The following is a 115,343-nucleotide window of genomic DNA, read 5'->3' on the forward strand; positions in this document are numbered from 1 at the left end:
TGCTGGAATCATGTGGCTAAGTAGGAATGTGGCAAGTGCAGCAAGGAAAAGGCCCCAACCAGTCATCGTAATCTCCGAACGTGTTGCGCCCGGTTTAGGCCGTGACAGCGCGCTGGTCTTTGTCCGAAATCAAGTGAGGGCAAAGGGGCGGTTACCCGCCCCTGCCCTGTCTTACAGGCCCAGCGCCTTGCGGCGTTCCTCGGCAAAACCCTGCACCATACGATCAGCGATCAGTGCTAAAATCGCCATGGCGGCACCGGCCGAGATGCCAAGCCCCACATCCGCCTGCCCCAGCGCCAGATAAATCGACTGGCCCAGACCGGTTGTCCCGATCAGTGCCGCTATCACCAGCATGGCGAAGGCATAGAGGATGGTCTGGTTCAGCCCCAGTAGGATGGTCGGTGCGGCATAGGGCGCGCGGACGTCGCGCATGATCTGCCACTCGGTCGCGCCGCTGGAGATTGCGGCTTCCATCATTTCCTCGGGTGTGTTGACCAGCCCGTGTCGCGTGTAGCGGATCATCGGGACGATGGCGTAGGCGCAGATCGCTAGGAAGGCCGAGAACTCACCGATCTGAAACACCATCAGAACCGGGATCAGGAACACAAACAGTGGGATCGTCTGCAGCATATCACAGATCGGGCGAACCACTTTCCAGACCGGTCCCCAAACTGCACTGGCAAGACCGATCATCCCTCCGACCACTGCGCAGGAAAACACTGCGGCACCGCTGAGGTAGAGCGACAGGAGTGCCCGCTCCCACAGGCCTGAAACGAGGATGGTACACAGCAGCCCAACCGACAGCGCCGCAAGACGCCAGCCACCCGCGACCCAACCCAGCGCAGCCGCGCCCGTCAGGACAAACGGCCAAGGCAGGTTTGATATGCCGGTTTCCAGCATTCCGATCAGGATAAGAACGATCAGACCGCCGGTCAGATGCCCGCGCCATGCCATCAGCAGAGCGATAGCCGCACCGGCGGCGAACAGACCCCAGCTCATGCTCGGGGTCCACTGGAACCCCCAGGTGAACGGTAGTACAGCCTGGTCCAGACCGATCCGCAAGGGCAACAACACATAGAACAGAGAGTTGTTCTTGAGTGCGTCCAGCCAAGGCCCGTTAGCCTGCGTAAATGAGGTCAGGCCGATGTCAATCGCCTCGGCCATCGGGTCCAGAACTGTAAGGCCAGACGGGTTCGGCAACCGGGACCAGAAGGCAGCGGTAAATAGCACTGCAAAGCCCAGCATCGCCCAGACAACGCGGCTGTCATATCGCTTGCGCTCGGTCGCCAAAGTGCCGCTCATCCTGTCGATGATCACTGCGAAGACAACGATGACCAGACCGGCCATGAGGGATTCACCAAACTGCGCCTTGCGCATGGTTAACAGAACTTCCCAGCCGATGTCGTTGAAGCCACCGATGACGGCGGCGATGATCACCATCGACAGGGCGGCCATCAGGCATTGGTTCACACCAACCATGATCTGAGTCGTGGCAGCAGGAATTTCGACCTGAAAGAGCTGCTGCCAGCGCGTCCCGCCGGACATGATCGCAGCTTCTTTGATTTCGGGCTCTACCCGTTCCAGCCCCAGCATAACGTTGCGAGCCATAGGTGGCGCGGCGTAGATGGCCGAAGCGATCAGGCCGACCACCGGACCGAAGCCAAACAGAAGCAGCAGCGGCGTCAGATAGGCAAAGGTCGGCACCGTTTGCATGATGTCCAGTACTGCCTGAACAAAGGCCTTCACACGTGGCACTTCATTGGCAAGAATACCGATAGCCCCGCCCATAATCAGCGCCACGGGGACAGATACGGCGACAAGGGCCAGCGTATTCATGCTCTCGGCCCAATAGCCTGAAGCCAGAACGAAGCTGAGGCCAAAGAACCCCAGCGCCGCCATCGGCAGACCGCCCAGATACCAACCCAGCGCAGTGACGACCCCAATCAAGATCGGCCAGGGCGTGCTGCCAAGCACGTAGTTTGCAGCATTCATCGGATAAGTCATCAGGTCCGAAAACAGCCGCATCGCCGGTTTAATGCCATTCAGAAACCAGTCGAGAAACGCACCAACCCATTGTGTTGCAGGCAGTTCCCATTCTTTGGGCCATGTGACCAGCCATGGGGCGACGCCTTCTAGCGCAAGGCAAACCGCGCCAACGACAAGGGTAATCAGCGCGGCCTGCGTCCCAGCCGTCAGGCGGGCCTGCCGCGCGGGGATATCCGTCACAGCGGTCATGCTTCATCCACCTGCAGGGCTGCGGCGAGATCGGACGGATGAACCGTACCGACAATATTGCCGTCTGCATCGCGGACAGGAACGGGTTCATACAGCTCCATGCAATGTGCGAGCGCCGCGTCGAGCGTCATGGATGTGGTCAAGCCCGGATCATCCGGTCCACGATCAGCATCATCACGCATGACCGAAGCAACCTTGGCATGCTGGCCTTTGGCCACGTCCTTAGAAAATTCGCGCACGTAGTCGTCTACCGGACGCAGCACGATATCCGTCGGCGTGCCGATCTGAACGATTTTGCCATCGCGCATAATGGCGATGCGGTCGGCCAGTTTCAGCGCCTCTTGAATGTCGTGAGTGATAAAGACGATGGATTTCTTCAACGTCGCCTGGATGCGTAGGAATTCATCCTGCAGCTGGCGGCGGATCAAAGGATCAAGGGCCGAGAACGGCTCGTCCAGAAACCAGATATCGGGATTCACCGCAAGGCTGCGCGCGATCCCTACGCGTTGGCGTTGACCACCCGAAAGCTGCCGGGGAAAGCTATCTTCGCGGCCTTCCAAGCCGACCAGCGAGATTACTTCCTGCGCACGCGCCAAACGTTCCTTTTTACCGACGCCTTGCACACGCAGCGGATAAGCCACGTTTTCGGCCACGGTCATATGAGGGAACAGGCCAAAATGCTGGAAAACCATGCCCAGCTTCTTGCGCCTTAGTTCAGTCAGGGTCCTCTTTGATGCACCGATGACATTCTCGCCATCCACACGGATCTCGCCGCCCGTACCGGGCAGAAGTTGCGAAATGCAACGAATCAGCGTCGATTTGCCCGAGCCGGACAGGCCCATGATGACAAAAAGCTCGCCTTCTTTGACCTCGAAATTGGCATCCTGAACGGCGGGGATAAACCCCTGTTCGCGCAAATCGGTGGCGGCTTTGTCAGCGTCACTCCCTGACCGAGACAGCGCGTCGGTCAGAGCTTTGTCGGCACCTTGGCCAAACACCTGCCAGAGATTCTGGCAGGCGATGGCTGGCGTATTCGCTTCAGTCACTTAAGCGGACTCACTGCGTTGCCGCGTCAACGACGGGGCGCCATTTGTCTTCATTCTCGGCCATCCATGCCGCGACGACTTCTTCGACCGCGCCACCATCTACGTCGATCGCCCCCATCATTGGCTGCTGGTCTTCGACCGAAAGCTGATAGTTAGTCAGGATTTCATAGGCAGCGGGCCACTTGTCTGCCATGCCGCTCCAACCGGCCTTGAAGATACGTGACGGCGAGAAATCGCAATCATTCACTGCGTTGGGGTTCGGGCCCCAAGACGGATCGTTAAAGCACGCCTCTTCGCCTGCAGGCAGTTCGACAAACTGTACGTCATATGCCGACATCGCCCAATGTGGCTGCCAGAAGGTGATCAGCAACGGCGACTTGCGCTCGGTTGAGGCGCGCAATTCGGCGATCAAAGCGCCCTCGGAACCCGCGGGGACCGCTTTGAACGGCAATTCAAGACCGGTCATACGATCCGCGCCGGGCGTACCCCAATCCGCTGGGTAATCGACCAGACGGCCACCGGGCAGAGTTTCAGCCGTAGCAAAAACTTGCGCACACTCTTTCAGCGCTTCCCACGCAGGCAGGCCCGGGCACAGCTCCGCTACATGTGCCGGGTAGGCAATGCCTTCCTTGGCATCAAGCCCCAGATCGCCGATTTCAACAACGGTGCCTTCGTCGATCTTCTTGGCGTATTCGTCGGACACGTTGGACGACCAGATTTCCAATGTCGCGTCAATGTCCCCATCGGCCAACGCCTGGAACTGATTCATCATCCCGGCGGTCACGTATTCTACGTTATAACCGGCGGCCTTCAGCATCTCACCTGCCACATGGGTGGTCACATGTTGACCGGTCCATTCGTTGATCGCCAGCTTGATCGGTTCATCGACCGCGCCCATATCTGCGGCATGGGCCGCCCCGGCCACTGCGATAGCCAAAAAGCTTACGCTTAGCTTTTTCATAACAACAACTCCCTGTTTTTTACGTTTGCCCCATGGCGATATCGAGCCCGCCCAGGATCATTTGTGGTCACAGCACATTTCGCAACATGCACAAGTTTAGCCGAAAAAGGAAAGGGAACAGTTGTTCCGGGTCCGACGCGCTTCATCTAGCGTTAAACCACGACCCATCCCTGCTGCTCCACTCGGCAATACACACACTTAACACCGTCAGTTCGGAACCGTCAAAGATATTGATTGACTAGTCAATATAAAACACGCGCTTCATCTCAAGATCTGATTTGCCTTGTCAAATCTTCTTAATAAGGCAGCATCTGGATAAGGGAGGGTCTGGGAGATGCGTCACTTTGAAAAGATCTACCAGATATCGGCTGATCGCCACGGCGGCCCCGCCGAACTGGAAAGCAAGCTAAGCAAGCCTAAACCAATCGCCGAATTGGTGGCGATGTCAGATGATCGCTGGTTATCGCTTATTACGAAAACCGTGTTCCAGGCAGGGTTTAACTGGAAAGTGATCGAATCGAAGTGGGACGGATTCGAAACGGCATTTGACGGCTTCGACATTGGACGCTGCGCATTCATGGATGACGAGAAATTCGACGCACTGCTGCAGGACACCCGCATTGTCCGCAACGGAACCAAGATTGCCACAGTGCGCGACAATGCCGCGTTTCTGCTGGAACTCCGCGCGGAAGGTGGCGTCGGGCAAATTCTGGGCGGGTGGCCATCACAGGATTATGTCGGCTTGCTACAGATGCTCGCCAAGCGCGGATCGCGGCTTGGCGGTGCTTCGGCGCAGTATGCTATGCGATTTGCCGGTCGGGACAGCTTTATTCTGTCCCAAGATGTAACAGCTCGTCTGATCGCTGAGGGCGTTATCGACAAACCTGCAACCTCCAAAAAAGCAATGGCCGCGGTGCAGGCCGCGTTCAATACATGGATGGGACAATCCGGGCGATCGCTGACGGAAATCAGCCGGGTTCTGGCGATGAGCCTTTGAAAACGACTTGCAGCGCCGAGCTGCCGCATTAGGCTTAATGCCATGATCCGCCCCCTGTTGATTTCATTGCTGTTTCTATTTGTAGCCTGTGGTCGACCTCTAACCGATCACGAGCGCGCATTTGTCAGTAAAATCCACGGTGACACATTGAATCTGGATCGTGTGCGATTGGTAGAGGGTGCCCCCGTCGCAGCGGTTACATTTACCCGCAAAGCCCGCCCTCGGGTTGCCTGCCGTGAACGAATCTTACCACCTGTCAAAGAGGAAACCGTGACCGGCAAACCCGCGGGCGTTGCGCTGTTCAATCATGTATACTTCACGAAGGACTGGTATCTGGACGACTACATGAGCCAGTACCCCGATCAGGTGAACCTGATCGGGGCAATGTTGCTTGCGCATGAATTAACCCATGTCTGGCAGTGGCAAAATCGCAAGACAACTGGTTATCACCCGTTCCGCGCTGCGGCAGAGCATGGCCGGAAGGACGATCCTTACCTGTTCGACCTTGATACTTCGCCCGATTTTCTGGCCTATGGCTACGAACAGCAGGGCGCCATCGTCGAGGAATATGTTTGCTGCCGGGCGCTCGACCCCGACGCACCTCGAACCAAGCGTCTGCACGATATGCTAAGCGCCCAATTTGAAGTCTCGAAATTGCCCGGTAGCAGGCGCGAAAGCTCCGTCCTGATACCCTGGGCGGGCGCAGAGATTAATGGCATCTGTCGCTGAGCTTGTTAGTTTACTTGCAGGGTCTTCAGGTAAGCCACTAGATCCACGATTGGCTTGCTGGTCAGGATTGGCTGCCCTTCCGGCGTTTTGATCGCGGTGTCGTTACCTTCGAAATAGGGGCCATAAACCGGCATCGGGCTGCCATGGCTGACCAACGGTTCGCGCCCGTCAATCCGCGCCACGACGCGCGCTGTCGGAAATACACCATTTGCATCGGCCAGCGTTCTCAGGTTTGTCGGCTGGATCACCAGCACCCCGGCCATTGGCCCATGCCCCGTTGCATCCAGCCCATGACAGGTAGCGCAATAGTGCTGATACAGCTCGGCCCCGGTTTCCACGTCCTGAGCTGAAGAGGCCTGTGGTATCATGGTAAGTACTGTCAGCGCGCCCGCGCCAAGTATTGATCGGATCATCACTTTTCTCCCTCCTGCCTGGCAAATCGAGACTTGCCGGGAGTTCACGCTGGCGCAATGATCCAGATCAACGAAATAGGCGCAGGGACAAAAGGCAATGACACAATACGCAGCCATCATGCTGGCCGCCGGAATCGGCGTTCCCATCCTCGCCGCTCTGAATGCAGCCTTGGGCAGGTTGATCGGCTCACCCAATGCGGCCGCCGTCGTCCTGTTCGCGATCGCCTTTGTCGCTTCAGCGCTGGCGCTGTTGGTACTCGGTGGATCCGATGCCTTTGCCAAACTCACCCAAGCCCCCAAACATCTGCTGCTGGGCGGCGTATTAATCGCCTTCTATGTGCTATCAATCACCCATGTGGCCCCACATTTTGGCGTGGGCAATGCGGTGTTTTTCGTCTTGCTCGGCCAGTTGATCAGCACAGCTGCGATTGACCATTTCGGTCTGTTCGGCGCTCAGGTTACGCCGCTGACATTAATGCGGGCCGGAGGCATTACGGTGATGGCAATCGGGGTCGCAATCACTCAGCTGGCCTGAGCACGCCACCCTCCAGCCGCAACATCCGGTCCATCCGCGCCGCCAGATCAAGGTTATGCGTCGCGATCAGCGCCGAAAGCCCCTCATCCCGGACCAGCGCCATAAGGGCCGCAAACACCTGATCCGAGGTATCGGGGTCCAGATTGCCGGTTGGCTCATCCGCCAGCAGCACACGTGGCTGATTTGCCAGTGCCCGGCAGAAGGCCACGCGCTGTTGTTCTCCGCCCGACAAGGCTGCTGGCCGGTGATCTGCGCGCGGAGCGACGCCAACGCGATCAAGTAACTGCATCGCACGGGCTTGCGCTGCTTTCTCGGAAGCACCGTTTGCCAGTTGCGGCAACACGATGTTCTCCAGCGCCGTAAACTCAGGCAACAGATGGTGGAACTGATAGACGAAGCCAACATCGCGCCGACGGATCGCTGTGCGCGTGCGATCCCCTTTGCCCGTCGCGCCCTGCCCTGCGACTTCGACTTCGCCGGTATCCGGGATATCCAGCAGGCCCGCGATATGCAGTAGGGTCGACTTGCCCGCCCCGGATGGCGCAACCAGTGCCACAGCCTCACCCGCGCGCAGCTCCAGATCGGCACCGCGCAGAACCTGCACCTCTCCTGGGGTGCCTTGCAGATAGGTCTTGGTCAGACCGCTGAGCCTCAAAGTCACATCACTCATAGCGCAGCGCCTCAACCGGGTTCAGCCGCGCTGCGCGACGAGCCGGGAAATAAGTGACAAGGAAAGACAGGCCAAGTGACAGCCCTATCGCTTTCATGACGTCAGACAGGTGCAATTCGGCGGGCAATGCGTAGATGCCGCGAATGGACGGGTCCCAGACGCCGCCACCCATGACGTAGTTCACGAAGGAAAAAATCGGATCGATATAGATAGCGAAGAGGCAGCCCAGTACGACGCCCATCGCTGTTCCGATGATTCCCGTAAAGGCCCCGCAAATGAAGAACACCCGCAGCACTGATCCTTCGCTGAGCCCGATGGTGCGTAAGATACCGATGTCGCGCCCTTTGTTCTTCACCAGCATGATCAACCCCGAGACGATGTTCATTGCTGCAATCAGCACGAGGATCGACAGGATGATGAACATCACATTGTCTTCGACCTCCAGCGCTCGCAGGAATCCTCCTGAGGCATCCTGCCAAGTCCATATCTGGCTGCGCTCACCTGCGGCCTCAAGGATCGGAATCAGGATCGGGGTCAGCTCTTCGGGGCGCTCGACCATCACTTCGATCTCGTCCGCCACGCCTTCACGGTTGAAAAAGCTTTGCGCCTCGGCAAACGGCATGTAGACGCGCGTGCGGTCGATGTCATAGCGCCCGGCAGAAAAGACATAGACCACCTCATAAGCGTTCACGCGGGGAGATGTGCCAAATGCGGTTTTGACACCGTTGGGCGAGGTCAGTTTGACCCGATCCCCCACCGTCGCCCCGATGGCCCGCGCCACCCCCGAGCCGATGGCGATGCCGTCCGGGAACCGTGACAGGTCACCATAGGCCTCTTCGCTTTCTGCAATACCGGGCAACCCGGCCAGATCGTCGGGACGAATGCCAAAGACCTGCACGCCTGAACTGCGGTCCGCATTGGTGATCAGCACCTGCCCTTTGACAAGCGGTGCTGCCCGTTCGGCCCCCGGCACCTGCGCGATCCGCTCGGCCATTCCATCGAAATCCGTGATGGTGCGGTCTAGCCGCCCCTGCGCATCGATTTCTCCGGCGGAATACACCGTGACATGTGCGTTGGCCCCAAGAATAGTGCCCACGAATTCTGACCGGAATCCGGACCGAACAGCCAGCGTCGCGATCAGAGCGAACACAGCGAGCGTAATCCCGATCAGCGAGATCCAGGTCATCACGCTAACGCCCCCTTCGGCCCTACGGGCACGGAGGTATCGCCAGGCGATTTTCCATTCGAAAGGGGCAAAGGGCGGGGGAGATTTGGCCATTCCTGCCTCGGGTTCAGATTTTTCGCGACCCTTTCGACATTTCGCCGGATGGTCAAGCCAGTTATCGTGCGGACACCGGTTCGGCGTTACTGCGCCCGATAAAGGGGCGAAAAGAACAGTTTGAAACGAATCATTTGCCCCAAGCGCCAACTCATCAGCGGCAGCGCGAGAAATCACTGGCCGCAAATTATACCAATGGTTGTGAACCCCTTCACAGACAAGGGCTTATTGTTTCAGTTATGAAGTCAATGTGAGATATCAGCACCCGACTGAGTCACAATCGCAACATTCAGGTGCGAAATATTGTTTCACAAATTGATTAGTGTGAGAAACTTTGTCACCCTATTTGTGTGGGGGACACATTTTAAGAGTTTAAGGGCGGAGGCACGCTCATGGGTATTCAAGAACATATGGAAGGTACGGGCCCGATTACTGCCCGTTCAGCAGCAACAGAACTGGATTGCGAAAGCGCCGCATTGTTGCGGGCAGCGATCAGGCCAGTTTTCACAAGCGCAGCAAGCTGGGCCGGGTTGGCCGACATACTGCGGGACAAAGGCTATCGCCTTGCTTTCCGGCAGGGGCGGCTGTGCATCACGGATCGCACCACTGACGAACGCGTCTGTGGATTGCGGTTTCTGGGCTTCGAACTGGCGGAACTTGTACGCCGCTTTGGTCGCCCGATCGTGGTCGCACGCGGCAGCGAAGCGGACGGCGATTTCCTGACCGCACGTCCGACCTCAGCTTCCTGAGCTAAACCGCCGAACGTTGCACCGCCTTGTTCAGGCGATGCCCTCATAGATTTCTGCGATCTTGGTGACGGCCGCTTCGGGGCTGAGTTCCTCACTTTCGCCGGTACGGCGGCTGGTGAGTTCGACCACACCGTTCTTCAGACCACGCGGGCCCACTGTGATGCGCCACGGCAGACCGATCAGGTCCATGGTGGCAAACTTGCCCCCTGCCCGTTCATTCCGATCATCATAAAGCGGCTCAAGCCCCAGCGCAGTCAACGCGCTGTAGAGTTTATCGCACGCCGCGTCCGCCTCTTCATCACCTTGCTTCAAGTTCACAATGCCGCAATGGAATGGAGTCACGCCTTCGGGCCAAATGATGCCCTTATCGTCATGGCTGGCTTCGATGATCGCACCGATCAGGCGGCTAACGCCGATGCCGTGGCTGCCCATATGCACCGGAACCGGCTTGCCATCCGGGCCTTGCACAGTCGCTCCAAGAGCTTCGGAATACTGGGTGCCAAAATAAAAGATCTGCCCCACTTCGATACCACGCGCCACGCGGCGGCGGTTTTCGGGGATTTGGTCAAACAGGGCTTCGTCGTGGGTTTCGTCCGTGCGGGCGTATTTAGAGGTGAACTCTTCGAGGATCGCCTGACACTGTTCGCGGCTATCATAGTCGATCTCACGATCGCCGAAGGTCAGATCGGTGACCGCGCTGTCATAAAAGACCTCGGACTCGCCGGTATCGGCCAGTACGAGGAACTCATGCGTGTAGTCACCGCCGATAGGTCCAGAATCAGCGCGCATCGGGATGGCCTGCAGACCCATCCGCTCATAAGTACGCAGATAACTGACCAAGTGGCGGTTATAGGCGTGCAGCGCGTCTTCTTTGGTCAGATCGAAATTGTATCCGTCCTTCATGTAGAACTCGCGCCCCCGCATCACGCCGAAACGTGGGCGGATTTCATCGCGGAACTTCCACTGAATCTGATAGAGCGTCAGCGGCAGGTCTTTGTAGCTGCTCACGTGGCCGCGGAAGATGTCGGTCACCAGTTCCTCGGCGGTTGGCGTGTACAGCATATCGCGACCGTGGCGGTCCTGCATGCGAAGCATTTCCTGGCCATAATCGTCATAACGACCGGATTCGCGCCACAGGTCGGCTGATTGCAGAATCGGCATCTGGATCGCGATGTGCCCAGCCCGCGCCTGCTCTTCATGCACAATGTTCTCCAGCTTGCGCAGAACTTTGAAGCCCAATGGCAACCAGGAATAAATCCCGGCGGCGGCCTGTTTGATCATCCCGGCACGCAGCATCAGCCGGTGGCTGACGATCTGAGCCTCCGAGGGGTTTTCCTTGAGAACGGGCAGAAAGTAACGGCTGAGGCGCATAACGTAACCTTACGGGTGAGAATTTCGCTGCAAGGTGATTATTCCAAAGCCTAGCCGGGGGCAATCGCACATCGGTGTTTTGCGACCCATGCGCAGTCGGTTTTTTGATTGACCCGAGCGTTGGGGTTTTCAATGTTGGCGCAAACGTTAAACCGCGAGGCAGCAATGCAAACAATCACCGAACCCGCCCGCCAGATCCCCGTTGTTCACCAGACCGACGTATTGGTTGTCGGCTCGGGCCCCGCTGGATTGTCAGCAGCGCTGGCTGCCGCACGCGCTGGGGCCGAAGTTTCCTTGATGGATAGATTCGGTTGCATGGGTGGGAATATTACGGCAGTCGGCGTCGAAGGCTTTGCCTGGTATCGCCACGAACAAACTGTCGAGGCCGGTGGCATCGGCATGGAGTTCGAAACCCGCGCCAAAGAGATGGGTGCAGCGGTGCCTGAAAGCCAATCGCTCAGCTACGAACTCGACAGCGAGGGCTTCAAACTGGTGGCCGACAAGCTGGTTGAAGAGGCTGGCGTCCATCCGATGTTGCACCGGCAATTCGTCGCCCCGATCATGGAGGGGGATCGCATCACTGGGGTGATTACCGAATCCAAAGCGGGGCGTGAGGCGATCTTGGCCAAGGTTGTCATCGACGCCACAGGGGATGCAGATGTAGCGCATCGCGCGGGCGCCCCGACCCACAAGACGCCACGCGAGGACATGATGGCGGCCTCAGTGATGTTCCATCTGGCCGGTGTCGACAAACGGGCCTTTATTGAAGGTGTCAAAGCCGACCCGCAGACCTACAAAGACTGGGGTGGCGGTGGCGAATGGAATATCGAAACCTCGGGCAAAGAGGACGACATGTTCTCGCCCTTCGTCAAGAAACCCTTCCAGCAGGCGATTGATGAGGGCCTGATACCGGCTCATTTGAACACGATCGCGGGGACCTGGGGGGCGATGCACGATACCGGAGAACTGACCTATATGAACCTGATTCATATGGACCAGATCGATGGAACCGACCCCGAAAGCCTGACCTTTGGTGAAATCGAAGGCCGCCGACAGGCGATGCTGGCCATTGATGCCCTCCGCCGTTTCATGCCGGGGTGCGAAAACGCACGTCTACGCAATTTCGGAATGACCATCGGCATTCGGGATACGCGCAAGATCGATGCCGTCTACAACATGACCGAAACCGATGCCCGACATCAGGGCCGGTTCGAGGATTCCATCGGTATCTACCCTGAATTCATCGATGGCTACGGCATTCTGATCTTGCCGACCACGGGGCGATATATGCAGATTCCGTATCGCTCGATGCTGCCCAAAGGGATCAAGGGCCTGTTGGTTGCGGGCAGGTCCCATGGCGCGGATCGGGTCGCTCACGCCGCGACGCGCAACATGTCCTGCTGCGCGGTGATGGGTCAGGGCGCAGGGATCGCTGCGGCGTTATCCTTGAAAAGCAATCAAGATCTCGACAGCATGAACCTTGTTCCTGTGCATCAGGAACTGGAACGACAAGGCGTGAGAATTACCTAATGGAGCATATTCCGACCATAGATATCAGCCCGCTGACTGATCCTTCTAGTCCGCTGTATCAAGCAACGGTCGCGCAGATCATGGATGCCTGCACCAGTATCGGGTTTCTGTCGATCACAGGAACAGGCATCGCGCCTGAGCACATCGAGCAGGTGCGCGAGTGTGTCAGTGCGATCTTTGATATCGACGAGGCCCGAAAATGGGATCAGGCCATCACCCGCGAAAACTATCGTGGGTACATTCCGATGGGGTTCTTCACGCCCAATGACGGCTCGGGCGCGGCGGATAAGTACGAAGGGTACAAGCTGCATTTCGAAGCAGCCGAAGATGCGCCGATCCGGGTTGAATGCGCACTTTACGGCCCGAATATCTGGCCCCGAGAAGTGCCCCAGGCCCGCGCGGTAATACTGGATTACTGGCTACAGCTTGATGGCGTAACAGATCTTTTGCTGGGTGCATTGGAAGTGGGGTTAAAAATCCCGCCCAACACACTACGCGACGCCTTCCGCGACCCGATGACCAACATGACCCTGCTACACTATCCGCCACAATCCCCGGATGAGCGTGGCTATGGAATTCATCCGCATAAGGACACCGACGCACTGACAATAATCGCTCCCGATCCGGTCGGAGGACTTGAGGTGCAGACCCGCACCGGCGGCTGGATCACACCGGACTGCCCGCCCGGCGGCTTCGTGGTCAATATCGGCGACATGCTGGAACTGTGGTCGGGCGGGCGGTTGAAATCGACCCCGCATCGCGTGGTTAATCGATCCGGGCGTGAACGCTATTCCTTCCCTTATTTCGCCGTTCCGCGCCACGATGTGGTGGTTGCGCCACTGCTGCCTGCCCTGCCCGGCTTTGATCGCCCGAAGGTACATTGCGGACACTGGTCGGCGGAAATCTGGCGCACCAACTGGCCTGATGAAATGGCCACAGGTGAGACACCGGAACTGGGTACTCTGACAGACTAGGGTATAAAAATCGCTCGCCATGAACCGCTTGCATCGCCGGGCGTCATGGGCCAAGAACACGGCAATGCTGTGCAAACGAGGGATTGCGCCATGGCCTTGCCGGTGAAGGATCAGCTTAGATACTGGGGCATTGCCGCCGCTGTTTTCGTGCTGCTTTTGTACCTGTTGGGCGATGTCTTGCTGCCCTTTGTGATCGGTGGTGCGATTGCATATTTCCTTGATCCCGTTGCGGACCGCCTGGAAACACTCGGCCTTTCGCGCATGGCTGCGACCGGGATCATTACCGTTGTCGGCGTGTTTGGTTTTGTTTTGATGATTCTTATGGTTGTGCCCGCGTTGATCACACAGCTACTGGATCTGATTGATGTTTTGCCAAGCCTTTTTAAAGAACTGCGCGCCTTTATTGAGAAACAATTCCCGGCTTTGCTCGATCGCGAATCAAATACCCACCAGATGCTGGTGTCATTTGGCGAGACGCTGAAATCAAAAACCGGCGATGTGCTGCAAACCGTTCTGGCCTCATTGGGTTCAGCGATAAATGTTGTCGTCCTGTTGGTTATCGTACCGGTTGTCGCGGTTTATCTGCTGATGGATTGGGATCGCATGATCACCCGGATCGGAGAGCTCTTGCCCCGTGATCACGCCCCCACGATCAAACGACTTGCTGGTGAAATCGACGCCGTTCTTGCCTCATTCGTGCGTGGAATGGGTACCGTCTGCCTGATCCTCGGCACCTACTATGCTGTCGCATTGATGCTGGTCGGTCTGCAATTCGGCCTGATCGTCGGCTTCATTGCAGGGCTGGTAACCTTCATCCCCTATTTGGGCGCCCTGATCGGAGGCACCCTGGCCATAGGCCTGGCCCTGTTTCAGTTCTGGGGGGATTGGGCACATATCGGTTTGGTCGCCGGTATTTTTGCTATCGGACAGGTGACCGAGGGCAACTTCCTGACGCCCAAACTTGTCGGTAGTTCGGTGGGCCTGCACCCGGTCTGGCTGCTGCTGGCCTTGTCGGTCTTCGGCGCGCTGTTCGGCTTCGTCGGAATGCTGATCGCAGTACCTGTAGCGGCTGCCTTGGGTGTGCTGGCACGGTTTGCGACCGAGCAGTATCTGCACAGCCGCCTATATACCGGGCTTGAAGGGCTCAATCAGGAAGACGAATAAATGGCCATGCAGCTCAGCTTTGATCTGCCGTCCAAGACTGCCTTGGGCCGCGAAGACTTTTTCGTCTCGCCTGCTAATGCGCTAGCTGTTGCGATGATCTCTGCCACCTCATGGCCTGGCAACAAACTGGTGCTGAGCGGCCCTGCAGGATCGGGCAAGACCCATCTGGCGCATGTCTGGGCCGGCGAGACCGGCGGTCGAATCGTACAAGCCGCCGCGCTTCGATATGACGACGTGCCGGACCTGGCGCGCGGTCCGGTGGCGGTCGAAGATGTGCCAGTAATCGCGGCGGACGTCGAGCAGCAGAAAACTCTGTTCCATTTGCACAATCTGGTTCTGGCCGAGGGCCACGCCTTGCTGATGACCGGGCGCACGACGCCGAAACTGTGGCATCTGCCGCTGGCCGATCTGCAAAGCCGGGCCGAAGGTGCGCATCATGTGTCGCTTGAAGGACCGGACGATGCGTTGCTGGGCGCAGTGCTGGCGAAGCTATTCACCGACCGGCAGCTCAATCCGGGGCCTGATGTCATAGCCTATCTGGTCAAGCACATGAATCGCAGCTTTGAAACCGCCGCCCGCGTCGTCGAACAGCTGGACGAAATTGCGCTGACCGAAAAACGCGACATCACCCGTGCGCTGGCGGTGCGTCTATTGAACACAGAAGCCGAACAATCGGATGCCTGCAATTGACCGGACAAGGGTGATCTCGCATCCTGTCGCGCAAAAGACCTGGGGACACCATGACCAAGATTGCCGAGACTGATTTCCCGGATCACGGGCTGTTCGGAAGGCCGCTGTTCGAAGATCCGGGCGCCCGTGCACTTTCCCGGGTCGGGGTTGTCGATATCGGATCGAACTCGGTCCGGATGGTGATTTTTGACGGCGCGGCGCGCTCACCGGCCTATTTCTACAATGAAAAGGTGATGTGCGAACTGGGCGCCGGCCTGTCAGAGACCGGCCGACTGAACCCTGAAGGTCGCAAACGGGCGCTGGCTGCCTTGCACAGGTTTCAGCATCTTGCCAGAGACCTCGGCCTGCCCGCCCTGCACGCGGTCGCCACCGCTGCGGTGCGCGAGGCCAGCGATGGACCGGATTTCTGCGCGCAGGCAAAAGCCGAAACCGGCCTGATCATCAACGTTGTCGATGGCGAGGAAGAAGCACGGCTCTCAGCTCAGGGCGTGCTGCTGGGTTGGCCCGGAGCTTATGGGCTGATCTGCGACATCGGTGGCTCGTCCGTCGAACTCGCTGAGATCGGAGGCGGCAAGGTCGGACGTCGCATGACTTCGCCCCTGGGGCCGCTCAAGCTGCGCGATATCAAAGGCGGTCGCCGGGCGCGTAAGGAGCATATCAAGAAGACGCTGGAAGAGATGCGCGACCGGATGGGCCCTCAACGTGATCGGCTGTTTCTGGTCGGCGGCAGTTGGCGCGCCTTCGCACGTCTGGACATGTTGCGCCGAGGCTATCCGCTGAACGTGCTGCACGAATACCGCATGACACAAAGTCAGGTACGCGAGACCATCAAGTTCATCGAACAGAATGATCCTGATGAATTGCGCGCATTGGCCGGTGTGTCGGGATCGCGTATGGCATTGATCCCCTATGCAATGGATGTGCTTTCACGCCTGATCCGCACGTTCAAACCAAAGGACATCGCGATTTCAAGCTACGGCATCCGCGAAGGATTGCTGTATGAACAGATGCCGCAACGCCTGCGCGACCGGGATCCTTTGATCGAAGCCTGCCGGTTTGCCGAAGCGAAAGACGCGCGCTTGCCCGGTTTCGGCAAACACCTGTTCGATTTTGTCATGCCCTTGTTCCGTTCGGCGCCGGAACCGATGCTGCGCCTGATCAAGGCAGCTTGTCTGCTGCACGACGTCAGTTGGCGTGCGCATCCAGATTACCGGGCCGAGGCTTGTTTCGAATATGTCACCCGCGCCAACATGAGCGGGATCAAACATTCCGAGCGGATCTTTATCGGGCTCGCTTTGCAACACCGATATCGCAACAAACGTGAAGGGAGCCGCTTTACCGAGCTTTACGAACTGCTCGAAGAACGCGGCCAAGAACAGGCCGAAATCCTAGGCAAAGCACTACGGTTCGGAGCGATGCTTTGGATGCAGCACGACGCAGCCATGGGCAAGATGCGTTACTATCCCAAAAAACAAAAGCTCGAACTGCGTCTGCCCAAATCGGCAGGCGCATTGTTCAACGAAGTCGCCGAGGCCCGTTTTAACTCGTTGGCCGGCGCGCTGAAATCAGAACCCAAAGTGATCATTCGCGGATAATCAGATATCGGTATAACCGTTAGAAGTCTCTTCTTCCGGCACAACTTCTTCGGGCTGATCTTTGGGCTTCTTGCGGATGATAATGTCGCCGTTTGGTAACATCTCGGGCGATTCATACGCGCTCCAATCCTGCACCTGAGCAGCCAACTCAGCCAGCGCCGGACCCATTTCCCGCATGAAAGACTGCAAAGCCGGACCAAATTGGTCCGCAAATCCACGCAGGTCTTCGATCGTGGGCTCCATCTCTTGCCGCAAGCCTTCCAGAAACAACTCGGCACCCCGCTCCATCAGCGACTTACCCGAATCGTCCTGTGCTTGGGCAGGCAGGGCCAAGGCGGTACAAATAGCGCTGATCAGCATGAGACGTAGCATAGCTTGAATATAAGCGAGCGTGCCGAGTGTTGAAAGGTCAGAGGTCGATATCCAACGTCACCGGGAAGTGGTCGGATGCGGTTAGCAAGGCATCCCTCAGCTCGGGGTTGCCCCAGCAGGCGGCATCGCGAAACGGATGCCAGATGCGCCAGTTCGGGTGGTGGGCGCGCAAATCCTCGCTAATCATGATGTAGTCCAACAACGCCTCAAGATACCGTCCCTCATTCGGCCGCGCAAATCGTGCAGTTGCTGGGACGGAACCGGGGCGCAGTTCCAATGCCCGTGCCGCATGAGGATCATAGAGCCCCGCCTGCAACAATATCTCGACCGACGATCGACCGAAGAGGTGTTCGAACTCATCCAGTCCGGGTCCGTCATTGAGATCGCCCAGCAAAATCACCGGCTCTTGCTCCGTCAAATGATGTCGGACCCGTCGACCCAGCCATACCGCCTGCGCCAACTGCTTACGGCGATTGGCAATCGAAATTCGTATCATCTCATCCCGCGATGCAGCGCCATGGGGCGCTTTGGACTTCAGATGCGCCCCGATCAGTCGAAACTCCTGCCCTGAGGTTGTTTGGATCGCCAATTCCATCGGAGGCTTTGAAAACCGCACAAGATCCTCGGTCGCATCCACATCCAGGTCGATCCGGAACTCGGCATCGAAACGCGGCGCGTTCTCGGCCTCCCTTGCGTCGTGTTTGGCTGTAAGAATTTCGGGATCATAAAGCAGGGCCAATTCCTGATGTGTATCATTGGGAAATCCCATGATTGCATGGCTTGTACGCAGACCGAACGCCTCGGCAAATCGCTGCAAGGCACGGACGGTATTCTGAGACTTGCCTGTGTTGGGGGCTTCGACGATCAGCATCGCATCGGCATCGATCGCCGTCAGCACCTTTGCGATCGCCTCAACCTGCCGGGCCTTGGTCACATCGTGACGCCCTGACCAGCTGCCATCGACAATCAGGCTGTCATTGCGATCAAACAGGTTGGCGAACCATTCGATATTGTAGGTCGCCAACCGCACGGATCAGACCCGAGCGCCGTTGATTTCATCCCAGGCGCGGTTGATGTCGATCATCTTTTTCTCGGCCAGCCGCACCGCCTCTTCCGGAACGCCGCGTGCCAGCATCGCATCGGGGTGAGTTTCTCGCACCAGTTGCCGCCAAACCTTGCGAATTTCGGTCAGAGGAGCGTCGCGGGGAACGCCCAGAACCGTATAGGGGTCTTTCGGCGCATCCGGTACGAAACGCGCGCGCAGGGCCATGAACTGAGCGTCGGTCTGGCCGAAAATGCGGCTGACTTCTTCCAAAAACTCGTTTTCGTTCGGATGGTAGAACCCGTCCGCCATAGCAATGTGAAACAGCCCTTCCATCAAATCGCACAGGGTGGTGCTATCTTCGGCGAACATGCGGGCAATCCGGCGGGCATAGTCCTGATATCCAGCAACGTCTGTCCGTGCCATGTCAAAGACCTTGGCCGCCCCGTCTTCATCTTCGGGCGCGATCTGAAACACTTCACGGAAAGCCGTCACCTCATCCCGCGTCACCTGACCGTCGGCCTTGGCCATCTTGGCGCCAAGCGCCACGACAGCAATCGCAAAGGCCACCGAACGTTCTGGCGGCGTGCGCAGTTTCTCAAACACCGCAGTCAGGCTTTCGCCCTGGGCAAGCGCGTTCAGCGCGTCGGCTATTCTGGACCAGATCGACATGGGCGCACCCTAGCGTGCCTTGTCACGACTGTCAGGTGCGACAGATGACTGCGGGCCGAGTATTTTCTGCATCAGGACAAGATCCAGCCGCTGCCCCCATTTGAACCCCACTTCAGGCATGCGTCCCACCTGCTTGAAGCCAATTGCCTTATGGAAGGCGATGGCTGCGGGGTTGGCCGATGAAATGCCCGCCACCAAGACATGCACGTTATCCTCCCGCGCGATGGCTTCAAGAGCCTCCATCAACGAACGGCCAACATGCTGGCCTCTGGCTTCGGGTGCCAACTGTATCGAATGTTCGCGGCACTGCGCATATCCCGGTCCCGAGCGGAAGGCGCCATAGGTCGCAAACCCCTCGACGGCACCACTGCGCTCGGCGATGAGAAAAGCAGGGCCTTTGGTTTCGATCTCTGCGGCCACGCTTTCTACGCTGCGTTCATCGTTGGTGAACGTGATAAGCGTATCTCTGATGATCGCGTTTGCGATCGCCCTAATCGCAGGTGCATCTTGGGTTCTGGCCTGCCGGATGTTCATTCCAGCACGCGCAACCCGTGCGGTGTTTCGAATTCAGCGCGCAATGCAGCCGGGCCGCTGTCAAACGCGACATTCTCCAACGCCCCCAAACCTTTGGCTAAGTCGATTGCATCCGGATGGCACACTATAAGGCGGCGTAACCGGCAGCCACTGTCCTGAAGCATTTGCGCCGGATGCAGATCACCCTGCCACTCGATAAGCGCCGGAAAGAGGTTGTCAAATGGCAGACGTCCACTTGGGGGGACTGCCATACGCCAGCGCAGCGCGCCTCGGTTCAGATCGATAGGTTGTCCGACGCCGTCAGGGAAAACGGTCAGTGACGCTTCGATATCCGGAACCCGGCAAATCCAGTTGGTCAGGCGGGGTGATCCGGTGAACCGGTCCAGATCGAACCAGCGCGTCCTTTGCGGTTTGGAGGCTTCGGGGTCGATCGCAATCGCCTCCAGATAGAGCCCATCCCGCAAGCCCAAAAGTCGATTATACGTCCCGAATTTTTCATGCTTGCCGCCGTCCTGAAGCCGTACGCCCAGCGCCTGTTCGATATGGTCAGAAGCTTCTTCAAGCGTTTCGCCCGCAACAGCCAGATGATCCAGTAACATGAAGACGCCTCCTGATGACAAACGATCAGACCATTTGGGTCTGGTCGCATGTTTTCCGCAAAGGGGCGAAATCACAAGATTTTTCGTACGAAAAATCTTGGCGCCGGCGTCAGGTTTTGGCTTCGCCGATCAAACGCAAGATGTCTTGTGCCGCTTCAGGGATGTTCGTTCCCGGACCAAAGATCGCCTTCACACCGTGATCGTAAAGGAACTGGTAATCCTGTTGCGGAATGACCCCACCGCAGATGACTATGATGTCCTCAGCCCCCGCCTTTTTCAGTTCCTCAACCAACTGAGGCGCCAATGTCTTATGCCCCGCAGCCTGCGAAGAGATCCCAATCACATGCACATCATTGTCCACCGCGTCCTGTGCGGCTTCTGCAGGCGTCTGGAACAGAGGGCCGACATCCACATCAAACCCGATATCGGCAAAGGCAGTGGCAATCACCTTGGCCCCTCGATCGTGGCCGTCCTGCCCCATCTTGACCACCAGCAGACGCGGGCGACGCCCCTCGGCCTTGGCGAATTCTTCTATGGAATTCTGAATCGCGGCAAAACCTTCGTCACCCTCGTAGGCCGCACCGTAAACACCGGCCAGGGTCTTCACTTCGGCACGGTGGCGACCGAACTCTTTCTCCATTGCCATGCTGATCTCTCCTACGGATGCGCGGGCTCGGGCGGCCTCGACGGCGGCGGCAAGCAGGTTGCCTCCCTCGCGGGCGGTTCTTGTCAGGGCGTCCAGCGCCTGTTGGCAAGCCGCCTCGTCGCGCGTTGCACGGATACGCTCCAGCCGCGCGACCTGAGCTTCACGCACGGCCACGTTATCGACGTCCAGAATATCGATCGGGTCTTCTTGCTCTTTGCGATACTTGTTGACCCCAACGATAACCTCTTCGCCCCGGTCGATCATGGCCTGACGGCGCGCAGCGCTTTCCTCGATCCGCAGCTTGGGCATGCCACTAGCAACGGCCTTGGTCATACCGCCCATTTCCTCGACCTCTTCCATTAGAGCCCAGGCTTTTTCGACCAGCTCGTTGGTCAGGCTTTCGACGTAGTAAGAGCCCGCCAGCGGATCGACCACATCGGTCACGCCGGTTTCCTCTTGCAACACCAGCTGCGTGTTTCGCGCGATACGTGCCGAGAAATCGGTTGGCAGCGCGATCGCCTCGTCCAGTGCGTTGGTATGCAGTGACTGTGTGCCGCCCAGAACCGCGCTCATGGCCTCATAGGCGGTGCGGACCACGTTGTTATAGGGGTCCTGTTCCTGCAGCGACACGCCCGAGGTCTGGCAATGAGTTCGTAGCATTTTCGACCGTTCGGATTTCGCCCCGAACTCGGTCATTACCCGATGCCAAAGGGTGCGCGCGGCGCGCAGTTTCGCGATCTCCATGAAGAAATTCATGCCGATGGCAAAGAAGAACGACAGACGACCCGCGAACTGATCCACGTCCATGCCTGATTCCGTCGCGGCGCGCACATATTCGCGCCCGTCGGCCAGCGTATAAGCCAGTTCCTGCACCAGGTTCGCCCCGGCCTCTTGCATGTGATAGCCCGAGATCGAGATCGAGTTGAACTTGGGCATCTCATTCGAAGTGTAATCGATGATGTCCGAGATGATCTTCATCGAAGGCTCGGGCGGGTAGATATAGGTGTTACGCACCATAAACTCTTTCAGAATGTCGTTCTGAATGGTGCCCGAGAGCACGGCCTTGTCATGCCCCTGCTCTTCACCTGCAACGATGAAGCTGGCCAGAACCGGGATCACTGCCCCGTTCATCGTCATTGAGACTGAAACCTTGTCCAGCGGGATACCGTCGAACAGGATTTTCATATCCTCAACGCTGTCGATGGCCACACCGGCTTTGCCGACATCGCCCACCACACGGGGATGGTCACTGTCATAACCCCGGTGAGTCGCCAGATCGAAGGCGACCGAGACACCTTGCTGGCCGGCCGCCAGATTGCGGCGGTAAAATGCATTCGATTCTTCAGCCGTCGAGAAGCCTGCATATTGACGGATCGTCCAAGGGCGCCCTGCATACATCGTCGCCTTTACGCCGCGCGTAAACGGACCGAAGCCCGGAAGCGAGCCCATATGCGGCAGATCAGCCGTGTCTTCCTGAGTGTAAAGCGGTTTGACTTCGATGCCTTCCAGCGTCTCTTTGGTCAGATCGCCCAAAGGTCGGCCGCGCAGCTCTTTTTCAGCCAGCACCTGCCAGTCGTTGGTGTCGGTCATGTCGATTTCCTCTGTTCAATTCTGGTTTCGGCGGGGGCGACCCCGCGTGCATTGCTATCTGTCCGGCAGATCAGTTCAGCCCTCCCATCGGCGCCCGAGGCAAGCCATTCCAGATCATCGGCATAATCAGCCCAAAGCTGCATCGCCTGTTCAGCGGTCAGACCATGGGGCGTGGGTTTGGGCGCAGCATTCAACGCAAGGCCATCGCTGAATTCGGGCGCGGTGCGACCCGTCAGCGCCTGAAGCTGCGCCTGTTGATGACCCGCAAATTCCTCAAACGGCAAAACGAGTAATGGGACGCCCGGGAAGGCGTGGCTAATATCGGTGATGACGTCTCGCCAGCTCCGCTTGCTTTGCGCGATGCGGGTCCACTTTGTGGGCTCTATTGGGGCGCTGCCACGTTTGAACTTATAGGCGGCCACGGAAGACCAATACATATCCAACGCGCGGATATTCAAAGCAATTTTGGTGACTCTTCCATCAAATGCCCTTGCCAAAAGCTGCCCACGTTCCTGCATACCTGGATAGAGCGAGGCAAAGGCAATATTGCGCTTCATTGAGCCCACGAAATTCTCTTGGCTGACCAACAGTTGCGTCGCGCCGTCTTGCTGACATACGTCCAACTCGCGGCGTAATCCATCACAGACCTCAGGCGTCAATTTGTTCAAGCTGTTGAGGCCATTGGAGCGTGTTCGCTCCGGCCCCCAATACGCCAGACCTTGATCTGCAAGGACCTGCACGTTCCGGCTTAGATAGTTCTGGAAACTGGTGCTTGCACACCGATGCGCGCCACAATGCAGGATCACTTCCATCGGCCTACTCTCCCAACGCGAAGGCCGCGGGAACGGCGCGTTTTGTAGGCAAATTGATAAATACGCATGGGTGGGTGCGGCGTCCACGAAGCAAATTTTTGGTGATCACACGCATTTCGTCAGTCGCATTCGCCCCAGCAGAGGCTATATTCATCACAACAGGAGGCCTCATGACACGCACGCTTGCCTTTGTTTTCTCGGCACTATTCCCGTTGGCCGCCTTGGCCGCCGACGCGACTGCCCCTGCGGATGACAGCTTTGTTCGTCCAGTAGCTGACAGCGATCTAAGCGATTTTCTCTGGACGCATCGCCCGATCGTCGTTTTTGCCGATACCCCGGCAGACCCAAGATTCCAGCAACAGATTGACATGTTGCTCGAAGGCGAGGACGCAATGCGGGATCGCGACGTGATTGTCTTGACCGATACTGATCCGGCGGCGCGATCATCGATCCGATCAAAACTGCGACCGCGTGGTTTCCAGATGGTGTTTGTTGACAAGGATGGTGTCGTCAAACTGCGCAAACCCAGCCCATGGAGCGTGCGTGAGATTGGCCGATCCATTGACAAGACGCCTTTGCGCGAACGCGAAATCCGCGAACGACGTGAGGGCGGCTGAGCACCTGCGACATGCCTCAATATCCCGGCGGAAGCCGCTGGGAACCTTGAGAGATATGTCGCAGGTGTCCGCATCATCACTCGAACTCGATGATCACATCATCAACGGCCAGACTGTCGCCGGGGCCCGCGTTGATCTTGGAGACAACGCCTTTTTTCTCAGCGCGCAGGATGTTCTCCATCTTCATCGCCTCAACGGTACAAAGTGCCTGACCTTCCTGCACCTCCTGACCTACTTCCACATCAATCTTCACGATCAAGCCCGGCATTGGGCAGAGCAGCATTTTCGATGTATCAGGCGGCAGCTTCTCGGGCATCAGGCGGGCCAGTTCGGCCTGACGCGGGGTGCGCACATGTACCTTGAGGTCAGCCCCTCGGTTTCGGATACGGAACCCGCCCGATATCTTTCCAACCTTCAAGACCAACGGGCTGCCATCCACGTCCAACACCGCAAGTTGGTCACCCGGCGTCCAGTCAGAGGACACACGCAGAGCTGACCCGTCTTTGAATTTGACAGTCGCGCCCTGTTTGTCAGCCTTAACCTTGACGCTGAAATCCTGCCCTTGCAGAGCGACATTCCAACGTTTGCCGACCTTCCGTTCATGGTTGTCCATCCGGCCCGATACGCGGGTGCGACGGATTTCGGCAACCCGGTGCATGGCAGCGCACGAGGCTGCGATACGGCGCAAATCCTCTTCGGGAAGGTCGACGCCTTCGAACCCGTCCGGATACTCCTCGGCGATGAAAGCGGTCGTCATGTCACCACTTACAAATTTCGGGTGATCCATGACCGCTGACAGGAATGGCAAGTTGTGACCGATGCCTTCGACTTCGAAACTGTCCAGCGCCACGCGCATGGCTTCAATCGCCTGTTCGCGGGTCGGTGCCCAAGTACACAGCTTGGCGATCATCGGGTCGTAATACATGCTGATCTCGCCGCCCTCATAGACGCCGGTATCGTTACGCACAGCGCTATCCCCTTTAGGCGCATCACCTTGCCATTTGTCATTCACAAGCAGCGGGCCGGCTGCGACCTCCTGCGGCGGGCGATAACGGGTAAGGCGGCCAATCGAGGGCAAGAAGCCACGATACGGGTCCTCTGCATAAAGACGGTTTTCAATCGCCCAGCCTGTCAGGGTGACGTCATCCTGCGTGATCGACAGTTTTTCACCAGCGGCCACACGGATCATCTGTTCGACAAGATCGACACCAGTGATCAGTTCGGTCACCGGGTGTTCCACCTGCAGGCGGGTGTTCATTTCGAGGAAGTAGAAGTTCTTTTCGCCATCCACGATGAATTCCACCGTACCGGCACTGGCATAGTCCACCGCTTTGGCAAGCGCGACGGCCTGTTCGCCCATCGCCTTACGGGTTTCGGGGTCAAGAAAGGGCGATGGCGCCTCTTCCACAACTTTCTGGTTCCGGCGCTGGATCGAGCATTCGCGTTCCCCGAGAAAGATGCCATTGCCGTGACTGTCACAGAGCACCTGAATCTCGATATGGCGCGGCTGAGTCACGAATTTCTCGATGAAAATCCGGTCGTCGCCGAAGGAGTTCGCGGCCTCGTTCTTGGATGACTGGAAACCTTCCCGCGCCTCTTCGTCATTCCACGCAATCCGCATGCCCTTGCCACCGCCGCCTGCGCTGGCCTTGATCATCACCGGATAGCCAATGTCGTTCGAAATCTTCACCGCCTCATCGGCGTCTTCGATCAGGCCCATGTAACCGGGCACCGTCGAAACCCCGGCCTCCTGCGCGATCTTCTTCGAGGTGATCTTGTCCCCCATGCTTTCGATCGCACCGACCGGGGGGCCGACAAAGGCGACGCCTTCGGCATCCAGCGCCTCGGCGAATTTGGAGTTCTCGGACAGAAAGCCATAACCGGGGTGGACCGCCTGCGCGCCGCTTTTACGGATGGCATCCATCACCTTGTCGATGACGATGTATGACTGGTTGGCGGGCGGCGGGCCGATATGCACGGCCTCATCCGCCATTGAAACATGCAGGGCGTTCTTGTCAGCATCTGAATAGATGGCAACCGTGCCAATGCCCATCTTGCGGGCGGTCTTGATGACCCGGCAGGCAATCTCGCCCCGGTTTGCGATCAGGATCTTGTTGAACATGGAACGTCCTTTGGCTTGATGTTCTGGAAACGCAAAACGCCGCCGCGGGGCGTTGACCCCACGACGGCGTGATACGCAATGACGGACGGGACTTTTCCAGCCCCGTTAAATTCAGCTTTAGTTACAGTTGTTCTGGGTCTTGCAGTAAAGCACGTTGCCCGCAGCCCCAACTGCCGCCCCAAGCAGCGGATCTGCACTGAGGACCGCCGCCCCCAGAGCCCCCGCACCGCCGCCAAGGATCGCCTGTTCGCCGGTCGAGCCACCGCAGGCCGCCAAACCCGCGCAGGTTGCCAACGCAAGGGAAATTCGTTTGATTCGCATGGTTTCTGCCCTTCTAGATTTTTTGCAGTCTTTGAGAGCAGATGCCGATTTCGCGCCTTGTTATGCAATAACACGGACCTCAAACTTGCGAATTGCGCAGGTTTTTGCCGCTTTTTGTCCAATCCTGACAAAAAGAAAACCGCGGACAGAACTCTGTGGGGAACACAAGCCTGCCCGCGGAAGGAAGGGGTACGGAATAGTAGGTGCTTGTGCGACGCAGGCAAAGTAGAGCCGCACGGCCCAATCACTGTGCACAGCACAATTCTGGCCGCCAACCAGTTATTGTTTCCATCTGAGATTCCGGCTGAAACCTGCCCATCCAGCGCGGCACCACGCAGATTTGCGCCGACGTCGTAATCGCCCGGACAGCGACGACTACGTCTGAAATCCGTCACGTTCCTGTTACAAATCGAAGACTTGTAGCGAGGCAGTGCGCGAGGCACCTCACGCAACATCACTACAAACTCACGCAAAAATCCTTCCGGTGACAGTAACTTAGATTCTGGTTTCACCGCAGCGTGAAACGTCACATGTCTACCGACACTTTTGCTTGAAAAATTGAGAGCATCTTCTCTCAACTTGGTGATTTCCCAAGAATTCAGTTGCGTGGAACGGTGCCCCTGCACACTCGCACACAAGGAACTATCCATATGATAACAAAGGGTAAAACTGCTAGCCTGCTTGCTGCCAGCGCGCTTTCCGTGACCGGTATGCAAGCCTTGGCGCAAGATGCACAAACTCAGGCTGAACTGGATGCACTGCGCGCCCGGGTCGAAGCGCTGGAATCCTCCAATCCCGGGTCTGGCACTGGGGATCTGCAGATCGGCAACACCACTCTGGACGTCTACGGTTATGTCAAAGCCGACTTCTTCTATGACTTCGAATACGATCAGGGCGACACCGCATTCGTAAACGTGATTGGTGAACCCTCGGCCGAGACAGATGGTACGTTTGGCGCCACAGTCCGTCAGTCTCGTATCGGGCTGCGCACCAGCACGCCTTCGGGAATCGGTGACATTCAGGGCCAGATCGAAGTCGATGCCTTCGGCTCGGACGGAACCGCCGAATTCCGAATTCGTCATGCCAATATCCGAATTGGGGAACAATGGCTGATCGGACAATACTGGACCAATTTCCAACCTCTGGACACCTACCCGACCTCGGTGGAATTTAACGGGCCGGTCGGGATCGCTTTCGCGCGCGTTCCGCAGGTGCGCTACACCAACAATATCGGATCGAATACCACCTTCGCCGTTTCCGTTGAAGAAAACGTCGGCGGCTCGGATTCGGATGATCCCGTGCTGACTGGTTCGGTCGAATACAACGATGGCAAATACATCGCTCGTGCCTCGGCGCTCTACGGCAAGGCGCAATCCGGCGACGTCGAGGTCGATCAGACCGGTTTCTCTTTGTCGGGCTCGATCCGACCGTGGGAAGGTGGGTTGTTTCAGGTCAACTATGTCAACGGCGAGGCACTTGGCCCCTACCTGATCGGCTTGGGCGATGCAATCGTCGGGGGTCAGGCCAACGATGTTGATGGCTACACCATCGAATTCCGTCAGGACCTGAGTTCCAAATGGAACGTCGGCATCGCCTATGGCAAGGAAGACTACGACCTGCCTACATCGACCGGTACTTTGTCGTTCACCGAGCTTGAGACGATCCACGTCAATGCCTTTTACAAGGCGACAGACAACCTGACGCTCAGCGCCGAATACATCTATGGAGAGCGGAACGACACAATTTCCGGCGACACATTCGACGGCAATCGTGTCCAGTTGGCCGCGCAACTCAACTTCTGATGAAAACAGCCTACCCTGCCCATTAGCGGGCAGGGTTCCAGTGTCACTGATCATCTGAGTGTTATGTGCGGCAGCCCCGGTCACAATCAGCGCGCTCCGTCGAACACGTCAGGGAAAGATTGGCGCGCGGCGTCCAGATTGATCACCAGCAGAGCATCATAGCTTGCAGGATCAAACGGGTCTTCGGCGGCGACAACCTCACGCCCGAACAGCCAACTTAGACGGCCCGCGTCCAGATTGCCTCGCTCAAAGGGCTGATCACCAAAATGCGCCCATAACGCCTCGATAAACGCGACATCTGCGCGCTTGTCGGCGGGTTTGCGATCGCGAAAGCGTTCTCGCTGGGTCAGCGGCGTAACGCCCTTGGGATTGGCCCGCCGAATGGTGAACTGGAAGTCTGTTCCGGGCAAACGTCCGGGGAAACCGCGATGTTTCAGCATTGCGAAACCTCAACGGACAAGTTCCAGATATGGCAGGCCATCGGACATGCCTGCGGGATTGAAGTGATCATGCGAACCTCCAGAGCTGCATCACTGTATCGGGACACTCTGAGACCGTGACATTGTTGGTTCATGGTCAGAGCCCCTCCCAGATACACCGGGATTGATCCAGCCGGTAGGCTTCGAAGAACTGCGTTGCGTCAGGTTCGGAGGTGCCGAACGCTACCGGTCTGTCCGAAAACGAAATCACAATCCGGGCAGGCTGCAATTCGTGCTGGGCCACATAAGGCACCGCCAGTGTTTCACACAAATGCTCCATGTCGACTACGGCGACATCATATGAGATACGACCTGCAGTCGATCCGATCTTGGGTGCAATGAACCGAAACCGCACCCAAAGCTCACCCGGATTGGTGTCCAGAAGCACATCGCTAAGCTCGACCGGTTGACCCGATGGCACGGGCAGCAGGTTTGAGGCCAGCGCCGAACCTACTCCGACCAGCAACGTAAAAACCCCGGCGCATCCCCGGATCCGCCAGCGGCGGTTTCCTTCCTCCGAGGGAGCGTGCAGAGCTGTTGCAACCTGCGCGGTCTTATGTCCGGTCAATCGGGGCATTTACGGCTCGGGCCTCCTCGGCGGGCATTTACAGCGGGATATTGTCGTGCTTTTTCCAAGGGTTCTTCAGTTGCTTGCCGCGCAGGCTCGCAAATGCACGTGATACACGGCGGCGGGTCGATTGTGGCATGATCACCTCGTCGATAAAGCCGCGCTCGGCCGCAACGAAGGGATTTGCGAACCGGTCCTCATAGTCCTGAGTGTGTTGCGCGATCTTATCGGAATCGCCGAGATCGGCGCGGTGGATGATTTCGGTCGCGCCCTTTGCACCCATCACCGCGATCTCAGCCGTGGGCCAGGCATAGTTGAAATCGCCGCGCAGGTGTTTCGACGCCATCACATCATACGCACCACCATAAGCTTTACGCGTGATCACCGTAACCTTCGGAACCGTTGCCTCACCATAGGCAAACAACAGCTTCGCACCATGTTTGATCACGCCGCCATATTCCTGCGACGTCCCCGGCAGAAAGCCCGGCACATCTACCAGCGTCAGGATCGGGATTTCAAAGCAATCACAGAACCGCACGAACCGGGCCGCTTTTCGGGAACTATCGATGTCCAAACATCCTGCCAATACCATGGGTTGGTTGGCCACGACGCCCACGGTCTGCCCCTCAAGCCGGATAAAACCGGTGATGATGTTCTTAGCGTAGTCTTCCTGAATCTCGTAAAAATCACCCTCATCCGCCACTTTGGTGATCAGTTCCTTCATGTCGTACGGCGTGTTCGGATTGTCCGGGATCAGCGTATCCAGCGATGTCTCGACCCGGTCAGGGCTGTCAAAAAACGGACGAACCGGCGGTTTCTCGCGATTGTTGAGCGGAAGGAAGTCGACAAGACGGCGCACCTCGGCCAGCGCCTCCACATCGTTTTCAAACGCGCCATCAGCGACCGACGACTTTTTGGTGTGGGTCGAAGCCCCTCCCAGTTCCTCCGCCGTCACGACCTCATTGGTGACGGTCTTCACAACGTCTGGGCCGGTCACGAACATGTACGAGGTGTCTTTGACCATGAAGATGAAGTCGGTCATTGCAGGACTGTAAACCGCACCACCTGCGCACGGCCCCATAATCACGCTGATCTGCGGAACAACGCCTGAGGCCATGATATTACGCTGGAACACCTCAGCATATCCGGCCAATGAAGCGACGCCCTCCTGAATCCGCGCGCCGCCCGAGTCGTTGATCCCGATCACCGGCGCTCCGTTTTGAACTGCCATGTCCATGATCTTGCAAATCTTCTGCGCATGGGTTTCTGACAGCGAGCCGCCGAATACGGTGAAGTCCTGGCTGAAGACGTAGACCATTCGACCATTGATCGTACCCCAGCCTGTGACCACCCCATCACCAGCAGGCTTTTGTTTCTCCATCCCGAAATCAGTGCAGCGATGGCTGACAAACATGTCAAACTCTTCAAAGCTGCCTTCGTCTACCAGCAACTCGATCCGTTCGCGTGCCGTCAGCTTTCCGCGGGCGTGTTGCGAGTCGATGCGTTTTTGCCCGCCACCCAATCGCGCGTTGTTGCGACGGCCTTCGAGCTCGGAAAGGATGTCTTTCATGTCGGTAGTCTCCCAAGAGAATTTGCGCGACCATAACGAGTTGGGATCGGCGGCCAAAGAAGTTTTCGGCAAATTTGCAAATATTTGGCAACACTATTTGAGATAACTGCAAATTTGTTAATTAACACAACAAGCCAAACTGCCGATGGCATTTCGCGCGATCAGGGTCTAAAGGTAAACCATGCAGTTCAGTTCACCCTCTGTCAGCCGCACGCCCCCCACGCTTGCAACACTCGTTTTGTTGTCAGGATTGTCGGCGCTGAGCATGAATCTGTATCTGCCCAGCCTTCCCTTTATGGCGACGTATTTTCAGACTGATTACAAGGTGATGCAGCTTTCGATCGCGCTTTATCTTCTGGTCAACGCGGCACTGCAAATCTTAATAGGACCCATCGCCGATAAGGCCGGACGTCGGCCTGTACTGCTGTGGGGACTCGCCCTTTTTTTGCTGGCAACGCTCGGGTGTATATACGCCCCAAATGTCGAAACCTTTCTGGCCTTCAGAATGTTTCAGGCCGTCATTGTCGTTGGTATTGTCTTAAGCCGTGCGGCTGTGCGGGACATGTACGAACAGGACCAGGCTGCCTCAATGCTCGGATATGTCACCATGGGGATGGCAGTCGTCCCGATGATCGGCCCTGCTGTCGGCGGGCTTCTCGAAGAAACTTTTGGCTGGAAAGCCAATTTCTGGCTACCCTTTGCCCTTGCGGCACTAGCGCTGGCGCTGACCTACCAAGATTTTGGCGAAACCGCCGCCGCAAGCGGCAAAACACTGATGCAGCAATTTCGCGAATACCCTGAACTGCTGAAATCGCCCCGCTTCTGGGGCTATTCCCTGTCCTCAGCTTTCTCTTCAGGTGCGTTCTTTGCCTATCTCGGGGGCGCACCCTTTATCGGGACCGAAGTGTTCGGCATGACAGCCGCCGAGGTCGGCATCTACTTTGGTGCGCCTGCGATTGGCTATTTCTTCGGTAACTTCATCAGCGGTCGATTCTCGGTTCGCTTCGGCGTCAACCGAATGGTGCGCTGGGGATGCTGGCTGAATGCAATTGGCGTGGCCCTATCAGCTTTGTTGTTCCTAGTGGATTTGGGAACGGCGCTCAGCTTCTTCGGCCTGATGACCTTCGTCGGGTTGGGCAACGGCATGGCGATCCCAAATGCAACCGCCGGATCGCTTTCGGTCCGCCCGCATCTTGCGGCTACAGCCTCTGGTTTGAGCGGTGCGATCATGTTGGGCGGCGGCGCAGCACTCAGCGCATTGGCAGGCGCATTGCTGACGCATGAGACGGGCGCGATGCCTCTGCTTTGGCTGATGCTGGCAACCGCCGCACTGGCAATCTGCGCGATCAGCGTTGTTATCTGGCGCGAACGGCAATTGGGTCTGTAGACGGCTTGCGCGACAGGGTTTGCAAAGTTAGCCTGCAGATTCAGTAAAGCTGCAAAGAACCGCCATGGCCACTCAGAAACTATACGCTGGCGCCAAGCTGCGCGAAATGCGCACACGCCTGACCCTCACGCAGAAGGATTTCGCCGCAAAACTGGGCGTTTCACTGCCCTATTTGAACCAGATGGAGAATAACAACCGGCCGATTACGACGACCGTTGTTCTGGCACTAGCGCAAGAGTTTGGTATGGATGTGACCGAACTCAGCACAGGGGATAGCGAACGATTGGTTTCGGATATGCGCGAAGCACTGGCCGATCCGGTGTTCGCCGAAACGGCGCCCCCTCTGGCTGATCTCAGGCTCACCGCTTCAAATGCGCCCGCGCTTGCACGCGCGTTCATCGAGTTACACCGCGCCTATCGCCAGACCCATGAACGCCTCGCCTCGCTCGACGAGGCATTGGGCCGCGAGGATGCCCGTATTCAGGCCAGCCCATGGGAAGAGGTGCGCGATTTCTTTCACTACTGCGACAATTATATTGACGCCGTTGACCGCGCCGCCGAACGCTTCGCCAGCCGTGCCGATGAAACCAGCGATATTCGACAAGTCGCCCTGAACAGCCTGTCAGAACGCGGCATTCACGTCACTTTTGCCGACACAGAAACCTTACGCAGCTACAATGCTGGTGACAAAACCCTGCGCCTTTCCTCGCGCGCCGCACCACAAACGCAGGTCTTCCAACTGCTGCTGCAGGTGGCGTTGATCAGTCAGGATAAGCTGCTTGAAGCAACGCTAGATTTCGCCCGTTTCCAAAGCGATGAGGCCCGAGCCATCGCCAAGATTGGCCTCGCCAACTATTTTGCCGGGGCTTCGCTGATGCCTTACGGCGCTTTCCTATCCGCAGCGCAGGACTATCGGCACGATTTGGAGCTGCTCAGCAACCGGTTCGGGGCGTCGATTGAACAGGTGGCGCACCGCCTGTCTACGCTACAACGCCCCGGCGCAAAGGGGATTCCGTTCTTTTTTGTCCGTGTAGATCAGGCCGGAACAATCACCAAACGCCATTCAGCCACGCGGCTTCAATTCGCCCGCTTCGGCGGCGCCTGCCCACTCTGGAATGTCCACCGGGCATTCGAGACCCCGGGTCATTTCCTGCAACAGCTAGCCGAGACACCGGATGGCGTCCGCTATATCTCATTGGCTCGTGATGTTTCAAAATCCGGAGGCTCGTTCGGTGCTCCTGTCCGCCGCTATGCCATCGCCCTGGGATGTGAGGTTCGTCATGCCGAAGCATTGGTCTACGCCGATAATCTCGACATAAACAATGCGAGCGCCTACGAGCCCATCGGCATATCCTGTCGCATATGCGAGCGCCAAACCTGCCACCAAAGATCAGTCCCACCGTTAGAGCGCCGCCTGACCATCGACGCCCATAGCCGCGGCACCCTGCCTTATGAGGTCACCTGATCTTCGCCTGGCCATATATATCCTGCGAGACCGGGGGCAGAGCCCCCGCTTAATACTCAACTTTTTGACAAGATCGCCCAGATCTCGTCCTTAAGCGCCGCGCGTTTCTTGCGCAAATCAACCTCGGCCAATTCCTCCATCGGCTCAACATTGGTTTCAGCCCGATGCACGGTGCGGTTGACCTCATGATACTCATCCGCAAGTCGGGCAAAATGCGCATCCGTTTGCTTGAGCTGGCTCATCACTTCGAGCTTGTCGGGGAACTCTTCAGCCAGTTCATGCGGGGTATGAGACATCCAGTTGGCTCCTTGTTTCAGCGTTACATCCCAAGGCTAAACATGACTGTCGCACTCCGCTTTGACGCCGATCAAATTCTGAGCGCAATCAACCAGCTTTCAAGATAAATGCACGCCGTGGGTTTTGGATGTGTCAGCGCTGTGCCGTTGCCCATCTCGGACTTATCCAGGGCTGGTCGTTCGCTTTGGGCAGAGGGTCTTTCTGCAGCAAATGGTCCGACATCTTTTCACCCACCATGATCGACGGCGCGTTCAGATTGCCATTGGTGATTTGCGGGAAAATCGAGCTATCGGCGACGCGCAATCCATCCACCCCAATCACACGCCCTTGCGGGTCGACAACGGCATCCTTGTCATCAGCGCGGCCCATGCGGCAAGTCCCGCAAGGGTGATAGGCGCTTTCGGCATGCTCGGCGATAAAGGCATCTAGCTCTTCGTCCGACTGAACCTCCGCCCCCGGTTGGATCTCTTTACCGGCAAAGGGTTTGAACGCCTGCTGTCCAAATATCTCTCGGGTCAAGCGAATGCAGGTTCTGAAGTCTTCCCAATCCGCGTCATGGCTCATGTAGTTGAACCGGATCACCGGCGCGTCCTCGGCTTTGGCGGATCGCAGAGTCACAGCGCCGCGCGAGGGCGACCGCATTGGCCCCACATGCGCCTGGAATCCGTGCCCTTCGGCTGCCGCCTGCCCATCATAGCGAACCGCCATCGGCAGAAAATGATATTGTATGTCAGGATATTCCACACCCGGTTTCGAACGCACGAAGGCGGCGCTTTCAAACTGGTTCGATGCACCAAGGCCTGTTTTGGTAAACAGCCATTGCGCTCCGATCATTCCTTTGCTGATCAGGTTCCAATGCTTGTAAAGCGTGATCGGCTGGATCGAGGCCTGCTGAATATAAAGCTCTAGGTGATCCTGCAGATTGGCGCCGACGCCGGGGCGGTCGGCGACCACTTTGATACCGTGCTCAGCCAGGTGCGCCGCAGGTCCAACCCCCGAAAGCATCAGCAGTTTAGGCGAATTGATCGACGAAGCCGCCAATACAACCTCGCGCCGCGCTGTGATCACTTCCCGTTTGCCACCCCGTATCAATTCGACCCCGGATGCGCGCCCGGATTCAATAATCACGCGCGCCGCAAGACCCCGGATGATTTCGCAGTTTTGCCGCTTGAGCGCTGGCCTAAGGTACGCATTCGCCGCCGACCAGCGCCGTCCTTTCCAGACGGTCTGCTCCATCGGCCCAAAACCTTCTTGTTTCTCACCGTTATAGTCGCCAGTGACCTCATATCCAGCCTGCTGACCTGCATCGACGAACGCCTTAAACAGCGGATTTTCACGAGGCCCTCGCGACACGTGCAGAGGTCCATCCGTGCCTCTCCAGGTGTGATCACCGCCATGGCCACCATCATGCCAGGTTTCCATGCGTTTGTAGTACGGCAGCACATCTGCGTAAGACCATCCATCTGCGCCCATCTCGGCCCAGGTGTCAAAATCCCGCGCGTGACCGCGCACATAGACCATGCCATTGATCGAAGAAGACCCTCCGATCACCTTGCCTCTGGGGCAAGCAAGTTGACGATTGTTCAGATGCGGTTCGGGCTCGGATTTGTAGCCCCAGTCATATCGCGACATATTCATCGGATAGCTAAGGGCGGCAGGCATTTGGATGAAGGGTCCGGCGTCTGTGCCGCCATGCTCGATCACCAGAACCGAGGCTCCGGCCTCACTCAGACGGTAAGCCATCGCGCAACCAGCAGAACCGGCGCCAACAATGACAAAATCTGCTTCCATATTCGTGTCTCCGTTCACCTTCGGGGCAAGATTTTTCGACGAAAAATCTCCGCATTTCCGACGGGTGCAATTTCAAAAATGTAAAGGATTACTCGCCACGCGGATAACGCTGGCTATCCTCGACATCGTTCAGGTCCATATGATTGCGCATGTACCGTTCAGACGCTTTCTGAAGAGGCTGGTAATCCCAAGGATAATAGCCACCCTGCCGTAATGCCTCGTAAACCACCCAGCGCCGGGCTTGGCTGGCCCTCACATCGGCATCAAAGCGATCCAAATCCCATCGCGCCTCGGATTTAGCACGCAGTGTTTGCAAGGTGCCTGCATGTTCGGGCAGGCCAGCGAGATTTTCCATCTCATGCGGATCAGCCTCGAGATCGAACAGTTGATCGGGGTCCAATGTACAGCGATTGTATTTCCACTTGCCATAACGCAAAGAGACTAAAGGAGCGTATGAGGCCTCGGCGGCATATTCCATTGCAACCGGCGCGGTTCGGTCTGTGCCCTTTGCCAAAGGCACAAGATCCTCACCATCCGTCCAAGGTGAGATTTCAGCCATATCGACGCCCGCCAACGTACCAAGCGTCGGTGTCACGTCGATCGTCGAAACTGGTGTATCGATGCGACCAACTGGAAGATCGGGGGCCGAAATCATGAGCGGCACGCGGGAAGAGCCTTCGAAGAAAGTCATCTTGAACCACAACCCGCGCTCACCCAGCATGTCGCCGTGGTCGGACACGAACAGTATGATCGCCTCTTGACGCGTCGTTTCCAGAACCTCCAGTATCTCACCGATCTTGTCATCCAGATATGAGATATTGGCGAAATAGGCGCGACGGGATTTGCGAATATCCTCGGTCGTTATGTCGAAGCTGCGCCAGTCATTGGCATCGAAAATACGTTTGGAATGCGGGTCCTGATTGTCATATCCCAGATCCGCGATCTGTGGCTCAAGATGCTCACAGTCTTCATACAGATCCCAGTACTTGCGTCGCGCCACGTAAGGATCGTGTGGGTGCGTGAAGCTGACGGTCACACACCAGGGGCGATCATCCTTGCCGCGTGCAAGGTCATATAGCTTGGCCTTGGCGTTATAAGCGACCTCGTCATCATATTCCATCTGGTTGGAAATCTCGGCAATGCCTGCCCCAGTGACCGAGCCCATATTGTGATACCACCAGTCGATGCGCTCACCGGGTTTACGATAATCCGGCGTCCAACCGAAATCTGCCGGGTAGATATCAGTAGTCAGACGATCTTCGAACCCGTGCAACTGGTCTGGGCCAACAAAGTGCATCTTGCCGGACAAGCAGGTGTAATATCCTGCACGACGAAGGTGGTGGGCATAGGTCGGGATATCGCTGCTGAACTCGGCGGCGTTGTCATAGACGCCAGTGCGCGATGGCAGTTGACCCGACATAAAGCTCGCACGTCCCGGAGCACAGAGCGGCGAAGCAGTGTATGCATTTGCGAAACGCGTTGATCTTGCCGCCAGCTTCTTCAGGTTCGGCGCATGCAACCATTCTGCAGGACCGTCGGGGAAGAGGGTCCCGTTGAGCTGATCCACCATCAGGATCAGAATATTCGGCTTTGTCATTTTTCGGCCTCTAGGAAAACTCTCAGTACCCGCAGCGCATGGGTGACTGCCCGCTGCGGCTCTTGTGGGGAATTCAGTGCAGAGTGGATGTACAACCCATCGATCAGCGCGATCATACCTTCGGCAGCCTCGCTCGGGTCACTCATATGTGGACGCAACGCATGGATCAGGTTCGAGCGGATGCGCGCCTGATAGATTTGCCAGAGCCTCAGCGCATCATCGTTGGTTTGCGCCAAAACATAAAAAGTCATCCAAGCTGCGATAACATCCGGTGTGAAACATGATGGCGCGAAACAGGCACGAATGATGGCCTGTGCGCGCTCTTCCGGATCTGCCGTGCTGAGTTGTGCGCGCGCTTCAGATCCAAAATCCGTCAGGATACGCCGCATCGCGGCTAGGAATATCTGTTCTTTGCCCCCAAAGTAATGATGCGCCAATGCACTGGACATCCCTGCGCGTTTGGCGATCTGGCTAACGGTGACATCAAGGGATTTTTGCGCGCCAAGCTCGGCGATCGTCGCCTTGACGATCGCGTCCCGCCGGATCGGCTCCATTCCGAGTTTTGGCATCTTCGCCTCTTCGCCATACCTGAGTGCAAGGAAGGCTAAGCGGTTTTTATTGACTCGTCAATCAATAACGGTTCTTGGTTTCGCCGGTGGGGTCTCAGAACCTTGCGGCGGTGTGCCGCCACGGCTCAGCACGGCTTCACGCCAGGTGATGAAGCTGACGGCAGCCAGGATCAGAGTGCCTCCTGCAATTACCCAGATGTCGATGCGTTCATGGAAGGCCAAAGCGCCGAGCAAAGTGGCCCAGATCAGCTGCAGGAACGTCACCGGCTGGGTCACGGCCACCGGGGCAGCCTGCAATGCAAGCGTCATGAAATAGTGCCCCGCAGTCGCAAAGCTGGCGACGATGAAAAGTATACCAAGATCGCGCAGGCTGGGCGGCTCCCAAACCGCGACGGCGAAAGGGATAAGCGCGATGGTGACCCATATCGAAAGATGGGCAACAACGGCTGAGGGACGGATATCACGGACCATCACTTTGGCCAGCAGATAGGAACCACCAAGCGCTAGTGCAGCCCCCAGCATCGCTATGTGGCCGGGCAAAATTTCGCGAAAGCCCGGGCGCAGGATGATCACTACTCCAATCACAGCAACCCCAATCGCGGCGATACGACGAAAAGCTAGCTTTTCACCCAAGAACAGTGCCGCACCCACCGTGACGTAGATAGGTGTCATGTAATTCATCGCGGTCACCTCGGCGAGGGGGATGCGCGTCATCGCAAAAAACCAAAGCATGACGGCGATGGCGTGGACCATTCCGCGTAGTCCAAACAGCGTTAGATTGCGCGGGGTCAATGGAGTTCCGAGGATCGCCCGGATTGCGGGCAAAAGAAACACCAGCCCCAGGACATAGCGCAAGAATGCCGCTTGAATGGGGTTCATGCTGGTTCCCAGCACCTTCACCAGCGCATTCATGCCCACAAAGGACAGCCCGGCCGCAAGCATCCAAAACATGCCAACAAGCGGGCGGTGCTGATCATTAGGTGAGGTCATACAAACGGTTGAACACCGAATTCTGATCCGGGACAACCCTTCACATGATAACAAGTTTCAACGCGATCATAAGCATCACGATTCCGATGATAAAATCAAGAATCTGCCATGCGCGCGGGCGTGCAAAAATCGGTGAAAGCACTCTGGCACCGTAGCCGAGCGAAAAGAAGAAAACGAAACTCGAAGTCATCGCCCCTATCGCAAACCCCATGCGATCTGAATATTGGGCCGATATCGACCCGATCAATACGACCGTATCCAGATATACATGGGGGTTGAGCCAAGTGAAGGCCAGCACGGTCAGCATGGCCGCACGCAGACTGGTGTGCTGCCCTGTTGCGGTATCCATCACCGCCCCTCCCTGCCAGGCAGACCCAAAACTTCGTAGGGCGTACCAAATCAGAAACACCGCCCCACCATAGCGCATCACCGTTTCAAACCACGGCGCGGCCTGAGCCAGGGTGCCGAACCCTGCAACACCCGCCCCGATCAGTATCGCGTCAGACACTGCGCAAGTCAGGCACAGTGCAAAGACGTGCTCGCGCCGCAGGCCTTGGCGCAGAACAAAGGCGTTCTGAGCGCCTATCGCCAATATAAGGCTAAAACTCAGGGCAAACCCGGCAATCATTGATGGGAACATGCAGCCTCCTGTCGATGCTCGTTGACTACATGGCCAGTGTGAATCTATCAAATTAATGATGATTACCCAGATTAAGTAACTCTAATGCTCCTCGACCCTCATCAGCTATCAGCATTGGCGGCGATCTTGCGACACGGCAGCTTTGAGGCCGCAGCCGCAGAGCTATCCGTCACCCCGTCGGCTATTTCGCAGAGGATCAAGGCGTTGGAGGATCGTGTTGGTGCGGCCCTCATTCATCGCGGCACCCCATGCACCGGCACTCCGGCGGGTCTGCGGATCGCCCGTCATGCCGAAGATATCGGTCTGTTGGAGGCAAAGCTGGCGCGAGAGCTGACTTTGGATCAGCGTGAAGGTCCGGTACGGGTTCGCGTCGCGCTACCGGCTGACAGTCTGGCCACATGGTTTATCGACGCGATGGCGCGCGCCGAAGACATACTGTTCGACCTTGTAATTGACGATCAGGACCATTCGGCTGACTGGCTGCGGCGTGGCGACGTAAGTGCGGCGATAACGGTGGGTGGTCAGAACATTACCGGATGCGATGCCATCGCGTTGGGCACTTTGCGCTATTTGCCGACCGCGAGCCCTGGCTTCATGCAGCGGTGGTTTTCTGATGGGGTTTCCGCCAATTCCCTGGCACAGGCCCCCTGCTTGACCTTCAACCGTAAAGATAATCTGCAGAAATCCTGGATATATGCCCAGACAGGCAGCCGTCTTTCGCCACCGTCTCACTTTCTGCCGTCCACAAACGCCTTTGTTGACGCGGCAATCGCCGGTTTAGGATGGGGTATGAACCCCGAAAGCCTTGTAAGAAGAGCGATCGCAAACGGGCAGATTTGTGAAGTAATCCCCGATGCGCCGCTCGATATCGAACTGACCTGGCAGATCGGGCGCGTCCTTGCCCCCGCCCTTGCACCCTTGACCCAAGCGGTACGCCGCGCGGCAACGCAGCAACTGATCGCACCGGCAGCACATTAGGCCTGCGACTCTGAAGCCTTTTGCGGTTTCGCGATGCGGTAACAGCTAAATGCCGCCCAGATGCTGGCCAGCACGATAAACACGATGGCAGCTGCAACCTCGTGCATATGTGCAACCGCAGCCAAAATTGCAGACAGTGCAACGGCAGCGAGTCTGCAGATGGATTTGATGGCTGCTGCGCCCTGAATACGTTGTTCCTTGGGCGCAACATCTAAAAAATACAGCTGGCGCGCACTGGAAATTCCGGTTGTCGCCACCGAGACGACAAACAGGGCAATCGCGTGCAAGTGAACTTCGTGATCGATACCGGCGTAGTGGAACGCCAACAAAACGATCCCTGTCACTGCGACCAACAAGTTGCCCGCGACCATCACGGTACGGTGTGATTTCATGTTCACCAGTTGCCACAAGGGTGCCGAGACCAGATAGCCGGACGCGGATGAGATGATCATGGCCGTCAAACCCTTGGCCGAGTTGTGATGTGCCTCGGCAGCGATGAGCGCAAAAAACGGAACCGACAGCGACACGACAACCAAAGGAAGCCGCAGAGCCATATAGCGCCGGAACCATGGCTGTTCGAACATACTTACGATGCCGGAGATGATGTTCTGCAGCGATTGACGTCCTGCACCTTTAGGTTTTCCATTACCGGACTCATCGGGGGCGATCTCGGCCATGCCGAGAATGCATAATGCTGAAAACAAGAAAAACACAACCGAGGCCGCAATCACCGCGGAATGCCGCGAGAATGGCGGGTACTCTTTCGTGATCTCGTGTATCAGCAATACCAAGCCGATGGCACAAAGACCTCCCGCGCCCAATTGGAGATAACGGATAACCATCCGGGATTTCGATTTCAGATGATCGCCCAACAAGTCAGACAGCATCAGGGATTGGCTTTCTTCAATAAGCCCAATCATGAAAAAGGCGATCACAAAGGCAATGGCCGTCAATGAGACACTGCCGGTGGCCGCGATCAAAAGGGCCATCAGAAGGCAACCGCCAATTCCGATCTCGGTCAGGGCAATCCCGCGTTTCTTCCGCGCCTGCGCAGCAATGGAGCGGGCGAAAAACACGTCCGAGATCATGCTGCCAACCATGCGGATCGACACCAATGCACCGGCAAGGAACATCGGTAACTCCAGCGAGACCGCAAGGAATGGCAATACGATAGACGGGCTGCCCAAAGTCCACGCCACCTGGGAAAGGATACTTTGGCTAGCCAGAACCGGGACATTTCGTCGGGCCGGATCAGTCGATTTACTCGCCATTTGCGATGCTCTGCATGATGTGCCTACGGTTGCCTTTCAGGTCCTTCAGCCTCAATGATCTGAGTTTAATCGCAAGAGGCTTCAGGACCAAGGCTTGTGTAAGACGCGCAACTGCAACAGAAAAACCCGGCCGCTGGGCCGGGTTTGGTTCATCTGGCGTTTGTCCGATACATCAGAGCTGCGCCATAACCTCGTCGGTCGCTTCGAAGTTAGTGGTCACGCGCTGAACGTCGTCGTCGTCTTCCAATGCATCCACCAATTTCATCAGCTTTTGCATGTCTTCCAGACCCAACTCGGTCGTCGTTGTCGGCTTCCAGACCAGCTTGGTGGATTCGGATTCGCCCAGCGCCTCTTCCAGCGCGTTTGACACATCGTTCAGATCCGTATCTGCGCACCAGATGATGTGACCGTCATCCGAGCTTTCGACATCCTCTGCCCCGGCCTCGATCGCGGCTTCGAAAATCGTATCCGCATCGCCTGCGTCTGCCTGATACACAACTTCGCCCTTGCGGTCGAACATGAACCCGACCGAGCCGGTTTCACCCAAGTTTCCACCATTCTTCGAAAAGGTCGAACGAACAGTCGAGGCGGTACGGTTCCGATTATCGGTCATCGTTTCAACAATCACGGCCACACCGTTGGGACCATAGCCCTCATACCGGATTTCTTCGTATTCATCGCCCTCGCCTGCTACGGACTTCTTGATCGCACGGTCGATCACGTCCTTGGGCACCGAATTCGACTTGGCCTCTTTCACCGCCAGACGCAGGCGCGGGTTCTTGTCGGGATCGGGGTCGCCCATCTTGGCGGCGACCGTGATCTCTTTCGACAGCTTGGAAAACAGTTTGGACCGCGCGGCGTCCTGACGTCCCTTGCGGTGTTGGATATTGGCCCATTTGGAGTGGCCTGCCATGGTGCGTCCTCGTCATCGTGATTGCGTGTTTGGCGCTCATATAGACGTTTGCGGGGCAAAGGATCAAGAGAGCGGCTTGCCCTGTCTTCGCCCGTGACTATGGTGGCGGTATGACGACAGATCAGATCATTCTTTTTTCCCTTTTCATCGCCGTTTTCGGAATGCTGCTCTGGGGGCGGTTCCGCTATGACCTTGTAGCATTCACCGCCTTGATGATCGCGGTCACGCTGGGTGTGGTGCCCGTTGACAATGCCTTTGCCGGGTTCGGGCACCCGGCCACGATCATCGTGGCGTTGGTGCTGGTGGTTTCTGCCGGTCTGGTGCGCTCGGGTGCAGTGTTCATGATCACGCGCACACTGGTCGACGCATCGCGCGGATTGGGCGCGCATATCGCGCTAATGGGCGGCATCGGGGCGATCCTATCGGCCTTCATGAACAACGTCGCGGCGCTGGCGCTACTGATGCCAGTCGATATCCAGACCGCGCGCAAAGCGGGGCGCCCGGTCGGCCTTAGCCTGATGCCGCTCAGCTTTGCGACGATCCTGGGAGGGATGGCCACGCTGATTGGTACGCCGCCAAATATCATCATCGCCTCGATCAGGGCTGAAACACTGGGCGAACCGTTTCACATGTTCGATTTCGCACCGGTGGGCGGATTGGCTGCAATTGCGGGGCTGGCGTTCGTCGCGCTGATCGGCTGGCGCCTCATTCCCAATCGCGGCGCGCAGGAAGAACCCTCGGAAGTTTTGGCCGAATACATCGCCGAACTGACGATCCCGCCTGAATCGCCCCATATCGGGAAACGGGTCAGTGAGCTTTATGAGGCCGCCGAGAAATCTGACGTCGCTATCATCGGCCTGATCCGGGACGGAAAGCGACGCTATGGTCGATCAACCCACGCAACCCTGCATGAAGGCGATGCGCTTGTTCTGGAAGCACGCCCCGAAGCGCTGGATGAGTTCCGCGCCGCGCTCAATCTGGATTTCTCGGACGCCCGTCGGCAGGAGGTTTTGACTGCCGAAGGCGAAGGGCTGGAAGTGGTTGAAGTCGTTGTCCCCGAAAGCGCGCGCATCACTGGGCGAACTGCGCAGGCGTTAGGACTGGCCTGGCGACAGAGTACAGTCCTGATGGGCATTTCACGCCAAGGGCGCCGGATCACCAGTCAGGTTCGCAAAACCGAGGTCGAGCCCGGCGACATCTTATTGCTGCTGTGCCCGCGCGACCGAGCACCCGATGTCACCGAGTGGCTCGGCTGCCTGCCCCTGGCCGAGCGCGGCTTGAATGTAACCGCGAATGAGAAAGCCTGGCTTGCCATCGGCCTATTTGCGGCTGCCGTGTTGGCGGCCAGTATCGGGCTGATCTATCTGCCGATCGCACTGGGGTTCGTGGTCGTAGCCTATGTTCTGACTAAGATCATGCCGATTGCGGATATCTACAACCACATCGAATGGCCGGTGGTTGTATTGCTGGGGTCAATGATCCCACTGGGCAGCGCGCTTGAAACCTCGGGCGGAACCGAGTTGATCGCCAACGCCTTGATTCAGCTGACCAACGGCCTGCCCGCCTGGGCAATCCTGACCGTACTGATGGTCGTGACGATGACCCTGTCCGATGTGTTGAACAACACAGCCACCGCCATTGTCGCCGCCCCGGTTGGCATTCAGATGGCGCGCACGCTTCAGGTGTCGCCCGATCCGTTTCTGATGACGGTGGCCGTTGCGGCGTCTGCCGCGTTTCTGACGCCCATTGGGCACAAGAACAATACGCTGGTGCTTGGTCCCGGAGGATACCGCTTTGGCGATTACTGGCGCATGGGGTTGCCGCTGGAAATCCTGATCATCGCGGTCTCGATCCCCGCGATCCTTGTGTTCTGGCCGCTTTGATGGCTAAAGGCTGCCTATGAAACGCTTTCTGATCCTGCAACTGCGCCCGGAAACCGATGCATCGGATGCCGAATATGCCTCGATACTGGACAAAACCGGGCTGCGCCCTGCGCAAACTCATCGCATCCGGCTGGATTGCGAAGACCTGCCCGAAGGGCTGGATGTCGTCGATTACGCTGGTGTCATCGTGGGTGGGGGTCCCGGCTGCGTCAGTGACGATCCGACCACCAAATCCGCGCTGGATGCAAAGATCGAAGGCGCGATCATGAGACTGATGCCCCAGATCACTGCGAAAGATCACCCGTTCATGGGCTGCTGCTATGGCTTGGGTATTCTCGCCGTACATTTGGGCGGAGATGTCAGCAAACGGCAATTTGGCGAACCGGTCGGACCGTCCGACTGCCGTCTGACAGAGGATGGCGCCCAAGACCCCTTGACCGCAGGCCTAAAGCCGAAATTCGAAGCGTTTGTGGGACATAAGGAAGCCGTACAGTTACTGCCGGATGGCTGCGTTCATCTGGTAGCGTCTGACCCCTGCCCGTTTCAGATGATCCGCTGGGGGCAGAATGTCTATGCCACCCAGTTCCACCCCGAAGCGGACGCCAAAGATTTTGAGCAGCGGATTAACATCTACAAGGACCACGGCTATTTTCCGCCGGAGGATGCGCAAAGCTTGATCGATATGTGCCATGCCGCAGACGTTACGGAGCCGGGTGAAATCCTGCGCCGGTTTGCTCAACGCTACGGGTGACCCAACGGCGTTGTTGCCTGATCTACGACCCCTCGCATAGGCTGACCCGAATGACTTTGGGAGGAGTTGTTCTTGGACCTGCTTATCAACGTTGGCCTGCCCATTTCGCTGGCCATTATCATGTTGTCACTGGGGATCGGGCTAGAAGCCGCCGATTTCCGCCGGGTTTTGGCGCGGGGGTACCCCTTCGCCATTGGCGCCATCAGTCAAGTTGTGCTGATACCATTGGCTGCCTTCGCGACGGTCACTCTGTTCGGACTGCCCGCTGAAATCGCCGTGGGTGTCATGCTTTTAAGCTTTTGCCCCGGTGGGGTCACCAGCAACATCCTCGCAAAATTTGCCAAGGGTGATGTGGCGCTGTCGGTCAGCCTGACAGCGGTGATCAGCCTGCTGTCCATCGTGACCGTCCCCATTCTCGCCGCATGGTCCATAGATCATTTCATAGGCGAGGCCGCACCCAAAGTTTCGATCAGCGCATTAGCCACCGCGCTGTTCCTGATCACGACCCTTCCAGTCGCCATTGGCGTCGCCATACGTCACTTTGCAAGGGGGTTCGCCATTCGGGTCGACGGCCCGCTTTCGACGCTCGCATCGATACTGTTCGTGCTGATCGTCGCGGCGGCACTGGCCGGAAACTGGCAGTTCTTCATCCAAAACCTCAGCTCGATTGGGGCAGCTCTGATCGCGTTGAACGTTGCGCTGTTGCTGATCGGTCTGGGGCTGGCGCGCATCGCCAATCTGACATGGAGTGAGGCGAAAACGATCTCGGTCGAGACTGGCATTCAGAATTCGGCGATGGGAATTACGCTGGCAGCTTTGATCACCGGCACCACGACCGGCTTCAGCCCACTTGCCGTTCCTGCCGCCGTTTATGGTATCACGATGTATGTGGTCGTAACCCCCTTCATCCTTTGGTTCCGCAGCCGCTGAAAGGACATCCGATGACCAATACCACCGCAGATGCGATCGTGATCGGAGGCGGCCTTGCGGGCCTCTCGGCGGCGGCCGAATTGGGCGACCGGGGCAAGCGGGTGATCGTGCTGGATCAGGAGCCCGAGCATTTTCTGGGTGGACAGGCGTTTTGGAGCCTCGGCGGCCTGTTCATGGTCGACACCCCCGAGCAGCGCCGCATGGGCATCCGCGACAGCCACGATCTGGCGCTGCGCGACTGGATGGGCAGCGCGCAGTTTGACCGCGATGAAGACAACTGGCCCCGCAAATGGGCTGAAGCCTATGTCGAGTTCGCCGCAGGTGAAATGCGTCCGTGGCTGCATGACATGGGGCTGCGCTGGTTTCCCGTCGTGGGCTGGGCCGAACGCGGCGGTTCTTATGCGGACGGACATGGCAACTCGGTCCCGCGCTTTCACATCACTTGGGGAACCGGCCCAGGTGTACTTGAGCATTTTATCCGCCGCGTCCGCGCGCATGTCGACGCCGGCTTGATCCAATTGAAGTTCCGTCACCAAGTCAGCCACATCATTATGCAAAATGGTTCTGCCAAAGGCGTGTCAGGGGAAGTCCTGGCCGATGACGGCATTCAAAGAGGTGGCAAGACCAACCGGGACGAAGTAGGCGAATTCGAAGTCTATGCCCCTTCGATTATTGTCACCTCTGGTGGGATCGGTGGGAATTTTGAGATGGTGAGACAGAACTGGCCCCGCGACCGGCTGGGTGAACCGCCCAAAGATATGGTGGCAGGCGTTCCGTTTCATGTCGATGGCCGCATGATCCCGATCAGCGAGAAAGCTGGCGGACATGTCATCAACGGTGACAGAATGTGGCATTACACCGAAGGGGTGCGCAATTGGGATCCGATCTGGCCCGCGCACGGTATACGTATTCTACCCGGCCCAAGTTCGATGTGGTTCGATGCGCGCGGCAATCGCCTACAACCCCCTTGCCTGCCGGGGTTCGATACGCTGGGAACGCTGAAAGAGATCCTGAAAACCGGATATGAATACAGCTGGTTCGTTCTGACCCAGAAGATCATCAAAAAGGAATTTGCACTATCGGGGTCCGAGCAGAACCCTGATTTCACTTCGGGCAGCTGGAAAGAGGTGATCCGTCAGCGCATCCTGTCTGGCACCAAGGCGACCGGCCCGGTCGAGGCGTTCAAGGAAAAGGGCGAGGATTTCGTCGTCGCCAACACGCTGACTGAATTGGTCAGCGGCATGAACCAATTAGGCGGAGGTCTGATAGACGAGACGCATTTGCGCACCCAGATCGAGGCACGGGATTCTCAGGTCGACAATCCGTTTTCCAAAGACGCCCAGATGATGGCCATCCTTGCCGCACGCAATTATCGGGGCGACAAGCTGATCCGGACGGCCAAACCGCACAAGTTCCTCGATCCATCAAACGGCCCGCTAATCGCGGTCAAGCTGCACGTACTGACCCGCAAGACACTGGGCGGGCTGCAGACCAATCTGGACAGTCAGATGATCGGCGCCAATGGACAAATCGTCCCCGGCTTGTTTGCAGCCGGAGAGGTCGCGGGCTTTGGCGGCGGCGGCTATCACGGGTACAACGCGCTAGAGGGCACGTTTCTGGGCGGTTGCATCTTCTCGGGTCGCAACGCAGGAAGGTCCCGCGCAGTGGCCTGATTACTGGGTGCGCACGAATTTCAGTATCGGCTCACCTGCAGCATCGAGCAAAACCATGCTGTCACCGGCAACGGCATAGCTCGTCACGTTTTGCAGGGCGGCAAAGAACTGATCCTCGACCTCGTCCAGTTCTGGCGGGCACGCCATTAAAGTCGCGGCCATATTGTCTGGAAACTCAAGGCTGTTGCCGGTGATCTCGGCTTGCCCGGAAAACCGGTTGCAACCGCCCGTGCCACCGAACGCACCACCTTGGGCGAAGGAAAGCTGGGGCGGCCGTTTTGTATCGAGCACGGTTCCACCGATACCGATGGCTGTCCACTCAGTCCCTTCCAGGGTCGCGGGGCTCTGAGCACCGGCCTGCACCAGCACAAGATCTGCCGAATTGCCTTCGCCGTTGGTCAGCACGGGATGGACCGTATCCGTCGTAAACAACAGCTCACCCCCGCGATAGATCGATCCGCGTACTGCATAGGTCATACCCTCGCGGATCAGCGCGTCATCAAAAGTCAGCTCAAATTCCGAGGGCACTCCGTTCAACGCATAGCGTTGCGCCGCCAGCGTGACCGCTGCCGCATCGGCCCGAGAGATATCCTGCAATTCGACAAATAGCGTCGCATCCGGTGGCAGGGCGATCCGTTCACGGTAGGTTGCCGTGCCAGTGACTGTTCCTGCCGAGCTTTGGCTGCCCAGCAAGGCCAATACGATTGCTCCGGCCACAATGGCCTGCCCGAGTTTTGGAAAAGGCATGATCCCATCCTTTCACATTCATCTTAGGCAAAAAGATTGTGACGATATCGACATTTACAAGGCCCGAAACACCAGGTCGGCGAATCCGTGCCAGTGTCAGAGCGGCCAGATGAACGGAATAAGAAGTGACGCCAGCAGACCCACAGTCAGGTTCAGCGGCACACCAACTTTCAGAAAATCGGTGAATCTGTACCCACCCGGGCCATACACCATCATGTTGGTCTGATAGCCAATCGGCGTCGCAAAGGATGCCGATGCCGCCACCATCACCGCGACCACCAGCGGGCGCGGATCAATTCCTACAGCCTGAGCCAGAGAGATCGCGATCGGAGTGACCACCACCGCCACGGCGTTGTTCGAAACCAATTCGGTTAGCACCGAGGTCAACAGATATACGGCCCATATGATCAAGAAAGGTGGCAACATGCCCAGCGCCGGTGCGACCGCTTCGACAATCAGTGTAACCGCGCCCGATTTATCGAGCGCAGCCCCAATTGCGAGCATGGAGAAGATCAGGGCCAGCAATCGGCCTTCGACAAATGAGAACGCCTCATCCGCGTCGATACATCGGGTCAGCAAAACCACAGCAACGGCGATGATCGACAACAGCAAAATCGGTGCCACGCCCAACCCCGCCAGGGCGACGATCCCGACCAGCGCACCGATGGCTATGGGCGCATGGCTGCGGCGAAACGCTCGTGCCGAAGGTTGCGTAACATCGACCATATCCATATCGGCGGCCAGCTTCTGGATATCCGCAGGCGAGCCCTCTAACAGCAGCGTATCCCCGACGCGCACGGTCAAAGCATCCAACTGACGCCCGATATTCTGGTTCCTGCGATGAACCGCCAGGACGTAGACACCATATCGGCGACGTAACCGCATCGCACCAAGCGTTCGACCGACCATTCGGCAGCCCGGCGTGATCAGAACCTCAACCGTCTTGGTCTCAACGGCTGAGACCTGATCCACGCGCTTGAGTTCCTTGTTGCTTTGAAGACTCAGCAATTCGGTCATCTCGGTGCGCAAAACTACCCTGTCGCCCACTTTCAGCGTCACCCCCTTGAGGTTCCGCCGCAGCGAGTCATCGCCTCGGATGACGTCGATCAGGCGCACACCGGGGCGCTTGAACAGCTGAACGCCGGTCACTTCGCGGTCGATCAGATTGCTGTCGGGTGGGATAACCGCCTCAGTAAAGAACTTCATCTTGGACCGGTCGCTGAGCATCTCAGCCATGCTATCACGCTCGGGTAGCAGTCGTGGCGCAATGAAGCGCAGGTACACCATACCGTAGATCACCAGCGCGATGCCCAGCGGGGTAACCTCGAAGATTGAAAACGCCGTCATACCCTGTGCGCGGGCCACACCATCGACCAACAGGTTAGTCGAGGTGCCAATCAGCGTCAGCGTACCCCCAAGGATCGCCGCATAGCTGAGCGGGATCAACAATTTGGACGCCGAAACGTTCAGCGTGCGGGCGATCTGGATAAAGACCGGGATCATTACAACAACAACCGGTGTGTTCGACACCACCGCTGAAGCGACGACGACAAACGCCATCAATAACCCGATAGCAAACCGAGGGTTCACCTGCGCCTGCTTCTGCGCGAGCGAGGTGAAGGCATCAAGCGCTCCGGTGCGCACCAAGGCACCCATGATGATGAACATCGCGCCGATGGTCCACGGCGCGGGATTCGAAAGGACTGCAAGCGCACTTTGATAGGGCAGGATACCGGTTGCCAGCATCAGGGCCGCCCCGCCGATGGCGACAACTTCGGTCGGATAGACCTCGCGCAGAAACATGATGAACATGCCCGCTACGATCATCAGCGCCAGAATTGCGCTGCCCATCTCTGTCAGTTGAAGGAATTGCATTCTTGGTATTCTGTCCGAACCCTGATCTGGCATACGCGCCTAATAGGTAGTTTCACGTATTGCGTGCGGCGGGGCAAGTCTGACGTGCTTTTCAGGGTGTAGACTGCTGCAACCGCCCGCCAACACGAATCATCTGCACGGATTTTGCGCTTCCATCGCGGTCATCGGTTTCGACAAAAACTCCGCTCAAGGTCGCCTCACCGGTCGCAGGCGTAAACCGCGCCTTGGGCATCCCGGTTATGAACCGGCGCATCGGTTCCTGCTTGTCCATTCCGATGACCGAGTCATAGTCGCCGCACATCCCGGCATCGGTCAGGTATCCTGTACCGCCCGGCAATACCTGCGCATCCGCGGTAGGCACATGCGTATGCGTCCCAACCACAAGGCTTGCGCGTTTGTCGCAATAATGGCCCATCGCCATTTTCTCGGACGTTGCCTCACAATGCATGTCGACGATGATCGCCTGCGCCTGGCCGCCGCGTGGGTGCGATTTCAGGATCGGTTCAATGGCCGAAAAGGGATCGTCAAAGGGGCGTTTCATGAAGACCTGCCCTAACACCTGCACCACCAGAACCTTGCGACCGCCCGGCGCGGTGAACAGTCGATGCCCCCGCCCCGGTGCCCCTTTGGCATAATTCAACGGACGCACGATGCGAGGTTCTTTCTCAATAAACTGCAGCATGTCTTTCTGGTCGAAAGCATGATCGCCCAAGGTGATACAATCGGCCCCCGCGTCCAAAAGCAGCTTGGCGTGGTCCCCGCTCAGCCCCATTCCGTTCGAGGAGTTCTCGCCGTTGACAACGACAAAATCCAGCCGCCATTCGTCACGCAGGCGTGGCAGATGCTGCTGGATGGCGGCGCGACCCGAGCGCCCCATGACGTCACCAAGAAACAAAATCCTCATGATTGCGGTCCTAGGGGCTGGAAGTGGCAATAACAAGGCAGAAGCAAACAATCACTCAGCCTGAAGCCTGCCAATGTAAAGGAAATCGCGATCGCGCATAGCGAGGGATAACTTAGAAAGTTAGCACCCGGCTTTCAGTAATCACCATATCGAGTGGTTGATCGGTCGGCTCCAGCGGCAGATGTTCGGCTTCCTGCGCATCAAAGGCAAATCCTATGGCAAGCGTCGGGCGCTTGGCGCGCAACCCTTCAAGCGTGCGATCATAGAAGCCGCCGCCATAGCCCAAGCGGCCACCCTTCGCATCAAACGCAACCAGTGGCACGATCAGGATTTCCGGGTCGAAATAGTCATCGATCTCGGGCACTTTCGCGCCGAAGGGTCCATCTTTCAGTATGCCCTCAGGCGTCCATCGAGAGAAGCGCAACGCCTGCCCTGCGGCCTGAATGACAGGCACGCCCACTGGACCATATGCAGAAGCCTCGGCCATTGCAGGCAGCGGGTCGATTTCGGTGCGGATCGGCATGTAGCCAGACATGGGAACACCGCGATGACCCGCCAGAACCTCGGACAAGCGCCCGGCCGCGCCCGGGATGCGCATATCAAACGCTACCTTGCGTCGCGCGAATGCCGCCTTGCGCGCTGCGGCCTTGATTTCGGTCAGATCGGTTGTCTCGTTCACAATAGCACCACGCTGGCAAGCCCCAGAAAGATGAAGAACCCCATGACATCCGTTGTCGTGGTCACAAAGGTTCCTGACGCCAGCGCCGGGTCAACACCCAGACGGTCCAGCACGACCGGTACTACCGTACCAGCAAAGCCCGCGATGATCATGTTCACGACCAGCGCAGATCCGATCACGACACCCAGCAGCGGGGAGTCGAACCACATCATCCCGACGGTTCCCAACACGATAGCGAAACACAGCCCGTTGAGCATTCCCACCAGCAGTTCTCGCCGGATCACGCGCCCTACGTTCGAGCCGGTCAAGTCGCGTGTTGCCAACGCCCGCACTGCAACGGTAAGTGATTGGGTCCCGGCATTGCCCCCCATCGAGGCGACGATCGGCATCAGGATCGCGAGCGCCACCAGTTGATCAATCGCGGCCTCAAACTGAGAAATCACCAGCGATCCGCAAATCGCCGTAACCAGATTGACACCAAGCCAAGGCAAGCGGCGCCTACTGGTTGCCGCTACACTATCGGACAGAGAGCTTTCGTCCGAGACGCCCGCAAGACGCAGCATATCCTCTTCGTATTCTTCGTCCAGGACCACCATCGCATCGTCGATGGTGATGACACCGACCAAACGACCGTCGCCATCCACGACGGGAGCCGAAATCAGGTGATACTGATTGAACGCATAGGCCACGTCCTCTTCATCCTGTTCGACGGGGATGGTGTGGAATTCATCTTCGGCAATGTCCTGCAGCGGCACCTCGCGCCGGGTTGCCATCAACTTGCCCAGCGTGACCTGAGCAACCGGTTTCAATCGCGGGTCAACAAGTATGACGTGATAGAACTGTTCCGGCAAATCGTCGGTGGCACGCATGAAATCGATGGCCTGCCCCACGGTCCAGTGATCGGGCGCCATGACCACCTCGCGCTGCATAAGGCGGCCAGCAGAGTTTTCTGGATAAGATAGGGCTTGCTCTGCCGCGACGCGTTCGGAGTCTTCAAGCGCGCCCAGGATGGTTTCTTGCTGCGGCTCTTCAAGGTCTTCCAGAAGGTCAACAACGTCATCACTTTCCATATCCCGAACGGCTTCGGCCAGAACGTCCGGTTTCAGGACATTGATTACTTCTTCCCGAACTGACTCGTCGAGCTCCGACAGGATATCGCCGTCGAACTCTTTGTCATACAGCCGGATCAGGCGCGCACGGTCGTAAGGATTGATCTGTTCCAGAAGGTCAGCGATATCGGCCGCGTGTAGCGGCTCCATCAGCTCAATCAGCTTGGCACGATCTTCGACATCAACCGCATAAAGGATGGCCGCAACGGTTCGCGGGTCCAGCGCATAGGCGTCCTCATCGCGGGGCTGATCGGGTCTGGCTTCGTCGTTGCCTGTCGTCATGCGCTGCCCCTCTTTCTTGTCGATTGCCCCTAGATAGAAGAAGCAGCTACCGGAAAACAATGACAATGGTCCAATTTACCCGCATCTTTCGCGCCCCTATGCTGGTTGGCGGTCCAAAACAGGCGGAGAACAGAACAAATGGCGCAAAAGACGCTTCTGAAGGGACGTGTGCTTAGCTTCAACGGATCACCGTTCGAAGGTGAGCCCACCGATGCGACCAAAATTCACCAAGCCGTCCTGATCGAAGATGGCCGCATCGCGGCACTGGGCCAGGCGTCCGACCTGTCTGACGCGCATCCCGAAGCCAACATTAAGGATTATGGCGATCAGCTGATCATGGCGGGATTTGTGGATTCTCATGTCCACTATCCGCAGACGGCAATGATCGCGAGCTGGGGAAAGCGGCTGATCGATTGGCTGAACAGCTACACGTTCCCTGAAGAGATGAAGTTTGACGACCCCGCCTATGCCGCTGAAATTGCAAACAGATATCTAGACCTAACCGCAGCCCATGGCACCACGACAATGTGCAGCTTTTGTACCATTCATCCAGAGAGTGTTGATGCCTTCTTTACCGCCGCGCAGGCGCGTGGGCAGCGGGTTGTCGCGGGTAAAACCTGCATGGATCGCAATGCGCCTGAGGGGTTGCGGGATACTGCACAAACCGGGTACGACCAGTCCAAAGCTCTGCTTGAAAAGTGGCATGGGGTTGATCGCATATCTTACGCCATCACTCCACGATTTTCGCCGACATCGACGCCAGAACAGCTGGAGGCGATGGGCGCGCTTTGGGCCGAGCATCCCGACTGCCTGATGCAAACCCATCTGAGCGAACAGACCGATGAGATCGAATGGGTCCGATCCCTGTTCCCCGACGCGCGCGACTATCTGGACACCTATGAGCAGTTTGGATTGCTGGGCGGAAATGGCCTTTATGGGCACGCAATCCATCTGGAAGACCGAGAGCGGGATCGTCTGCGCGAGGTAGATGCAGCTCTGATCCACTGCCCCACATCAAACACGTTTATCGGCTCTGGCCTGTTTGACATGAATGGTCTGATCCACTCAGGGCACCGCGTGGGCTTGGCCACCGACACCGGAGGCGGCTCAAGTTTTTCAATGCTGCGCACAATGGCTGCGGCCTATGAGATTGGTCAATTGCGGGGCCAACCCTTGCACCCGTCGCAATTGCTTTGGCTTGGAACGGTGGGATCGGCTCGTACCCTGCGGATGGATGACCGAATTGGAAACATCGCCGTGGGCATGGAAGCCGATCTGGCGGTGCTGAACCTCGCATCGACGCCTGCTATCGCCCAGCGCGAAGCTCATGCTGATGATCTTTGGGAAGCGGTGTTCCCGACCATTATGATGGGTGATGACCGTGCCGTAACCGATACCTGGATCGCCGGACGAGCCGTTTCTGATTGATAGGAATGGGCCTATGGCCCATGCCTCCGGCGGAGGTATTTTTAGCCAGATGAAGAGCGGATCCGCTATTCTGCCAGCGCGCGTGCCAGAAGATTCTGGGTTTCTATGACCCTTGGCAGGTCGATCGTGGCGATCTGACTGTTACGAACAATCTGGCGTCCCTCGACAAAGAGGTGTTTGACACGCGTCGGTCCGGCCAGAAGGAGCGCAGCGGGGTCCCAACTGCCTGCACTTTCAATTCCTTGCACGTCCCAAATGGCAATATCAGCTCGTTTACCGGGCATAAGCCGGCCGCAATCGGGCCGATTCAACACATCCGCCCCGCCTCGGGTGGCGATCTCAAGCGCCTCACGGGCCGACATGGCGTCAGCGCCGTTTGCGACTCGTTGCAGCAGCATAGACTGGCGCGCCTCGGCCATCAGATTGCCGCTGTCGTTGCTGGCTGATCCATCCACACCCAACCCGACTGGCACGCCTTGATCACGCATTTTTCGGACTGGCGCGATACCTGAACCAAGACGACAATTGGAACATGGACAGTGCGCAACGCCGGTTCGGCTACGTGCAAACAGGTCAATCTCGGCGCTATCCAGCTTGACACAATGAGCGTGCCAGACATCTGAACCGGTCCAGCCCAATTCTTCGGCGTATTGGCCGGGTCTGCATCCGAACTGATCTTGAGAATAGGCTATATCCTCATCGTTCTCCGCCAGATGGGTGTGCAGCATCACACCTTTGTCGCGCGCCAACAGCGCGGCATCGCGCATCAAGTCTCGGCTAACCGAGAACGGTGAACACGGCGCCAAACCAACGCGACACATCGAACCCTCAGATGGGTCGTGATAGGCATCTACTACGCGGATCATATCCTCCAGAATAGCCTGCTCGGATTCGACCAAAGCATCAGGAGGCAGTCCACCATCACTTTCGCCAATGCTCATAGCTCCACGCGTGGGATGAAAACGCAGCCCCAGCTCTGACGCTGCATGGATCGTGTGTTCAAGCCGCGCGCCATTGGGATATAGGTAAAGGTGGTCAGAGCTAAGCGAGCAGCCGGACAGTGCCATCTCGGCCAATCCGATCTGGGCAGATATAAACATCTCGTCAGGACCAAAGCGGGACCAGATGGGATAGAGCGTTCGCAACCAACCAAACAGCAAAGCGTCCTGCCCGCCGGGAACCGCGCGGGTGAGCGTTTGGTAGAGATGGTGATGGGTGTTCACCAGACCGGGGGTCACAACACACCCAGTGGCATCATGTATTTCGCCATCGCTCGTAAGGCGGTGGCCAATCTGGGCAATCTTACCATCCCGAACCAGCAGATCAGCGCCTGCAAGCTCTTGCCGATCATCATCCATCGTCAGGATCATATCGGCGTTACGGATCAGAAATTCTGTCATTTTCGCACTCCCGCATACTGCCCGTCTCATGCATGGAGTGATGGGCTGGTGGAAAACGGGCGTAAGAACCAGCCGTGATCAGTTTAAAGTCGCAAAGAAGGGTCGGCAACCCGTTTAGTATTGCTTCAGAATTTCTAGCGCTGCCGCATGAATCTCGGTATTGGCTGCAGCGAGCGCACGCCCACCATTATGAGCCGGATTACCCTGCCAATCCGTCACAATACCACCCGCGGCCTCGATCACCGCGATTGGGGCCTGGATATCGTAGGAATTCAATCCAGCCTCGACCACAAGATCAGTTTGACCTGCAGCGAGCAACGCGTAGGCATAACAATCCATCCCATAGCGTGTCAGCTTCGTTTTCTGAGAAACCGCCTTGAAGGCGGCGGCCTCGACCGCGCTGCCAACCTCCGGGAAGGTGGTGAAGATGATCGCCTGGTCCAGAGATCGAGTGTCACGCGTCCCAAGTTCGGTGCGTCCCAAAGGGCCTTTGACAAAGGCGTGCTCTTTATCTCCGATAAAACGTTCGCCGATATAGGGCTGATCGATCACACCAAGCTTCGGTCCAGTCTCATCGCTTAGGGCGATCAGAACACCCCATGTGGGCGTACCACTTATGAAACCGCGCGTGCCATCAATTGGGTCCAGCACCCAAACTCGTCCGGTAGTTCCCTCGGAATGACCGAACTCTTCCCCCAGGATACCGTCCTCAGGCCGGTGATCAGCCAGCACCCTACGCATTGCTTTTTCTGCTTCGCGATCAGCGGCTGTCACCGGATCAAAACCGGCATCGAGTTTGTTGTCTGTCTTCAGGTTAGATTGGCGGAAAAACGGAAGAATGGCCGCCCGCGCAGCGTCGGCCATTTCTTCGGCAATCTCTAGATCGCTTCGTAGGGTGTTTTGCATTGCTTACCCGTGCGCCCCACACCCCGCGAAGTCAAGCGCTTGTATCAGGCGACGTCGCTCAGCACGCGTGCCAGTTCAAACAGGCGGCGACGCTGGTTTTCCGGGATCGCATAATACGAGCGCACAAGATCAAGCGCTTCTTTGTCACCCATCAAATCCGCAGGAACCGATTTCTTGTCTGCATCCGACTTCTGAGCCTCTTCAAGACCCTCGAAGAAAAAGCTGACGGGAACATCCAACGCTTCGGCAATGTCCCACAAACGCGATGCGCTTATCCGGTTGGCCCCTGTTTCGTATTTTTGGATTTGTTGAAACTTGATACCAACTTGCTGCGCCAACTGCTGCTGAGTCATGCCAATCAGCCAGCGGCGATGCCGGACGCGTTTGCCCACATGGACATCGACGTGATGGGTCATTGGTAGTCTCCTTTACACAAACACCTGTCCGGGAAACCGCGACAGCAGCCATCGCCGCTTAGTTAGCGGGTCGCTGCTTAAGAACTCCCTAATTCGGATCGTGCCCCCCGAACAGCACCATAGTACAATATTGCCGCAATCCGTTATTTTTTCAAGCTGGTTGAATCAGAGAATTCGAACAGTGGTTTGTGGTTGTACGGCCAACATAGAGATTAATAGTTTCTAAATGGGAAACAGTTGATCCACCCTATTCAGTTTAACGCTGTGAAGATTGCGAATGGAATTGACAAACGGCCAAGCCAAACGGCCTATGGCGACAAAAGAGCGGAGACCAATGATGCAGGCATTTCGTATCGAGACCAAAGGGGCACCCGCTCAGCTATGCGAAACACGCGAAGTACCGCTGCAAGAGAACCAAGTTCGTATCGCAATCCGCGCCTGCGGCCTGAACTTTGCAGACCTTCTGATGCAGAAAGGCACGTATCAGGATACTCCCGAAGCGCCGTATACACTGGGCATGGAGATCGCGGGGATTGTCACCGAAATTGGAAACAATGTCGCGCATTTGAAACTGGGTGATCGCGTTGCGGTTTATTCCGGCCAGGGTGGGTTGGCCGAATCAGGCGTTTTTGATGCAGACCGGGCTATTCCCCTTCCAGATTCCACAAGTTTCGAAGACGCCGCCGCGATCCAGATCGCCTATGGCACCAGCCACATTGCTCTGGCACACCGGGCGCGCTTGCAACCGGGTGAGACACTGCTGGTCACCGGGGCCGCCGGTGGCGTGGGATTGACCGCAGTTGAAATCGGAAAACTGATGGGGGCGACAGTCATCGCCCAAGCCCGCGGGCATGACAAATTGGCCGTGGCACAAAAAGCTGGTGCAGACCATTTGCTTGACGCAAGCGAAGACCTGCGCGACCGCGTTCTCGCTCTGGGTGGTGCTGACGTGGTCTACGATGCGATTGGTGGAGATGTCTTCAAGGCCGCCTTCCGCGCGACCAACCCGGAAGGCCGCTTGTTACCGATCGGATTTGCGGGAGGTGAGGTGCCCCAGATCCCGGCCAACCATCTATTGGTCAAGAACCTGACCGTGATCGGCGTATATATCGGCGGCTATCTGAATTTCAGACCCGAGATCGTGCGCGACAGCTTCAGCACCTTGTTCCGCTGGCATTCTGAGGGCCGGATAAAGCCTCATATCAGCCACGTCCTGCCCTTGCAGGATGCAGCAAAAGGTTTGGAACTGCTGCGCGATCGCAAATCCACTGGCAAGGTGGTGATCCGCATCAACTCGCCACTTTAAGCGGCTGCGCCGTTGGATGATTGAAATTTTGGCGCAGTAGGTTCGCAAGCTCTGATACGTATTCCTCACGTACCCGCTCGGCACCATAGAGGTTGATGAACTGCACAGGCAAATCCGGCAGAACCCCGGCATGGTCAATCAGTTCCTGATGGCTGGGCTGGGTGCCTTCCAGCAAAACTCCCACAGCCAGATCAGCGCTGACGGTGGCTTCAACGGTGCGGTCGGAATCGCTGTCGATGCTCATATCCCATTCGATTCCCGCATCATCCAGCGCCGCTGTCGCGACTGGGCGAAAAATGCAATTCCGGCAAAACCCCAGCCGCAAAGGCTTTTGGCGCCAGGCAGATCCGTTCAGCGCGCCAACCCAACGCAAAGGCATATGGTGCAGGGTTTCGGCACCTTCGCCCGCACCCGATTCCGTAGTCACAATCAGATCGAAGCTTCCGCGTGCGAACTCTTCTTTCAAGTGCCGCGTGTTGGAAGTGACCAAGTTTACGCTGACCCGAGGAAAGCTGGCATTGAAACGCTTCAACACGCGCGGGATGAACGGATGAACGACGTCATGCGGTACGCCTAGCACGACCTCGCCCTCAAACGCCTGATCCGTCAGCCGCCCGATCACTTCATCATTCAACGCAATCATCCGCCGCGCATAAGCCAGCAGCTGCTCTCCGGACGCCGTTAGCGCGATGGTTCGGCCGGATCGATCCAGTAATTCCAGGCCCAAAAGCTCTTCCAGCCGCTTGAGCTGCATAGAGACCGCAGATTGCGTGAGGTGAAGAAATCCAGCGGCACGCGTCACGCCACCATGATCAGCAACAGCTACGAAAGACCGCAATGTAGTGATGTCCAGATTTCGCATGTTCAAGATTCCTTATGAGACTCGTCATAAACATTCATTTCCAAAATATGTCAGACTACTCCATATAGATCAAGGAAATTGATTGAAGCGCTAGGTTTCATCAAACAATCAGGAAAGGGCAATGACCATGACCCATATAGCCATCTCAGCTCATCGTCGCATCAAGCGTAAGGCGATTGGTGCTCGGATACTTGACCTGTTTAACCTCGCTCGTCAGCGGCGCGCCCTCGCCCAGCTTGATGATGATGCACTGAATGACATCGGCGTTTCACGCAAAGACGCGCGTAACGAAGCAGAGCGCCCGTTCTGGGACGCGCCCGACAGCTGGCACAAACATCTGTATTAATTCGAAAATACCGGCGGCTTGAGGGATTTGGCGACCAAGCCGCCGGTTTTTTGGCGACAGTTGCAAAAATTGCCGACAGTTTTGCTGAGTTTCAGGCTTAAAACCCTTGAAACGAGGGCCACACTCTCCGATATTTACCGGGAAACCGGCTCGCATCCGTGGGCTGCGAACAGAATATTGAAGGGAGACCCCTATATGGCACAATTCGACACGATCCGGACGGCGTCCGGCGCGCGCGCTGCCGAGATAGACGAGGGCCTGCGCGCCCATATGAACAAAGTCTACGGCACGATGTCCGTAGGCATGCTGATCACATTTGCCGTGGCATGGGCGGTGGGCTCGAGCCCGCAACTGCTGTCGATCTTCCGTGATCCGGTCACGCTGAGCCCCAATATCCTGGGCTGGATCGTGATGTTTGCACCTTTGGCGATGGTGTTTGGCTTTGGCGCCGCCATCAACCGCCTCTCGGCGTCCGGCGCACAGCTGTTCTTTTATGCATTTGCAGCCGTGATGGGCCTGTCGCTGAGCTGGATTTTCGTAGCATTCACCGGCATCTCGATCGCGCAGGTATTCCTTGTGACTTCGATCGCGTTTGCAGGTCTTTCGCTGTACGGTTATGTGACCAAGAAAGACCTGTCCGGCATGGGCACCTTCCTGATGATGGGTGTGATTGGCCTGATCGTTGCGATGGTGATCAACATCTTCCTGCAATCACCAGCGATCATGTTCGCAGTGTCGATCCTGGGTGTGCTGATCTTTGCCGGCCTGACCGCCTATGACACGCAGAAGATCAAAACCACCTATCTGCAGATGGCTCATGCTGGCGATCAGGAATGGCTTGGCAAAGCGGCGATCATGGGTGCTTTGAACCTGTATCTGGACTTCATCAACATGTTCATGTTCCTGCTGCAACTCCTGGGCAACAGAGAATAAAACCGCTTCCAACAGAATACAGAAAGCCTCGCTTGGCACTTTGCTAAGCGGGGCTTTTTTTATGTTGCTCTTCAAAAGCCAATACCAAGCCTTGGTGAATTCGCATGATGTTCCGACCAGATTCTTTTTCCTCCACAAATTTTACACGCCCTCATAGCCGGATAGTCGCCCGTATTTACGCATAATTCTCATGCTCAATTCACCGATTCTCATCAAAGCTCGGCGAACAATGATCAGCCTGTAGTTACTGTAGCAGTCGGCAGTCATCCTTGTTGGCGCAACCCTAAATTTGCACCACTCTGAAAGCCGCGTTTGCAAGTTTGCATGTGCGTTCATCAGCGCCATTCGCCATTGGAACGTTCGTGTACTTGGTCGATCCAATCAAAGAATTTCATAATTTTGATTGCCGAAACCGGTTTCGGAGAAAACAAATAGAAGAATGATGACGAATCCAACTCTCCAGCAACCGCAGTCTCGCCCCCGGAGTCATTCTGGCCCCGGCAGGGTAAAACTGGATCAATTGGCCGATCATCTTGGGCTTTCTAAGAGCACGGTGTCCCGCGCCCTGAATGGATATACCGACATCTCGGAATCCACGAGAAAGCGCGTTGAAACCACGGCGCGAAAGATGGGCTATCGCCCACTCAGCCATGCGCAGGCGATACGAACCGGGCGGGTGCGCGCCATCGCCATGGTCATCAACAGCGAAGAACCAGACCGGCATAATCCATTTCTTCAGGATTTTCTGGCCGGAGCATGCGAAGCGGCGAGCGCATCCGACTGGACGATGACGATTTCTACGGCGAAGTCCGAAAAAGATATGCTTGATGTATTGGGGCGGCTTGTCGAAGAGCGCAAAGCCGATGGATTCATTCTGCCCCGGACCGAGGTCGACGATGCGAGGGTGAAATACCTGCAAGAGTTGAAGGTTCCCTTCATCATGTATGGCCGCACGGGGTATGGGCAGGCGGACTGGCAGGATGAGACATCCTGGTTCGACATTTCGGGTGAATCTGCAACCCGTGATGCGGTCGGTCGGCTCGTCGATTTTGGCCATACGCGTATCGGATATGTCGGTAGCGATCCGAAATTCAACTACAGCCATCTGCGCCGTGACGGTTATCTTGAAGGTCTCAAGATCGCGGCCTTGCCTGCCGATCCCGAGTTGATCCGGGAAGGTGCTCGTACGCGCGAGGAGGGTGCGGTTGAGGCACGCGCGCTTTTGACGCTGAATCACCCACCTACTGCAATAGTATTTGCAACGGATCTGGCTGCGCTGGGGTGTTACTCGGTCTGTACAGAACTGGGCCTCGAGGTCGGGCAAGATGTATCAATTCTGGGATATGATGGCATCCCTGAATGCCAATATGTCAGCCCTGGTCTAACCACGTTCAGCGTCGATTCTAAGCGGGCCGGAGAACGCCTTGCGACGATGCTGATCAGTCAGACTCGCGGTGAAGCGCCCGCAGATCTGCGTGAGATTGGTGAGGCCGTTCTGATCGAACGCAGTTCCGACGGGCCACCAAGCGTTACAGCCGAGGAACTGGCCCGAAAAATTCAACTTTCAAAAGATCATAACCGGGGAGGAAACCGACTATGAAACTTGCACCTTTAGCATCGCGAATGATGCTTGGAACATCGCTTGCGCTAGTATTGGCGGCGACGTCAGCTCAGGCGGATACGATCCGCTTCTGGACCACCGAAGAACAGCCCGAGCGGCTGGCCAAGCAACAGGAAATGGCTGACCAGTTCAAGGCTGAAACCGGCACCACGGTCGAGGTTATCCCGGTCACCGAAAGTGATCTGGGTACACGCGCCACAGCAGCATTTGCCGCCGGAGACCTGCCAGATGTGGTCTATCATCCGCTGCAATATGCCCTGCCATGGGCTGAAGCGGGCATTCTGGACACCGAAGCCGCCACCGAAGTGATCGAAGAACTGGGCGCCGACACCTTCGCCCCCGGCGCGCTTGGTATGGCGGCGTTCAATGACGAAACCGCGTCGGTACCGGTCGATGGATGGACCCAAATGGTTGTCTACCGCAAAGACCTGTTTGATGAAGCGGGCCTTGAGGCCCCGAACTCATTCGCCAACGTCGTCGCTGCGCTGGAGCAGTTGCACAACCCGCCCGAGATGTACGGTTTCGTTGCTGCAACCAAAGTTGATGAAAACTTCATGAGTCAGGTTTTGGAGCATGTGTTCCTCGCCAATGGCGTGACCCCTGTTGGCGCGGACGGCTTCCAGCCGCTGGATGAAGCCAAGACCATAGAGGTATTGGATTTCTACAAGGCGATCTCGAAAGCCTCGCCCCCGGGTGAGCTATTCTGGAAACAATCGCGCGAGCTGTATTTTGATGGCAAAGCAGCGATGATCATCTGGTCGCCCTTCATCCTTGACGAACTGGCCGGTCTGCGCGACAGCGCCCCGCCGACGATCAACGATGATCCGACCTCGCGCGATCTGGCCTCGAAGACTGGTATCGTCACTAACTTCTCGGGCCCATCGAACCCGGATGGCGCGGCTTGGGGTGACGTTCGTTACTTTGGCATCACCAACGACGCCGACACCGACGCGGCGATGGAGTTCGTGAAATTCGCCATGGACGACGGCTATACTCAAACACTGGCCATCGCACCCGAGGGCAAGTTCCCGGTCCGTCGCGGTAATGCTGACAACCCGACCTCGTTCTCGGAAGCATGGGCAGAACTGCCTGTAGGCGTGGACCGCAAAGCCCCGTTGGGCGAGCTGTATGATCAGGCGATGATCGATGAGATCGTCGGCGGTCTGGACGTGGCGCAGCGCTGGGGCGTTGCTGAAGGCCAGCTGGCTTTGGCGTCCAAAATGATCAACAGCCAGGCAATTAACCGGGTCGTGCGCCAATATATCGACGATGAAATCGATGCCGCCGCTGCAGTGGCCGCAATGAACGACGAGCTCGCGAAGGTTCAGTAACCTTGTGACACATGCAGCGGCGATTGCGCCGCTGCACCCAACCCTTCGAGGTATCCCATGTCTTCGGCCACCCCACCGACCGGAACCGGGGCGCTAGCCAAACGCGAGGCGCGTCTGGCCTGGACGCTGCTGGCTCCGACAGTGATCAGTGTATCGCTTGTGGTGATCCTGCCCTTGCTGGCGATCTTTTGGATCAGCTTCAAGCCCTTCACCCTGTCTGACCTTCGTCCGCCTGCACCTGTGGTGCGTGAAAGCCTGCGCGGATCGGGAGACGATCTGCGGATTGAATACCGCGTCCGCAACTCAAGTCAGGACATCGCCGTTGTCGGAGTCACCCTGACAGATGTTCTACCGGACGGCGTGACGGCGCGCGAAGTTGCAAGTCCCTGTGTTCTGGACGGGCAAAACCTGTTCTGCGATTTCGGCACACTGGAAGGCGGTCAACGCGAACGCATCCGTATTCCGGTCACATTGGACGGAGATCCGGACGCTTTCGAAGAGCTGCTCGAAGGATCAGAGCCCGGCGTGACCGGGAGCGGACCCAGCGTCCTGACCAACCTTGAATTCAGTCTGGAAAACTACGCCCGTGTCTTTGATGGAGACGAGTTCTGGGGCGTGCTGTGGGTCACGTTGTTCTACACCGTGGTCGGCACCATTGGAGCTTTGGTGATGGGCCTGTTTGCAGCCTTGTTGCTGAACAAAAGCTTCAAGGGACAAGGGTTCATACGCGGCCTCTATCTGTTCCCCTATGTGGCGCCAGTCATCGCTGTGGCCTTCACATGGGTCACCTTGTTCGACCCGTTCTCAGGTTCTGCCAACGCATTGTTGGTGCAGATGGGACTAAGCAGTGAACCGATCAACTTCTTCGGGGAACGCCCTTTGGCGCTGATCATGGTGACAGTGTTCGAGATCTGGCGCTATTTCCCGCTGTCGTTCCTGTTCATTCTGGCGCGGATGCAATCAATCGACTCCAGCATGTATGAAGCAGCAGATATGGATGGAGCCTCACCATTCCAGAAATTCTGGCTACTGAGCATCCCGCAACTGCTGGGCATCCTGTCGGTACTGTTCCTGCTGCGTTTCATTTGGACGTTCAACAAGTTCGACGACATCTTCCTGCTGACCGGCGGCAATGCCGGCACCCGTACTCTGACCGTAAATGTCTATGAACAGGCCTTTGCGGTTTCGAACATCGGCGCAGGCGCAGCGGTGGCCGTTGTGATCCTGATGTGCCTGATTGCCTTCAGCTTCGTCTTCTTCCGCTTCATCAGCCGTGAGGAGGGTTTGTGATGCGCAAAGGGTATATAACCGCCCCGATTCTAGGCGCGCTCTGGCTGGTGGTGATCGCCACTACTGTCGCCATCACCATGTCATTCTCGACCGGGGCTGCGTTCCGGCCACAGGTCTTGCTCTGCTTGATATGGGGGGCTGTTGCCGGTCTGGTGTATGTCCGCTTCCCGGCGCAACGCGCACCGGCCCGACTGGGTGTTTCCGCCTTGTTAGGCCTGTCTTGCCTGACCGGAGTCGGGCCTGTCCTGATCGGCTCTGACACATCCCTGCAGGCAATACTGGTCACCGTCGTGGCGATGGCAGTCGTGATGCACCTATCCGTTGCCGCAATCCTGAAAGAGACTCCGTTCGGCGAGCTCACCCGTCATGAGTACGAAGAGGCCGTGATCCGGTTCTGTACGGGCTTTGGCTACATCTTCTTTACCGCGATCGTGATCATCCCGTTCTATGTGATGGTGATGACCAGCCTGAAGTCGCAACAGGCCCTGTTGCAGAACCCGCTGGATTTCTCGGTAGATCTATCACAAGGCACCGCGCTGTTTCGCAGCTATACCGAGCTGTTTCGCGATTTCAACTTCGGCACCTATCTTTGGACCTCGCTCTACGTCTCGGTCCTGACGGTCTTTATCACCCTGCTGTTCAGCGTCCCCGGAGCCTATGCCGTCGCGCGGTTCCGTTTCTCGGGGCAAAAGGCGTTCTCGCGCTCGATTCTGCTGATCTACATGGTGCCGATGATCGTTCTGGCGCTGCCGATCTATATCGCGTTCTCGCTGACTGGCTTGCGCAACTCGATCCTTGGCATCGTGATGATCTACCCGGTCACGACAATCCCTGTCGCGCTGTACATGCTGCAAGGTTATTTCCGTGGTTTGCCGACGGAAGTGGAAGAGGCCGGTCTCATGGATGGGCTTTCGCGGCTGGCAGTGATTTGGAAGATTACGCTGCCGCTTAGCCTGCCTGCGCTGGCGTCGGTCTCGCTCTACGTCTTCATGATCGCTTGGAACGAGTTCCTGCTGGCCTTCATGCTGCTGGACGACCCTTCGAAATTTACCCTGACCCGAGGCGTCACGATGCTGAACTCCTCGGAAATTCCCCGACAGCATCTGATGGCCGGTGCGGTGATCGCCACCGTTCCGATCATGGCGCTGTTCCTGGGACTTGAACGTTTCATGACTAAGGGCCTGACTGCGGGGTCCGTCAAAGGATGACTGAGATGAACCAACATACAAACCCCGACCGCGAGGCGCGCAACATTCTGGTTGCCAATGATCGCGGCGGCTACACCATCCCGACCGAAGGGCTTTACCCCTATCAATGGAATTGGGACAGCGCGATTGCGGCGCTTGGTTTTGCCGAGTTCGACATTGATCGAGCCTGGGTGGAACTTGAAACACTGTTCTCGGGCCAGTGGGATGATGGAATGGTGCCGCATATCCTGTTCCACAAACAGGATGACGGATATTACCCCGGCCCGGATGTCTGGGGTGGCCACGGGCCGATCCCGTCCTCTGGCATCATTCAGCCCCCGGTGGCTGCAACTGTGGCGCGGAAGATCTGGGAAAAAGATGGCGATGCAGGCGCGGACCGCGTTCGCGCGCTCTTCCCATCTCTGCTGGCGTGGCATCGCTGGATCATGAAATGGCGACTCGACGAACACGGCGCGGTCTGCACCACGCATCCGTGGGAAGCTGGTCGCGACAATGCACCGGACTGGGACAAAGCAATGGAGGGCGTAGATCCCACAGGTGTCGGAGACTACCAGCGTCGTGACACAAGCCACGTCAACAGTGCAGACCGACCGACCAAATACGACTATGACCGCTATATCAAATTGGTTCAGATCGGCTGTCAGGCCGACTGGGATCAACAGAAGTTGCTGAGCCTGAATCACTTCCGAGTCGCAGATCCGACGATGACATTTATCACTCTGCGCGCCGCACGCGATCTGCAGGAGATCAGCGAAAGGCTTGGAATTGCTGCGGATGAACTAAGTAGCGACATTCAAAGGCTCGAAGCGGGCGCGCGATCTTTGTGGAACGAAACGCTGAGCTCGTTCGACTCGCGTGATGCGCTGACTGGTGATTGGGCCGGAAGCATCTCTAACGCGTCGTATCTTTGCTGGTTTGGGGGACTTGACTCACAGCACATGCTGGAGCGCCTGCGGGCGACGCTTGCAAAAGTACCCTTTCCAGTTCCCAGCTATGACCCCGCGATGCCCAACTTCGACCAACGCAGGTACTGGAGGGGTCCCACTTGGGGTTTCATGAATATGCTGATCGGGTTTGGATTAGCGGATATGGGGCACCTCGAAGAAGCCGAGGCACTGCGCCAGAAAACGTCGCAGCTGATCGCAACAAACGGCTTCGCTGAATACTACGATCCTCTGACCGGCAGCCCTGCCGGAGGGAATTCATTCACCTGGACAGCCGCGGTTTGGCTGCATTGGGCAGGGAGGAACTAATGGGCAGCATCGAACTAAAATCCGTCGAAAAGTGGTTTGGCTCGGCCCAGGTCATCAAAGGCGTTGACCTAATGATTGATGAAGGTGAATTCATCGTCTTCGTCGGTCCATCGGGCTGTGGAAAATCCACCCTGCTTCGCATGATCGGTGGGCTTGAAGATATCTCGCGCGGATCGCTACTAATCAACGGCAATGATGTCACGGATCACCCACCCTCCAAGCGGGGTCTGACGATGGTGTTCCAGTCCTATGCGCTTTATCCCCACCTGACGGTCGCCGAAAATATGGGGTTCTCACTTAAGGTCGCGGGTGTTCCGAAGGCCGAGATAGCAGAGCAGGTCAATAAAGCCGCCGAGGTTCTCAAGCTGGGACCTTTTCTGGAACGTCGCCCCAAGGACCTGTCCGGTGGACAGCGGCAGCGCGTTGCAATTGGTCGTTCTATCGTGCGCGACCCGACGGCGTTTCTGTTCGATGAACCGCTCTCGAATCTTGATGCAGCGCTTCGTGTCGAAATGCGTTACGAAATCGCGAAACTTCATCAGAACCTAAAGCGCACAATGATCTACGTGACGCACGATCAGGTTGAAGCGATGACATTGGCCGACCGCATCGTCGTGCTTGAGTACGGCAAGATCGCGCAAGTCGGCACACCCCGCGAACTTTACGAACGCCCTGCCAATCTGTTTGTCGCACAGTTCATTGGCAGCCCCAAAATGAACATATTGCCGTGCACGACTCAGAACGATGGCTACACTCTGGAACATGGCAGAGGCGGCGACTTCGCGCGCTCGGGTGTAGCAAGCAAACTCGGCATTCGCCCCGAACACATCGATGTTGTATCATCGGGCGATGGGCAATGTGATGGCATCATCGAGGTGATTGAGTATCTGGGGGCAGATACCTTCCTGATCGTGGATTGCGGCGCCGAAGAGAAGGTTACCGTGCGCCTGAATGGGGACACCGCTCTAAAGCCTGGGGCAAAGATCGGCCTGCATTTTCCCACCGACAAACTTCATTTCTTTGACGAGAATGGGCAGGCATTGGTAGAGCAATGAACGTTGCTTCCTATCAGTTGAGGTTAAACAGTTCTGCTGATCGGGTCTGAGTTTCACCACTGATTATTCTTTGGCGGTGGGGCGAAATAGAGAACACGCATAGCGCTTGCTTGGATGCCAACGGATGGCGGGGGCCTCTGAACTCACGTGATCATCGTCCGGTGTGTCACATGGATTGAATGACCGCTGCTGGGTTTGGGCCCTTGTTCAGCGTCTCGTAAGACTTGCAGAAACACTGAAACTAGAAAGCCCCCGCCAATGGCGGGGGCTTTTACTTAGATTGTGTAAGCTAAATTAACGGCAGTTCAGTGGCACTGCAAAACCCGAACTGCGCTCGGACGAACCTTTGCGGTATACATCACCCGCGGGCAAGCATCCGGTAAAGCGTTCCGTTTGAGCGCCAAAGGCCGAGCCCACCGATGTATCAACTTTGGTGGAGTTGTTTTCCGTACGCAGGACGCCGAACAACTGACCGTTTACACTGACATTGCTCAGGTACAGATTGGTATCACTGCCAGTGAGCTGAACTGAATTCGCATCTGAGCGACCGCCATTATCGATTGCGACACCCGCGATCTTTTCAAGCTCGGCTTTGTCCGATGTAACCTGGACCGTTGGTAGCTTGGCCAGTTCCGCCGGGATGTTGGTTTCTGGCGGCAAAAAGGCTACGGCGCCTTTCACATCCGACACTGTGCGCGGTTCACCATCAATCCCGGTGAAACCAACACCTTCGCGGTTAAAGGGGTCTTCGCAGGCTGACAATGTCAGAACAGCAAGAGCGGGCAACAAGATTTTTTTCATGGCGGTCAACATTTTGGAAAGGGTTGCTGAAGCGTAGCGGCAGGGGATTAGAAAAAGCAAGCCGCTGAGATTCAGAACACCCAAACCTCTGATGCGCCCCTGCAACGCCCCTGCTTGGTTTACGCCTACTAAGAGATACCCCAAAACAATACAAAAAAGGACCCTGCATGGCAGAGTCCTTCTTCAAAAAGTATGTCAGAGGGCAGATTACTTGATCTTGCCTTCTTTGTACTCGACATGCTTCCGAGCGACCGGATCGTATTTACGAATGGTCATTTTCTCGGTCATGGTGCGCGCGTTCTTCTTGGTCACGTAGAAGTGGCCCGTGCCCGCGGTCGAGTTCAGACGGATCTTGATTGTCGTCGGCTTCGCCATGGTTATCTCCTGCGTCCGAAAAGGCAGGGGCCTTTCGGTTGAATCCTTATGAGCGTGCGCTTTTAACCGCTCATGCGCCCAAGTCAACCGGATTCGCCGCGTTAGGGGAACAATTCCTGACACGGCTTCAAGAGCAGTCGATTTGGAGCGCTCACGATTCTGTGATAGTGTCGCCGGAACCTTCGAAGCCCGTTTTGCGGACTTAGGTAATACCGGGCCGGATGTAAATTCCGGCGGACAACACCGCTCACAACTATAGCAACGCCCGGCTGTCTATTTGGCCGGGTCTTTTCCGGTTTGCGCGCAATCCTGCACGCGACACGGCCAAGGAGTCGGCCGCTTTTAGCGCTCCGAATAAACTGCAACCAAGGGAGAGAAATATGCCTGTTTTCATTACCTATGCGTCTTATTCGCAAGATGGGGTCAAAGGAATGTTGGCAAAACCGGAAGATCGCACCGGTCCCGTCAAGGCCTTGCTTGAGAAAGCAGGCGGCAGACTGATCTCATTTTATATAACCACCGGAGGCAATGATGTCGTCGTTATCAGCGAACTGCCTGAAGGCAGTGATGCTGTGGCAATTGGCATGGCCGTCGCGGGCACGGGTGCGGTTTCGAGGATCGAGACCGTTCGCGCATGGTCGGCGCAGGAATTTGTTGCCGTCGCCGAAAAAGCTGCAGCACTTGGCGGCACCTACACACCTCCGGGCGGTTAACAGGAGATGCGCGGAGGGCCTGTAAGCCGGATCCTGTTCCAGGGTTGCCCCCTTCGATGACCATTCCTCTAGGCCGTGCATTGCTGCGCGGCTCGAGCTGCCAACCCGGTCCCTCTCGGCCAAGGCGTACCTAGCGGCGGTATCGGTTTGCACCGACCGGCCCGCGCGGGGACCCTATTCGGCATTGCTCCCGGTGGGGCTTGCCGTGCCGCCACTGTTGCCAGCGGCGCGGTGGGCTCTTACCCCACCGTTTCACCCTTGCCACACATGTGTGGCGGTCTGATTTCTGTGGCGCTTTCCGTCGGGTTTCCCCGCCCGGGCGTTACCCGGCACCGTTGCCTTGTGGAGTCCGGACTTTCCTCTCGGGCCTAAAGACCCCAGCGGCCATCCGGCCCTCCGCGCGTGAGTTGGGTAGGCTCTGTGCGTGATGGCGTCAAGAGGGGTTGGGGTGGTGAAGGGGCCAGCCCCTTCTTGGCCTACGGCCAATTCATCCCCGAGATATTTTTGGCCAGATGAAGGGCGGATCAGGTCGATTTTGGGAGCGGACAGAGGGCTATGAGATCATCGAGGTGCAAGGGGCCTGAGGCCCACGGGCGATAGCGCAGGCGTGTGGAATTTAGGAGCGTCTTCTCGTCGCTTGTCGCTGTGTAGCCCCGGTTCTGCGCCAGCTCGCGGAAGTTGACGTTCGGTTCGAGGGCAGTACCACGCCGAGCGGCAAGGCGCTGGTGTTCCAGCCTTTGCCAGTCGAACCGAGGGCCGGGGTCGGACTTGCGGCCCGGTGCCATGTCGGAATGCCCGATCACACCCTCAGGCGCGATGGTCCAACGCTGCATGAGTTCGGGCAAAAGCTGTTCCAATACACGCATTTGGGGTTCGGCAAACGGGTGATCTCCGCCATTGTCCAGCTCGATCCCGATCGAGCGGGAGTTTATGTCGGCTTGCCCTTGCCACTCCCCTGCCCCGGCGTGCCAAGCGCGATCTTCCTCTCGGACAAGCTGCCAGAGCGCACCGTCGCGACCGATCAGGTAGTGGGCGGAGACCTCGGGACCCGGATCGCAAAGACGTTCAAGCGCGGCAGCAGCGCTCTCCATTGCAGTGTAGTGCAGCACGATCAGCTTGGGTGACAGCCCATCCCGGCGGGGGCCGAAATTGGGCGATGGGTGCCAGATGGGGGAGAGCTTAGTTGTTGACGGCACTGCGGAACGGGCTGGGGTCCCAGCCGCAGGCGTAACCGTCGCCGTCCGGATCCAGCCCTTTGCGGTCACGCTGGGGGCCTCCATTCGACAGAAACTCAATCTGCGCCTGATCAGGTGAGGCGAACTGAGCGCAGTTGCGCTGTGCCTTGGCCTGCAGGTTAAATCCCGCTCGGCTGTACAACTGGGTACCGATGGGGTTCGAAGTGCTCAGGGCGTATTGCACGATATTGGGTTGCCCGTCAGAGCCACGCTCGGGCACGGCAGTAGGGGCGACGACCTCGTAAGACTGCCGATTCTGTTCGATACGAGCAGCGTCGGCATCGATACTGCGACGGTTCGAGACAGCCTCAAAATCCTGCTCATCAGAGATACTTGGGTTGTTTGTTGCAGTCAGAGGCGCGACGCGCGTCTCTTGACCCGACGTATTCGCCAAGGCAATGGCTGTCTGGTTGGCGATGTCAGTGGCGTCGCCTGTCGGCGCGGCACCAACAGCCCCCTGCGCCGAGAGCGGCTGTTCGGAAACCGCCTCGGGTGGCGCAAGCGGATTACCGGCCAGACCCTGCCCGGCCAGTTCGGCCTCGCGCTGCGCCTGATATTCCGGCGTATTGAAACCGGTACCCGAAACAGGGGTAACGGTATCACATGCCGCGATCAGCCCAAGGGCCGGGATCAGAAGCAATTTGCGCATTTGACTGCTCCGGTTCTTTATTGCCGTGTCAGGATTGAGGATTACCACCATTTTCCGGGCTTGGCCACAAACCCAGCCGCGCTCTCTAGCGCGTAGGCGGTGTTGAGCAGATCGCCTTCCTCCCACGGACGGCCGATCAGCTGCAGACCCAACGGAAGGCCCTGTTTGTCCAGACCAGCAGGAACCGAAATACCGGGCAGGCCAGCGAGGTTCACTGTCACGGTGAACACATCGTTCAGGTACATCTGAACAGGATCAGCCTCGGTCATCTCGCCCAGACCGAACGAGGCCGACGGCGTTGCCGGGGTCAGGATCGCATCAACGCCTGCAGCAAAGACATCTTCGAAGTCCTTCTTGATCAGGGTACGGACCTTGCGGGCGCGGTTGTAGTAGGCGTCATAGAAGCCTGCAGACAGCACGTAGGTGCCGATCATCACCCGGCGCTGGACCTCATGGCCGAAGCCTTCGGCGCGGGTCTTTTCGTACATCTCGGTGATGCCATCGCCTTGAGCCAACTGCGCTCGGCGGCCATACCGGACACCGTCATAGCGGGCGAGGTTCGACGACGCCTCGGCAGGAGCAATCACGTAATAGGCAGGCAGCGCGTATTTGGTATGCGGCAGCGAGATATCTACGATTTCGGCGCCTGCGTCTTTCAGCATAGCGGTGCCATCGGCCCAAAGCTTTTCAATCTCGGCAGGCATGCCGTCCATGCGGTATTCCTTGGGGATACCGATTTTCTTGCCTTTGATATCGCCGGTCAGCATCGCCTCGAAATTTGGCACGGCCAGCTCGGCGCTGGTGGAATCCTTGGGGTCATGACCGCACATGGTTTCCAGCATGATCGCTGCGTCACGGACGTTCTTGGTCATCGGTCCAGCCTGATCCAACGAAGACGCAAAGGCCACGATACCCCAACGCGAGCAACGGCCATAGGTTGGCTTGATGCCGGTGATGCCGACAAAAGCAGCAGGCTGGCGGATCGAACCGCCGGTATCGGTACCGGTCGCGGCCAGACACAGGTCAGCCGAGACAGCCGAGGCTGAGCCACCGGACGAGCCGCCGGGTGTCAGCTGTGCATCGTCATTGCCGCGCCGCCACGGGCTGACCGCATTGCCGTAAACGGATGTTTCATTAGACGAACCCATCGCGAACTCGTCCATGTTCAGCTTGCCCAGCATCACAGCACCAGCATCCGCCAATTGTTGCGACACGGTGGATTCGTATTCGGGCTTGAACCCCTCGAGAATATTCGAGGCCGCTTGCGAGGGCACGCCCTTAGTGCAAAACAGGTCCTTGATGCCGATCGGCAGACCGCACATCGAAGGCGCGTCGCCGCCTTTGATCCGCTCATCCGCCGCCTTGGCGCGCTCCAACGCGATCTCGGGCGTCTTGTGGACAAACGCGTTCAGCGCGTCGGCGTCGTCAATGGCCTTGAGGCAGGCCTCGGTCAGTTCGACCGAGGTCACTTCTTTGGCACGCAGCGCATCGCGGGCCTCGGCCAGGCCCAGTTTGTTCAGTTCGCTCATGACTTACTCCACAACTTTTGGAACAGCGAAGAACCCTTCGCGCGCATCGGGGGCGTTGGATAGGACCTTGTCCTGCTGGTTTCCATCGGTGACCACGTCCTGACGACGCTTCAGGCGCATCGGCTCGACCGAGACCATCGGCTCGACGCCTTCGACATCCACTTCGTTCAGTTGCTCGATAAACCCGAGGATATTGTTGAACTCGGACGCCAGCGCAGGCAGCGCATCATCCTCGACCTTGATCCGGGCCAGTTTGGCCACCTTGGCGGCGGTGCTTTGGTCAATCGACATCGGAAACCCTCATCTACGTTAGGGGGCGTTTACCTGCCTGCCGCAACACTCGCAAGAGCGACAGGCGGCAGACGCGGATTCAGACCCAATATCGCCAGCTGCCATGCATATTTGAATGGCTGATATGCAAATAAGTAAACCGATTAGTTCAGTTTTGCCATTGAAAAAATGAACCGAACAGTTCACCTCAATATCGTGACGCAACGAGAAATCGGAGACACCTCATGAAAACCCTTCTTCCCGCCTTCATATTGTCCGCTCTGGTTCTGACCTCGCCCGCCCTGGCTTTGGGTATCGATATGAACAATCTGACCCGAAACCTTAGCTTCCCCGCGCCTGTTTCGGAGCCCGTGACGAGGGACCACACCCAGGCAGGCAAATAACCCTGACCTGCGCGCCGGATCGGTATGCCCCCTCCCGATCCGGCGCTTTTTACAATTGACTGCTGCACCCATTCCAACAACTCGTTAGCATGGTCTTGGACCAAACGCCGAACCACCCGTCAGGTGCAGTTCAGGCGAGCTAACGGAGCAGAGAATGAGCACACGCAAGCAAACCGTTCTGGACGCAATTGACGCAGCAAATGCGCAAGACCCTAATATGGAGGACGGCCAGCCGGTCGAGCTGCTTTATGGCCAACGCATGAGCACCGAGCTGGATCGGCTATTTCCCGATGCGTCGGATGCTTTACAGATCGCCGCACGTGGTCAGCATGTCGAACGCTGGAAGCTAAAGCGCACTGAATACCCCGAAGGACGTGCAGGGTATCTGGCCTGGAGGAAGGCGCAAGGCGTATATCACGCTGACGTTGTGCAAGGTTTCATGGAACAGGCTGAATATAGTGCGGACGATATAGAAGCCGTCGGGCAAATGCTGCGCAAACAGGGGATCAAGCGCAATGCCGAGGTACAGGCGCTTGAGGACGTGATCTGTTTCGTTTTTCTGAAATGGTACTTTGAACCTTTTGCCGCCAAGCACTCCGCCGAAAAAATCCAGCGCATCGTTGAAAAAACGGCTTTCAAGATGTCAGCCGAAGGCCGCGCGCGCGTATTGGCTGAATTTGATCTGCCCGAGGCTTTGGCTGCTGCGTTCAGGGACTAACCAATCAGGATGATGCTTCGGTGGTTCTGATCAATGTCCTGATCCTGCAGCCACCGCAGCTCCGGCAGGTGGATTTCGGATCGCCCGCAGATAAACCTCAATCATCCAGCCCAGCATAACTGCATTCAGAATGTGCCACATAAAATGCGTCCCCGTTGGCAGATACCCGCAAATTGGAGTGTCCAGTGATCGAAAGGTGATCGAGGTGATCAGGACAGTTGCTCCTATTGTCAGCCCACACGCAGTGTCCGGGGCTTTCCGGCGCAACAGGACCGCATAAATCAGAATCAATAGAGGAACTGGGGCGTATGCCGCCGAGCCACCAAGCCCAGGCACCAACTGGAATAGCGGGATCGTCAGCGCCACGTATGGAAAGAACAGCGCGGTCAAACCCAGCGCGTATCTGTTGCTCAGCCGCCAGACATCGCGATTCACTGCGTAGATGTAAACGAGGATGTACAGCAGAATTGGCGTCACATCCAAGATCGCCGCCCAAACCTGCGCATGGGTATGGAACAGATAGCTGCCAATTCCGATCATCGCCAATATGACAACCAAAGCCATCGCCAAAGGTGCGCCCCGCCCGCGCGCCCTTTGCCACATCACAAATGCAGCAATAAGAAAGGCCGCATTGGTAATCGCGTTTATCGGCTCGGCCCAATACGCGGGTGAGAGCCTCTCACAATATCCATCAACATACTGCGTCCAATCCATAGATTTTTACATAGCCGATGCTAGGCTAACTCCAAGCGGAAAATGGGAGGATTCTCTATGGATATCATTTGGCTGGGACATGGCAGCTTTCGCATCGAAACAGCAGGACAAGTTCTATTGATCGATCCCTGGCTGACGGGCAACCCGTCTTTGCCCGAAGATCAGCATGACGCAGCCGTTGCGGGCGCGACGCATATCCTGCTGACTCATACTCATTTCGATCATGTCGTCGATGTGCTGCCGCTGGCCAAACATCTAAACGTGCCCGTGGTCGGGCAATACGACCTGATGGGCTACTGGGCCGAGGCTGAAGGTATTGAAACGGTCGGATTCAACAAGGGTGGCACTGTTGACCTAAACGGTGTCAAATTAACGATGGTGCCTGCGTCGCACAGCTCGACCTTCTCGACGCCTGATGGTCTTCGCACGGGTGGAACCGAGGTCGGCTATATGATCGCGTCCGAGGACTGTATGCTCTATTTCTCTGGCGATACCGACATTATGGCCGACATGGAGTGGATGGGTGATTATTACAAACCCGATATCGGCATCCTTTCGGCAGGCGGCCACTTTACCATGGACATGAAGGGCACTGCCTATGCTGCCAAGCGGTATTTCAATTTCAAGACAGTGATCCCGTGCCATTACAAGACCTTTCCGATTCTCGCGCAATCGGCTCAGGAATTGGCTGACGGGTTACCCGGTGTCGATGTAATCGAGCCCGAGGTCATGCAGGCGATTTCTCTCTGATGCCCGCGTCGGATTTCAGCGCGCAGGAATACGCTGACCGCATTCACAAGACCCGTTCTGCGATGGATCAACAGGGTATCGAGACCTTGTTGATCACGGACCCATCGAACATGGCGTGGCTCACCGGTTATGACGGTTGGAGCTTTTACGTACCGCAGATGGTCATCCTGCCCGCCAGCGGATCGCCCCTTTGGTGGGGCAGAACGCAGGACAAGGCGGGGGCTGCGCAGACCACCTGGCTGGACCAGATGGACCTGCTGGACTGGCCCGAAGAGCATGTGCAACACCCGGACCACCATCCGGTCGACGCGCTCGTCCTTGCGTTGCGGGATCGCGGCTGGACCTCTGGTATCGGCGTGGAGATGGATAACTATTATTACTCAGCCGCCAGTCACCGCATCCTCGAACGCGCCTTCGGTGCATTGATTGACGCCACAGGGCTTGTGAATTGGAAGCGCGCCGTAAAAAGCGATGCCGAGATCGCAATGATGCGCAAGGCGGGTCAGCTGACCGCACATATGCACGGAGTTCTGCGTGACGCATATCGCGAAGGATTGCCCAAAAACCAACTTGTCGCCGAAGTGCAGGCGGCAGGCATCGCCGGACTGCCCGGCCTAGCCGGAGATTACCCTGCTATCGTGCCGATTGCACCCTCCGGTCGTGAGGCTTCTGCCTCGCACATTACTTGGAACGACCGACCTCTGGCGCGGGATGAGGCGACCTATTTCGAAATCTCCGGCTGCTATCGACGCTATCACTGCCCCGCCAGTCGCAGCCTGTTTCTGGGTGATCCCCCGGATGATATCCGCCGGGCCGAAGCCGCCGTTCTAACCGCTATCGACGACACAATGACCGCCGCACGCCCTGGCATCACCTGCGAAGAGGTCGCGGCTTGTGTCTATGACAGTTTCGCCCGCGCGGGGTATGTCAAAGCCAACCGCACCGGCTATCCCATCGGGCTCAGCTATCCGCCCGACTGGGGCGAGCGCACCATGAGCCTGCGACCCGGTGACACGACGGAATTGCAAGAGAATATGACCTTTCACCTAATGCCCGGCCTCTGGACCCCAGACTGGGGACTGGCGATTACCGAAAGCTTTGTGGTGACGTCAGATGGGGGCAAGCCCCTGGCTGATATCTCACGTGAAATGGTCGTAAAAACTTAACCGCGCTGCGCCGCGAAGAAGCGTTTCAGCAGCGCGGCAGCCTCTTCGGCGGCAATGCCGTCATAGACCTCGGGTCGATGGTGGGCCTGTGGGTGTGAAAACACGCGCGCGCCATGCGCGACACCGCCAGATTTCGGATCGGAAGCGCCGTAGTAGATGCGCCGGATGCGGGCTGCGGCCAGCGCTGCGGCGCACATGGCACAAGGCTCAAGGGTTACGTAAAGGTCATGATCGGGTAAACGCTCGGACCCGGCCGCGGCACATGCGGCGCGCAGAGCCAGAATCTCAGCATGGGCAGTGGGGTCATTCAACTCGCGGGTGCGGTTCCCATCTGCGGCCACCACCTGCCCGTCGGGCGCGACGATCACCGCGCCGACCGGCACTTCACCTCGGTCTGCTGCCGCCTGTGCCTGTTCCAGCGCCTGTTTCATGTGGGATCTGAACTTCATGCCTCTGACTGCCTCAGAAACCCGTCTTTCGCAAGCCGCCGGGATGGGTTATGGCCGGAGGATGACCAATACCCCTCCTCCCGGCGACCGGATCGCCAAAGTGCTGGCCCGCGCCGGTGTCGCCTCGCGCCGCGAAGCTGAACGCATGATCGAAGCCGGACGTGTGACCGTGAATGGCAAGGCGATCAACAGCCCTGCGCTGAACGTAACCGCCAAGGACAGGATTACCGTCGATGGTAAACCAGTATCCGAGCCCGAGCCATCACGCCTGTGGCTCTATCACAAGCCACCGGGACTGGTGACGACGGCGCGTGACGAAAAAGGCCGCAAGACGATTTTTGACGACCTGCCCGAGGATATGCCCCGGGTCATGAGCGTCGGGCGACTCGATCTGAACTCGGAAGGATTGCTGCTGCTGACTAATGATGGCGGCATCAAGCGCAAGCTGGAACTGCCCTCAACTGGATGGCTACGCAAATACCGGGTGCGGGTAAATGGACGCCCCAAAGACGAAGATTTCGAACCGCTGCGCAAAGGCCTGGTAATCGATGGTGAGCGGTTTCAGCCCATGACCGTGACACTGGACCGGCAACAGGGCGCGAACGCTTGGCTGACCATCGGCCTGCGCGAAGGCAAAAATCGCGAAATCCGCCGCGCTATCGAAGATATCGGTTATGTGGTGAACAGGCTTTTGCGGGTTTCTTACGGCCCATTCCAACTGGGCAACCTGAAACCCGGCGAGGTTGAAGAAATCCGCCGCCGTGTCATGCGCGACCAACTGGGGCTGGATGCTGAGGATAGCGGAATACCCCCGGCCAAACGCCATGCTCGACCGCAGCGCAAAAGACCAGCAATCGGCAAGAAACCTCGCAAGTGACGCGGGTTATTCAACCTTCCCCCTAGCGCCAAGCCCTCGTATCGCCTAAATTTTCCCTGATGGTCACAGTTGGGGGGCGCCATGTCCGGGACCGGAGTACAAAAATTGGCCTATGCGGCCCTGTTGGTGCTGTTGTTCGGCGTCTGCACCGGTCTGTTGGGGGGCCTGTAGCGAAATGGCCAAACGGTACGGCGGCAAATTCAGCCCAGAAGGCGATGTTTCCTCGCAGGATCAGCCATCGCGTGGCCAATTCGATGGTGCCCGTGTCGAACCGGCAGGTGCACGCGCGAACATCCTGTTTGTCCCGGCGATACCACTGGTGTTTCTGTCTCTGAACGATGGCGCGATCGGAATGACCATAGGCCTGGTTGCGGCAGGGCTACTGACCGCTGCCGCGTTTCTGCTGCGCGAAGGTTTAAGGGCCGAATCCGCTTACAACGCCCGCCGCACCGCACGCAGACCTGCGTTTCCCCGCAAGATATTTTCCAGCGTTCTGACCGGTTTGGGGGCGGCGCTAGCCTCATACCGGACCGAATTTCTGGACGCCGAAACAGCATCACAGGTAAGCCTGCTGGCCCCCATCCTGTTTGGCGCCGCTGCAACGGTTCTACATTCGGTTTCCTTCGGCCTCGACCCAATGAAGGACAAAGGAATGGAGGGTGTCGACACCTTCCAGCAGGACCGTGTCGCACGCGTGGTCGAGGACGCCGAAACCCATCTGACCCAAATGACAGATGCAATAAAACGCGCAGGTGACCGCCGGATCGAAGCGCGGGTCGAACGCTTTCAGGATACAGCCCGCGATCTGTTTCGCACGGTCGAGGAAGACCCGCGCGATCTGGCTAGTGCCCGAAAATACCTGACGGTTTATTTGCAGGGCGCGCGCGATGCGACGGTGAAGTTTTCGGACGTCTATGCACGGACGCGTGATGCGCAGGCGCTGGCGGACTATTCGGCGTTGCTGGACGATCTTGAACAGAATTTCGCGGCGCGGACGCGAAAGATGCTATTGGATGACCGCAGTGATCTGACGGTTGAAATTGATGTGCTGCGCGACAGGCTGCAGCGCGAAGGCGTCCGGTTGGACTGACCGGCTTTTATGTAAGCGAGGATTACCCCATGTCCGATGAGATCAAGAACAAGGCAGTCGAGGCTGAAACGCTGGTGCAGGAAGTCACCGCCGTCGCTCTCCCCGAGCCGCAGGCCGAGATTGTCCCGCTGGAAGAGGCCGACGAACCGGTTGGTGCCGAGATCCGCAAGCGGATGGGCGAGATCGACATGGGCGACACAAACTCGATCGTGTCCTTTGGGTCTTCAGCACAGGCAGAATTGCAAGAGATCAGTCAGGCGATGCTGGCCGATGTCCGCAACAAGGATGTGGGCCCGGCGGGTGACAGCCTTCGCAACATCGTAACAACGATCCGCGGATTCTCAGTCAGCGAACTGGATGTACGTCGCGAGCGTAGCTGGTGGGAAAAACTACTGGGCCGCGCCGCGCCCTTTGCCAAGTTCACAGCGCAGTATGAAGACGTTCAAAGCCAGATCGACCGGATCACTGATGATCTTCTGGGGCATGAGCATACACTGCTGAAAGATATCAAGTCTTTGGATCTGCTGTACGAAAAAACGCTGGAGTTCTACGACGAACTCGCACTGTACATCGCAGCGGGAGAGGAGAAGCTGACCGAGCTGGACAGCCACGACATTCCTGAAAAAGAGGCCGAGGTTCAGGCCGCGCCCGAAGACCAACAGGTGATGAAAGCGCAGGAATTGCGCGACTTGCGTGCCGCGCGCGATGATCTGGAACGCCGGGTCCACGACCTGAAGCTTACCCGTCAGGTGACGATGCAATCGCTGCCCTCCATCCGTCTGGTGCAGGAAAATGACAAGTCACTGGTGACCAAGATCAACTCGACCCTCGTCAACACAGTACCGCTCTGGGAAACCCAGCTGGCACAAGCTGTCACCATACAGCGCAGTGCCGAGGCCGCCGCTGCCGTACGTGATGCCAATGATCTGACCAATGAATTGCTGACCTCGAACGCCGCCAACTTGCGCGAATCCAACAAAATGATCCGCGAAGAGATGGAGCGTGGCGTCTTCGATATCGAAGCCGTCAAACAAGCCAATGCAGACCTGATCGGCACCATCAACGAAAGCCTCGCCATTGCAGACGAAGGCAAGGCCAAACGCGCCGCAGCCGAGGAAGAACTGAAGAAGATGGAGGCCGAATTGCGCGACACGCTCGCCTCGGCCAAGGCGCGACAGGACGGGATCGGCGACAATGCCGGAACGGCTGTTCCCGGATAATGGAAACAGCGGGCGTGCGGCCATTTCATCGCGCTAAGATTGCAGTATTGGGCTTGTCGCTGCTGGCATTTGCTGGCTGCGATGAGGCATTGACGACGACGATCGCTCCTGAACCTCAACCTGCCCAGCCGCAAGGCCTGAGCAATGCATATCAAGCGCCCTCACCAGCGAGCCTTGATCTCGCGCGATACTATGAAAGCGTACAAAATAACCTGCTGACGCGCGGGTTGCTGAGAACCGATGGCGGTGGCCCTGATACGCCCTATGATGCCGATGATCTGGCTCGGAACTTTGAGACCATAGCGTTTTATAATGAATATCCGGGGCAAGCCGTTGCCAGCGGCAGCAGTCGCACCAGCCGACAGCTTAGTCGCTGGTCGTCGCCGGTTCGCATAAAGCCCGAGTTTGGTCCATCGGTTGCACCTGAAGTCCGCCAGCAAGAGGCCGCCCGAATTGACGCCTACGCCAACCGCTTGTCGCGGCTCACTGGACACCCGGTCTCAACCACCACCCGGAATGCAAATTTCCACGTCTTCGTGGCGGGTGAAGATGATACCGCTTATGTGCAAGCCCGGCTGCGACAACTGATCCCGGGCATAGGGCAGGCACAACTTGACCTCTTCGACAAACTGCCACGCTCTTTCTATTGCTTTGTATTCGCTTCGGCGTCGAACAGCGCGCCACAGACATATACCCGGGCTGTTGCCCTGATCCGGGCGGAACATCCCGATCTGGTGCGCCTGAGTTGCGTCCACGAAGAGATCGCTCAGGGATTGGGGCTGCCGAATGACAGCCCGTCTGCCCGGCCATCAATCTTCAACGATGACGACGAGTTCGCCCTGCTCACAAGCCATGATGAAAAACTACTAACCATTCTATACGACCCGCGCCTCAAGCCTGGCATGACAGCTGACGAAGCGCGGCCAGTGGTCCGTATCATTGCACGCGAATTGATGGGGCAGTCGCTCTGACCCCGAAGACAGGAGAAATCCAATGGGAATTTTTGATTTTCTGACCGGTGAATTCATAGATGTCATCCACTGGGTCGACGATACGCGCGACACCATGGTCTGGCGGTTCGAGCGTGAAGGACACGAGATCAAATACGGCGCCAAGCTGACCGTGCGCGAAGGTCAAGCGGCGGTCTTTGTGCATGAGGGGCAGTTGGCGGATGTCTTCACCCCAGGTCTCTACATGCTTGAGACAAACAACATGCCGATCATGACGACGCTGCAGCATTGGGATCACGGCTTTCAGTCTCCGTTCAAGTCTGAAATTTACTTCGTTAACACGACCCGGTTCAATGACCTGAAATGGGGCACCAAGAACCCGATCATGCTGCGCGATCCCGAGTTTGGACCAACACGCATCCGGGCCTTCGGCACCTATACGGTGCGGGTCAAGGACCCGGCGAAATTCCTGGTCGAAATCGTCGGTACCGATGGTGAATTCACCATGGACGAGATCAGCTTTCAGATCAGAAACATCATCGTGCAGGAATTCAGCCGCGTCATCGCAGGCTCGGGCATTCCAGTTCTCGATATGGCGGCGAACACGGCCGATCTGGGCAAACTGATTGCCGCCGAGGTGTCACCGGTGCTGGACGGATATGGTTTGAGCATGCCCGAGTTCTACATCGAGAACATCTCGCTGCCACCAGCGGTCGAGGCCGCGCTGGACAAACGCACATCGATGGGGTTGGCGGGCGATCTGGGCAAGTTCACGCAGTATTCCGCAGCCGAAGCGATGACTGCGGCAGCCAACAACCCTGGCCAGGGTGGCGGCCTGGGCGCGGGTCTTGGCATGGGAATGGGCATGGCGATGGCGCAGCAGATGTCGAACATGGCAGCGGGTCAGCCGAGCGGCCCTTGGGGCGGTTCCGCTCCCGCTGCCCCGCAGGCCTCGGCGCCTGCGGCACCGCCACCCCCGCCACCCGTCGAGCATGTATGGCATATCGCAGTGGATGGTCAGACCAGCGGGCCGTTTTCCAAGGCCAAGATGGGCCGAATGGCGACCGATGGTGAGATAACGCGCGAGACCCACGTTTGGACCGCCGGACAGGACGGTTGGAAGAAGGCAGGCGACGTGCAGGAACTGGCACAGCTGTTCACGATCCTGCCTCCGCCGCCTCCGGGCGCGTGATCTGACATTTGGTAACCTGATTTCGAGGTTCTGTCATGGCGAAAGACGAACACCGTTTCCCCTGCGACCAATGCGGGGCGGATTATCGGTTCAATCCCGGTGACGGAACGCTGACCTGCGATCATTGTGGCAACACCAGAACGATCGGTGCTGGCCCATGGGGTGGTGCGAGTCTGCGAGAGCTGGATTTCGACGCCGCCATCGCGGATCGCTTGCCTGACAGCGAGATTGAAGAAACCCGTGTTCTGACTTGTCCAAACTGCGCGGCTCAGGTTGAGTTTGATCCGAACACCCATGCTGCGGAGTGCCCGTTCTGTGCCACTCCGGTAGTGACCGATACAGGCGTTAGCCGCCATATCAAACCCCGCGGAGTGTTGCCCTTTGCACTGGATGAACGCTCGGCCCACAAGGCAATGGGGGATTGGCTGGGCCGACTGTGGTTTGCACCCAACGGGTTGAAGGAATACGCTCGAAAGGGACGCAAGATGCAGGGCATTTATGTCCCGTATTGGACCTTCGACGCTGATACCAAGTCGAGCTATCGTGGGGAACGCGGTGTGGTGTATTACGAAACTCGCACTGTGATGCGCGATGGAAAGCGCGTGCAGCAACAGGTTCCCAAAGTGCGCTGGACGCCAAAATCCGGACGGGTTGCACGGTTCTTTGACGATGTTCTGGTGTTGGCATCACAATCGCTGCCCAAATCCTATACCGATGCGCTGGAGCCATGGGACCTGCCTGCGCTTGAGCCATACCAGCCGGAATATCTGGCCGGTTTCCGCGCCGAGGCTTACACGGTCGAACTGCGAGAAGGTTATCAAGAGGCCCGCGCACATATGGCACGGGTGATCGAGCGTGACGTGCGGTTCGATATCGGAGGCGATCGTCAGCGCATTCACGCTGTCGACACCGAAGTGCGCGATGTTACATTCAAACACATCCTCCTGCCGGTTTGGATGGCGGCCTATAAATACCGCGGCCAGACCTATCGTTTTGTGGTCAATGGCCGGACCGGCCGCGTTCAGGGCGAGCGTCCCTGGTCCGCAATCAAGATTACGATCGCCGTGGTTCTGGGCCTTCTCGTTGCGGCCGGCGTCGGGTATCTGGTGGCAACTGGACAGCAATAAAGCTGATAAGCAGAGCACGCTCATGGAACCTACTCCTCGGCATGCCTGAAAGGAGATGTTGAATTGCACCTTGACGCTCTGAACGCGCTCTTGGCCGATCGTTTTTCTTGCCGTGCCTTTCGCACGGACCTGGTGCCGCGCGAACAGATTGAACAGATCGTCGCCAGTGCTGCGCGTGTTCCAAGCTGGTGCAACGCGCAACCCTGGCAGGTCGTCATCACCAGCGGGGCCGAGACAGACCAGTTTCGGGACGCGTTGCAACACGAAGCTTCGCACGTTGCGCCTGCTCCGGACCTACCCTTTCCAACCGGCTATTCCGGTGTTTATCAAGAGCGCCGTCGCGCCTGTGGCTGGGCCCTCTACAAAGCGGTTGGTATCGAAAAAGGTGATCGCAGGGCCTCGGCGCAACAGATGATGGAAAACTACGCTCTGTTCGGCGCCCCACATTGCGCCATACTGTCCAGCCCGGCTGAACTGGGCCCTTACGGCGCGATGGATTGTGGTGGCTTCGTGACCGCATTTTCACTGGCGGCGCAGGCCGTGGGTGTTGCTTGTATCCCGCAGGCAGCGGTAGCGGCCCATGGCGCATTTCTTCACCGTTATTTCGGGATATCAGAAGATCGCTTGATTCTGTGCGCGATTTCGTTCGGATATGCGGATATGGATCACCCGGCGAACGCGTTCAGAACGGAACGTGCCGCGCTGGATGAAGTGATCGATTGGCACGAATAGCAATAGAATACAGGACCTGCAGATGCGCGCCTTACTTCAAAGAATTTCCAGTGCCTCGGTCAAAGTCGATGGAACAGTGATCGGGCGATCGGGCCCCGGATTGATGATTCTGGTTTGTGCGATGCAGGGGGATGGAGAGACACAAACTGATCAATTGGCTGAAAAGATCGCAAAGCTTCGTATCTTCAAGGACGACGCGGGAAAGATGAACCGGTCGATATTGGATATTGAGGGCTCGGCCCTGGTGGTCAGCCAGTTCACCTTGGCAGCTGACACATCGCGTGGAAACAGGCCTGGGTTTTCCAAGGCCGCCCCGGCGGCTGAGGGCGAACACCTCTACGAGGCGTTTGTACACAACCTTTCATCGCGGGGCATTCCGGTTGAGACAGGTGCGTTCGGAGCTGACATGGCGGTAGAGTTGGTCAATGACGGACCAGTCACAATTTGGATGGAAAGCTGATGCAGAGTTCGCAACAGGCACAGGACATTTGGCGCGCAGGTGTGGCGGCGGTTGATGGATATCGCGCAACGCTGGAGGCCACTCAGGCGATCGAAGCCCCAGATCAGATATTGGCCGTTGGAAAAGCCGCAGGTGCCATGGCCCGTGCCGCCGTCGAACGGTTTGGCCCAATGCCCACTCTGGTGGTTACCAAGGATGGCCATGGCCACGACCTGCCTGAGCATATTGTGGTGATTGAAGCTGCACACCCGGTTCCCGATGCCCGCAGTCTGAAGGGTGGGCAGGCATTGCGCGAAACGGTTGAGGCGATGAAACCCGACAGCAAACTGCTTCTGCTAGTTTCGGGAGGGGCTTCTTCGCTTGCCGAGGACCTCGTGGCCGGTACGACATTGGATGATCTTGAGGCCCTCAACCAAAGACTGCTGAGTGAAGGTCTCGACATCGGTGCAATGAACACGGAACGGCGCAAGCTGTCCCGGATCAAGGGTGGCGGTTTGTTGTCGGCATTCTCAGGGAAAAGTGTGACCGTTCTGGCGATCTCGGACGTCCCGGGTGATGATCTGGGTGTTATTGGCTCCGGTATCGGATCGTCGCCTGAAGAACCGGAGTTTTCTGCCCACACCGCGATAATCGCATCAAACGCACACGCGCGCGACGCCGCAGCATTTGCGGCTGAGAACTCAGGCATCAAGGTCCTCGACAACGAAGAAGCGATGCACGATGACTATCTCTCGGTTGCAGCTAAATTAGGAGATCGGCTGCGAAATATGCCCAAGGGCGCCATGGTATTTGGCGGCGAACCAACCGTGGTCCTACCTGATGCGCCAGGGCGTGGTGGGCGCAATCAGGCCCTTGCTCTGGCACTCGCGCGCGAAATCGCAGGGCAATCTGATTTGACCGTCATCGTCGGAGGAACAGATGGCACCGACGGGCCAACAGATGCAGCAGGCGCCATCGTTACCGGTGACACTTGGTCCGATAAGGCGCAAGCGTATCTGGACAATGCAGATAGCGGCAGTTTCCTCGACAAGGCGGGGGCGCTGTTGGTCACTGGACCCACAGGAACAAACGTAATGGATCTGATTGTTGCAATAAAAAACTGATCCTAGACCCTGACTCCGCCCATCCGAAAAAACCACCAGATAGAATCACTTAAAGGCCGGAATGGCGTTTGATCTGTGGAACGAAAGTTCATGCTAAACTGACCAGGCAACTATCGGATAATTTGTTCAGGTCAGAGTAAGTAGTTAGTAATAAGGGGTTTTGGATTTCCAAAGGCTCATAACAAGATCATCTGGCGCGATCAAAGGCGGAACCTCCCCATTATTTCAAGAGATTTGCACTTGCCCGCTGCCCTGAATTGCACCTAAGTTGACTCATGCGTCAATAAAAAGCCCGCCAACGGGCTGAACATCCTATCAACTGGGAGAAATCTGGATGAACGAACAACTCACTCACATGTCAAAGCAGGTCACAGCTGGAAAGCTGACCCGCCGTGAATTCATGGGCAAAGCAGCGGCACTGGGTGTCTCGGCCGCAATGGCAAGCACTATGTTTGCCGATGCGGCACGTGCCGCTGGTCCGAAAAAGGGCGGCGATCTGAAATTCGGTTTGCAGGGTGGTGAATCAACCAACTCACTTGATCCGGCAACCTACGCAAGCTCAGTCCCGTTCCAGAACGGCAAGCAGTTCGGAGACCAACTGGTCGAAGTGGCGCCCGACGGAACCATCGAACCGCGCCTGGCTGAAAGCGTCGAAGGAAGTGCAGACGCGAAAGTATGGACGTTCAAGCTGCGTCAAGGGGTCGAGTTCCACAACGGCAAGACCATGACCAGCGAAGACGTGCTGAAAACTATGCAGCGCCACTCGAACGAAGATTCCAAATCAGGTGCCTTGGGCATCATGAAAGGCATCGAGTCGATGAAGGCCGATGGAGATAATTTCCAGGTCACACTGACCGAGCCGAACGCCGACCTGCCGTATCTGATGGCCGACTATCACCTCATCATTCAGCCCGATGGCGGCATGGATAATCCTGCGGCAGGTATCGGCACCGGCCCGTACAAACTAGAAGTGGACGAACCCGGCGTCCGCCACTTGTTCACCAAGAACGAAAACCACTGGAACAGCGATTTCGGCAATTTTGACAGCGTAGAAGTTGTTGTGATCAACGATGCGACGGCACGGACCGCTGCACTGCAGTCCGGACAGGTCCACGCCGTCAACCGCGTTGAACCCAAAGTTGCCGACCTGTTGGGCCGTGCGCCTAACCTGACGGTGCATTCAACCGCTGGTCGCGGTCACTATGTCTTCATCATGCATTGCGACACGGCTCCGTTTGATAACAATGAACTGCGCACCGCACTGAAGTACGCCATCAACCGCGCGGAATTGGTTGACAAAGTTCTGCGCGGCTATGGCTCGATCGGGAATGATATGCCGATCAATTCAGCCTATCCATTGTTTGATGAAACCATCGAACAGCGCGAATTCAGCGTTGAAAAGGCTGCAGAGCACTATAAGAAATCTGGACATGATGGCTCTCCGATTATTTTGCGCGTTGCGGATGGTGCGTTCCCAGGTGCTGTAGATGCTGCTGCTCTGTTCCAGCAGACTGCTGCACAGGCTGGAATTCCGCTTGAAATCAAGCGTGAGCCCAATGATGGCTACTGGTCCGAGGTTTGGAACGTTCAACCCTTCTGTGCGTCTTATTGGGGCGGCCGCCCGGTTCAGGACCAGATGTACTCGACTGCATATCTGTCGACCGCAGACTGGAATGACACGAGGTTTAAGGTTCAGGCGTTTGACGACTTATTGTTCGCGGCAAAGGCGGAACTCGACCCTGAGAAACGCAAAGCCATCTACAGCCAAATGGGTCAAATGGTCCGCAACGAAGGCGGCCTGATCTGTCCGATGTTCAACGACTTTGTCGAGGGCATCAGCAACCAACTGGACGGATGGGAATCTGACCCGACGCAAGAGATGATGAACGGCAACATATCCCGCAAAATGTGGTTCGTCTAAAACGGGCTACGGATAATGCATCCCATCATCAAATTGGTTTCCCAGCGCCTGGCGCTGGGACTCCTTTTGCTGCTCGGCGCTTCGGCCCTGATTTTCGGCCTAACCGAAGCCCTACCCGGAGACGCCGCGCAAGCCGTCCTGGGGCAGTCCGCAACTCCAGAGGCCTTGGCAAACCTACGCGAAGAAATGGGCCTGAACCGCCCTGCCCTTACACGCTATTTCGAGTGGTTGGGCGGCATACTTCAGGGTGACCTGGGTCAATCCCTGACCAACAAACTTGATATCTCCGAGAGTATTGGAAAACGCCTTGGGAACACTCTGTTCCTGGCTTGCGTGGCAGCAATAGTTTCCGTACCGCTTGCAATCTTTCTGGGGCTGCTTGCCGTGCGGTTCCGCAATCGCTGGCCCGACAAACTGATTTCAGCCATCACCCTGACGACGGTTTCGATCCCCGAATTTCTGATCGGTTATGTGGTGATCTACTATATCTCAGTGAAATTGGGATGGTTCTCGTCGCTTGCGATGATCAATGATTCTATGTCGTTTGGACAAAAGTTGAATGCAATCGCGCTACCTGCCTTTGTTCTGACGCTGGTCGTGCTGGCACAGATGATGCGCATGACGCGCGCGGCCATTCTGAACCTCATGCAATCGGCCTATATCGAAACCGCTGAATTGAAAGGCCTCAGCACATTTCAGGTTATTGCCCGCCATGCCTTTCCCAACGCGATTTCACCGATCGTGAACGTCGTCATGCTGAACCTGGCCTATCTGGTCGTGGGTGTTGTCGTGGTCGAGGTTGTGTTCGTCTATCCAGGTATGGGGCAATACCTTGTGGATGCCGTGACCAAACGTGATGTGCCGGTTGTTCTGGCCTGCGGCGTGGTGTTTGCGGCCGTTTATATCGGTCTGAACATGGTTGCAGATATCGTGTCGATCCTTGCCAACCCAAGACTGAGGCATCCGAAATGATAAAGAACATTCCTCTTTCGGCTCTGATTGGCCTTATCTTCACCTTCGCCTATTTCTTTGTGGCGATCGCCGCCCCGTTGATTGCACCCTATGGAATGGCAGAAGTCGTCGGCGACGTCTGGGAGCCGAGCAGCCCCGAACATCTGCTAGGCACTGACAATATCGGTCGCGATCTGCTGACCCGCATGATCTATGGCGGGCGCACGACAATCTTCATCGCGGCAGCGGCGACGCTGCTCAGCTTTCTGACCGGTACGTCGCTGGGCTTGCTGGCTGCTGTACTGGGCGGATGGGCTGATCAGGCGCTCAGCCGTACGGTGGATCTGATCATGTCAATCCCGACTCTGATCCTGGCACTGGTCATTCTGGCCATCGTTCCGGTGACCGTCCCGATCCTAATCCTTGTTATGGGCTTACTGGATGCCACCCGCCCGTATCGCCTATCGCGATCTGTAGCGGTGGACATCAACGTTATGGACTATGTTGAAGCCGCCAAGCTGCGCGGCGAAGGGCGCGCCTGGATCATCTTCCGGGAAATCCTGCCCAATGCGCTGTCGCCACTTGTGGCCGAATTCGGACTGCGGTTCATCTTCATGGTTCTGTTCATCTCGACCCTGTCGTTCCTGGGACTGGGCGTCCAGCCACCGCTGGCTGACTGGGGCGGTATCGTGAAAGAAAACAAGGATGGCATCGTCTATGGTATCGGCGCAGCGCTTTATCCCGCTGTGGCCATTGCGACGCTGGCAATCTCGGTCAACCTGGTGGCTGACTGGGTCCTGAATCGTACCACATCGCTGAAAGGAGGCCGGGGATGAGTGATATCCTTCTCAAGGTCCGCGACCTCAAAATCGGCGCGACCGTCTATCCGCCGGGTGAAAAGCCCCATGACATCGAGATCGTGCACGGGGTCAGCTTTGACCTCGCGCCAGGCAAGGTGCTGGGTCTGATCGGCGAATCCGGGGCTGGCAAATCTACCATCGGTCTGGCCTCAATGGCCTATGGCCGTGGCGGTGTGAAAATCACCGGGGGCGAGGTTTGGGTGAACGGGCGTGATATCCTCAAGACATCTCATGGGGATATCCGCAAACTGCGCGGTGGTGAGGTAACATATGTTTCCCAATCCGCCGCCGCATCGTTCAACCCCGCAAAGAAGATCATGGATCAAGTGGTCGAGGCCGCAGTTGAGCAGAAGAAGTTTTCGCGCAAAGAGGCTGAAGCCCGCGCGCGTGAGCTTTTTGCCAAGCTGGGTCTGCCCGACCCTGACAATATCGGTGATCGTTACCCGCATCAGGTTTCGGGCGGACAGCTGCAGCGCTGCATGACGGCGCTGGCGCTTTGCCCCGAGCCTGATCTGGTGGTTTTTGACGAACCTACCACGGCACTGGACGTGACTACCCAAATCGATGTGCTGATGGCCATCAAAGACGCCATTCGCGACTCGGGCGTTGCCGCCTTGTATATCACCCATGATCTGGCAGTTGTGGCCCAGGTCAGTGATGACATCATGGTGCTGCGGATGGGCGATACGGTCGAATACGGAAATACCGATCAGATCATCAACCGCCCGCAAGAAGAGTACACACAGGCGCTGGTTTCGGTCCGCTCAATCGAACACGAAGAGAAAAAACCAACTCCTGAACCCGTGCTGAGCGTCGATGGTATCACCGCGCGCTACAAAGGCTTGAACTTCGACGTGCTGCATAATGTCAACGTCGAGCTTCATCCGGGGCAGACACTGGCGGTTGTGGGTGAATCCGGGTCGGGCAAGTCTACGCTGGCACGGGTCATCACCGGGCTTCTTCCGCCCCGCGATGGTGAGATTACCTTTGCGGGCCGCAAGCTCAGCTCTGATCTGAAAGGCCGCACGCGTGAAGACCTGCGCGAGCTGCAAATGATCTACCAGATGGCCGACGTGGCAATGAACCCGCGTCAGACCGTCGGTACGATTATCGGACGCCCACTCGAGTTCTACTTCAACATGCGCGGCGCCGAGAAACGCAAGCGGATCGTTGAGCTGCTGGATGAGATCGAACTGGGCGAGAAGTTCATCGATCGTTATCCGGCGGAACTGTCGGGTGGTCAAAAACAGCGTGTCTGTATCGCGCGATCGCTGGCGGCCAAGCCAAAGATGATCATCTGTGATGAGGTCACCTCGGCGCTCGACCCGCTGGTCGCGGACGGTATCCTCAAGCTTCTGCTGGATCTGCAAAAGATCGAGGATGTGGCATACCTGTTCATCACCCACGATCTGGCGACAGTCCGTGCGATCAGCGATAGTATCGCGGTGATGTACCAGGGTCGGGTGGTTCGCTACGGTCCCAAGAGCCAGGTGCTAAGCCCTCCATTCGACGACTATACAGACTTGCTGCTTAGCTCGGTGCCTGAGATGCATCTTGGCTGGCTGGAAGAGGTTGTCGCTCACCGCAAAATGGAGAGCGCGGGGAACTGATCCGCGCCCTTCTCATAGAAACACCGAAGACCATTCAAATTCCCGGCGCTGTGAACACAAGCAGACGTCGGGATTTTGCTATTTGGGGCGCAAATGCGCAGCCATAGCCGGACGAATCTCATAGGTTCGCCGGAACGAATACTCAGAAACAAGGGCCGGAACATGGACCGCAAACTGCTTTTGATCATCCTCGACGGCGTCCCCTGGCGCAACTTTCGTCGACTGTTTGGCAATCTTGAAGGATGGGTCGACAGCGGTGCTGCCCGGGTTTGGAAACTCCGCTCTGTACTGCCTTCGACCTCTGCCAGTTGCTATGCGTCGATCCATACCGGCGTCACACCGCAAGAGCATGGCTGTACAGGCAACGGCAACGTCTTCCGACTAAGCCATAAGGATGTGTTCAGTCAGGTGCGTGAGGCAGGAGGTGTAACCGGCGCGGTCACCCACAGCTATTGGTCTCAATTCTTCAATCGCCACCCGTTCGACTACGTCCGCGATGTTGAATATGACGAGCCCGACAACCTGACAATCAACCATGGTCGCTTTCATTCAATGACGGGATATGGCAACGCCAACCAGATGACGCCAAGCGATGTCGATCTGTTTGCCTCGCTCACCAACCTGTGTCTGCGCTTCGGACTGGATTATGGCATCCTGCACACTTGCACACTGGACAGCATGGGGCATCGTTTCTTCCACGATTGCGCCGAGATGGACCATGCCTGTTTCGTCATGGACGAAATGCTGGCCCCATTCATTCCGCGTTGGCAGCAGTTGGGTTATGACGTCATCGTGACGGCTGATCATGGTCAGGACGAACGCGGCCATCACGGTGGTCGCAGCCCGTTGCAGCAGGAAACAGCGCTTTACTACTTTGGAGAGGCCAAAGGCCCTGATCCCGATACCGTGATAGACCAGCTACAGCTTGCACCAACCATACTTCAGCGCATGGGCGCACCGGTGGCGGATACGATGAAAGCCAAGCCGTTCCTGACCTGACGCGGTTCAGTCGTAGGACCAAATCCCCTGCCCCAAAGCCTCAATCGCCACGGAAATCCGCTCAAAGCTGTCAGCGGCGCGCCTGACCGATGTTCGGGCGCGCAGGTATCCGTGGACCAAACCGGCCTCGTTGATGCAATGTGCTTGCCCACCTGCGGCTGTGATCCGGTCACAGTAAGCTTGCCCGTCATCGCGCAGCGGATCGCAATCGGCGGTCACCACCACCGTCGGCGGTAGCCCCGAGAAATCGACGTCATACAACGGTGCATAGGTAGGATCGTTCTGGGGCGTGGTCCCTTGATACCGAACAGTCTCATAAAACCGGATATCGTCCAATGTCAGCAGCGGGGCATTGGCATGTTCGATATACGACCCCTGCGACATATCTCCGCCTAAGCCGGGATATATGAGGACCTGCCCCAGCACATTTTCCAACCGCCCCCGACCATGGTGCGAAACGGCTGCTGCCAGATTGCCACCCGCGCTGTCACCGGCCAGCACGATCGGCTCTCCGTATTCCTGAACCACCCAGTTCGTGGCGGTCCAGCTATCCTGAAACTGCGCCGGGTGCACATGCTCAGGGCACAACCGATAGTCGACCGAAACGATCCGATAGCCCGTCTGGGCGCAGAGTTCCGCACAGACATCATCGTGGCTATCCAAGCCCCCGACGACGAACCCACCACCATGTATATAGATGACGGTCCGGGTGGGGTCACCGGCACTATAGATGCGAACAGGTACGCCATCGGCGGACCTGTCGCGCACCTCGATGCCAGGTGGGCGCGGCTGGCGGAAGTCCTGACACATCGCGTCATAGACCCGGCGTTGGTCAGCAATGGACATCTCTACTGTATCATCCGGATAGCTCTCGGCCGTGCGCCGGATGAAACCCCAGGTCTCCTCGTCGATCAGACGTTCATAGTCCATTGTTCCTCCGAATTATTCAGACCACTCCCATGGCCGGGTAAACGAACCCAGCACTTTTGAGACATCGTCTTCGGAAGACCCATTCGCGTCAAGCTGCGCGATAAGACCTCGCTTCTTGTCATCGATTACCGAAACAACCCGCGCTTCAATGCCTGCGGCGTCCAAAGCACCGTTGTAGATGCGAGTGATGGCCTGCTTGCGCAGTTCGGGTTTGAAAACCTTGCCAACGGCGGTTTTCGGCAATTCATCCAGAATGGTCATATGCTTGGGCTGTGCTGCACGTTCGTGGACGTGAACCTTGCAATAGTCCATCAGCTCCTGTTCAGTGACCGAGGCCCCCTCGACCAGTTCAACAAAGGCGCAAGGCACCTCACCCGAATGCGCATCGGGCTGACCGATAGCCCCAGCGAAGGCGACCGCGTCATGGCCCAGCAAGGCCTCTTCGATTTCTGCAGGGTCGATATTGTGTCCGCCGCGAATGATCAGGTCCTTTGCGCGACCGGTGATCCACAGATAGCCGTCCTCATCAAACCGTCCCAGATCGCCCGTGCGCAGGTATTTATCGAAATGATAGAGGTCCGTATTCTTGTCGGCCTCGGTATAAGTATTTCCCGCGTATACGCCGGGGTTCGAGATGCAAATTTCACCGATCTGATCTACGCCGCACTCGGTTGGTCCATCCGGCCCGTCCTGCAGGATTTTGACGTCCGTATAGGGGAATGGGATGCCGATCGAGCCGATCTTCTTTTCCCCATCCACGGGGTTGCATGACACCAGACAAGTGGCCTCGGTCAGGCCGTAGCCCTCGACGATAGTAACGCCAGTCGCTTCTTCAAAACGACGGAACAGTTCGACCGGCAACGGAGCTGATCCCGAAAATGCTGTTTTAACGCTGGATATATCCGCATCCACAGGTCGCTGCATTTTGGCTGAAATCGCTGTCGGCACTGTGATGATGAACGAAACCTTCCAGCGTTCGATCAGTTTCCAGAAATTGTCGAATACACCATCACCGCGATACCCGGCAGGCGTCGGGAATACCACATGTGCACCAGACGACACCGCCGCCATCACGATGACATGCACCGCAAAGACATGGAACATCGGCAGAGGGCACATGATGACGTCGTTTTCGTCAAAGAGCAGCGTGTTGCCCAACCAGCCATTGTAGATAAGGCCCGAGTATTTGTGCTGCGCTACTTTCGGCATGCCCGTAGTGCCGCCCGTGTGGAAGTAGCACGCCACCCGATCTTCCTGGCTATCCTCAAAGTTCAGCGTTTTAGGTTGCTTGTTCAGCTCATCAAGGAAGTTCTTGTAATCCGCATGGGCCAGCTTTTCTTTATCACCCATCTTTGGGCGCAAGAACGGTACAAGCCAGGATTTGGGCGGCGTCAGATAGCGATTCAGGTCGATCTCAAGGATCGTGTTGACACCCGGAGCGTGACGCACAGCCTCTTCAACCTTTTGGGCCACATCGGTTTTGGGAAAGGATTTCAGGGTGACGACAACCTTGGCCTTGGTCTCACGCAGGATCGCCGCGATCTGCTCTGGCTCCAGCAACGGGTTGATCGGGTTCACGATCCCGGCCACCGCACCGCCCATCATGGTGACCAGCGTCTCGTTGCAGTTGGGCAGCACATAGGCCACCACATCGTTTTCTCCGATGCCAAGGGAACGGAATAGGTTGGCGGCCTGATTGACTTTGCCCAGCAGCTCGGACCATGTCAGCGTCTCGGCCTTGTCGCTCGGGCCGGACAACAACTGAAAGCTGATCGCTTTATGGTTCGGGAACTTGCCCGCCGTCCGCGACAACAGTTGATGGAAGGTGACGGGTACGTCCCGATCTTCCCACGCCATCTCCTGCTCGATGCGCGCCTTGTCTTCCAATCCCACAAAGGCCATGTGGCTCCTCCCCTGATCTGTCTCCCGTGTCGCGCACAGGCTTGTTTGTCACCTCCAAGATGGAAGCAAAACACACCATGCGCAAGCAAGGGCTTAGCGATCAGGTCCGGGAATATGTAGAATGACGCTACGGCGAAACGAGATGTGCCGGAGCGTCACTTTATTCTGCAGCCACCCCGTCGGTGAACTGCAAGCGTGCGAGGCGGGCATACAAACCGTCCTGCGCCACCAGATCGTTATGGGTACCCTGCGCCACAATGCGCCCGGCTTCCAGCACGACAATCCGGTCTGCCTTCTTAACGGTCGCCAGACGGTGCGCCACGATCAGAGTGGTGCGCCCTGCCCTCATGTTATCAACCGCACCCTGCACCGCACGTTCGCTTTCTGCGTCCAAAGCCGAGGTCGCCTCGTCCAGCAGCAGCACCGGTGCGTCGCGCAGGATGGCACGTGCGATGGCGATACGTTGCTTCTGACCACCCGACAGCATTACGCCCCGTTCGCCCACAAAGCTGTCATACCCTTCGGGCAAAGCCGAGATGAACTCATGCGCGGCGGCGGCTCGGGCGGCGGACTCGACTTCGGCATCTGAGGCGTCCAGACGGCCAAAGCGGATATTCTCGCGCGCCGAAGCGGCAAAGATCACGGGGTCTTGCGGGACCAGCGCGATGTGCTGACGGAAGTCGTCACGGTTCAACTCGCGCAGGTCGAGCCCATCAAGACTGACCTGTCCCGCATCGGGATCATAGAACCGCTGAATCATCTGGATGACTGTTGTCTTGCCCGCACCAGACGGGCCAACAAAGGCCACTGTCTCCCCAGGTTTAATCTGCAGTGACAAATGATCCAGCGCGACAACGTCCGGGCGCGCGGGATAGTGGAATGTCACATCGTCGAAACGTATCTCTCCGCGTACGGGCACAGGCAAATCCTTGGCCTGCGACGGATCATTGACGGTATCCTCAGCGTTCAGCAGCTCGACCAAACGCTCCGTCGCACCTGCAGCGCGCTGCAACTCGCTCCAGATTTCGGACAACGCGGCGACTGAACCCGCCATGATGATCGAATAGATCACAAACTGGATCAGCACGCCCTCGGTCATAACCCCGTTACGCACATCATTCGCACCCATCCACAGCACGCCAACGATGCCCGAGAAGACGAGAAAGATCACAATGACGGTCAGAATCGCACGGGTCTGGATCCGACGCAGAGAAACTTCGTACGAAGTTTCTGTCATCTCTCCGAACTGCGTCCTGCTGGCGTCCTCATGAGTAAAAGCCTGCACGGTTTGCACCGCACCCAACGCCTCGCCGGCATTTCCAGAGGACGCCGCAATCCAGTCCTGATTTTCCCGGCTGATCACCCGTAACCTGCGGCCCAGTACCAATATTGGCACAACCACCAGCGGAATCAGTAGCAACACCATCCCAGTCAGCTTAGCCGATGTCAGCAGCATCAGCACCAGTCCGCCGACGAACATCAAAAGATTGCGGAGCGCGATGGACACAGACGATCCCAGCACCGATTGGATCAGCGTTGTGTCGGTGGTGATCCGGCTCAGAACTTCGCCGGTCATGATGCGCTCGTAAAACTCGGGGCTCATCCCGATCACGCGGTCAAAAACCGCCTTTCGGATATCGGCCACCACACGTTCACCCAACCGGGTCACCAAAGCATAGCGAATACCCGTACCCACGGCGAGAATCCCGGCTATACCGAGGGCGGCCAGAAAGTACCATTCAAGCAAATCACCATCTTCGATGCGGAAATTGTCGACCACACGCCGCACAGCCAAGGGCAATGTCAGCGTCATGCTGGCCGTCAGGATCAACGCCAGAGTCGCGCCGATCATCAGCAGTCGATAGGGCTTCATAAACGGCCACAATGACCGCAGCACGCCAATTTTTTTAGACCTAGCCCGTTCATCGTAGGCGCCGGGCGCTTGTGCATTTGCTGGATTGGCGGAGCGTGTTCTTGCCATATCTGGCCCTTGTATTCTGGTCGCAGCCCTTATCAGGCGTCAATCAACGTTTCATGGCGGCGTGGGACAATGGGGTCAAGCTTTGGGCGCAATTCGGGGCACGATCCGGGCCTTTTGACGCATTCGACCGGAATGTTAGAGATGGAGGGGCTGAGTTGGAGCGGGTAGACGGAATCGAACCGACATAGCCTGCTTGGAAGGCAGGGGCTTTACCATTAAGCTATACCCGCTCAGTGCTTGCGCTGATTATTTTATGTACCAACCATCGTCAAGCGCGAAGTTGTGTTTTCAGCCTCAGATACGGCGCACGACATCAATGACACGATCTTCAAGAAATTTTCAGATGGGCGGCAAAAAGGGAAGTCGTGGCAATTCAATGGTCGTTAATTAGCGATGGAAAACAGATCTGGGTCACCACCAAACGCAAGGGAAGTAACTTGATTCCGGTATCTAACTCACACTGGAGAAAAACACTATGCATGCTTATCCCAGCCTTAGTGTTCACTTGCCTGATCGTGTTGACACTCTCGCAGCAGTCGCCCGTATGGATGCCTTTGGATGATGCCTATATAACAATCGGAAACGTGGATCTGTTTCTTTCGGGGCGCTCAGATCTTTACGGCAATGATGGTCCGACCGGCGCAAGTAGCTTGGTTCATTTTCTCGTGCTGGCCTTTTTATCGCAATTCACCACTACACCAGAGGCCAGCTTGGCCTTGAGCGTTCTAAGCGCCGGCGCATATATGATTGGGTTATGGTTGTTACTGTGTTCCGTGTCAGGCTCTCGGATTGTTGCAGCATCTGGGTCGATTGCGGGTCTCTTATTAGGATTCGCGTGGCTCCACCTTATGAATGGCCTAGAGACTGGTATGGCAATGGCAGCCATCACTTGGGCCTTTTTTCTACGCCAAACCAATCGCCACGTCGCGCTATCGATATTGATTGGCATAATGCCTTTTATCAGACCGGAGTTTTACGTTCTTTCTGCTCTCTTGTTCATTTCTATCATCGTCGTGAAGCCGATCAACTACGCGTACTGCGTCAAGATTTTTTTCATTTCCGCATCCGCCTACATAATCTTGGCACTTGTGAGCGTTCTGATTCTAGGCAGTGTTTGGCCTGATACTGCCGGCGCGAAAGAGGCGTTTTTTGCAGAGAAAGGAGAAGTTTTCTCTAGTCGACTGATGGTCGCTCTGCGCGCCGTGGTCGAGACCAATCTGCTTGTGGTTTTCTCGGGCTTGGTCTTCGCACCATTCCTTAGGGGAGGCTGGGTTGCCTTAGCTTTTTTCGGAATTTTTGTGCTCTCATCAGCTCTGAAACTACCGGGTGCTCTGTATCACAACGATTTCCGCTACCTGTATCCGTTGCTACCAATTGCAATTGCATCTTGGACAGCGGTCCTGACGGCGCGTCAAGTTTCTTCGGCCCCGGTCTTTGTGATCGGTGCCCTCCTGTCGGTATACGCTTTTGCGACAAGCAGTTGGCCAGTCTACACCATACAATGGAAATCGGGTAGCGAAGAGCGTCTTATTACAGCGGAATGGATGACTGAGAATTTACCGTCGAATTCTGTAGTAGGTGTTCACGACGCAGGCTTTATACCCTGGAAGATCGCCTCAACAGTCTCGAATCAAAACATTCGGTTCGTTGATCTTGTCGGCTTGAAGTCGCCTTCCGCGATCAAATTTCACGAGGAATTCACTGCCCCCTCGAATGGTAAAGAACGATGGCGAGCATTTGATGTGTTGGGGCGGGAACGTAAGATTGATTACATCATTGTTCTGGATCGACCGTTTTGGCGACGTATCGAAGACAGTTTCAAGACTGCGGGCTGGGATATCAATCTTATTTTTGCCAACGAGGGCGGATATCAAGTGTTCTCAGCCAACCCAAATTGAGCGGAGCAATTGAAAACTACCTGTTTTGAACTGATGTTTTCGAAATGGAGAATAACTCAACCTGCGGTTTGAAAACAAACTGTCATGTTACGTGAATATACGCTGTTCACCAAAACCCAATTCAGACAGCCAGGAGCTATCCATGACAGACGTCGATCTCACCACCCTTTCCGCCGACGATTGGGATGAGTTGCACTTCCCCCGCCCGGATGAACACGACTTCGACCGCGTGGTTGAAAGCGCTATCTCGCGACGGGGTTTCCTGTCAGGAGTAGTGGCATTTGGGTCGGGCGCTGCGGCGATGGGCGCTGGTTTGTTGGGCTCAACTTCAGCACAGGCGGTCGATGCACAACGCTTTGCCTTCACGCCGATTCCCGCCCAGACCGATGGGACAGTCCACGTTCCGGAAGGTTATGAGTGGAAGATGCTAATGCGCTGGGGCGATCCGCTGTTTTCCGAGGCCGATGGATACGATTTGACCGATGGCGGTAAGGTTGAAAACTCGGACAAGGTTTTTGGCGAGAATACGGATGGGATGGAGACATTCTCGTTCCGGGGTCACGAGCTGATTGCGATCAACCACGAGTACCCGAACCGCAAGATCAACCTGCCTGCCGCGCAGGAAGGTGTTCCAACCCGTGCCGATGACGTTCTGAAATTGCAGAACATTCAGGGTGTGACCGTGATGGAGATCAAGGAAAGCCCGGAGGGCTGGTCTGTGGTGAAGGACAGCCCCTTCAACCGCCGAATCCACCACAACACTCCAATGAAGATCGTCGGCCCCGCCGCCGGTCATGACCTACTGAAGACCGAGGCCGATCCGACAGGCACCGCGTCGCTGGGCACCATGAACAACTGTGGTTCCGGCAAGACACCTTGGGGCACCTACCTGACCTGCGAAGAAAATTTCAACGGCTACTTTGGTTCGTCCGACAAAAACGCCAGCTACGATCAGAAGGTCGCGGACGGCATGAAACGCTATGGCATCAAGGCTGAAAGCTGGAACGGTTACGAACTGTTTGACCCCCGCTTCGACACCTCGAAAAACCCCAATGAGCCGCACCGCGCAGGCTGGATCGTTGAAATCGACCCGACCAAACCCGACAGCACTCCGGTCAAGCACACCGGCCTTGGTCGCTTCAAGCATGAAAATGCTGAGGTCGCGCTGGCTGCGGACGGTCGTGTCGTGGTCTATATGGGCGACGATGAACGTGGCGAGTATCTTTACAGGTTCGTCTCGAACGCGGCCTATGCGCCCGGTGTCGACACTCAGGGCTTGTTGAATGACGGCACGCTATATGTCGCCAAGTTCAATGACGACATGAGCGGCGAATGGCTGCCGCTGACGCCGGAAACAACCGGCATGGACGCGGCTGAAATTCTGATCTTTACCCGTATGGCCGCATCGGCTGCGGGCGGCACCACAATGGACCGCCCGGAATGGGTGGCCTCAAGCCCTGTTGCGGTCGAGGCATATTGCTGCCTGACCAACAACAAGAACCGTGGAGTTAAGCCAAATGCTGGGGGTGATGACACTGCAGTCAACGGCCCTAACCCGCGCGAGGCCAACAAATACGGCCAGATCGTGCGCTGGCGTCCAGCGGATGAAGATCACGCGGCCGCTGGCTTTGATTGGGATCTCTATGTCATGGCCGGAAACCCAACTGTTCATTCGGATAACCGTGGCGGATCGGCAAATGTGAACGAAGGCAACCTGTTCAACTCACCCGACGGCATGGCCATCGATTCGACCGGTCTGGTCTGGATTCAGACAGACGGGAATGATGACAACGAGGAAGAATTCGCAGGAAACGGCAATAACCAGATGCTAGTTGGCGATCCCGTGACCGGGGAGATTGTGCGCTTCATGACCGGCCCGAATGGCTGTGAAGTCACCGGTCTGGCCTGGTCGACCGACCTGCGCACCATGTTTGTTGGCATCCAGCATCCGGGCAGCAATTGGCCCGATGGCGGTACGCCGCGTTCGTCGGTGATTGCGATCAAACGCACCGACAACGGGCTGGTCGGCTAATCAAGCCCTTGCATCAAAAGCGCCCCTGAACTTCGGTTCCGGGGCGCTTTTTCATCTCAATTCAAATATCCTCACCCGGTGGATCAAGCAGCCCGCCCGGCGCAAGCAAGGCACGTTCTGAAAGCCACGGGTTCAGTTCGAGTGCATGGTTCAGCGCCGTTCGCGCTTCGTCCAGCCGCTTGAGACCCAACAGCGATAATGCCCGCCCGCTAAGCGCCGCTACATGGTTCGGGGACAGCTCAATGGCCCGATCCAGATCGATCAGGGCCGCACCGTAATCCTGCAGCAAATAGTTGACGAATGCCCGCTGATTGTACCCCTCGGCATAATCCGGGCAATAAGCGACCAGAGCGTCAAACTCGGCCAGCGCACCGGTCAAATCCCAAGACTCGCGCAGAGACATCCCGCGATCCAACAGGGTTTGAGATCGGGCGTCCGGCGCATCGGTCCAGAGTTGCCACATCCGTCCCGAAATGCCCCGCGCCTCGCGCTCAGACGACGCGGTTTGGGCTTGCGCAATCAGGGCGTCGACGCCAGAGATATGATCCGGCGCGACCGGGCAATCTGCAGAAGCCTGAGCGGCAGAACCAGCGAGTATGGCAACGATAAGTACGTTTTTCATCCTCTCTAACCTGATCCATCAGGCGTTTAGGTCAACTGCTTTATAGCGGAGCCAGCAACCCGGTTTCTTTCACCGCCTCCATCGCAACGAAGGTGGAGGTGTTGGCAACATGCGGCAGGGATGAGATTTTCTCGGCTAGCACCGTGCGGTATTCCGTCATCGATCGGGTCCGGATTTTAAGCAGATAGTCAAAGTTGGACGCGATCATATGAGCCTGTTCAATCTCAGCAACTCTGCGCACCGCTGAATTGAACTCGGCCAGTGCTTTTTCACGAGTATCTGTGAGACGCACCTCGACAAAGGCCACATGGTCAAGGCCCAGACGGATCGGGTCCAACATGGCGCGATAGCCTGTGATGATCCCGTCAGCCTCAAGCCGTTTGAGCCGCGCCTGTGTCGGCGATTTTGACAAGCCGATCCTGCGCGCAAGGTCCGTCACTGAGATGCGGCCATCTTCAGCTAATGCCGTAAGGATCGCACGGTCAAAGCGATCAAGGCTGGACAAGTCGTTTTGCATAATCAGGCTCCTATATTTCAGTCAATTCGACCAGAATTCGAGGAAGTTCGGTCCATTCTCCTGACTGTAGGCGGTTATATTAGGCAAAAGCCCCGGAGTACACATGTCACACAGCCTACGCACCAAAATCGACACTCAGACTTATGCCGACCAGTCCACTGTACTGGACGCGCTGATCTCTCAGGCCAAGCTGTCAGAGGCCGACCGAACGGCCATTTGTGAGGCTGCAGCACAGCTGGTGCGCGACATCCGCTCAAGCACGTCGCCTGGCATGATGGAAGTGTTTCTGGCTGAATACGGCCTATCCACAGATGAAGGCGTTGCGCTTATGTGTTTGGCCGAGGCGCTGTTGCGTGTGCCAGATGCGGATACCATTGACGCACTGATCGAAGACAAGATCGCCCCGTCAGACTGGGGAAAGCATCTGGGACAATCATCCTCGTCACTGGTGAACGCGTCGACATGGGCGTTGATGCTGACAGGCCGGGTCCTGGACGAAGACAAATCCTCGCCCGTCGGCGCGCTGCGCGGGGCCATCAAGCGGCTGGGTGAACCAGTGATCCGCACCGCCGTTGGTCGTGCGATGAAAGAAATGGGGCGTCAGTTCGTTTTGGGCGAAACCATTCAATCCGCCATGAAGCGCGCCAAAGGCATGGAAGATAAGGGCTATACCTACTCGTACGACATGCTGGGCGAGGCGGCACGGACAGAGGCCGATGCTGCCCGCTATCACCTGTCTTACTCGCGCGCGATCGCCGCTATTGCCGAGGCCTGCACCCATAAAGACATTCGCGAAAATCCGGGCATCTCGGTCAAGCTGTCGGCCCTGCACCCCCGTTATGAGCTGGCACAAGAACAACGGGTGATGGACGAACTGGTGCCCCGGCTGCGCGCGCTGGCTTTGCTGGCCAAGGCGGCGGGCATGGGACTGAACGTTGACGCGGAAGAGGCCGATCGCCTGTCGCTCTCGCTGCAGGTGATCGAAGAAGTTATGGCAGAGCCTGCACTGGCCGGTTGGGACGGGTTCGGCATCGTCGTGCAAGCCTACGGCCCACGCGCCGGGTTGGTGCTGGATACGCTCTACGAGATGGCCCAGCGGCACGACCGCAAGCTGATGGTGCGGCTGGTAAAGGGCGCTTATTGGGATACCGAGATCAAGCGCGCGCAAGTCGAGGGCGTCGATGGTTTTCCGGTCTTCACCGATAAGGCAGCGACGGATGTGTCCTATATCGCCAACGCCCGCAAGCTGCTGGGAATGACCGACCGTATCTATCCGCAATTCGCCACGCATAACGCCCATACCGTCAGCGCCATCCTACATATGGCGGACGGCCAGCCATTCGAATTCCAGCGCCTGCACGGGATGGGTGAGACCCTGCATCAGATCGTGCGCGACAAGCGGACCTCGCGCTGCCGTATCTATGCTCCGGTCGGTGCGCATCGGGATCTGTTGGCCTATCTGGTGCGTCGCCTTCTGGAAAACGGGGCAAATTCCTCGTTCGTCAATCAGATCGTTGATGAGGAAGTCGCCCCAGAAACCGTTGCCGCAGATCCGTTCGTAGCCGTTCAAACGCCTGGCAAACCGCTGCCAACCGGGCCTGAGTTGTTCGCACCGGAACGTCCAAACTCGAAAGGTTTTGATCTGCACCATACGCCAACGCTGGACCAGATCGACATCGCACGCGACGCCTTCCGCGCCCATCATTGGTACGCCCGACCTTTGCTGTCGGATGATGCACAGCCTTTGGCAGACACTCCCGTGATCAATCCCACGCAACCACTGGATCGTCCCGGTTCGGTTGCTGCGGCCAGCCCCGAAGACGTGGAACTGGCGTTGGCCAGCGCTTGCCCATGGCAGGCCTCAGCCGAGAAGCGCGCTGACATTCTAAATAAAGCAGCCGATCTCTACGAAGCGCATTTTGGAGAGCTGTTTGCCCTGCTCGCCCGCGAAGCCGGGAAATCAGTGCCTGATGCAGTTGCCGAGCTGCGCGAAACGGTTGATTTCCTGCGCTACTACGCCGCCAATATTCCTGCCGCCAAACCCGCCGGAATATTCACCTGCATCAGCCCGTGGAACTTCCCTCTGGCGATCTTCACCGGGCAGATATCGGCTGCGTTGGCCACCGGCAACGCTGTGCTGGCAGCCCCTGCCCCGCAAACGCCCTTGATCGCCCATCGTGCCATTCAACTGATGCATGAAGCAGGCGTTCCACGCGATGCGCTGCAACTTCTTCCGGGCGGGCCGAAGGTGGGTGCGGCGCTAACGTCGGACGAACGCGTCTCTGGTGTGGCCTTTACCGGTTCCACCGCGACCGCGCTGAAAATCCGATCAGCAATGGCGCAGCACATGCGGCCGGGTACGTCATTGATCGCCGAGACCGGCGGCCTGAACGCGATGATCGTAGACAGCACCGCGTTGCCGGAACAAGCCGTGCAGTCGATTATCGAAAGCGCGTTCCAATCGGCAGGCCAGCGATGCTCGGCCCTGCGCTGCCTCTATCTGCAAGAGGATATTGCCGATGACGTTCTGACCATGTTGCAAGGGGCGATGGACGCTTTGCATGTGGGCGATCCTTGGCTGATTTCAACTGATTGCGGCCCGATCATTGACGAGCAAGCCCGGCAAATCATCGCGGACCACGTGGCCCAGGCCCGCTCAGAAGGACGGGTACTGAAGGAGATGACAACGCCTCCTGAGGGTACATTTATCGCACCGACTCTGATTGAGATACCCGGCATCTCGGCGCTAGAGCGCGAGGTGTTCGGTCCGATTCTGCACGTCGCCCGGTTCAAGGCGCAAGATATCGACAAGGTCATCGCGGATATCAATGCCACGGGCTACGGCCTGACCTTCGGCCTGCACACGCGTATCGACGACCGGGTGCAGCATGTGACCGAGGCGATCCATGCCGGTAATATCTACGTCAACCGCAACCAGATCGGCGCGATCGTCGGCTCGCAACCCTTCGGCGGCGAAGGTCTGTCCGGCACCGGCCCCAAGGCGGGCGGCCCGAACTATATGGCACGGTTCTGCGCCCCGGATAGGCAGAATGCGTCGGGACGCTGGGACAGTTCGGCCGAACCAGGTGCGCCTGAAGGGCAACCTGCAACGCCCAGCACCCAATCGCTGCCCGGTCCCACCGGCGAATCAAACCGCCTGACCGAATATGCCCGTGCCCCGCTTTTGTGCATGGGTCCGGGGGCCGAGGCCGCCAAAGCTCAGGCGGATGCGGTCAAATCGTTGGGTGGTACAGCGATCCGTATGACGGGCATGCTGGATCTGCACCGGCTTGAAAACCTGACCGGTTTCTCGGGTGTTCTGTGGTGGGGCGACGACGACACTGCCCGCCAGATCGAGCAGCATTTGGCCCGGCGCGATGGCCCGATCATCCCGCTGATCCCCGGGCAGCCCGACCGTGCGCGGGTACTGGGGGAACGCCATGTCTGTGTCGACACCACCGCCGCCGGAGGCAACGCCGCCCTTCTGGGAGGTGCGGCATAACCGGACCTTGACGCTGGGCGGCGAAAAGCCCAGCGTCGCGCCATGTTTCCGATCCGAGACCATAACCCTTCGGGGCGTACTCCGTTTGTTGTTTATGCCCTTATGGCTGCGAACATCCTGATCTTCCTCAGCTATGTGGGTGTCATGGAGGATGCGCGGCTGATCAATCAGCTTTATGTTGACTACGCAGTCATTCCTGCCCGGATAACTGACGGCTATGGATTCGAGACACTCGTGACGTCAATGTTCCTGCATGGGGGCTGGATGCATCTGGCGGGAAACATGCTGTTCCTGTGGATATTCGGCGACAACCTCGAAGACGAAATGGGGCATGTGCTGTTTCTCGTGTTCTATCTGCTGGCAGGAATCGGAGCAGGGTTGATTCACGTCTTTTCGGCACCGGATTCGGTGGTGCCAACAATTGGCGCGTCCGGAGCGATAGCCGGTGTCATGGGCGGCTATCTTCTGTTTTTCCCAAAAGCGCGCGTAGATATCCTGTTGATTCTGATCGTCTATATCCGGATCTTTACCATCCCGGCCTTTATCATGCTGGGTGTCTGGCTGGGCCTGCAATTCCTTGGCAGCCTCTCCAGCAATCCCGATGAAGGTGGCGTTGCCTATTGGGCGCATACCGGAGGGTTCTTTGTTGGTTTGATCCTGTGCATCCCCCTATGGCTCAGGCGCGGAGGGACTGGGTTCTGGAACCGCACCCACGGCCATCCACCGCATCCGGAACACAAGTACAAACTCTCGCAATCACGCATCCCCAGAGTGCCGCGCAAATAATCAAGCGTCAGCTCTTGGGTAGCCTACCGCCGCTCAGGTGGGTGATCTCTTGCGCCGCGCGCATGACCAGATCGCCCAACTCGGGCGCGCGTTCTCGGCTGAACCTTACGGTGGGTCCGGATACCGAGATACCGGCGCAAGGCTCAGCCCTGTCATTGAAGATGGCCGCACCAATGCAAGACATACCTTCATACCGTTCTTCGTGATCGTAAGACCAACCTCGGGTACGAGTTTCAGCCAGATCTGTATACAGGCCTGAAGCGGGCAACTGCGTATTTTCAGTGAAAGCAACCGGATCAATCCGGCCCAGAACTTTGCCTAAACTCTCTTCGCTCAACGCAGCGAGAATAGCCTTTCCTGTACCGGACGCATACATGGGCGTCCGCGCACCGGGTGGAAAGAAGGCCCGGATGGGGTTCTGAGTTTCGACCTGCCCGACAAAGACCACCTCTGCTCCATCGGGTACGGCCAGATTTGCGGTCTCACCGCTGTCTTGCATCAGACGCCGCAGGATCGGCCTGCCGATTTCCAGAACGCTGTTGCGCCGCAGGAAAGACGCACCGGTCCGATATGCTTCGATCCCGACCAGCCATTCCTGCCGTTCCTCATCAAAGGATACGAATCCGTGTTTTTGCAGTGTCACAAGAATGCGATGCGTGGTGGCCGTCGGTACATCGACCTCGCGGGCAAGATCGCTTAGCGCGACGCGCTCTAGCCGGGCAACGGTGGTAAGTACGCCCAGCGCCCGATCCAATGATTGCATGGTCCCGGCCGAACTTTCTTTAAACAGCGATTTGGGTCTGCCGCGCGGTCGCTTTTGCGTTTCCATTTCTCACCTGGCTTTCGGACTTTCCCCCGAAAACCCGAACCAATTTTTTTGGCCCGGAATTCTCCGAGATCATTTTGATAAACTGAATTCCTATCCGTTTCAGCACCTTATCAATTTAACGGATAAAATGAAAATATTTTTCAAGAAAATTGCAACACACAACCGTTCAAGCGACACTTGGGTCCAAAGCAGAGGATTGAGTTATGTCGCATCAAAACCCGGTCTTTATCCCAGGCCCAACCAATATTCCTGATCGTTTGCGCCTTGCCATGCAGGTTCAGACGCAAGACCACCGCGCCCCGGACTTCGTTGAAACCTTCGCCCCGGTACTGGAGGATACAAAACAGGTTTTTGGAACCACCGAAGGCCAGATCGTCACTTTTCCAGCCAGCGGAACGGGCGGTTGGGAGGCAGCGATTACAAATACGCTCAGCCCCGGTGACAAGGTTCTTGTCGCCCGCTACGGCGTCTTCAGCCATCGCTGGATCGATCTGTGCGAAAGACACGGGTTGGACGTTCAGATTGTTGAATGCCCATGGGGAGCAGGCGCGCCAGCCGACAGGTTCGAGGCCATCCTGTCCGCGGATAAAGCGCATGAAATCAAGGCCGTATTGGTGACGCATAACGAAACCGCGACAGGTGTGCGTTCCGATATCAGCGCTGTGCGCAATGCGATGGATGCGGCACATCACCCGGCCATGATGTTTGTGGATTGCGTGAGCTCTCTGGCCTCAATGCCGTTCGAGTTTGACCGGTGGGGCGTGGATATTGCGGTCTCGGGGTCGCAGAAGGGGTTCATGCTGGCCACCGGCATGGCGATCCTGTGCGTCAGCCCCAAGGCTCTGGCAGCAATGGATACCGCCCAACTGCCCCGCACCTTCTTTGATTTCCGTGATATGATGTCGGCAAATGCGTCTGGCGGCTTTCCCTATACTCCGCCTTTGCAGCTGATCTACGGCATGCGCGAAAGCCTGAAGATGCTGTTCGAGGAAGGGTTGGACAATGTCTATGCCCGCCACACCCGTCTGGCCGAAGGTGTGCGCCGCGCGACTGCGGCCTGGGGCCTGAAGTTGGTCGCACAATCTCCTGACCTCTACTCGGATACCGTCAGCGCCATTTTTGTGCCCGAAGGTTTCGACAGCAACGAACTGACTGACCATGCCTTCAACACCTATGAGGTATCCTTCGGCATTGGTCTGGGTGAGTTGAATGGCAAAGCGTTCCGTATTGGCCACTTGGGCAGCCTGACCGATGTTATGGTCCTGTCGGGGCTGGCCACGGTCGAGATGGCCATGGCCGATCTGAACTACCCGGTGAAGCTTGGCAGCGGGGTTGCTGCGGCGCAGGAATTCTATCGCGCCAGCTCAACCAGCCACGCAAAAGCCGCAGCTTAGGGAGAACAGTCATGTTGGATCAAATCCCCGTCGCCGACCTGACGTATGACGACGTACAGGCTGCGCATGAAAGGATCAGGCCGCACATCCGACGCACACCGGTAATGACCTCGGACTATCTGAATGAATTGACCGGTGCACAGCTGTTCTTCAAATGCGAGAACTTTCAGGAAGCAGGTGCATTCAAAGTGCGCGGTGCCAGTAATGCGGTCTTCGGCCTAAGCGATGAAATGGCGACCAAGGGTGTTTGCACCCACTCGAGCGGGAACCACGCCCTGTCGCTGTCATATGCGGCTGGTCGTCGGTGCATTCCATGCAATGTGGTGATGCCGCGCACCGCGCCGCAGGCCAAGAAAGACGCGGTACGACGCTTTGGTGGTACGATCACTGAATGCGAGCCGTCCACCTCGTCCCGCGAAGCGACTTTTGCCGAGGTGCAGGCCCGAACAGGCGGAGAATTCGTGCACCCGTACAACGACCCTCGGGTTATCACCGGCCAAGCCACATGCTCGGCTGAACTGCTTGAGCAGACCGATGGCCTGGATGCAGTGATCGCGCCAATCGGCGGTGGCGGGATGGTCTCAGGCACCTGTCTGACGGTCTCGAACCTGGCACCGGAAACCGCGATCTATGCGGCTGAGCCTGAGCAGGCGGACGATGCCTATCGGTCCTTCAAAGCGGGTCATATCATCGCGGACGATGCCCCCAAAACGGTGGCGGACGGGCTGTTGGTCCCGCTCAAGGAAAACACATGGCACTTTGTGTCGAACAATGTGACCGACATCTTCACCGCGTCCGAGCAAGAGATCATCGACGCAATGAAACTCACCTGGAAATACTTGCGCGTGGTGATGGAGCCGTCTTCGGCTGTTCCGCTGGCCACCATACTCAAGAACCCCGGCACCTTCCGGGGCAAACGCGTCGGCGTCATCATCACCGGCGGCAACGTGGATCTGGACAAGCTGCCCTGGCTGAAAGGGTAAGGAGAAACAGGATGAACAAACCGATGAACAGTGATCAATTCGAAGTTGGCTATGACATCCCTGCCGCAATCGGCATGGATGAATCCGAAATCCAGACTCCTTGCCTGATCCTTGATCTGGACGCGCTCGAGCGTAACATCAAGAAGATGGGCGACTATGCCAAGGCACATGGGATGCGGCACCGGGTGCATGGCAAAATGCACAAATCCGTAGACGTCGCGAAGCTGCAGGAACAATTGGGCGGCGCAGTCGGCGTCTGCTGCCAAAAAGTGTCTGAGGCCGAGGTATTTGCGCGCGGCGGCATCAAAGACATTCTGGTCTCGAACCAAGTGCGGGACCCGGCCAAGATCGACCGACTGGCGCGCCTGCCGAAGCTTGGTGCACGCACAATCGTTTGCGTCGACGATGTGGACAACGTCGCTGACCTGTCTGCTGCTGCCGCTGAGCATGGCACTGAATTGGAGGTTTTTGTCGAGATCGACTGCGGCGCGGGCCGCTGTGGTGTCACCACGACCCCCGCCGTGATCGAAATCGCCAAGGCTGTTGAGGCCGCCCCTAACCTGAAATTTACCGGCATTCAGGCCTATCAAGGCGCGATGCAGCATCTGGATACGTATGAGGCACGCAAAGAAAAACTGGATACCGCAATCGCCATGGTCAAGGATGCCGTCGACGGATTGAAGGCTGAAGGGATCGACTGCGAGCTGGTTTCGGGCGGCGGTACGGGGTCTTATTACTTCGAAAGCAACTCGGGCGTTTATAACGAGCTGCAGTGCGGCTCTTATGCCTTCATGGATGCTGATTACGGTCGGATTCTGGACAAGGACGGTCAACGGATCGATCAGGGTGAATGGGAAAACGCCTTGTTCATTCTGACCAGCGTGATGAGCCACGCCAAAGCGGACAAGGCAATCTGCGATGCGGGCCTGAAGGCGCAATCCGTCGATAGCGGCCTGCCCTTCATCTTTGGGCGGGACGATGTGGAGTACCTGAAGTGTTCGGACGAACACGGCGTGATTGGCGACCCGGATGGGGTGTTGAAGGTTAACGACAAGCTGCGGCTGGTGCCCGGCCACTGTGACCCGACTTGCAACGTTCATGACTGGTACGTCGGTGTGCGCGGCGGCAAGGTTGAAGCGCTTTGGCCGGTCTCTGCCCGTGGCAAGGCCTATTGAATTACAGATGAATGCAGGGGCGGACGTTTAGCACCGCCCTTTCTAATGCCATCAAAAAGAAAGACAAACGCGATGATCATCGTTCCTGAAAAGGAAATCGGCGCTCTGTTAGGCCGACAGGAAAGCTATACTGCGGTTGAGCAGGTGTTTGCCGCGATGGCGGCTGGGGATGCCTATAACTTCCCGGTTGTGCGCGAGGCCATTGGCCATGTGGATGCGCTCTATGGATTCAAGGGCGGGTTTGATCGCGCGGGTATGAACCTTGGCCTGAAAGCAGGCGGGTATTGGCCAAACAATCTGGAAACGCACGGGCTGATCAATCACCAATCCACCGTGTTTTTGTTTGATCCAGATACGGGTCGCGTTCGGGCCATCGTTGGGGGCAACCTGCTGACCGCACTGCGCACGGCTGCAGCCTCGTCGGTTTCGATCAACCATTTAGCACGCAAGGATGCCAAGGTGATCGGAATGGTTGGCGCCGGGCATCAGGCGACATTCCAATTGCGCGCGGCATTGGAACAGCGGGACTTTGAGAAAGTCATAGGCTGGAACTTGCATCCAGAAATGCTGCCAAATCTCGAAAAGGTCGCGGCTGAAGCGGGGCTGCCTTTTGAGGCTGTGGATCTGCCCGGCATGGTGCAGGCGGACGTGATTGTCACCATCACCTCCTCCTTCGCGCCAACACTGATGTCCGAGCACGTCTCCGACGGCACACACATCGCCTGCATGGGCACCGATACCGTCGGCAAGCAAGAGGTCGCCACAGACCTGATCGCGCGGGCAAGCGTCTTTACCGACGAGGTCGCGCAGGCCGTGACACTTGGTGAAAGCCAGCATGCCGTGGCTGCCGGAACCAAAACCGAAGGCGAAATCCGGCAGATCGGAGAGGTCATCAACGGCACCCATCCCGGACGTGTATCCGAGGCTGAGGTGACCGTGTTCGACGGTACTGGCGTGGGGCTGCAAGATCTTGCGGTTGCCAGCGCGGCAGTTGATCTGGCGGTCCAGCAAGGGATCGCGATCGAGGTCGACTTCTAAACCAAAACGCGCGCCCGGACCGGACGCGCGTACCATGATCAAATGACCGGGGTTGAATATCAGCCCAGAATTACCTTTGCGAAATTGTCAAAGATCGGTTCATTGGCGCAGATCACTTCGCCATCCTCAAGCACGCTGCCTTCGGGGTTCAGCGCCTGAACAAAGCCGCCCGCCTCTTTCACGATGATGATGCCTGCGGCCAGATCCCAGGCGTTTAGGCGACGCTCCCAAAAGCCTTCGTAACGACCGGCGGCCACATAGGCCATGTCCAGCGCGGCAGCACCCCAGCGACGAACACCAGCACAGGCAGGCATCAGACGGGCGAGGTCCTGCAAGGTCGCAGGCAGATCCGAACGGCCACCGAATGGCAGACCTGTCGCGAAGATCGACTCGATCATGCGATGGCGGCCCGACACACGGATGCGCATGTCGTTCATCCACGCACCTTCGCCTTTTTCAGCAAAGAACATCTCATCCTTGGCAGGGTCATAGATCACACCCGAAACGATCTTGCCCTTATGTTCCAACGCGATTGAAACGGCCCAGTGCGGCAGCCCGTGCAGGAAGTTGGTTGTCCCATCCAGCGGGTCGACGATCCAGCGACGAGTCGGGTCTTCGCCGTCAATCGCGCCGCCCTCTTCGGCCAGCCAACCATAGGTCGGACGGGCACCCAGCAATTCCTCTTTCAGGATGGCTTCGGCCGCGATATCGGCCTTCGACACAAAGTCGCCCGCACCTTTCATCGACACCTGCAGGTTCTCGACTTCACGAAAATCCTTGACCAGAGAACGCCCCGCCTTTCGCGCGGCCTTGATCATGATGTTGAGATTTGCACTGCCAACCATTTTCCAAAGGCTCCTGTCCGGTCAAGCCGCGCGTATACTGGGGCAACGCGCCCTTGCCAAGAGGAATGATGTTCAATGTGAAATTGGACACTGACAGCTATTCGTCGTTAGGCAATTGTTGATCCGCGCTGGAGGTCGAATCGCTCTGGTCCGTCTGCCAGCCCGCACATTGAACTCGCACAAATCACTGTGATGCAATTCTAAGGAGATCTCATATGGCTACGTATCACGAGTTTCCCCAAAGAGAAATTGACCAACTTATCGAAACTGGGCGCGCCAATTTTGATGAACAAAATATAGCAGCGCGTTCATCAAAGGACGCAGTGCTTGGTGCTTCTCCGCTCATTGTAGGTGAAGTCTGCATTTCGGTAACCGTCGAAGATGGAAAAGTTTGTCTGAAAATTCCAATTGTGGACATTGAGGAATGCTTCAAAGTGCCGGGCTGGATTCCCGATGGGACGGTAGTGAAAGCTTGTTTAAAGATTTGCTTTATTGGCCCTGTGCCCAGCGGAGTATGCGTTCTGGTAACCGCGCTTGACAAGGAGGTCTTTCGACGGTGCTACGGAGCTTGCTAGTAAAATTGAAGCCGTGTTGTTGAAGAGTTTTCTGGCTTGGTTTAACAAGTTAATTCCATGCATGCTGCAGGCTACTGTGCCTGCAGCTTGTGTGCTTCGGCTCGTGCGAGTTCTACCAACTCTTGTACAAAGGGCTTTTCAAGGTCGTCGCAACGCACTGCAGCGTATAGTCCGCGGGTAACGCCCTGCTTGGTCAGAGGACGTGTGACATAATCAGAGTTGTACTTCACTTCGCGCACCACCCAATCGGGCAGAACTGAGATGCCCCGGTTCGAGGCGACCAACAACAATATTACTGCGGTCAGTTCGACCTGCCGGACCGAGGCCGGCTCGACCCGGGCCGGGATCAGCAACTGACTGAAAACATCCAACCGGGTTCGTTCGACCGGGTAGGTAATCAGTGTCTGACCTCGGAAATCTTCAGCTTCGATATAGGGCTTTTCAGCCAATGGATGCGAAGACGCCGCGACAAATACGGCCTGGTAGTCAAAGAGTTCGACAAATTCGACACCCGGCAGATCTTCGGGGTCAGAGGACACCACTAGATCAACTTCTTCTTTCTGCAAGGCGGGCAACGCGTCGAATGCAAGGCCCGGGCGGATATCCACATCAACGTCTGACCAGGATTTACGGAAAGCTTCAAGCACCGGAAACAGCCACTCGAAACAAGCGTGACATTCGATCGCAATGTGCATCCGA

General features: G+C 57.3%; 110 protein-coding genes, 1 tRNA gene and 1 other RNA gene (2 of these 112 cut by a window edge). 57 read left to right on the forward strand and 55 right to left on the reverse strand.

Annotated elements, in window-relative coordinates; translation table 11 throughout:
• The 4 genes from I5192_RS10225 to I5192_RS10240 form a co-directional block, all read right to left on the reverse strand.
• A protein-coding gene (locus I5192_RS10225; protein ID WP_223116791.1) for an NnrU family protein crosses the window boundary here: on the reverse strand, positions 1-66 show its 5' portion. It extends 600 nt beyond the left edge of the window; the window shows 66 of its 666 coding nt (coding positions 1-66); it begins with the start codon at positions 64-66; its stop codon lies off the left edge, out of view.
• A 105-nt stretch (positions 67-171) separates the two neighbouring features.
• On the reverse strand, positions 172-2,235 hold the full coding sequence (locus I5192_RS10230) for a proline/glycine betaine ABC transporter permease (protein WP_223116792.1): 2,064 nt from the start codon (positions 2,233-2,235) through the stop codon (positions 172-174).
• On the reverse strand, positions 2,232-3,281 hold the full coding sequence (locus I5192_RS10235; protein WP_223116793.1) for a glycine betaine/L-proline ABC transporter ATP-binding protein: 1,050 nt from the start codon (positions 3,279-3,281) through the stop codon (positions 2,232-2,234). Before I5192_RS10235 ends, I5192_RS10230 begins: the two co-directional genes overlap by 4 nt.
• Before the next feature lie 10 nt (positions 3,282-3,291).
• Positions 3,292-4,242 (reverse strand): ABC transporter substrate-binding protein, encoded by a 951-nt coding sequence (locus I5192_RS10240; RefSeq protein WP_170392106.1) that lies wholly within the window; start codon positions 4,240-4,242, stop codon positions 3,292-3,294.
• A 334-nt stretch (positions 4,243-4,576) separates the two neighbouring features.
• Here I5192_RS10240 and I5192_RS10245 point away from each other — a divergent pair, with 334 nt between their 5' ends.
• Together I5192_RS10245 and I5192_RS10250 are read left to right on the forward strand one after the other, a co-directional pair.
• Complete coding sequence (locus I5192_RS10245; RefSeq protein ID WP_170635993.1) at positions 4,577-5,239, forward strand: DNA-3-methyladenine glycosylase I; 663 nt, start codon at positions 4,577-4,579, stop codon at positions 5,237-5,239.
• Between the two features lie 42 nt (positions 5,240-5,281).
• Complete coding sequence (locus I5192_RS10250) at positions 5,282-5,968, forward strand: hypothetical protein (RefSeq protein ID WP_223116794.1); 687 nt, start codon at positions 5,282-5,284, stop codon at positions 5,966-5,968.
• Between the two features lie 5 nt (positions 5,969-5,973).
• Here the strand turns inward: I5192_RS10250 and I5192_RS10255 are convergent, their stop codons facing one another.
• Positions 5,974-6,381 carry a cytochrome c gene (locus tag I5192_RS10255; protein WP_170392112.1) on the reverse strand — a complete coding sequence of 136 codons (408 nt, stop codon included), beginning with the start codon at positions 6,379-6,381 and terminating at the stop codon, positions 5,974-5,976.
• A 97-nt stretch (positions 6,382-6,478) separates the two neighbouring features.
• On the opposite strand from I5192_RS10255, the gene I5192_RS10260 reads away from it, so the two are divergent.
• On the forward strand, positions 6,479-6,916 hold the full coding sequence (locus tag I5192_RS10260; protein ID WP_170661955.1) for a DMT family transporter: 438 nt from the start codon (positions 6,479-6,481) through the stop codon (positions 6,914-6,916).
• Here I5192_RS10260 and I5192_RS10265 read toward each other — a convergent pair.
• Together I5192_RS10265 and I5192_RS10270 are read right to left on the reverse strand one after the other, a co-directional pair.
• Complete coding sequence (locus I5192_RS10265) at positions 6,900-7,586, reverse strand: ABC transporter ATP-binding protein (protein ID WP_170392116.1); 687 nt, start codon at positions 7,584-7,586, stop codon at positions 6,900-6,902. The genes I5192_RS10260 and I5192_RS10265 overlap by 17 nt on opposite strands.
• Positions 7,579-8,865 (reverse strand): lipoprotein-releasing ABC transporter permease subunit, encoded by a 1,287-nt coding sequence (locus I5192_RS10270; protein WP_223116795.1) that lies wholly within the window; start codon positions 8,863-8,865, stop codon positions 7,579-7,581. The genes I5192_RS10265 and I5192_RS10270 overlap by 8 nt, the downstream gene beginning before the upstream one ends.
• Before the next feature lie 392 nt (positions 8,866-9,257).
• On the opposite strand from I5192_RS10270, the gene I5192_RS10275 reads away from it, so the two are divergent.
• Entirely contained in the window at positions 9,258-9,614 is a 357-nt protein-coding gene (locus tag I5192_RS10275) for a hypothetical protein (protein ID WP_170563856.1), read from the forward strand.
• A gap of 30 nt (positions 9,615-9,644) precedes the next feature.
• On the opposite strand, the gene proS is transcribed toward I5192_RS10275, so the two are convergent.
• Positions 9,645-10,985, reverse strand: coding sequence for a proline--tRNA ligase (proS, locus tag I5192_RS10280; protein ID WP_170818770.1), 1,341 nt, complete (start codon positions 10,983-10,985; stop codon positions 9,645-9,647).
• A 132-nt stretch (positions 10,986-11,117) separates the two neighbouring features.
• Here proS and I5192_RS10285 point away from each other — a divergent pair, with 132 nt between their 5' ends.
• From I5192_RS10285 to I5192_RS10305, 5 genes are all read left to right on the forward strand, one after another.
• The gene (locus I5192_RS10285) at positions 11,118-12,515 is read left to right on the forward strand and encodes an FAD-dependent oxidoreductase (RefSeq protein ID WP_223116796.1); all 1,398 of its coding nucleotides are present in this window, start codon (positions 11,118-11,120) and stop codon (positions 12,513-12,515) included.
• The gene (locus I5192_RS10290) at positions 12,515-13,489 is read left to right on the forward strand and encodes an isopenicillin N synthase family oxygenase (protein ID WP_170420768.1); all 975 of its coding nucleotides are present in this window, start codon (positions 12,515-12,517) and stop codon (positions 13,487-13,489) included. Before I5192_RS10285 ends, I5192_RS10290 begins: the two co-directional genes overlap by 1 nt.
• 90 nt (positions 13,490-13,579) lie before the next feature.
• Positions 13,580-14,653, forward strand: a complete 1,074-nt coding sequence (locus I5192_RS10295; protein ID WP_170392915.1) for an AI-2E family transporter — start codon at positions 13,580-13,582, stop codon at positions 14,651-14,653.
• Entirely contained in the window at positions 14,654-15,343 is a 690-nt protein-coding gene (locus I5192_RS10300) for a DnaA/Hda family protein (RefSeq protein WP_170392125.1), read from the forward strand.
• Positions 15,344-15,393: 50 nt separating this feature from the next.
• Positions 15,394-16,938, forward strand: coding sequence for a Ppx/GppA family phosphatase (locus tag I5192_RS10305; RefSeq protein ID WP_170732939.1), 1,545 nt, complete (start codon positions 15,394-15,396; stop codon positions 16,936-16,938).
• On the opposite strand, the gene I5192_RS10310 is transcribed toward I5192_RS10305, so the two are convergent.
• From I5192_RS10310 to I5192_RS10340, 7 genes are all read right to left on the reverse strand, one after another.
• Positions 16,939-17,310 (reverse strand): hypothetical protein, encoded by a 372-nt coding sequence (locus tag I5192_RS10310; RefSeq protein WP_170512319.1) that lies wholly within the window; start codon positions 17,308-17,310, stop codon positions 16,939-16,941.
• Between the two features lie 37 nt (positions 17,311-17,347).
• Positions 17,348-18,340 (reverse strand): endonuclease/exonuclease/phosphatase family protein, encoded by a 993-nt coding sequence (locus I5192_RS10315; RefSeq protein ID WP_170594704.1) that lies wholly within the window; start codon positions 18,338-18,340, stop codon positions 17,348-17,350.
• A gap of 3 nt (positions 18,341-18,343) precedes the next feature.
• Positions 18,344-19,024: a molecular chaperone DjiA gene (locus I5192_RS10320; RefSeq protein ID WP_170392133.1), complete on the reverse strand. Its 681-nt coding sequence runs from the start codon at positions 19,022-19,024 to the stop codon at positions 18,344-18,346.
• A gap of 9 nt (positions 19,025-19,033) precedes the next feature.
• Positions 19,034-19,558 carry a GNAT family N-acetyltransferase gene (locus I5192_RS10325; protein WP_223116797.1) on the reverse strand — a complete coding sequence of 175 codons (525 nt, stop codon included), beginning with the start codon at positions 19,556-19,558 and terminating at the stop codon, positions 19,034-19,036.
• Positions 19,555-20,157: a VOC family protein gene (locus I5192_RS10330; RefSeq protein ID WP_223116798.1), complete on the reverse strand. Its 603-nt coding sequence runs from the start codon at positions 20,155-20,157 to the stop codon at positions 19,555-19,557. Before I5192_RS10330 ends, I5192_RS10325 begins: the two co-directional genes overlap by 4 nt.
• Positions 20,158-20,266: 109 nt before the next feature.
• A complete protein-coding gene (gene scpA, locus I5192_RS10335; protein WP_223116799.1) occupies positions 20,267-22,393 on the reverse strand; it encodes a methylmalonyl-CoA mutase in 2,127 nt (708 codons plus the stop codon).
• Positions 22,390-23,205, reverse strand: coding sequence for a hypothetical protein (locus I5192_RS10340; RefSeq protein ID WP_223116800.1), 816 nt, complete (start codon positions 23,203-23,205; stop codon positions 22,390-22,392). Before I5192_RS10340 ends, scpA begins: the two co-directional genes overlap by 4 nt.
• A gap of 170 nt (positions 23,206-23,375) precedes the next feature.
• Here I5192_RS10340 and I5192_RS10345 point away from each other — a divergent pair, with 170 nt between their 5' ends.
• On the forward strand, positions 23,376-23,822 hold the full coding sequence (locus I5192_RS10345; RefSeq protein WP_170392143.1) for a DUF4174 domain-containing protein: 447 nt from the start codon (positions 23,376-23,378) through the stop codon (positions 23,820-23,822).
• A 76-nt stretch (positions 23,823-23,898) separates the two neighbouring features.
• Here I5192_RS10345 and I5192_RS10350 read toward each other — a convergent pair whose 3' ends face one another.
• Together I5192_RS10350 and I5192_RS10355 are read right to left on the reverse strand one after the other, a co-directional pair.
• Entirely contained in the window at positions 23,899-25,944 is a 2,046-nt protein-coding gene (locus tag I5192_RS10350) for an acetyl/propionyl/methylcrotonyl-CoA carboxylase subunit alpha (RefSeq protein ID WP_223116801.1), read from the reverse strand.
• 117 nt (positions 25,945-26,061) lie between these two features.
• On the reverse strand, positions 26,062-26,265 hold the full coding sequence (locus tag I5192_RS10355) for a hypothetical protein (protein WP_170392147.1): 204 nt from the start codon (positions 26,263-26,265) through the stop codon (positions 26,062-26,064).
• Positions 26,266-26,915: 650 nt separating this feature from the next.
• Between I5192_RS10355 and I5192_RS10360 the strand changes: the two genes are divergently transcribed.
• The gene (locus I5192_RS10360; protein ID WP_223116802.1) at positions 26,916-28,067 is read left to right on the forward strand and encodes a DcaP family trimeric outer membrane transporter; all 1,152 of its coding nucleotides are present in this window, start codon (positions 26,916-26,918) and stop codon (positions 28,065-28,067) included.
• A gap of 86 nt (positions 28,068-28,153) precedes the next feature.
• Here the strand turns inward: I5192_RS10360 and I5192_RS10365 are convergent, their stop codons facing one another.
• The 3 genes from I5192_RS10365 to I5192_RS10375 form a co-directional block, all read right to left on the reverse strand.
• On the reverse strand, positions 28,154-28,507 hold the full coding sequence (locus I5192_RS10365; protein WP_170512369.1) for a hypothetical protein: 354 nt from the start codon (positions 28,505-28,507) through the stop codon (positions 28,154-28,156).
• A gap of 136 nt (positions 28,508-28,643) precedes the next feature.
• Entirely contained in the window at positions 28,644-29,123 is a 480-nt protein-coding gene (locus I5192_RS10370; protein ID WP_223116803.1) for a DUF6497 family protein, read from the reverse strand.
• A 28-nt stretch (positions 29,124-29,151) separates the two neighbouring features.
• Entirely contained in the window at positions 29,152-30,684 is a 1,533-nt protein-coding gene (locus I5192_RS10375) for an acyl-CoA carboxylase subunit beta (protein ID WP_170392153.1), read from the reverse strand.
• Positions 30,685-30,865: 181 nt separating this feature from the next.
• Between I5192_RS10375 and I5192_RS10380 the strand changes: the two genes are divergently transcribed.
• Positions 30,866-32,071: a multidrug effflux MFS transporter gene (locus I5192_RS10380; RefSeq protein WP_170563891.1), complete on the forward strand. Its 1,206-nt coding sequence runs from the start codon at positions 30,866-30,868 to the stop codon at positions 32,069-32,071.
• 64 nt (positions 32,072-32,135) lie between these two features.
• Positions 32,136-33,536 (forward strand): short-chain fatty acyl-CoA regulator family protein, encoded by a 1,401-nt coding sequence (locus I5192_RS10385; protein ID WP_223116804.1) that lies wholly within the window; start codon positions 32,136-32,138, stop codon positions 33,534-33,536.
• A gap of 56 nt (positions 33,537-33,592) precedes the next feature.
• On the opposite strand, the gene I5192_RS10390 is transcribed toward I5192_RS10385, so the two are convergent.
• The 6 genes from I5192_RS10390 to I5192_RS10415 all read right to left on the reverse strand — a co-directional run bounded on the left by I5192_RS10390 (position 33,593) and on the right by I5192_RS10415 (position 39,420).
• Positions 33,593-33,832 carry a YdcH family protein gene (locus tag I5192_RS10390; RefSeq protein WP_170392158.1) on the reverse strand — a complete coding sequence of 80 codons (240 nt, stop codon included), beginning with the start codon at positions 33,830-33,832 and terminating at the stop codon, positions 33,593-33,595.
• A gap of 133 nt (positions 33,833-33,965) precedes the next feature.
• The gene (gene betA / locus I5192_RS10395; RefSeq protein ID WP_170647960.1) at positions 33,966-35,624 is read right to left on the reverse strand and encodes a choline dehydrogenase; all 1,659 of its coding nucleotides are present in this window, start codon (positions 35,622-35,624) and stop codon (positions 33,966-33,968) included.
• An 88-nt stretch (positions 35,625-35,712) separates the two neighbouring features.
• Positions 35,713-37,221 carry a choline-sulfatase gene (betC, locus tag I5192_RS10400; RefSeq protein ID WP_170594688.1) on the reverse strand — a complete coding sequence of 503 codons (1,509 nt, stop codon included), beginning with the start codon at positions 37,219-37,221 and terminating at the stop codon, positions 35,713-35,715.
• The gene (gene betI / locus I5192_RS10405) at positions 37,218-37,790 is read right to left on the reverse strand and encodes a transcriptional regulator BetI (RefSeq protein WP_170392164.1); all 573 of its coding nucleotides are present in this window, start codon (positions 37,788-37,790) and stop codon (positions 37,218-37,220) included. Before betI ends, betC begins: the two co-directional genes overlap by 4 nt.
• A gap of 57 nt (positions 37,791-37,847) precedes the next feature.
• The gene (locus I5192_RS10410; RefSeq protein WP_170392166.1) at positions 37,848-38,780 is read right to left on the reverse strand and encodes a DMT family transporter; all 933 of its coding nucleotides are present in this window, start codon (positions 38,778-38,780) and stop codon (positions 37,848-37,850) included.
• A 40-nt stretch (positions 38,781-38,820) separates the two neighbouring features.
• Positions 38,821-39,420, reverse strand: a complete 600-nt coding sequence (locus tag I5192_RS10415; protein ID WP_223116805.1) for a LysE/ArgO family amino acid transporter — start codon at positions 39,418-39,420, stop codon at positions 38,821-38,823.
• Positions 39,421-39,504: 84 nt separating this feature from the next.
• Between I5192_RS10415 and I5192_RS10420 the strand changes: the two genes are divergently transcribed.
• Entirely contained in the window at positions 39,505-40,398 is an 894-nt protein-coding gene (locus I5192_RS10420; protein ID WP_223116806.1) for a LysR family transcriptional regulator ArgP, read from the forward strand.
• On the opposite strand, the gene I5192_RS10425 is transcribed toward I5192_RS10420, so the two are convergent.
• A complete protein-coding gene (locus I5192_RS10425; protein WP_170420736.1) occupies positions 40,395-41,669 on the reverse strand; it encodes an MFS transporter in 1,275 nt (424 codons plus the stop codon). The two genes, I5192_RS10420 and I5192_RS10425, sit on opposite strands and share 4 nt — an antisense overlap.
• A gap of 172 nt (positions 41,670-41,841) precedes the next feature.
• A complete protein-coding gene (locus I5192_RS10430; RefSeq protein WP_170392173.1) occupies positions 41,842-42,582 on the reverse strand; it encodes a YebC/PmpR family DNA-binding transcriptional regulator in 741 nt (246 codons plus the stop codon).
• Between the two features lie 110 nt (positions 42,583-42,692).
• On the opposite strand from I5192_RS10430, the gene I5192_RS10435 reads away from it, so the two are divergent.
• From I5192_RS10435 to I5192_RS10450, 4 genes are all read left to right on the forward strand, one after another.
• On the forward strand, positions 42,693-44,465 hold the full coding sequence (locus I5192_RS10435) for an SLC13 family permease (protein ID WP_223116807.1): 1,773 nt from the start codon (positions 42,693-42,695) through the stop codon (positions 44,463-44,465).
• A gap of 16 nt (positions 44,466-44,481) precedes the next feature.
• Positions 44,482-45,216, forward strand: coding sequence for a glutamine amidotransferase (locus I5192_RS10440; RefSeq protein ID WP_170647947.1), 735 nt, complete (start codon positions 44,482-44,484; stop codon positions 45,214-45,216).
• A 72-nt stretch (positions 45,217-45,288) separates the two neighbouring features.
• The gene (locus tag I5192_RS10445; RefSeq protein WP_170392179.1) at positions 45,289-46,146 is read left to right on the forward strand and encodes a bile acid:sodium symporter family protein; all 858 of its coding nucleotides are present in this window, start codon (positions 45,289-45,291) and stop codon (positions 46,144-46,146) included.
• Positions 46,147-46,157: 11 nt separating this feature from the next.
• Entirely contained in the window at positions 46,158-47,819 is a 1,662-nt protein-coding gene (locus tag I5192_RS10450) for an FAD-binding dehydrogenase (RefSeq protein ID WP_170392181.1), read from the forward strand.
• On the opposite strand, the gene I5192_RS10455 is transcribed toward I5192_RS10450, so the two are convergent.
• The 5 genes from I5192_RS10455 to mgtE form a co-directional block, all read right to left on the reverse strand.
• On the reverse strand, positions 47,820-48,566 hold the full coding sequence (locus tag I5192_RS10455; RefSeq protein ID WP_170625249.1) for a YbaY family lipoprotein: 747 nt from the start codon (positions 48,564-48,566) through the stop codon (positions 47,820-47,822).
• Positions 48,567-48,662: 96 nt separating this feature from the next.
• Positions 48,663-50,441, reverse strand: coding sequence for an SLC13 family permease (locus tag I5192_RS10460; RefSeq protein ID WP_170392185.1), 1,779 nt, complete (start codon positions 50,439-50,441; stop codon positions 48,663-48,665).
• 91 nt (positions 50,442-50,532) lie between these two features.
• The gene (locus I5192_RS10465; RefSeq protein WP_170512362.1) at positions 50,533-51,345 is read right to left on the reverse strand and encodes a TIGR00282 family metallophosphoesterase; all 813 of its coding nucleotides are present in this window, start codon (positions 51,343-51,345) and stop codon (positions 50,533-50,535) included.
• Between the two features lie 112 nt (positions 51,346-51,457).
• Positions 51,458-52,024 carry a 5-formyltetrahydrofolate cyclo-ligase gene (locus tag I5192_RS10470; RefSeq protein WP_223116808.1) on the reverse strand — a complete coding sequence of 189 codons (567 nt, stop codon included), beginning with the start codon at positions 52,022-52,024 and terminating at the stop codon, positions 51,458-51,460.
• Positions 52,021-53,415 (reverse strand): magnesium transporter, encoded by a 1,395-nt coding sequence (gene mgtE / locus I5192_RS10475; protein ID WP_170401569.1) that lies wholly within the window; start codon positions 53,413-53,415, stop codon positions 52,021-52,023. Before mgtE ends, I5192_RS10470 begins: the two co-directional genes overlap by 4 nt.
• Positions 53,416-53,553: 138 nt before the next feature.
• Between mgtE and guaD the strand changes: the two genes are divergently transcribed.
• The gene (gene guaD / locus I5192_RS10480; protein ID WP_170625247.1) at positions 53,554-54,843 is read left to right on the forward strand and encodes a guanine deaminase; all 1,290 of its coding nucleotides are present in this window, start codon (positions 53,554-53,556) and stop codon (positions 54,841-54,843) included.
• A gap of 65 nt (positions 54,844-54,908) precedes the next feature.
• Here guaD and I5192_RS10485 read toward each other — a convergent pair whose 3' ends face one another.
• The 3 genes from I5192_RS10485 to I5192_RS10495 form a co-directional block, all read right to left on the reverse strand.
• A complete protein-coding gene (locus tag I5192_RS10485) occupies positions 54,909-56,243 on the reverse strand; it encodes an 8-oxoguanine deaminase (protein WP_170563942.1) in 1,335 nt (444 codons plus the stop codon).
• Positions 56,244-56,357: 114 nt separating this feature from the next.
• Positions 56,358-57,149, reverse strand: a complete 792-nt coding sequence (gene hisN / locus I5192_RS10490; protein ID WP_170392196.1) for a histidinol-phosphatase — start codon at positions 57,147-57,149, stop codon at positions 56,358-56,360.
• A 44-nt stretch (positions 57,150-57,193) separates the two neighbouring features.
• Positions 57,194-57,565 (reverse strand): helix-turn-helix domain-containing protein, encoded by a 372-nt coding sequence (locus I5192_RS10495; RefSeq protein WP_170343628.1) that lies wholly within the window; start codon positions 57,563-57,565, stop codon positions 57,194-57,196.
• Positions 57,566-57,902: 337 nt separating this feature from the next.
• On the opposite strand from I5192_RS10495, the gene I5192_RS10500 reads away from it, so the two are divergent.
• A complete protein-coding gene (locus I5192_RS10500) occupies positions 57,903-58,871 on the forward strand; it encodes an NADPH:quinone oxidoreductase family protein (RefSeq protein ID WP_170392198.1) in 969 nt (322 codons plus the stop codon).
• Here the strand turns inward: I5192_RS10500 and I5192_RS10505 are convergent.
• Entirely contained in the window at positions 58,855-59,733 is an 879-nt protein-coding gene (locus tag I5192_RS10505; RefSeq protein WP_170392200.1) for a LysR family transcriptional regulator, read from the reverse strand. The two genes, I5192_RS10500 and I5192_RS10505, sit on opposite strands and share 17 nt — an antisense overlap.
• Before the next feature lie 121 nt (positions 59,734-59,854).
• Here I5192_RS10505 and I5192_RS10510 point away from each other — a divergent pair, with 121 nt between their 5' ends.
• The 8 genes from I5192_RS10510 (at position 59,855) to I5192_RS10545 (ending at position 68,770) form a co-directional block, all read left to right on the forward strand.
• The gene (locus tag I5192_RS10510) at positions 59,855-60,079 is read left to right on the forward strand and encodes a DUF1127 domain-containing protein (RefSeq protein WP_370644299.1); all 225 of its coding nucleotides are present in this window, start codon (positions 59,855-59,857) and stop codon (positions 60,077-60,079) included.
• A 195-nt stretch (positions 60,080-60,274) separates the two neighbouring features.
• On the forward strand, positions 60,275-61,012 hold the full coding sequence (locus I5192_RS10515) for a Bax inhibitor-1/YccA family protein (protein WP_010441904.1): 738 nt from the start codon (positions 60,275-60,277) through the stop codon (positions 61,010-61,012).
• Between the two features lie 520 nt (positions 61,013-61,532).
• Positions 61,533-62,612, forward strand: coding sequence for a LacI family DNA-binding transcriptional regulator (locus I5192_RS10520; RefSeq protein ID WP_255611728.1), 1,080 nt, complete (start codon positions 61,533-61,535; stop codon positions 62,610-62,612).
• Complete coding sequence (locus I5192_RS10525; RefSeq protein WP_223116809.1) at positions 62,609-63,964, forward strand: ABC transporter substrate-binding protein; 1,356 nt, start codon at positions 62,609-62,611, stop codon at positions 63,962-63,964. Before I5192_RS10520 ends, I5192_RS10525 begins: the two co-directional genes overlap by 4 nt.
• Positions 63,965-64,021: 57 nt before the next feature.
• Positions 64,022-65,254 (forward strand): carbohydrate ABC transporter permease, encoded by a 1,233-nt coding sequence (locus I5192_RS10530; RefSeq protein ID WP_170512412.1) that lies wholly within the window; start codon positions 64,022-64,024, stop codon positions 65,252-65,254.
• Positions 65,254-66,462 (forward strand): carbohydrate ABC transporter permease, encoded by a 1,209-nt coding sequence (locus tag I5192_RS10535; protein ID WP_170512414.1) that lies wholly within the window; start codon positions 65,254-65,256, stop codon positions 66,460-66,462. The genes I5192_RS10530 and I5192_RS10535 overlap by 1 nt, the downstream gene beginning before the upstream one ends.
• Before the next feature lie 5 nt (positions 66,463-66,467).
• Complete coding sequence (locus I5192_RS10540; RefSeq protein ID WP_370644300.1) at positions 66,468-67,715, forward strand: hypothetical protein; 1,248 nt, start codon at positions 66,468-66,470, stop codon at positions 67,713-67,715.
• Positions 67,715-68,770 carry an ABC transporter ATP-binding protein gene (locus I5192_RS10545; RefSeq protein WP_170392212.1) on the forward strand — a complete coding sequence of 352 codons (1,056 nt, stop codon included), beginning with the start codon at positions 67,715-67,717 and terminating at the stop codon, positions 68,768-68,770. Before I5192_RS10540 ends, I5192_RS10545 begins: the two co-directional genes overlap by 1 nt.
• Before the next feature lie 294 nt (positions 68,771-69,064).
• Here the strand turns inward: I5192_RS10545 and I5192_RS10550 are convergent, their stop codons facing one another.
• Positions 69,065-69,571, reverse strand: a complete 507-nt coding sequence (locus tag I5192_RS10550) for a membrane lipoprotein lipid attachment site-containing protein (protein WP_170392214.1) — start codon at positions 69,569-69,571, stop codon at positions 69,065-69,067.
• Between the two features lie 207 nt (positions 69,572-69,778).
• Entirely contained in the window at positions 69,779-69,946 is a 168-nt protein-coding gene (gene rpmG, locus I5192_RS10555) for a 50S ribosomal protein L33 (RefSeq protein WP_010441901.1), read from the reverse strand.
• Between the two features lie 380 nt (positions 69,947-70,326).
• Between rpmG and I5192_RS10560 the strand changes: the two genes are divergently transcribed.
• Positions 70,327-70,659, forward strand: a complete 333-nt coding sequence (locus tag I5192_RS10560) for a GYD domain-containing protein (protein ID WP_170392216.1) — start codon at positions 70,327-70,329, stop codon at positions 70,657-70,659.
• Between the two features lie 6 nt (positions 70,660-70,665).
• Here I5192_RS10560 and rnpB read toward each other — a convergent pair.
• The 5 genes from rnpB to gatC all read right to left on the reverse strand — a co-directional run bounded on the left by rnpB (position 70,666) and on the right by gatC (position 74,363).
• Positions 70,666-71,059, reverse strand: an RNA gene (rnpB, locus tag I5192_RS10565) — RNase P RNA component class A.
• A 124-nt stretch (positions 71,060-71,183) separates the two neighbouring features.
• Positions 71,184-71,855 (reverse strand): N-acetylmuramoyl-L-alanine amidase, encoded by a 672-nt coding sequence (locus tag I5192_RS10570; protein WP_255611736.1) that lies wholly within the window; start codon positions 71,853-71,855, stop codon positions 71,184-71,186.
• Positions 71,839-72,543 (reverse strand): hypothetical protein, encoded by a 705-nt coding sequence (locus I5192_RS10575; RefSeq protein WP_170420712.1) that lies wholly within the window; start codon positions 72,541-72,543, stop codon positions 71,839-71,841. The genes I5192_RS10570 and I5192_RS10575 overlap by 17 nt, the downstream gene beginning before the upstream one ends.
• A gap of 41 nt (positions 72,544-72,584) precedes the next feature.
• Positions 72,585-74,072, reverse strand: coding sequence for an Asp-tRNA(Asn)/Glu-tRNA(Gln) amidotransferase subunit GatA (gene gatA, locus I5192_RS10580; RefSeq protein WP_223116811.1), 1,488 nt, complete (start codon positions 74,070-74,072; stop codon positions 72,585-72,587).
• A 3-nt stretch (positions 74,073-74,075) separates the two neighbouring features.
• Positions 74,076-74,363, reverse strand: a complete 288-nt coding sequence (gatC, locus tag I5192_RS10585; RefSeq protein WP_170392224.1) for an Asp-tRNA(Asn)/Glu-tRNA(Gln) amidotransferase subunit GatC — start codon at positions 74,361-74,363, stop codon at positions 74,076-74,078.
• A gap of 224 nt (positions 74,364-74,587) precedes the next feature.
• Here gatC and I5192_RS10590 point away from each other — a divergent pair, with 224 nt between their 5' ends.
• Both I5192_RS10590 and I5192_RS10595 read left to right on the forward strand, forming a co-directional pair.
• Positions 74,588-74,746: a hypothetical protein gene (locus I5192_RS10590; RefSeq protein ID WP_170401611.1), complete on the forward strand. Its 159-nt coding sequence runs from the start codon at positions 74,588-74,590 to the stop codon at positions 74,744-74,746.
• A gap of 154 nt (positions 74,747-74,900) precedes the next feature.
• Positions 74,901-75,464, forward strand: coding sequence for a DUF4202 domain-containing protein (locus tag I5192_RS10595; protein ID WP_223116812.1), 564 nt, complete (start codon positions 74,901-74,903; stop codon positions 75,462-75,464).
• Positions 75,465-75,494: 30 nt separating this feature from the next.
• Here the strand turns inward: I5192_RS10595 and I5192_RS10600 are convergent, their stop codons facing one another.
• Complete coding sequence (locus tag I5192_RS10600) at positions 75,495-76,178, reverse strand: ceramidase domain-containing protein (protein ID WP_223116813.1); 684 nt, start codon at positions 76,176-76,178, stop codon at positions 75,495-75,497.
• A gap of 57 nt (positions 76,179-76,235) precedes the next feature.
• Here I5192_RS10600 and I5192_RS10605 point away from each other — a divergent pair, with 57 nt between their 5' ends.
• Both I5192_RS10605 and I5192_RS10610 read left to right on the forward strand, forming a co-directional pair.
• Complete coding sequence (locus I5192_RS10605) at positions 76,236-76,928, forward strand: metal-dependent hydrolase (protein WP_223116814.1); 693 nt, start codon at positions 76,236-76,238, stop codon at positions 76,926-76,928.
• The gene (locus I5192_RS10610; RefSeq protein ID WP_223116815.1) at positions 76,928-78,094 is read left to right on the forward strand and encodes a M24 family metallopeptidase; all 1,167 of its coding nucleotides are present in this window, start codon (positions 76,928-76,930) and stop codon (positions 78,092-78,094) included. Before I5192_RS10605 ends, I5192_RS10610 begins: the two co-directional genes overlap by 1 nt.
• Here I5192_RS10610 and I5192_RS10615 read toward each other — a convergent pair.
• Positions 78,091-78,543, reverse strand: coding sequence for a nucleoside deaminase (locus I5192_RS10615; RefSeq protein WP_170420696.1), 453 nt, complete (start codon positions 78,541-78,543; stop codon positions 78,091-78,093). The two genes, I5192_RS10610 and I5192_RS10615, sit on opposite strands and share 4 nt — an antisense overlap.
• Between I5192_RS10615 and I5192_RS10620 the strand changes: the two genes are divergently transcribed.
• From I5192_RS10620 to I5192_RS10685, 14 genes are all read left to right on the forward strand, one after another.
• A complete protein-coding gene (locus I5192_RS10620; RefSeq protein ID WP_255611739.1) occupies positions 78,524-79,420 on the forward strand; it encodes a pseudouridine synthase in 897 nt (298 codons plus the stop codon). The two genes, I5192_RS10615 and I5192_RS10620, sit on opposite strands and share 20 nt — an antisense overlap.
• Positions 79,421-79,595: 175 nt before the next feature.
• Positions 79,596-80,510, forward strand: coding sequence for a 5-bromo-4-chloroindolyl phosphate hydrolysis family protein (locus I5192_RS10625; protein WP_223116816.1), 915 nt, complete (start codon positions 79,596-79,598; stop codon positions 80,508-80,510).
• A 29-nt stretch (positions 80,511-80,539) separates the two neighbouring features.
• Complete coding sequence (locus tag I5192_RS10630; protein WP_170392243.1) at positions 80,540-81,730, forward strand: toxic anion resistance protein; 1,191 nt, start codon at positions 80,540-80,542, stop codon at positions 81,728-81,730.
• Complete coding sequence (locus I5192_RS10635) at positions 81,730-82,701, forward strand: DUF2927 domain-containing protein (protein WP_170609448.1); 972 nt, start codon at positions 81,730-81,732, stop codon at positions 82,699-82,701. The genes I5192_RS10630 and I5192_RS10635 overlap by 1 nt, the downstream gene beginning before the upstream one ends.
• 22 nt (positions 82,702-82,723) lie before the next feature.
• A complete protein-coding gene (locus I5192_RS10640; protein ID WP_223116817.1) occupies positions 82,724-83,872 on the forward strand; it encodes an SPFH domain-containing protein in 1,149 nt (382 codons plus the stop codon).
• Positions 83,873-83,907: 35 nt separating this feature from the next.
• The gene (locus I5192_RS10645) at positions 83,908-84,999 is read left to right on the forward strand and encodes a TFIIB-type zinc finger domain-containing protein (protein WP_170392249.1); all 1,092 of its coding nucleotides are present in this window, start codon (positions 83,908-83,910) and stop codon (positions 84,997-84,999) included.
• Between the two features lie 63 nt (positions 85,000-85,062).
• Positions 85,063-85,731, forward strand: coding sequence for a nitroreductase (locus tag I5192_RS10650; protein WP_223116818.1), 669 nt, complete (start codon positions 85,063-85,065; stop codon positions 85,729-85,731).
• 22 nt (positions 85,732-85,753) lie between these two features.
• Entirely contained in the window at positions 85,754-86,191 is a 438-nt protein-coding gene (gene dtd, locus I5192_RS10655) for a D-aminoacyl-tRNA deacylase (protein ID WP_170392253.1), read from the forward strand.
• A complete protein-coding gene (locus I5192_RS10660; RefSeq protein WP_170392255.1) occupies positions 86,191-87,294 on the forward strand; it encodes a glycerate kinase in 1,104 nt (367 codons plus the stop codon). The genes dtd and I5192_RS10660 overlap by 1 nt, the downstream gene beginning before the upstream one ends.
• Positions 87,295-87,628: 334 nt before the next feature.
• Positions 87,629-89,215, forward strand: coding sequence for an ABC transporter substrate-binding protein (locus tag I5192_RS10665; RefSeq protein ID WP_170401652.1), 1,587 nt, complete (start codon positions 87,629-87,631; stop codon positions 89,213-89,215).
• Positions 89,216-89,230: 15 nt separating this feature from the next.
• Positions 89,231-90,187: an ABC transporter permease gene (locus I5192_RS10670; RefSeq protein ID WP_170392259.1), complete on the forward strand. Its 957-nt coding sequence runs from the start codon at positions 89,231-89,233 to the stop codon at positions 90,185-90,187.
• Positions 90,187-91,002 (forward strand): ABC transporter permease, encoded by an 816-nt coding sequence (locus tag I5192_RS10675; RefSeq protein ID WP_170402849.1) that lies wholly within the window; start codon positions 90,187-90,189, stop codon positions 91,000-91,002. Before I5192_RS10670 ends, I5192_RS10675 begins: the two co-directional genes overlap by 1 nt.
• On the forward strand, positions 90,999-92,636 hold the full coding sequence (locus I5192_RS10680) for an ABC transporter ATP-binding protein (protein WP_170512411.1): 1,638 nt from the start codon (positions 90,999-91,001) through the stop codon (positions 92,634-92,636). The genes I5192_RS10675 and I5192_RS10680 overlap by 4 nt, the downstream gene beginning before the upstream one ends.
• A gap of 162 nt (positions 92,637-92,798) precedes the next feature.
• Complete coding sequence (locus I5192_RS10685; RefSeq protein WP_223116819.1) at positions 92,799-93,635, forward strand: alkaline phosphatase family protein; 837 nt, start codon at positions 92,799-92,801, stop codon at positions 93,633-93,635.
• A 6-nt stretch (positions 93,636-93,641) separates the two neighbouring features.
• Here the strand turns inward: I5192_RS10685 and I5192_RS10690 are convergent, their stop codons facing one another.
• The 3 genes from I5192_RS10690 to I5192_RS10700 all read right to left on the reverse strand — a co-directional run bounded on the left by I5192_RS10690 (position 93,642) and on the right by I5192_RS10700 (position 98,448).
• The gene (locus tag I5192_RS10690) at positions 93,642-94,565 is read right to left on the reverse strand and encodes an alpha/beta hydrolase (protein WP_223116820.1); all 924 of its coding nucleotides are present in this window, start codon (positions 94,563-94,565) and stop codon (positions 93,642-93,644) included.
• A 12-nt stretch (positions 94,566-94,577) separates the two neighbouring features.
• Positions 94,578-96,467, reverse strand: a complete 1,890-nt coding sequence (locus tag I5192_RS10695) for an acyl-CoA synthetase (protein ID WP_223116821.1) — start codon at positions 96,465-96,467, stop codon at positions 94,578-94,580.
• Between the two features lie 160 nt (positions 96,468-96,627).
• Positions 96,628-98,448 carry an ABC transporter transmembrane domain-containing protein gene (locus tag I5192_RS10700; protein WP_170392269.1) on the reverse strand — a complete coding sequence of 607 codons (1,821 nt, stop codon included), beginning with the start codon at positions 98,446-98,448 and terminating at the stop codon, positions 96,628-96,630.
• Between I5192_RS10700 and I5192_RS10705 the strand changes: the two genes are divergently transcribed.
• On the forward strand, positions 98,442-98,636 hold the full coding sequence (locus I5192_RS10705; protein WP_170392271.1) for a hypothetical protein: 195 nt from the start codon (positions 98,442-98,444) through the stop codon (positions 98,634-98,636). The genes I5192_RS10700 and I5192_RS10705 overlap by 7 nt on opposite strands.
• On the opposite strand, the gene I5192_RS10710 is transcribed toward I5192_RS10705, so the two are convergent.
• Positions 98,605-98,678: transfer RNA gene (locus I5192_RS10710), tRNA-Gly, on the reverse strand. The two genes, I5192_RS10705 and I5192_RS10710, sit on opposite strands and share 32 nt — an antisense overlap.
• A 135-nt stretch (positions 98,679-98,813) precedes the next feature.
• Between I5192_RS10710 and I5192_RS10715 the strand changes: the two genes are divergently transcribed.
• A complete protein-coding gene (locus tag I5192_RS10715) occupies positions 98,814-100,346 on the forward strand; it encodes a hypothetical protein (protein ID WP_223116822.1) in 1,533 nt (510 codons plus the stop codon).
• Positions 100,347-100,488: 142 nt separating this feature from the next.
• Positions 100,489-102,378, forward strand: coding sequence for a PhoX family phosphatase (locus I5192_RS10720; protein WP_223116823.1), 1,890 nt, complete (start codon positions 100,489-100,491; stop codon positions 102,376-102,378).
• 61 nt (positions 102,379-102,439) lie between these two features.
• Here I5192_RS10720 and I5192_RS10725 read toward each other — a convergent pair whose 3' ends face one another.
• Positions 102,440-103,000 carry a tetratricopeptide repeat protein gene (locus tag I5192_RS10725; protein WP_223116824.1) on the reverse strand — a complete coding sequence of 187 codons (561 nt, stop codon included), beginning with the start codon at positions 102,998-103,000 and terminating at the stop codon, positions 102,440-102,442.
• Positions 103,001-103,040: 40 nt separating this feature from the next.
• Positions 103,041-103,517, reverse strand: coding sequence for an Lrp/AsnC family transcriptional regulator (locus tag I5192_RS10730; RefSeq protein WP_170392279.1), 477 nt, complete (start codon positions 103,515-103,517; stop codon positions 103,041-103,043).
• 103 nt (positions 103,518-103,620) lie between these two features.
• Between I5192_RS10730 and putA the strand changes: the two genes are divergently transcribed.
• Together putA and I5192_RS10740 are read left to right on the forward strand one after the other, a co-directional pair.
• A complete protein-coding gene (gene putA, locus I5192_RS10735; RefSeq protein ID WP_223116825.1) occupies positions 103,621-107,019 on the forward strand; it encodes a bifunctional proline dehydrogenase/L-glutamate gamma-semialdehyde dehydrogenase PutA in 3,399 nt (1,132 codons plus the stop codon).
• A 42-nt stretch (positions 107,020-107,061) separates the two neighbouring features.
• The gene (locus I5192_RS10740; protein WP_223116826.1) at positions 107,062-107,805 is read left to right on the forward strand and encodes a rhomboid family intramembrane serine protease; all 744 of its coding nucleotides are present in this window, start codon (positions 107,062-107,064) and stop codon (positions 107,803-107,805) included.
• 7 nt (positions 107,806-107,812) lie between these two features.
• Here the strand turns inward: I5192_RS10740 and I5192_RS10745 are convergent, their stop codons facing one another.
• The gene (locus I5192_RS10745; RefSeq protein WP_223116827.1) at positions 107,813-108,634 is read right to left on the reverse strand and encodes an IclR family transcriptional regulator; all 822 of its coding nucleotides are present in this window, start codon (positions 108,632-108,634) and stop codon (positions 107,813-107,815) included.
• Between the two features lie 203 nt (positions 108,635-108,837).
• Here I5192_RS10745 and bhcA point away from each other — a divergent pair, with 203 nt between their 5' ends.
• From bhcA to bhcD, 4 genes are all read left to right on the forward strand, one after another.
• Positions 108,838-110,028, forward strand: coding sequence for an L-aspartate--glyoxylate aminotransferase BhcA (gene bhcA, locus I5192_RS10750; protein WP_223116828.1), 1,191 nt, complete (start codon positions 108,838-108,840; stop codon positions 110,026-110,028).
• 11 nt (positions 110,029-110,039) lie between these two features.
• Positions 110,040-111,011, forward strand: a complete 972-nt coding sequence (gene bhcB, locus I5192_RS10755; protein WP_223116829.1) for a beta-hydroxyaspartate dehydratase BhcB — start codon at positions 110,040-110,042, stop codon at positions 111,009-111,011.
• Positions 111,012-111,022: 11 nt separating this feature from the next.
• Positions 111,023-112,186, forward strand: a complete 1,164-nt coding sequence (gene bhcC, locus I5192_RS10760) for a 3-hydroxy-D-aspartate aldolase BhcC (protein WP_223116830.1) — start codon at positions 111,023-111,025, stop codon at positions 112,184-112,186.
• A gap of 72 nt (positions 112,187-112,258) precedes the next feature.
• Positions 112,259-113,224, forward strand: a complete 966-nt coding sequence (gene bhcD, locus I5192_RS10765; protein ID WP_223116831.1) for an iminosuccinate reductase BhcD — start codon at positions 112,259-112,261, stop codon at positions 113,222-113,224.
• 59 nt (positions 113,225-113,283) lie between these two features.
• Here bhcD and I5192_RS10770 read toward each other — a convergent pair whose 3' ends face one another.
• Positions 113,284-114,069 carry an inositol monophosphatase family protein gene (locus tag I5192_RS10770; protein WP_223116832.1) on the reverse strand — a complete coding sequence of 262 codons (786 nt, stop codon included), beginning with the start codon at positions 114,067-114,069 and terminating at the stop codon, positions 113,284-113,286.
• 215 nt (positions 114,070-114,284) lie between these two features.
• On the opposite strand from I5192_RS10770, the gene I5192_RS10775 reads away from it, so the two are divergent.
• Positions 114,285-114,644, forward strand: a complete 360-nt coding sequence (locus I5192_RS10775) for a hypothetical protein (protein WP_170420658.1) — start codon at positions 114,285-114,287, stop codon at positions 114,642-114,644.
• Positions 114,645-114,715: 71 nt separating this feature from the next.
• On the opposite strand, the gene I5192_RS10780 is transcribed toward I5192_RS10775, so the two are convergent.
• Positions 114,716-115,343: the 3' portion of a LysR family transcriptional regulator gene (locus I5192_RS10780; protein WP_170420656.1), read on the reverse strand. 278 nt of this gene lie beyond the right edge of the window; 628 of the gene's 906 nt are visible here — the last part of the coding sequence; its start codon lies beyond the right edge, outside the window; the stop codon is at positions 114,716-114,718.

This window comes from Ruegeria sp. SCSIO 43209, assembly GCF_019904295.1.
Classification (GTDB): domain Bacteria; phylum Pseudomonadota; class Alphaproteobacteria; order Rhodobacterales; family Rhodobacteraceae; genus Ruegeria.

Coding starts and splice junctions, on each gene's coding strand:
- I5192_RS10700 (WP_170392269.1), bottom strand. CDS start 98,448: ATGGCAAGAACACGCTCCGCCAATCCAGCAAATGCACAAGCGCCCGGC.
- I5192_RS10610 (WP_223116815.1), top strand. CDS start 76,928: ATGCCCGCGTCGGATTTCAGCGCGCAGGAATACGCTGACCGCATTCAC.
- I5192_RS10290 (WP_170420768.1), top strand. CDS start 12,515: ATGGAGCATATTCCGACCATAGATATCAGCCCGCTGACTGATCCTTCT.
- I5192_RS10620 (WP_255611739.1), top strand. CDS start 78,524: ATGTGGGATCTGAACTTCATGCCTCTGACTGCCTCAGAAACCCGTCTT.
- I5192_RS10455 (WP_170625249.1), bottom strand. CDS start 48,566: ATGCCTTTTCCAAAACTCGGGCAGGCCATTGTGGCCGGAGCAATCGTA.
- I5192_RS10680 (WP_170512411.1), top strand. CDS start 90,999: ATGAGTGATATCCTTCTCAAGGTCCGCGACCTCAAAATCGGCGCGACC.
- bhcA (WP_223116828.1), top strand. CDS start 108,838: ATGTCGCATCAAAACCCGGTCTTTATCCCAGGCCCAACCAATATTCCT.
- I5192_RS10330 (WP_223116798.1), bottom strand. CDS start 20,157: ATGTTACTGGATCATCTGGCTGTTGCGGGCGAAACGCTTGAAGAAGCT.
- I5192_RS10550 (WP_170392214.1), bottom strand. CDS start 69,571: ATGAAAAAAATCTTGTTGCCCGCTCTTGCTGTTCTGACATTGTCAGCC.
- I5192_RS10305 (WP_170732939.1), top strand. CDS start 15,394: ATGACCAAGATTGCCGAGACTGATTTCCCGGATCACGGGCTGTTCGGA.
- I5192_RS10770 (WP_223116832.1), bottom strand. CDS start 114,069: ATGGTTGGCAGTGCAAATCTCAACATCATGATCAAGGCCGCGCGAAAG.
- I5192_RS10255 (WP_170392112.1), bottom strand. CDS start 6,381: ATGATCCGATCAATACTTGGCGCGGGCGCGCTGACAGTACTTACCATG.
- I5192_RS10265 (WP_170392116.1), bottom strand. CDS start 7,586: ATGAGTGATGTGACTTTGAGGCTCAGCGGTCTGACCAAGACCTATCTG.
- putA (WP_223116825.1), top strand. CDS start 103,621: ATGTCACACAGCCTACGCACCAAAATCGACACTCAGACTTATGCCGAC.
- I5192_RS10230 (WP_223116792.1), bottom strand. CDS start 2,235: ATGACCGCTGTGACGGATATCCCCGCGCGGCAGGCCCGCCTGACGGCT.
- betC (WP_170594688.1), bottom strand. CDS start 37,221: ATGACAAAGCCGAATATTCTGATCCTGATGGTGGATCAGCTCAACGGG.
- I5192_RS10350 (WP_223116801.1), bottom strand. CDS start 25,944: ATGTTCAACAAGATCCTGATCGCAAACCGGGGCGAGATTGCCTGCCGG.
- I5192_RS10310 (WP_170512319.1), bottom strand. CDS start 17,310: ATGCTACGTCTCATGCTGATCAGCGCTATTTGTACCGCCTTGGCCCTG.
- I5192_RS10595 (WP_223116812.1), top strand. CDS start 74,901: ATGAGCACACGCAAGCAAACCGTTCTGGACGCAATTGACGCAGCAAAT.
- I5192_RS10745 (WP_223116827.1), bottom strand. CDS start 108,634: ATGGAAACGCAAAAGCGACCGCGCGGCAGACCCAAATCGCTGTTTAAA.
- I5192_RS10425 (WP_170420736.1), bottom strand. CDS start 41,669: ATGGCGAGTAAATCGACTGATCCGGCCCGACGAAATGTCCCGGTTCTG.
- I5192_RS10640 (WP_223116817.1), top strand. CDS start 82,724: ATGGGAATTTTTGATTTTCTGACCGGTGAATTCATAGATGTCATCCAC.
- dtd (WP_170392253.1), top strand. CDS start 85,754: ATGCGCGCCTTACTTCAAAGAATTTCCAGTGCCTCGGTCAAAGTCGAT.
- I5192_RS10240 (WP_170392106.1), bottom strand. CDS start 4,242: ATGAAAAAGCTAAGCGTAAGCTTTTTGGCTATCGCAGTGGCCGGGGCG.
- I5192_RS10270 (WP_223116795.1), bottom strand. CDS start 8,865: ATGGCCAAATCTCCCCCGCCCTTTGCCCCTTTCGAATGGAAAATCGCC.
- I5192_RS10415 (WP_223116805.1), bottom strand. CDS start 39,420: ATGTTCCCATCAATGATTGCCGGGTTTGCCCTGAGTTTTAGCCTTATA.
- gatA (WP_223116811.1), bottom strand. CDS start 74,072: ATGAGCGAACTGAACAAACTGGGCCTGGCCGAGGCCCGCGATGCGCTG.
- I5192_RS10660 (WP_170392255.1), top strand. CDS start 86,191: ATGCAGAGTTCGCAACAGGCACAGGACATTTGGCGCGCAGGTGTGGCG.
- I5192_RS10450 (WP_170392181.1), top strand. CDS start 46,158: ATGACCAATACCACCGCAGATGCGATCGTGATCGGAGGCGGCCTTGCG.
- I5192_RS10245 (WP_170635993.1), top strand. CDS start 4,577: ATGCGTCACTTTGAAAAGATCTACCAGATATCGGCTGATCGCCACGGC.
- I5192_RS10540 (WP_370644300.1), top strand. CDS start 66,468: ATGAACCAACATACAAACCCCGACCGCGAGGCGCGCAACATTCTGGTT.
- bhcD (WP_223116831.1), top strand. CDS start 112,259: ATGATCATCGTTCCTGAAAAGGAAATCGGCGCTCTGTTAGGCCGACAG.
- I5192_RS10740 (WP_223116826.1), top strand. CDS start 107,062: ATGTTTCCGATCCGAGACCATAACCCTTCGGGGCGTACTCCGTTTGTT.
- I5192_RS10325 (WP_223116797.1), bottom strand. CDS start 19,558: ATGAACATCCGGCAGGCCAGAACCCAAGATGCACCTGCGATTAGGGCG.
- I5192_RS10635 (WP_170609448.1), top strand. CDS start 81,730: ATGGAAACAGCGGGCGTGCGGCCATTTCATCGCGCTAAGATTGCAGTA.
- I5192_RS10420 (WP_223116806.1), top strand. CDS start 39,505: ATGCTCCTCGACCCTCATCAGCTATCAGCATTGGCGGCGATCTTGCGA.
- rpmG (WP_010441901.1), bottom strand. CDS start 69,946: ATGGCGAAGCCGACGACAATCAAGATCCGTCTGAACTCGACCGCGGGC.
- proS (WP_170818770.1), bottom strand. CDS start 10,985: ATGCGCCTCAGCCGTTACTTTCTGCCCGTTCTCAAGGAAAACCCCTCG.
- I5192_RS10645 (WP_170392249.1), top strand. CDS start 83,908: ATGGCGAAAGACGAACACCGTTTCCCCTGCGACCAATGCGGGGCGGAT.
- I5192_RS10340 (WP_223116800.1), bottom strand. CDS start 23,205: ATGGAAGTGATCCTGCATTGTGGCGCGCATCGGTGTGCAAGCACCAGT.
- I5192_RS10410 (WP_170392166.1), bottom strand. CDS start 38,780: ATGACCTCACCTAATGATCAGCACCGCCCGCTTGTTGGCATGTTTTGG.
- I5192_RS10370 (WP_223116803.1), bottom strand. CDS start 29,123: ATGCCCCGATTGACCGGACATAAGACCGCGCAGGTTGCAACAGCTCTG.
- I5192_RS10720 (WP_223116823.1), top strand. CDS start 100,489: ATGACAGACGTCGATCTCACCACCCTTTCCGCCGACGATTGGGATGAG.
- I5192_RS10460 (WP_170392185.1), bottom strand. CDS start 50,441: ATGCAATTCCTTCAACTGACAGAGATGGGCAGCGCAATTCTGGCGCTG.
- I5192_RS10560 (WP_170392216.1), top strand. CDS start 70,327: ATGCCTGTTTTCATTACCTATGCGTCTTATTCGCAAGATGGGGTCAAA.
- I5192_RS10250 (WP_223116794.1), top strand. CDS start 5,282: ATGATCCGCCCCCTGTTGATTTCATTGCTGTTTCTATTTGTAGCCTGT.
- I5192_RS10375 (WP_170392153.1), bottom strand. CDS start 30,684: ATGAAAGACATCCTTTCCGAGCTCGAAGGCCGTCGCAACAACGCGCGA.
- betA (WP_170647960.1), bottom strand. CDS start 35,624: ATGGAAGCAGATTTTGTCATTGTTGGCGCCGGTTCTGCTGGTTGCGCG.
- I5192_RS10260 (WP_170661955.1), top strand. CDS start 6,479: ATGACACAATACGCAGCCATCATGCTGGCCGCCGGAATCGGCGTTCCC.
- I5192_RS10380 (WP_170563891.1), top strand. CDS start 30,866: ATGCAGTTCAGTTCACCCTCTGTCAGCCGCACGCCCCCCACGCTTGCA.
- I5192_RS10505 (WP_170392200.1), bottom strand. CDS start 59,733: ATGCGAAATCTGGACATCACTACATTGCGGTCTTTCGTAGCTGTTGCT.
- I5192_RS10515 (WP_010441904.1), top strand. CDS start 60,275: ATGGCACAATTCGACACGATCCGGACGGCGTCCGGCGCGCGCGCTGCC.
- I5192_RS10630 (WP_170392243.1), top strand. CDS start 80,540: ATGTCCGATGAGATCAAGAACAAGGCAGTCGAGGCTGAAACGCTGGTG.
- scpA (WP_223116799.1), bottom strand. CDS start 22,393: ATGACCGACACCAACGACTGGCAGGTGCTGGCTGAAAAAGAGCTGCGC.
- bhcB (WP_223116829.1), top strand. CDS start 110,040: ATGTTGGATCAAATCCCCGTCGCCGACCTGACGTATGACGACGTACAG.
- guaD (WP_170625247.1), top strand. CDS start 53,554: ATGGCGCAAAAGACGCTTCTGAAGGGACGTGTGCTTAGCTTCAACGGA.
- I5192_RS10295 (WP_170392915.1), top strand. CDS start 13,580: ATGGCCTTGCCGGTGAAGGATCAGCTTAGATACTGGGGCATTGCCGCC.
- I5192_RS10625 (WP_223116816.1), top strand. CDS start 79,596: ATGGCCAAACGGTACGGCGGCAAATTCAGCCCAGAAGGCGATGTTTCC.
- I5192_RS10285 (WP_223116796.1), top strand. CDS start 11,118: ATGTTGGCGCAAACGTTAAACCGCGAGGCAGCAATGCAAACAATCACC.
- I5192_RS10440 (WP_170647947.1), top strand. CDS start 44,482: ATGAAACGCTTTCTGATCCTGCAACTGCGCCCGGAAACCGATGCATCG.
- I5192_RS10390 (WP_170392158.1), bottom strand. CDS start 33,832: ATGTCTCATACCCCGCATGAACTGGCTGAAGAGTTCCCCGACAAGCTC.
- I5192_RS10485 (WP_170563942.1), bottom strand. CDS start 56,243: ATGACAGAATTTCTGATCCGTAACGCCGATATGATCCTGACGATGGAT.
- bhcC (WP_223116830.1), top strand. CDS start 111,023: ATGAACAAACCGATGAACAGTGATCAATTCGAAGTTGGCTATGACATC.
- I5192_RS10665 (WP_170401652.1), top strand. CDS start 87,629: ATGAACGAACAACTCACTCACATGTCAAAGCAGGTCACAGCTGGAAAG.
- I5192_RS10730 (WP_170392279.1), bottom strand. CDS start 103,517: ATGCAAAACGACTTGTCCAGCCTTGATCGCTTTGACCGTGCGATCCTT.
- I5192_RS10600 (WP_223116813.1), bottom strand. CDS start 76,178: ATGGATTGGACGCAGTATGTTGATGGATATTGTGAGAGGCTCTCACCC.
- I5192_RS10530 (WP_170512412.1), top strand. CDS start 64,022: ATGTCTTCGGCCACCCCACCGACCGGAACCGGGGCGCTAGCCAAACGC.
- I5192_RS10360 (WP_223116802.1), top strand. CDS start 26,916: ATGATAACAAAGGGTAAAACTGCTAGCCTGCTTGCTGCCAGCGCGCTT.
- I5192_RS10525 (WP_223116809.1), top strand. CDS start 62,609: ATGAAACTTGCACCTTTAGCATCGCGAATGATGCTTGGAACATCGCTT.
- mgtE (WP_170401569.1), bottom strand. CDS start 53,415: ATGACGACAGGCAACGACGAAGCCAGACCCGATCAGCCCCGCGATGAG.
- I5192_RS10365 (WP_170512369.1), bottom strand. CDS start 28,507: ATGCTGAAACATCGCGGTTTCCCCGGACGTTTGCCCGGAACAGACTTC.
- I5192_RS10300 (WP_170392125.1), top strand. CDS start 14,654: ATGGCCATGCAGCTCAGCTTTGATCTGCCGTCCAAGACTGCCTTGGGC.
- I5192_RS10275 (WP_170563856.1), top strand. CDS start 9,258: ATGGGTATTCAAGAACATATGGAAGGTACGGGCCCGATTACTGCCCGT.
- hisN (WP_170392196.1), bottom strand. CDS start 57,149: ATGCAAAACACCCTACGAAGCGATCTAGAGATTGCCGAAGAAATGGCC.
- I5192_RS10695 (WP_223116821.1), bottom strand. CDS start 96,467: ATGGCCTTTGTGGGATTGGAAGACAAGGCGCGCATCGAGCAGGAGATG.
- I5192_RS10465 (WP_170512362.1), bottom strand. CDS start 51,345: ATGAGGATTTTGTTTCTTGGTGACGTCATGGGGCGCTCGGGTCGCGCC.
- I5192_RS10725 (WP_223116824.1), bottom strand. CDS start 103,000: ATGAAAAACGTACTTATCGTTGCCATACTCGCTGGTTCTGCCGCTCAG.
- I5192_RS10430 (WP_170392173.1), bottom strand. CDS start 42,582: ATGGCAGGCCACTCCAAATGGGCCAATATCCAACACCGCAAGGGACGT.
- I5192_RS10775 (WP_170420658.1), top strand. CDS start 114,285: ATGGCTACGTATCACGAGTTTCCCCAAAGAGAAATTGACCAACTTATC.
- gatC (WP_170392224.1), bottom strand. CDS start 74,363: ATGTCGATTGACCAAAGCACCGCCGCCAAGGTGGCCAAACTGGCCCGG.
- I5192_RS10535 (WP_170512414.1), top strand. CDS start 65,254: ATGCGCAAAGGGTATATAACCGCCCCGATTCTAGGCGCGCTCTGGCTG.
- I5192_RS10685 (WP_223116819.1), top strand. CDS start 92,799: ATGGACCGCAAACTGCTTTTGATCATCCTCGACGGCGTCCCCTGGCGC.
- I5192_RS10500 (WP_170392198.1), top strand. CDS start 57,903: ATGCAGGCATTTCGTATCGAGACCAAAGGGGCACCCGCTCAGCTATGC.
- I5192_RS10575 (WP_170420712.1), bottom strand. CDS start 72,543: ATGCGCAAATTGCTTCTGATCCCGGCCCTTGGGCTGATCGCGGCATGT.
- I5192_RS10320 (WP_170392133.1), bottom strand. CDS start 19,024: ATGTCGATCTGGTCCAGAATAGCCGACGCGCTGAACGCGCTTGCCCAG.
- I5192_RS10385 (WP_223116804.1), top strand. CDS start 32,136: ATGGCCACTCAGAAACTATACGCTGGCGCCAAGCTGCGCGAAATGCGC.
- I5192_RS10510 (WP_370644299.1), top strand. CDS start 59,855: ATGACCATGACCCATATAGCCATCTCAGCTCATCGTCGCATCAAGCGT.
- I5192_RS10615 (WP_170420696.1), bottom strand. CDS start 78,543: ATGAAGTTCAGATCCCACATGAAACAGGCGCTGGAACAGGCACAGGCG.
- I5192_RS10545 (WP_170392212.1), top strand. CDS start 67,715: ATGGGCAGCATCGAACTAAAATCCGTCGAAAAGTGGTTTGGCTCGGCC.
- I5192_RS10670 (WP_170392259.1), top strand. CDS start 89,231: ATGCATCCCATCATCAAATTGGTTTCCCAGCGCCTGGCGCTGGGACTC.
- I5192_RS10355 (WP_170392147.1), bottom strand. CDS start 26,265: ATGCGAATCAAACGAATTTCCCTTGCGTTGGCAACCTGCGCGGGTTTG.
- betI (WP_170392164.1), bottom strand. CDS start 37,790: ATGCCAAAACTCGGAATGGAGCCGATCCGGCGGGACGCGATCGTCAAG.
- I5192_RS10590 (WP_170401611.1), top strand. CDS start 74,588: ATGAAAACCCTTCTTCCCGCCTTCATATTGTCCGCTCTGGTTCTGACC.
- I5192_RS10435 (WP_223116807.1), top strand. CDS start 42,693: ATGACGACAGATCAGATCATTCTTTTTTCCCTTTTCATCGCCGTTTTC.
- I5192_RS10690 (WP_223116820.1), bottom strand. CDS start 94,565: ATGGACTATGAACGTCTGATCGACGAGGAGACCTGGGGTTTCATCCGG.
- I5192_RS10345 (WP_170392143.1), top strand. CDS start 23,376: ATGACACGCACGCTTGCCTTTGTTTTCTCGGCACTATTCCCGTTGGCC.
- I5192_RS10605 (WP_223116814.1), top strand. CDS start 76,236: ATGGATATCATTTGGCTGGGACATGGCAGCTTTCGCATCGAAACAGCA.
- I5192_RS10495 (WP_170343628.1), bottom strand. CDS start 57,565: ATGACCCATCACGTCGATGTCCATGTGGGCAAACGCGTCCGGCATCGC.